The organism is Bacteroides salyersiae WAL 10018 = DSM 18765 = JCM 12988 (assembly GCF_000381365.1).
GTDB classification, from domain to species: Bacteria; Bacteroidota; Bacteroidia; order Bacteroidales; family Bacteroidaceae; genus Bacteroides; species Bacteroides salyersiae.
The window spans coordinates 1-112,500 of record NZ_KB905470.1; the positions used below are offsets into that span (position 1 = coordinate 1).

At 45.7% G+C, this 112,500-nt stretch carries 97 protein-coding genes, 3 tRNA genes, 2 rRNA genes and 5 pseudogenes (1 of these 107 only partly in view); 57 read left to right on the plus strand and 50 right to left on the minus strand.

The genetic code is table 11. The features are described 5' to 3' along the window. From HMPREF1532_RS19925 to HMPREF1532_RS19940, 4 genes are all read right to left on the minus strand, one after another. Positions 1 to 1,310 (minus strand): 23S ribosomal RNA (locus HMPREF1532_RS19925); the annotation flags it as partial. A gap of 192 nt (positions 1,311 to 1,502) precedes the next feature. Continuing rightward, positions 1,503 to 1,576: transfer RNA gene (locus tag HMPREF1532_RS19930), tRNA-Ala, on the minus strand. 82 nt (positions 1,577 to 1,658) lie between these two features. Continuing rightward, positions 1,659 to 1,732, minus strand: a tRNA-Ile gene (locus HMPREF1532_RS19935). A 153-nt stretch (positions 1,733 to 1,885) separates the two neighbouring features. Continuing rightward, positions 1,886 to 3,408: ribosomal RNA gene (locus HMPREF1532_RS19940) — 16S ribosomal RNA — on the minus strand. A 566-nt stretch (positions 3,409 to 3,974) separates the two neighbouring features. On the opposite strand from HMPREF1532_RS19940, the gene HMPREF1532_RS19950 reads away from it, so the two are divergent. The 5 genes from HMPREF1532_RS19950 to HMPREF1532_RS19970 all read left to right on the plus strand — a co-directional run bounded on the left by HMPREF1532_RS19950 (position 3,975) and on the right by HMPREF1532_RS19970 (position 9,560). Then, a complete protein-coding gene (locus HMPREF1532_RS19950; RefSeq protein WP_005929179.1) occupies positions 3,975 to 4,157 on the plus strand; it encodes a hypothetical protein in 183 nt (60 codons plus the stop codon). A 1,167-nt stretch (positions 4,158 to 5,324) separates the two neighbouring features. Then, on the plus strand, positions 5,325 to 6,278 hold the full coding sequence (gene metF, locus HMPREF1532_RS19955) for a methylenetetrahydrofolate reductase [NAD(P)H] (protein ID WP_005934550.1): 954 nt from the start codon (positions 5,325 to 5,327) through the stop codon (positions 6,276 to 6,278). A 101-nt stretch (positions 6,279 to 6,379) separates the two neighbouring features. Continuing rightward, positions 6,380 to 7,489, plus strand: coding sequence for a DNA polymerase III subunit (locus HMPREF1532_RS19960; RefSeq protein WP_005934551.1), 1,110 nt, complete (start codon positions 6,380 to 6,382; stop codon positions 7,487 to 7,489). A 108-nt stretch (positions 7,490 to 7,597) separates the two neighbouring features. Then, positions 7,598 to 9,097, plus strand: a complete 1,500-nt coding sequence (locus HMPREF1532_RS19965; protein ID WP_005934554.1) for a PSP1 domain-containing protein — start codon at positions 7,598 to 7,600, stop codon at positions 9,095 to 9,097. Further along, entirely contained in the window at positions 9,075 to 9,560 is a 486-nt protein-coding gene (locus HMPREF1532_RS19970; protein ID WP_025819458.1) for a gliding motility lipoprotein GldH, read from the plus strand. Before HMPREF1532_RS19965 ends, HMPREF1532_RS19970 begins: the two co-directional genes overlap by 23 nt. Positions 9,561 to 9,627: 67 nt before the next feature. Here HMPREF1532_RS19970 and rodA read toward each other — a convergent pair whose 3' ends face one another. From rodA to purH, 6 genes are all read right to left on the minus strand, one after another. Beyond that, the gene (gene rodA, locus HMPREF1532_RS19975) at positions 9,628 to 11,085 is read right to left on the minus strand and encodes a rod shape-determining protein RodA (RefSeq protein ID WP_005934561.1); all 1,458 of its coding nucleotides are present in this window, start codon (positions 11,083 to 11,085) and stop codon (positions 9,628 to 9,630) included. Further along, positions 11,066 to 12,922 (minus strand): penicillin-binding transpeptidase domain-containing protein, encoded by a 1,857-nt coding sequence (locus HMPREF1532_RS19980; protein ID WP_005934563.1) that lies wholly within the window; start codon positions 12,920 to 12,922, stop codon positions 11,066 to 11,068. Before HMPREF1532_RS19980 ends, rodA begins: the two co-directional genes overlap by 20 nt. Positions 12,923 to 12,924: 2 nt before the next feature. Then, positions 12,925 to 13,422, minus strand: coding sequence for a rod shape-determining protein MreD (gene mreD / locus HMPREF1532_RS19985; protein ID WP_005934565.1), 498 nt, complete (start codon positions 13,420 to 13,422; stop codon positions 12,925 to 12,927). After that, on the minus strand, positions 13,422 to 14,264 hold the full coding sequence (gene mreC / locus HMPREF1532_RS19990; protein WP_005934567.1) for a rod shape-determining protein MreC: 843 nt from the start codon (positions 14,262 to 14,264) through the stop codon (positions 13,422 to 13,424). Before mreC ends, mreD begins: the two co-directional genes overlap by 1 nt. 167 nt (positions 14,265 to 14,431) lie before the next feature. Further along, positions 14,432 to 15,454: a rod shape-determining protein gene (locus HMPREF1532_RS19995; protein WP_002562696.1), complete on the minus strand. Its 1,023-nt coding sequence runs from the start codon at positions 15,452 to 15,454 to the stop codon at positions 14,432 to 14,434. Positions 15,455 to 15,582: 128 nt separating this feature from the next. Beyond that, on the minus strand, positions 15,583 to 17,106 hold the full coding sequence (gene purH / locus HMPREF1532_RS20000; RefSeq protein WP_005934570.1) for a bifunctional phosphoribosylaminoimidazolecarboxamide formyltransferase/IMP cyclohydrolase: 1,524 nt from the start codon (positions 17,104 to 17,106) through the stop codon (positions 15,583 to 15,585). Between the two features lie 355 nt (positions 17,107 to 17,461). On the opposite strand from purH, the gene HMPREF1532_RS20005 reads away from it, so the two are divergent. The 10 genes from HMPREF1532_RS20005 to HMPREF1532_RS20050 all read left to right on the plus strand — a co-directional run bounded on the left by HMPREF1532_RS20005 (position 17,462) and on the right by HMPREF1532_RS20050 (position 26,155). Then, on the plus strand, positions 17,462 to 18,697 hold the full coding sequence (locus HMPREF1532_RS20005) for a site-specific integrase (protein ID WP_005790860.1): 1,236 nt from the start codon (positions 17,462 to 17,464) through the stop codon (positions 18,695 to 18,697). 12 nt (positions 18,698 to 18,709) lie between these two features. Further along, a complete protein-coding gene (locus HMPREF1532_RS20010) occupies positions 18,710 to 19,072 on the plus strand; it encodes a hypothetical protein (protein WP_005790858.1) in 363 nt (120 codons plus the stop codon). Positions 19,073 to 19,286: 214 nt separating this feature from the next. Further along, complete coding sequence (locus tag HMPREF1532_RS20015; RefSeq protein ID WP_003013274.1) at positions 19,287 to 20,618, plus strand: site-specific integrase; 1,332 nt, start codon at positions 19,287 to 19,289, stop codon at positions 20,616 to 20,618. Positions 20,619 to 20,622: 4 nt separating this feature from the next. Beyond that, positions 20,623 to 21,624: a coiled-coil domain-containing protein gene (locus tag HMPREF1532_RS20020; protein ID WP_003013276.1), complete on the plus strand. Its 1,002-nt coding sequence runs from the start codon at positions 20,623 to 20,625 to the stop codon at positions 21,622 to 21,624. Between the two features lie 157 nt (positions 21,625 to 21,781). After that, entirely contained in the window at positions 21,782 to 22,081 is a 300-nt protein-coding gene (locus HMPREF1532_RS20025) for a helix-turn-helix domain-containing protein (RefSeq protein ID WP_003013280.1), read from the plus strand. After that, positions 22,081 to 23,127, plus strand: coding sequence for an AAA family ATPase (locus HMPREF1532_RS20030; protein WP_003013282.1), 1,047 nt, complete (start codon positions 22,081 to 22,083; stop codon positions 23,125 to 23,127). The genes HMPREF1532_RS20025 and HMPREF1532_RS20030 overlap by 1 nt, the downstream gene beginning before the upstream one ends. A 142-nt stretch (positions 23,128 to 23,269) precedes the next feature. Beyond that, positions 23,270 to 24,151, plus strand: a complete 882-nt coding sequence (locus tag HMPREF1532_RS20035) for a toprim domain-containing protein (protein WP_003013284.1) — start codon at positions 23,270 to 23,272, stop codon at positions 24,149 to 24,151. 70 nt (positions 24,152 to 24,221) lie between these two features. Continuing rightward, positions 24,222 to 24,584, plus strand: a complete 363-nt coding sequence (locus HMPREF1532_RS20040; RefSeq protein ID WP_003013287.1) for a plasmid mobilization protein — start codon at positions 24,222 to 24,224, stop codon at positions 24,582 to 24,584. After that, complete coding sequence (locus HMPREF1532_RS20045) at positions 24,565 to 25,476, plus strand: relaxase/mobilization nuclease domain-containing protein (RefSeq protein ID WP_003013289.1); 912 nt, start codon at positions 24,565 to 24,567, stop codon at positions 25,474 to 25,476. The genes HMPREF1532_RS20040 and HMPREF1532_RS20045 overlap by 20 nt, the downstream gene beginning before the upstream one ends. 4 nt (positions 25,477 to 25,480) lie before the next feature. Beyond that, entirely contained in the window at positions 25,481 to 26,155 is a 675-nt protein-coding gene (locus HMPREF1532_RS20050; protein ID WP_003013290.1) for a hypothetical protein, read from the plus strand. Between the two features lie 296 nt (positions 26,156 to 26,451). Here HMPREF1532_RS20050 and HMPREF1532_RS20055 read toward each other — a convergent pair whose 3' ends face one another. From HMPREF1532_RS20055 to tet(X1), 3 genes are all read right to left on the minus strand, one after another. Continuing rightward, on the minus strand, positions 26,452 to 27,315 hold the full coding sequence (locus HMPREF1532_RS20055; RefSeq protein WP_003013318.1) for an aminoglycoside 6-adenylyltransferase AadS: 864 nt from the start codon (positions 27,313 to 27,315) through the stop codon (positions 26,452 to 26,454). Between the two features lie 175 nt (positions 27,316 to 27,490). Beyond that, on the minus strand, positions 27,491 to 28,657 hold the full coding sequence (locus tag HMPREF1532_RS20060) for a tetracycline-inactivating monooxygenase Tet(X2) (protein WP_008651082.1): 1,167 nt from the start codon (positions 28,655 to 28,657) through the stop codon (positions 27,491 to 27,493). Between the two features lie 168 nt (positions 28,658 to 28,825). Further along, entirely contained in the window at positions 28,826 to 29,965 is a 1,140-nt protein-coding gene (gene tet(X1) / locus HMPREF1532_RS20065) for a tetracycline-inactivating monooxygenase Tet(X1) (RefSeq protein WP_005790841.1), read from the minus strand. A 305-nt stretch (positions 29,966 to 30,270) separates the two neighbouring features. Here tet(X1) and erm(F) point away from each other — a divergent pair. Together erm(F) and HMPREF1532_RS20075 are read left to right on the plus strand one after the other, a co-directional pair. Then, positions 30,271 to 31,070, plus strand: a pseudogene (gene erm(F) / locus HMPREF1532_RS20070) (23S rRNA (adenine(2058)-N(6))-methyltransferase Erm(F)). A 237-nt stretch (positions 31,071 to 31,307) separates the two neighbouring features. Then, on the plus strand, positions 31,308 to 32,147 hold the full coding sequence (locus tag HMPREF1532_RS20075; RefSeq protein WP_005790834.1) for a tyrosine-type recombinase/integrase: 840 nt from the start codon (positions 31,308 to 31,310) through the stop codon (positions 32,145 to 32,147). A gap of 482 nt (positions 32,148 to 32,629) precedes the next feature. On the opposite strand, the gene HMPREF1532_RS20085 is transcribed toward HMPREF1532_RS20075, so the two are convergent. Together HMPREF1532_RS20085 and HMPREF1532_RS20090 are read right to left on the minus strand one after the other, a co-directional pair. Further along, entirely contained in the window at positions 32,630 to 32,932 is a 303-nt protein-coding gene (locus HMPREF1532_RS20085) for a helix-turn-helix domain-containing protein (protein WP_005934579.1), read from the minus strand. Positions 32,933 to 32,963: 31 nt separating this feature from the next. Next, positions 32,964 to 33,263, minus strand: coding sequence for a helix-turn-helix domain-containing protein (locus tag HMPREF1532_RS20090; RefSeq protein ID WP_006255804.1), 300 nt, complete (start codon positions 33,261 to 33,263; stop codon positions 32,964 to 32,966). A 280-nt stretch (positions 33,264 to 33,543) separates the two neighbouring features. On the opposite strand from HMPREF1532_RS20090, the gene HMPREF1532_RS20095 reads away from it, so the two are divergent. The 13 genes from HMPREF1532_RS20095 (at position 33,544) to HMPREF1532_RS20155 (ending at position 53,477) form a co-directional block, all read left to right on the plus strand. Beyond that, positions 33,544 to 33,900, plus strand: a complete 357-nt coding sequence (locus tag HMPREF1532_RS20095) for a helix-turn-helix domain-containing protein (RefSeq protein ID WP_005790828.1) — start codon at positions 33,544 to 33,546, stop codon at positions 33,898 to 33,900. A 2-nt stretch (positions 33,901 to 33,902) separates the two neighbouring features. Then, positions 33,903 to 34,253, plus strand: a complete 351-nt coding sequence (locus HMPREF1532_RS20100) for a helix-turn-helix domain-containing protein (protein WP_008651074.1) — start codon at positions 33,903 to 33,905, stop codon at positions 34,251 to 34,253. Positions 34,254 to 34,273: 20 nt separating this feature from the next. Continuing rightward, positions 34,274 to 35,842, plus strand: a complete 1,569-nt coding sequence (locus HMPREF1532_RS20105) for a DUF3945 domain-containing protein (protein WP_005790824.1) — start codon at positions 34,274 to 34,276, stop codon at positions 35,840 to 35,842. Positions 35,843 to 35,903: 61 nt separating this feature from the next. Further along, positions 35,904 to 37,991, plus strand: a complete 2,088-nt coding sequence (locus tag HMPREF1532_RS20110; RefSeq protein WP_005790822.1) for a type IA DNA topoisomerase — start codon at positions 35,904 to 35,906, stop codon at positions 37,989 to 37,991. Between the two features lie 162 nt (positions 37,992 to 38,153). Continuing rightward, a complete protein-coding gene (locus HMPREF1532_RS20115; RefSeq protein WP_004304266.1) occupies positions 38,154 to 38,606 on the plus strand; it encodes a DUF1896 domain-containing protein in 453 nt (150 codons plus the stop codon). Further along, positions 38,596 to 44,409: an N-6 DNA methylase gene (locus HMPREF1532_RS20120; RefSeq protein WP_005790817.1), complete on the plus strand. Its 5,814-nt coding sequence runs from the start codon at positions 38,596 to 38,598 to the stop codon at positions 44,407 to 44,409. Before HMPREF1532_RS20115 ends, HMPREF1532_RS20120 begins: the two co-directional genes overlap by 11 nt. Before the next feature lie 656 nt (positions 44,410 to 45,065). Continuing rightward, positions 45,066 to 46,991 (plus strand): tetracycline resistance ribosomal protection protein Tet(Q), encoded by a 1,926-nt coding sequence (gene tet(Q), locus HMPREF1532_RS20125; protein ID WP_004293868.1) that lies wholly within the window; start codon positions 45,066 to 45,068, stop codon positions 46,989 to 46,991. Next, complete coding sequence (locus HMPREF1532_RS20130; RefSeq protein WP_004348456.1) at positions 46,991 to 49,309, plus strand: hybrid sensor histidine kinase/response regulator; 2,319 nt, start codon at positions 46,991 to 46,993, stop codon at positions 49,307 to 49,309. The genes tet(Q) and HMPREF1532_RS20130 overlap by 1 nt, the downstream gene beginning before the upstream one ends. Then, positions 49,302 to 50,624, plus strand: a complete 1,323-nt coding sequence (locus HMPREF1532_RS20135; RefSeq protein WP_004293870.1) for a sigma-54-dependent transcriptional regulator — start codon at positions 49,302 to 49,304, stop codon at positions 50,622 to 50,624. The genes HMPREF1532_RS20130 and HMPREF1532_RS20135 overlap by 8 nt, the downstream gene beginning before the upstream one ends. Positions 50,625 to 50,903: 279 nt before the next feature. Next, on the plus strand, positions 50,904 to 51,326 hold the full coding sequence (locus tag HMPREF1532_RS20140) for a dihydrofolate reductase family protein (protein ID WP_004293871.1): 423 nt from the start codon (positions 50,904 to 50,906) through the stop codon (positions 51,324 to 51,326). 238 nt (positions 51,327 to 51,564) lie between these two features. Then, on the plus strand, positions 51,565 to 52,170 hold the full coding sequence (locus HMPREF1532_RS20145; protein WP_004293872.1) for an RteC domain-containing protein: 606 nt from the start codon (positions 51,565 to 51,567) through the stop codon (positions 52,168 to 52,170). Between the two features lie 103 nt (positions 52,171 to 52,273). Beyond that, positions 52,274 to 52,753 carry a Panacea domain-containing protein gene (locus HMPREF1532_RS20150; RefSeq protein ID WP_004293873.1) on the plus strand — a complete coding sequence of 160 codons (480 nt, stop codon included), beginning with the start codon at positions 52,274 to 52,276 and terminating at the stop codon, positions 52,751 to 52,753. After that, entirely contained in the window at positions 52,722 to 53,477 is a 756-nt protein-coding gene (locus HMPREF1532_RS20155; protein ID WP_004293874.1) for a hypothetical protein, read from the plus strand. Before HMPREF1532_RS20150 ends, HMPREF1532_RS20155 begins: the two co-directional genes overlap by 32 nt. 52 nt (positions 53,478 to 53,529) lie before the next feature. On the opposite strand, the pseudogene HMPREF1532_RS20160 reads toward HMPREF1532_RS20155, so the two are convergent. From HMPREF1532_RS20160 to mobA, 5 genes and pseudogenes are all read right to left on the minus strand, one after another. Beyond that, a pseudogene (locus tag HMPREF1532_RS20160) lies at positions 53,530 to 54,618 on the minus strand (TraM recognition domain-containing protein); the annotation flags it as partial. A 121-nt stretch (positions 54,619 to 54,739) separates the two neighbouring features. After that, on the minus strand, positions 54,740 to 56,392 hold the full coding sequence (ltrA, locus tag HMPREF1532_RS20165) for a group II intron reverse transcriptase/maturase (protein WP_005647985.1): 1,653 nt from the start codon (positions 56,390 to 56,392) through the stop codon (positions 54,740 to 54,742). A 640-nt stretch (positions 56,393 to 57,032) separates the two neighbouring features. Beyond that, positions 57,033 to 57,956, minus strand: a pseudogene (locus tag HMPREF1532_RS20170) (YWFCY domain-containing protein); the annotation flags it as partial. A gap of 30 nt (positions 57,957 to 57,986) precedes the next feature. Next, complete coding sequence (gene mobB / locus HMPREF1532_RS20175; RefSeq protein ID WP_005790811.1) at positions 57,987 to 59,234, minus strand: conjugal transfer protein MobB; 1,248 nt, start codon at positions 59,232 to 59,234, stop codon at positions 57,987 to 57,989. Then, positions 59,213 to 59,641, minus strand: coding sequence for a conjugal transfer protein MobA (gene mobA, locus HMPREF1532_RS20180; protein WP_005790810.1), 429 nt, complete (start codon positions 59,639 to 59,641; stop codon positions 59,213 to 59,215). The genes mobB and mobA overlap by 22 nt, the downstream gene beginning before the upstream one ends. Before the next feature lie 385 nt (positions 59,642 to 60,026). Here mobA and HMPREF1532_RS20185 point away from each other — a divergent pair, with 385 nt between their 5' ends. The 20 genes from HMPREF1532_RS20185 to HMPREF1532_RS20280 all read left to right on the plus strand — a co-directional run bounded on the left by HMPREF1532_RS20185 (position 60,027) and on the right by HMPREF1532_RS20280 (position 74,382). Further along, a complete protein-coding gene (locus HMPREF1532_RS20185) occupies positions 60,027 to 60,266 on the plus strand; it encodes a hypothetical protein (protein ID WP_025819417.1) in 240 nt (79 codons plus the stop codon). Between the two features lie 56 nt (positions 60,267 to 60,322). Then, positions 60,323 to 61,078, plus strand: coding sequence for a ParA family protein (locus HMPREF1532_RS20190; RefSeq protein ID WP_005790809.1), 756 nt, complete (start codon positions 60,323 to 60,325; stop codon positions 61,076 to 61,078). Positions 61,079 to 61,083: 5 nt separating this feature from the next. Then, positions 61,084 to 61,533, plus strand: coding sequence for a DUF3408 domain-containing protein (locus HMPREF1532_RS20195; protein WP_005790808.1), 450 nt, complete (start codon positions 61,084 to 61,086; stop codon positions 61,531 to 61,533). Between the two features lie 20 nt (positions 61,534 to 61,553). Beyond that, a complete protein-coding gene (locus HMPREF1532_RS20200) occupies positions 61,554 to 61,913 on the plus strand; it encodes a DUF3408 domain-containing protein (RefSeq protein WP_005790806.1) in 360 nt (119 codons plus the stop codon). Then, a complete protein-coding gene (locus tag HMPREF1532_RS20205) occupies positions 61,910 to 62,650 on the plus strand; it encodes a hypothetical protein (RefSeq protein ID WP_005790803.1) in 741 nt (246 codons plus the stop codon). The genes HMPREF1532_RS20200 and HMPREF1532_RS20205 overlap by 4 nt, the downstream gene beginning before the upstream one ends. A 200-nt stretch (positions 62,651 to 62,850) precedes the next feature. Beyond that, on the plus strand, positions 62,851 to 63,168 hold the full coding sequence (locus HMPREF1532_RS20210) for a DUF4134 domain-containing protein (RefSeq protein ID WP_005790801.1): 318 nt from the start codon (positions 62,851 to 62,853) through the stop codon (positions 63,166 to 63,168). A gap of 11 nt (positions 63,169 to 63,179) precedes the next feature. Continuing rightward, the gene (locus HMPREF1532_RS21150; RefSeq protein WP_005790799.1) at positions 63,180 to 63,512 is read left to right on the plus strand and encodes a DUF4133 domain-containing protein; all 333 of its coding nucleotides are present in this window, start codon (positions 63,180 to 63,182) and stop codon (positions 63,510 to 63,512) included. Next, complete coding sequence (locus tag HMPREF1532_RS20220) at positions 63,509 to 66,025, plus strand: TraG family conjugative transposon ATPase (protein ID WP_005790798.1); 2,517 nt, start codon at positions 63,509 to 63,511, stop codon at positions 66,023 to 66,025. The genes HMPREF1532_RS21150 and HMPREF1532_RS20220 overlap by 4 nt, the downstream gene beginning before the upstream one ends. 34 nt (positions 66,026 to 66,059) lie before the next feature. Continuing rightward, positions 66,060 to 66,440, plus strand: a complete 381-nt coding sequence (locus HMPREF1532_RS20225) for a DUF3876 domain-containing protein (RefSeq protein WP_005790796.1) — start codon at positions 66,060 to 66,062, stop codon at positions 66,438 to 66,440. Between the two features lie 24 nt (positions 66,441 to 66,464). Continuing rightward, the gene (locus HMPREF1532_RS20230) at positions 66,465 to 67,094 is read left to right on the plus strand and encodes a DUF4141 domain-containing protein (protein ID WP_005790794.1); all 630 of its coding nucleotides are present in this window, start codon (positions 66,465 to 66,467) and stop codon (positions 67,092 to 67,094) included. Between the two features lie 4 nt (positions 67,095 to 67,098). Further along, positions 67,099 to 68,103, plus strand: coding sequence for a conjugative transposon protein TraJ (traJ, locus tag HMPREF1532_RS20235; protein WP_005790792.1), 1,005 nt, complete (start codon positions 67,099 to 67,101; stop codon positions 68,101 to 68,103). 32 nt (positions 68,104 to 68,135) lie between these two features. Further along, on the plus strand, positions 68,136 to 68,759 hold the full coding sequence (gene traK / locus HMPREF1532_RS20240) for a conjugative transposon protein TraK (protein ID WP_004293887.1): 624 nt from the start codon (positions 68,136 to 68,138) through the stop codon (positions 68,757 to 68,759). Positions 68,760 to 68,798: 39 nt separating this feature from the next. Then, positions 68,799 to 69,086 carry a TraL conjugative transposon family protein gene (locus HMPREF1532_RS20245; RefSeq protein ID WP_005790789.1) on the plus strand — a complete coding sequence of 96 codons (288 nt, stop codon included), beginning with the start codon at positions 68,799 to 68,801 and terminating at the stop codon, positions 69,084 to 69,086. Next, the gene (gene traM, locus HMPREF1532_RS20250) at positions 69,067 to 70,425 is read left to right on the plus strand and encodes a conjugative transposon protein TraM (RefSeq protein ID WP_005790788.1); all 1,359 of its coding nucleotides are present in this window, start codon (positions 69,067 to 69,069) and stop codon (positions 70,423 to 70,425) included. The genes HMPREF1532_RS20245 and traM overlap by 20 nt, the downstream gene beginning before the upstream one ends. 37 nt (positions 70,426 to 70,462) lie before the next feature. Then, positions 70,463 to 71,452, plus strand: a complete 990-nt coding sequence (traN, locus tag HMPREF1532_RS20255; protein ID WP_005790786.1) for a conjugative transposon protein TraN — start codon at positions 70,463 to 70,465, stop codon at positions 71,450 to 71,452. A 2-nt stretch (positions 71,453 to 71,454) separates the two neighbouring features. Beyond that, positions 71,455 to 72,030, plus strand: a complete 576-nt coding sequence (locus HMPREF1532_RS20260) for a conjugal transfer protein TraO (protein ID WP_005790784.1) — start codon at positions 71,455 to 71,457, stop codon at positions 72,028 to 72,030. Positions 72,031 to 72,037: 7 nt separating this feature from the next. Further along, positions 72,038 to 72,922, plus strand: a complete 885-nt coding sequence (locus HMPREF1532_RS20265) for a toprim domain-containing protein (RefSeq protein ID WP_005790781.1) — start codon at positions 72,038 to 72,040, stop codon at positions 72,920 to 72,922. A 13-nt stretch (positions 72,923 to 72,935) separates the two neighbouring features. Beyond that, on the plus strand, positions 72,936 to 73,433 hold the full coding sequence (locus tag HMPREF1532_RS20270; RefSeq protein ID WP_005790779.1) for a DUF3872 domain-containing protein: 498 nt from the start codon (positions 72,936 to 72,938) through the stop codon (positions 73,431 to 73,433). 2 nt (positions 73,434 to 73,435) lie between these two features. Next, positions 73,436 to 73,963 carry a glycoside hydrolase family protein gene (locus HMPREF1532_RS20275; RefSeq protein ID WP_008651040.1) on the plus strand — a complete coding sequence of 176 codons (528 nt, stop codon included), beginning with the start codon at positions 73,436 to 73,438 and terminating at the stop codon, positions 73,961 to 73,963. A gap of 89 nt (positions 73,964 to 74,052) precedes the next feature. Then, complete coding sequence (locus HMPREF1532_RS20280; protein WP_005790773.1) at positions 74,053 to 74,382, plus strand: hypothetical protein; 330 nt, start codon at positions 74,053 to 74,055, stop codon at positions 74,380 to 74,382. 66 nt (positions 74,383 to 74,448) lie between these two features. Here HMPREF1532_RS20280 and HMPREF1532_RS20285 read toward each other — a convergent pair whose 3' ends face one another. From HMPREF1532_RS20285 to HMPREF1532_RS22060, 3 genes and pseudogenes are all read right to left on the minus strand, one after another. Beyond that, entirely contained in the window at positions 74,449 to 74,670 is a 222-nt protein-coding gene (locus HMPREF1532_RS20285; protein ID WP_021668321.1) for a DUF7688 family protein, read from the minus strand. Between the two features lie 119 nt (positions 74,671 to 74,789). Then, a complete protein-coding gene (locus tag HMPREF1532_RS20290) occupies positions 74,790 to 75,098 on the minus strand; it encodes a hypothetical protein (protein WP_005790769.1) in 309 nt (102 codons plus the stop codon). A gap of 54 nt (positions 75,099 to 75,152) precedes the next feature. Beyond that, positions 75,153 to 75,281, minus strand: a pseudogene (locus HMPREF1532_RS22060) (DUF6956 domain-containing protein); the annotation flags it as partial. A 217-nt stretch (positions 75,282 to 75,498) separates the two neighbouring features. On the opposite strand from HMPREF1532_RS22060, the gene HMPREF1532_RS20295 reads away from it, so the two are divergent. From HMPREF1532_RS20295 to HMPREF1532_RS20305, 3 genes are read left to right on the plus strand one after another with little or no spacing between them, the layout of a single operon-like run. Beyond that, the gene (locus tag HMPREF1532_RS20295; RefSeq protein WP_244266399.1) at positions 75,499 to 76,716 is read left to right on the plus strand and encodes a site-specific integrase; all 1,218 of its coding nucleotides are present in this window, start codon (positions 75,499 to 75,501) and stop codon (positions 76,714 to 76,716) included. Beyond that, entirely contained in the window at positions 76,700 to 77,686 is a 987-nt protein-coding gene (locus HMPREF1532_RS20300; protein ID WP_005924223.1) for a tyrosine-type recombinase/integrase, read from the plus strand. The genes HMPREF1532_RS20295 and HMPREF1532_RS20300 overlap by 17 nt, the downstream gene beginning before the upstream one ends. Positions 77,687 to 77,688: 2 nt before the next feature. Further along, the gene (locus HMPREF1532_RS20305; RefSeq protein WP_005841877.1) at positions 77,689 to 78,714 is read left to right on the plus strand and encodes a tyrosine-type recombinase/integrase; all 1,026 of its coding nucleotides are present in this window, start codon (positions 77,689 to 77,691) and stop codon (positions 78,712 to 78,714) included. A 108-nt stretch (positions 78,715 to 78,822) separates the two neighbouring features. Here HMPREF1532_RS20305 and HMPREF1532_RS21155 read toward each other — a convergent pair. From HMPREF1532_RS21155 to HMPREF1532_RS20395, 19 genes and pseudogenes are all read right to left on the minus strand, one after another. Beyond that, positions 78,823 to 78,945, minus strand: a pseudogene (locus HMPREF1532_RS21155) (DUF6956 domain-containing protein); the annotation flags it as partial. Next, positions 78,942 to 79,172, minus strand: coding sequence for a DUF3873 domain-containing protein (locus HMPREF1532_RS20310; protein WP_005790765.1), 231 nt, complete (start codon positions 79,170 to 79,172; stop codon positions 78,942 to 78,944). The gene HMPREF1532_RS20310 and the pseudogene HMPREF1532_RS21155, both read right to left, overlap by 4 nt. A 19-nt stretch (positions 79,173 to 79,191) precedes the next feature. After that, a complete protein-coding gene (locus HMPREF1532_RS20315) occupies positions 79,192 to 79,449 on the minus strand; it encodes a hypothetical protein (protein WP_005790764.1) in 258 nt (85 codons plus the stop codon). Between the two features lie 24 nt (positions 79,450 to 79,473). Then, complete coding sequence (locus HMPREF1532_RS20320; protein ID WP_005790762.1) at positions 79,474 to 80,757, minus strand: PcfJ domain-containing protein; 1,284 nt, start codon at positions 80,755 to 80,757, stop codon at positions 79,474 to 79,476. Positions 80,758 to 80,759: 2 nt separating this feature from the next. Then, complete coding sequence (locus tag HMPREF1532_RS20325; protein WP_005790760.1) at positions 80,760 to 81,182, minus strand: PcfK-like family protein; 423 nt, start codon at positions 81,180 to 81,182, stop codon at positions 80,760 to 80,762. Between the two features lie 13 nt (positions 81,183 to 81,195). Further along, a complete protein-coding gene (locus HMPREF1532_RS20330) occupies positions 81,196 to 81,417 on the minus strand; it encodes a hypothetical protein (protein WP_005790759.1) in 222 nt (73 codons plus the stop codon). 11 nt (positions 81,418 to 81,428) lie between these two features. Then, the gene (locus HMPREF1532_RS20335; protein WP_005790756.1) at positions 81,429 to 81,644 is read right to left on the minus strand and encodes a hypothetical protein; all 216 of its coding nucleotides are present in this window, start codon (positions 81,642 to 81,644) and stop codon (positions 81,429 to 81,431) included. Positions 81,645 to 81,652: 8 nt separating this feature from the next. Continuing rightward, positions 81,653 to 81,988, minus strand: coding sequence for a hypothetical protein (locus tag HMPREF1532_RS20340; protein ID WP_005790754.1), 336 nt, complete (start codon positions 81,986 to 81,988; stop codon positions 81,653 to 81,655). A gap of 160 nt (positions 81,989 to 82,148) precedes the next feature. Then, entirely contained in the window at positions 82,149 to 82,532 is a 384-nt protein-coding gene (locus HMPREF1532_RS21420) for a hypothetical protein (protein ID WP_224204793.1), read from the minus strand. A gap of 593 nt (positions 82,533 to 83,125) precedes the next feature. Next, a complete protein-coding gene (locus tag HMPREF1532_RS20350; protein ID WP_005934596.1) occupies positions 83,126 to 85,159 on the minus strand; it encodes a M13 family metallopeptidase in 2,034 nt (677 codons plus the stop codon). A gap of 24 nt (positions 85,160 to 85,183) precedes the next feature. After that, positions 85,184 to 87,142 carry an ABC-F family ATP-binding cassette domain-containing protein gene (locus HMPREF1532_RS20355; protein WP_005934598.1) on the minus strand — a complete coding sequence of 653 codons (1,959 nt, stop codon included), beginning with the start codon at positions 87,140 to 87,142 and terminating at the stop codon, positions 85,184 to 85,186. 328 nt (positions 87,143 to 87,470) lie between these two features. Then, positions 87,471 to 88,856 carry a S41 family peptidase gene (locus HMPREF1532_RS20360; RefSeq protein ID WP_005934601.1) on the minus strand — a complete coding sequence of 462 codons (1,386 nt, stop codon included), beginning with the start codon at positions 88,854 to 88,856 and terminating at the stop codon, positions 87,471 to 87,473. A 96-nt stretch (positions 88,857 to 88,952) separates the two neighbouring features. After that, positions 88,953 to 89,855: a glycosyltransferase family protein gene (locus HMPREF1532_RS20365; RefSeq protein ID WP_005934604.1), complete on the minus strand. Its 903-nt coding sequence runs from the start codon at positions 89,853 to 89,855 to the stop codon at positions 88,953 to 88,955. Positions 89,856 to 89,979: 124 nt separating this feature from the next. Beyond that, positions 89,980 to 92,346, minus strand: coding sequence for a translocation and assembly module lipoprotein TamL (gene tamL / locus HMPREF1532_RS20370; protein ID WP_044093724.1), 2,367 nt, complete (start codon positions 92,344 to 92,346; stop codon positions 89,980 to 89,982). Between the two features lie 2 nt (positions 92,347 to 92,348). After that, positions 92,349 to 96,854, minus strand: a complete 4,506-nt coding sequence (locus HMPREF1532_RS20375; RefSeq protein ID WP_005934609.1) for a translocation/assembly module TamB domain-containing protein — start codon at positions 96,852 to 96,854, stop codon at positions 92,349 to 92,351. 61 nt (positions 96,855 to 96,915) lie between these two features. Beyond that, the gene (locus HMPREF1532_RS20380) at positions 96,916 to 99,300 is read right to left on the minus strand and encodes a hybrid sensor histidine kinase/response regulator (protein ID WP_005934611.1); all 2,385 of its coding nucleotides are present in this window, start codon (positions 99,298 to 99,300) and stop codon (positions 96,916 to 96,918) included. 95 nt (positions 99,301 to 99,395) lie between these two features. Beyond that, positions 99,396 to 100,730, minus strand: coding sequence for an MATE family efflux transporter (locus HMPREF1532_RS20385; protein WP_025819920.1), 1,335 nt, complete (start codon positions 100,728 to 100,730; stop codon positions 99,396 to 99,398). A gap of 70 nt (positions 100,731 to 100,800) precedes the next feature. Beyond that, entirely contained in the window at positions 100,801 to 102,075 is a 1,275-nt protein-coding gene (locus tag HMPREF1532_RS20390) for a M16 family metallopeptidase (RefSeq protein ID WP_005934615.1), read from the minus strand. Position 102,076: 1 nt separating this feature from the next. After that, the gene (locus tag HMPREF1532_RS20395; RefSeq protein WP_005934617.1) at positions 102,077 to 102,925 is read right to left on the minus strand and encodes a peptidylprolyl isomerase; all 849 of its coding nucleotides are present in this window, start codon (positions 102,923 to 102,925) and stop codon (positions 102,077 to 102,079) included. 88 nt (positions 102,926 to 103,013) lie between these two features. On the opposite strand from HMPREF1532_RS20395, the gene HMPREF1532_RS20400 reads away from it, so the two are divergent. From HMPREF1532_RS20400 to HMPREF1532_RS20410, 3 genes are all read left to right on the plus strand, one after another. After that, positions 103,014 to 104,396, plus strand: coding sequence for a sigma-54-dependent transcriptional regulator (locus tag HMPREF1532_RS20400; RefSeq protein ID WP_025819925.1), 1,383 nt, complete (start codon positions 103,014 to 103,016; stop codon positions 104,394 to 104,396). Positions 104,397 to 104,800: 404 nt separating this feature from the next. After that, complete coding sequence (locus HMPREF1532_RS20405; protein WP_005934621.1) at positions 104,801 to 105,022, plus strand: hypothetical protein; 222 nt, start codon at positions 104,801 to 104,803, stop codon at positions 105,020 to 105,022. Positions 105,023 to 105,094: 72 nt separating this feature from the next. After that, on the plus strand, positions 105,095 to 105,331 hold the full coding sequence (locus HMPREF1532_RS20410) for a hypothetical protein (protein ID WP_005934622.1): 237 nt from the start codon (positions 105,095 to 105,097) through the stop codon (positions 105,329 to 105,331). Between the two features lie 75 nt (positions 105,332 to 105,406). Here the strand turns inward: HMPREF1532_RS20410 and HMPREF1532_RS20415 are convergent, their stop codons facing one another. Genes HMPREF1532_RS20415 through HMPREF1532_RS20425 form a run of 3 tightly spaced genes read right to left on the minus strand, consistent with a single transcriptional unit; the run spans position 105,407 to position 107,444 of the window. Beyond that, a complete protein-coding gene (locus HMPREF1532_RS20415; protein WP_005934624.1) occupies positions 105,407 to 106,078 on the minus strand; it encodes an RluA family pseudouridine synthase in 672 nt (223 codons plus the stop codon). An 11-nt stretch (positions 106,079 to 106,089) separates the two neighbouring features. Next, entirely contained in the window at positions 106,090 to 106,836 is a 747-nt protein-coding gene (gene fabG, locus HMPREF1532_RS20420) for a 3-oxoacyl-[acyl-carrier-protein] reductase (RefSeq protein WP_005934626.1), read from the minus strand. A gap of 17 nt (positions 106,837 to 106,853) precedes the next feature. After that, positions 106,854 to 107,444, minus strand: a complete 591-nt coding sequence (locus HMPREF1532_RS20425; RefSeq protein ID WP_005934629.1) for a TetR/AcrR family transcriptional regulator — start codon at positions 107,442 to 107,444, stop codon at positions 106,854 to 106,856. Positions 107,445 to 107,681: 237 nt separating this feature from the next. Between HMPREF1532_RS20425 and HMPREF1532_RS20430 the strand changes: the two genes are divergently transcribed. Beyond that, positions 107,682 to 107,754: transfer RNA gene (locus HMPREF1532_RS20430), tRNA-Met, on the plus strand. A 323-nt stretch (positions 107,755 to 108,077) separates the two neighbouring features. Here the strand turns inward: HMPREF1532_RS20430 and HMPREF1532_RS20435 are convergent. The 5 genes in view from HMPREF1532_RS20435 to HMPREF1532_RS20455 are tightly spaced (at most 27 nt apart) and all read right to left on the minus strand, a layout consistent with a single transcriptional unit that may run on beyond the window. Next, entirely contained in the window at positions 108,078 to 109,511 is a 1,434-nt protein-coding gene (locus tag HMPREF1532_RS20435) for a tetratricopeptide repeat protein (protein ID WP_005934632.1), read from the minus strand. 19 nt (positions 109,512 to 109,530) lie between these two features. Next, a complete protein-coding gene (locus HMPREF1532_RS20440) occupies positions 109,531 to 110,478 on the minus strand; it encodes a PstS family phosphate ABC transporter substrate-binding protein (protein WP_005934634.1) in 948 nt (315 codons plus the stop codon). 6 nt (positions 110,479 to 110,484) lie between these two features. After that, complete coding sequence (locus HMPREF1532_RS20445; RefSeq protein WP_005934636.1) at positions 110,485 to 111,300, minus strand: energy transducer TonB; 816 nt, start codon at positions 111,298 to 111,300, stop codon at positions 110,485 to 110,487. A 27-nt stretch (positions 111,301 to 111,327) separates the two neighbouring features. Beyond that, on the minus strand, positions 111,328 to 111,978 hold the full coding sequence (locus HMPREF1532_RS20450; protein ID WP_005934638.1) for an ExbD/TolR family protein: 651 nt from the start codon (positions 111,976 to 111,978) through the stop codon (positions 111,328 to 111,330). A gap of 12 nt (positions 111,979 to 111,990) precedes the next feature. After that, positions 111,991 to 112,500: the 3' portion of an ExbD/TolR family protein gene (locus HMPREF1532_RS20455; RefSeq protein ID WP_005934640.1), read on the minus strand. The gene runs 96 nt beyond the window's last position; the window shows 510 of its 606 coding nt (coding positions 97–606); its start codon lies off the right edge, out of view; the stop codon is at positions 111,991 to 111,993.

Sequence of the window (112,500 nt, forward strand, 5' to 3'; positions counted from 1 at the left end):
CCCCCTTTATCGTTACTTATACCTACATTTGCTTTTCCACACGCTCCAGCAAAGCTCGCGCTTCACCTTCGACGCCGAGTGGAATGCTCCCCTACCGATACTTACGTATCCCATAGCTTCGGTAAAATGCTTGATGCCCGATTATTATCCACGCCAAACTCCTCGACTAGTGAGCTGTTACGCACTCTTTAAATGAATGGCTGCTTCCAAGCCAACATCCTAGCTGTCTTAGCAATCTGACTTCGTTAGTTCAACTTAGCATTTATTTGGGGACCTTAGCTGATGGTCTGGATTCTTCTCCTTTCGGACATGGACCTTAGCACCCATGCCCTCACTCCTGTGATAGGACTAATGCGCATTCGGAGTTTATCAAGACTTGATAGGCGGCGAAGCCCTCGCATCTTATCAGTCGCTCTACCTCACATTAGTAACTCACAAGGCTGCACCTAAATGCATTTCGGGGAGTACGAGCTATCTCCAAGTTTGATTAGCCTTTCACCCCCACCCTCAGGTCATCCGGAAGCTTTTCAACGCTTATCGGTTCGGTCCTCCAGTTAGTGTTACCTAACCTTCAACCTGCCCAAGGGTAGATCACTTGGTTTCGCGTCTACTCCTACTGACTATACGCCCTGTTCAGACTCGCTTTCGCTTCGGATACACATCTCAAGATGCTTAACCTTGCCAGTAAAAGTAACTCGTAGGTTCATTATGCAAAAGGCACGCCGTCACTGTTTAAAACAGCTCCGACCGCTTGTAGGCGCACGGTTTCAGGGACTATTTCACTCTTCTATTCGAAGTGCTTTTCACCTTTCCTTCACAGTACTGGTTCGCTATCGGTCTCTCGGGAGTATTTAGCCTTACCGGATGGTCCCGGCTGGTTCACGCAGAATTCCTCGTGCTCCGCGCTACTCAGGATACCACTACGCTTCGTCTGACTTCGTGTACCGGACTATCACCGTCTATGGTCGAACTTTCCAGATCGTTCTACTCGTCAGATGTCGTGCGACATCGTGGTCCTACAACCCCATGGATGCCGTGACATCCATGGTTTGGGCTAATCCCCGTTCGCTCGCCACTACTAGGGGAATCATTGTTTATTTTCTTTTCCTGCAGGTACTAAGATGTTTCAGTTCCCTGCGTTAGCCTCTATCATTGGATAGATAACCGGTCTTCAACCGGTTGGGTTGTCCCATTCGGAAATCCGCGGATCAAAGGTTATTTGCACCTACCCGCAGCTTATCGCAGCTTATCACGTCCTTCATCGCCTCCGAGAGCCAAGGCATCCGCCATGCGCCCTTTCTTACTTTCTTTATATCACCGGATCGATTTGAAATCAATAATTAAGAATTTAAAAATTAATAATCAGGAATCCAAAATCGAAACACTACGGTTTGATATATACTTTTAGCTCTTTACTAAAATTTACTTTTTGTACATCATGTCAAAGATCGTTTGCCCTAAACTGTCAGTCGTCCTTTGACAACCGGCAATCCGAAGCGGAGTGGAGAATAACGGATTCGAACCGTTGACCCTCTGCGTGCAAGGCAGATGCTCTAGCCAGCTGAGCTAATCCCCCTTCGTACAAGTTGAAAGTTGGAAGTTGAGAGTTGAAAGTGTAATTTCAGGCTCGCAATCCACCAGGCGTCGACTTGCGGAAGTAGTCCCAGGCAGAGTTGAACTGCCGACCTCTACATTATCAGTGTAGCGCTCTAACCAACTGAGCTATAGGACTAGTTCAACCTCGCCATGCGGCTCGGCTTCTTCTTTCTCTTGTTTATCTCTATCTATAATATAATATAGACGGTCGATCTATATGCTATAAATAAACAAGTACCAGTAGTACATTCAGAACCGGAAATGGACGCCCTTTACGGCATCGCTCCAGAAAGGAGGTGTTCCAGCCGCACCTTCCGGTACGGCTACCTTGTTACGACTTAGCCCCAGTCACCAGTTTTACCCTAGGACGCTCCTTGCGGTTACGTACTTCAGGTACCCCCGGCTCCCATGGCTTGACGGGCGGTGTGTACAAGGCCCGGGAACGTATTCACCGCGCCGTGGCTGATGCGCGATTACTAGCGAATCCAGCTTCACGAAGTCGGGTTGCAGACTTCGATCCGAACTGAGAGGGGCTTTAGGGATTGGCATCACATCGCTGTGTAGCGGCCTTCTGTACCCCCCATTGTAACACGTGTGTAGCCCCGGACGTAAGGGCCGTGCTGATTTGACGTCATCCCCACCTTCCTCACATCTTACGACGGCAGTCTCTCCAGAGTCCTCAGCATAACCTGTTAGTAACTGAAGATAAGGGTTGCGCTCGTTATGGCACTTAAGCCGACACCTCACGGCACGAGCTGACGACAACCATGCAGCACCTTCACAAATGCCTTGCGGCTATGCCGTTTCCGGCATATTCATTTGCAATTTAAGCCCGGGTAAGGTTCCTCGCGTATCATCGAATTAAACCACATGTTCCTCCGCTTGTGCGGGCCCCCGTCAATTCCTTTGAGTTTCACCGTTGCCGGCGTACTCCCCAGGTGGAATACTTAATGCTTTCGCTTGGCCGCTTACTGTATATCGCAAACAGCGAGTATTCATCGTTTACTGTGTGGACTACCAGGGTATCTAATCCTGTTTGATACCCACACTTTCGAGCATCAGTGTCAGTTGCAGTCCAGTGAGCTGCCTTCGCAATCGGAGTTCTTCGTGATATCTAAGCATTTCACCGCTACACCACGAATTCCGCCCACCTCTACTGTACTCAAGACACGCAGTATCAACTGCAATTTTACGGTTGAGCCGCAAACTTTCACAACTGACTTACATGTCCACCTACGCTCCCTTTAAACCCAATAAATCCGGATAACGCTCGGATCCTCCGTATTACCGCGGCTGCTGGCACGGAGTTAGCCGATCCTTATTCATATGGTACATACAAAATGCCACACGTGGCACCCTTTATTCCCATATAAAAGAAGTTTACAACCCATAGGGCGGTCATCCTTCACGCTACTTGGCTGGTTCAGGCTCTCGCCCATTGACCAATATTCCTCACTGCTGCCTCCCGTAGGAGTTTGGACCGTGTCTCAGTTCCAATGTGGGGGACCTTCCTCTCAGAACCCCTATCCATCGAAGGTTTGGTGGGCCGTTACCCCGCCAACTGCCTAATGGAACGCATCCCCATCCTCTACCGAAATTCTTTAATAACAAAACCAGGAGGTCATGTTATACCATCGGGTATTAATCTTTCTTTCGAAAGGCTATCCCCGAGTAAAGGGCAGGTTGGATACGTGTTACTCACCCGTGCGCCGGTCGCCAGCGGTGTATTGCTACACCCTGATGCCCCTCGACTTGCATGTGTTAAGCCTGTAGCTAGCGTTCATCCTGAGCCAGGATCAAACTCTTCATTGTAAAAGTATTGTGACTGCACGAATCAATCATTAATGAATCAACAATTAAAACGCGGCAGTATATTGCTCTGTTCAGGATACCGTAAATCTATTGACGTCATTCTAATACCTATACTATAAGTATTGACGGTTCTAAATTTTAATCTGTCATAACTTAATAAGACAGAATCGTACTACTTGTATTGTTTATCAATATTTCAAAGAACTATTTTTTGAATGCTTTTCTTTTCGGAAAGCGGATGCAAAGATAGAAACTTTCAGGCATTACTTCCAAATGTTTTCGGAAGTTTTTTTTTATTTTTCTTTTTTCCGGTCACTTCTGAAGCGAAAGGAAAAAGAAAAAACTGGAAGTTTCCATACTGCCAATCACCCTCACCATGTCAATCATTCAGCCTTGCTTCTCTTGCAAAGCGGGTGCAAAAGTAGGGCATTTTACAATACGAACAAAATATATGATACTTTTTTTTCAAAAAAAATGAAACGTTTTTTATAACAGGCTGATTTTGAAATATGTGAAAGAAGAGAAAAAGGAAAGAAAGGGGAAAAAGAAAAAAAGACGGGAAAAGAATGACACCTTATTATATATATAAGCAGAAAGTATTGAAAAAGGGAAAGGGGAAAATAGAAAGAGAAGAAGAAAAAAAAGGGAAAGCAGAGAAAAGGGGAAAAGAAAAGAAGAAAAGAAAAGGCGAGGTTATCAAAAAAACAAGGAAGATATTATTAAGGAAGAAGAAAAAGGAAAAAGGATAAAACGCTGATTATTAAAGAAATAGCAAAAGACCGATGCAGGGCAGACAAAAGTATAGAGTTATAAAAGAATAAAGTATAGACTATTACCAGATTAAAGTATAGACTTTGATTGGATAAAAGAGTACACTATTAAAATCAAGGGGAAAGACAGGTAAAAGGGAAGGTTAAAAAAACAAAGACGCTAAGAAGGAAAGAAAGAAAACTGAAAATTAGGTATGGGAAAAAGAGAGAGCTAAAGAGAAAAACATATCAGAAGGAAAGAAAGACAGGAAGATACTTAGAGTATGTTTAAGTTTGCCTCTTAAAAGTTTTATCAGCTTCTTTTGGACAATATTTAAACTGGCTCTTAATATATAAGAGAAAGAAATTTGATGGAAAGGAAACAATAGGGATACAAAGCCGAAAGGCTTGATGCTAAAACATTTATTATTACATAAAATAAAGAGAGAAAGGAATATCAAAAAAAGAAGATGTCACACATTAGAAACACAAGAAGAAAGACTCTACGAAAAAGCATCAGAACCTCGTAGAGAAATCTATAGAATCTCGTAGAGAAACGAACCGATTCTCTACGAGGAAAAAGGGCAAAATACAGCATGTTGATATTCAGCAAATTAAGAAAGGAAACAAATGTATTCATTTTTCAGTATAAAAATGACAATTTTCTCTGAAAAAAGCGGCAGATACAACAATCAATAATAGAAAAAAAGCAAACATCTTCTTAAACATGGATGAACAATAGATAATGAGAAATACACTTTTACCAGAAACATAGACAAAAGAACAAGCATAATAAATATCAAATTATTGAATTAACAAGTAAAGATCAAAAAACTTAAAAAAGAAAAGGAGACCGAAGAATTTTACAAAGAACAAAGAGTAGGGAATAAGTATTATATATCAAACACATATTTCACCCCAAAGGGTGGCAAGCAAAAGAGTACTTTGCTTCATAAAAGCACCGATTACCAAAAACAATCAAAACAAATTTCATACAATACTTTGTCCTCATCATAGCAACGATAACGACTTCATCTTACTTAATTCAAAAAAGCATCAATAAATGCAGGCAATATTCCCCCCAAGATGTAATATCTCTCCATTTTTTTCGTATTTTTGTCCCAATATGCACGTTTTCGAACGGAAATAAAAAATTGCAAGAAATAAATGAGAGTTATAGACCTGATACATAGCAACGAGAAAACAGCTTTCTCTTTCGAAATTCTTCCCCCACTAAAGGGTACAGGAATTGAAAAACTATGCCGAGACATCGATACCCTGCGCGAGTTCGATCCCAAATATATCAACATTACCACGCATCGAAGCGAATACGTATACAAAGATTTGGGCAACGGACTGTTTCAACGCAACAGGTTAAGAAGACGACCGGGAACCGTAGCCGTAGCGGCCGCCATTCAGAATAAATACAATATCACGGTTGTGCCGCATATCTTATGCAGCGGCTTCACCCGGGAAGAGACAGAGTATGTATTGCTCGACTTGCAGTTTCTGGGAATCACCGATTTACTGGTTCTTCGTGGAGACAAAGCTAAGCATGAGTCGATATTTACTCCCGAAGGAGACGGATATCACCACGCCATCGAGTTGCAAGAACAGATTAATAACTTCAACAAAGGAATATTCGTGGACGGCTCGGAAATGAAGGTTACCAATACCCCGTTTTCTTACGGTGTGGCCTGCTACCCCGAAAAACATGAGGAAGCCCCCAACATAGACTCGGACATCTATTGGCTAAAGAAGAAAGTAGAAGCCGGAGCGGAATATGCAGTAACCCAACTCTTTTATGACAATCAGAGATATTTCGAATTTGTGGAAAGAGTCAGAAAAGAAGGCATCGATATCCCCATCATCCCGGGCATCAAGCCTTTCAAAAAAGCTTCTCAGCTAAGCATGATACCGAAAACATTCAAAGTAGACCTACCGGATGATCTGGTGAAAGAAACACTGAAGTGCAAAAATGATGCCGAAGTACAGCAAGTAGGTGTAGAATGGTGTATCAAACAGTGCCGTGAACTGATGGCACACGGCGTACCGAGCATCCATTTCTACTCTATTGGTGCCGTAGACAGTATTAAAGAAGTGGCAAAAGAGATTTATTGATTTATAAATGATGATTTATGAGTTATAATCTATGGATGATGGTTAATGAATAATGATTGATAAATAATTAATGGAAACCAATAAAATTAGAATATAGAATCGTGTTTTTTAAAGATGTAATCGGACAAGAAGAGACTAAGCAGCGACTTATTCAAGAAGTGAATGAAGGACGTATTCCGCATGCGCAGCTTATCTGTGGCCCTGAGGGAGTAGGAAAATTTCCTTTGGCCTTGGCCTATGCACGTTACATCAGTTGCACCAATCGCGGCACAACCGATGCTTGCGGTGTTTGTCCATCATGCGTAAAATTTAATAAGTTAGTACACCCGGATGTACATTTCGTATTTCCTGTTATAAAAACGGCACGAAGTGACGATTATATAGCCGAATGGCGCCGATTGGTACTGAATAACCCATATTTCAATCTCAATCATTGGCTGAACGAGATTCATGCAGAAAATTCACAAGCAGTAATCTACACCAAAGAAAGTGATGAAATCATGAAGAAGCTCAGCTTAAAATCAAGTGAGGGCGGATTCAAAATCACCATCATCTGGCTGCCTGAAAAAATGCAATTGCCCTGTGCCAATAAACTACTGAAGCTTCTGGAAGAACCACCCGAGAAAACTATTTTTCTACTGGTTTCCGAAGCTCCCGACATGATTCTTCCTACCATACTGAGTCGTACACAGCGTTTTAACATCCGCAAAATAGATGAAACGAGCATAGCAAACGCTCTTCAGGAAAAATATGGAGTACAACAAAGCAGTAGCATGACTATCGCCCATCTGGCCAACGGAAACTTTATCAAAGCACTTGAAACCATTCATCTCAATGAAGAGAATCAACTGTTTTTTGAGCTCTTTGTCAGTTTGATGCGGCTTTCTTATCAACGGAAAATCCGTGAAATGAAGCAGTGGAGCGAGCAAGTGGCAGGCATGGGGCGCGAACGCCAGAAAAACCTGCTCTCCTACTGTCAACGGATGATAAGGGAAAACTTTATCTACAACTTGCATCAGAAAGACCTGATTTATATGACACCGGATGAACAGAACTTTGCAACCCGATTTGCCCCGTTTGTCAATGAACGAAATGTAATGGGAATCATGGATGAACTAAGTGAAGCGCAACAGCACATCGAACAAAACGTAAATGCGAAAATGGTATTTTTCGATTTCTCATTGAAAATGATAGTGCTGCTGAAAAGCTAAAAGAAAAGGAAGAATGGAGATGGGAGAAAGAAAAAAAAAGAGAAATAAAGACGAGGGAAAGGAAATTTCAATCGTTAAATTGTAAATCGTTAAATCGTAAATATATAGATGGACTTTAAATTACATAATGGGAGCGGCGGCCTTTGCTGCAAAAGTTGTTCCCGACAAGATAACAAATTAAATACTTACGATTGGCTGGCAGATATACCAGGCAATGCGGAAGAGAGTGATATGGTGGAGGTTCAATTCAAGAACACCCGCAAAGGATACTATCGTAACAGTAACAAAATAAAATTGGAAAAAGGAGATGTTGTGGCAGTTGAAGCGACACCGGGACACGATATCGGTGTGGTAACACTGACCGGACGCCTTGTTCCGCTGCAAATGCGGAAAGCGAACATCAAACCGGATGTGGAAATAAAACGTATCTACCGTAAAGCCAAACCCGTAGATATGGAGAAGTTCGACGAGGCGAAGGCCAAAGAACACGCCACAATGATACGTTCACGCCAGATTGCCGCCAATCTAAACTTGAACATGAAAATCGGAGATGTGGAATACCAGGGAGACGGTAACAAAGCTATTTTCTATTATATCGCAGACGAACGGGTGGATTTTCGCCAATTAATCAAAGTTCTGGCGGAGGCATTTCGGGTACGTATCGAGATGAAACAGATCGGTGCACGTCAGGAAGCCGGACGTATTGGCGGTATAGGCCCTTGTGGGCGGGAACTTTGTTGTGCCACTTGGATGACAAGTTTCGTATCTGTATCTACAAGTGCTGCCCGCTATCAGGATATATCGTTAAATCCTCAAAAGCTCGCCGGACAATGTGCAAAACTGAAATGTTGCTTAAACTACGAAGTAGACTGCTATGTAGAAGCACAGAAACGTCTGCCATCAAAAGAAATCGAACTGGAGACGAAAGACGGAACATTCTACTTCTTTAAAGCAGACATCCTAAGTAATCAAGTTTCCTACTCCACAGATAAAACATTTGCAGCCAATCTGGTTACCATCAGTGGCAAAAGGGCCTTTGAAGTAATCGGCTTAAACAAAAGAGGAATCAAACCGGATAGTTTATTGGAAGAAGAACATAAACAAGAACCCAAGAAACCGGTTGACCTTGTAGAGCAGGAAAGTCTGACCCGTTTTGACCGTGACCGCCGCCGAAAAGAGGGCAAAGAAGGAGGTGAAGGTGGAAACCGTAACAAGAAAAAGAAGAAAAACAACCGACCACAACAGGAAGGAGAAGGAAGAGTAAACCGACCGCAACAGGAGAATGGCAATCGCTCGCAACAAGAGAATGGAAACCGTCCACAACGGGAAGGTGGAAACCGTCCCGAACGTCCGCAACGAGAAAACGGCAATCGTCCGAATCGTCCGCAGCCCAATTCAGAAGGACAGCAATCTTCACAACCCGGTAACGGCAACGAACAACAACGCCCACGTAACGACCGTCCGAGAAACAATAACCGGCCGCCGCGGAACAACAATGACCGTCGCGGAGACAGGCCAAAAAATGAAGAAAGGTCTCAAAATAGCGAGAGACCACAAAACAATGAAAAGCCGGCTAAAGAAAGAAATGAAACCCCTGCACAGGAATAACATATGGCTTTTGTTTTTAACAGTAGTCTTTCTGGCAACAGCCTGCGATAAGAAAACCGTGTATCACTCTTACCATGCCATCCCCACCGAAGGATGGAAAAAGAGTGATACACTCTTTTTCGATATCCCGGTTAAAGATTCACTCACTCAGTTCAATCTCGCCGCAGAAATACGTAATAAGAGTAACTATGTTTATCGTAATCTGTATCTTGTAATCAGTCACAATTTAGAAGATAGCACAGTCTGGAAAACAGACACACTATTACTGATTCTGGCAGATAAAGAAGGGAAATGGAACGGTACAGGTTGGGGTAGTTTATTCCAATCCGAACTTCCCATCGGTACCATAGCCATACAGCATCCGGGAAACTATACCCTTAAAATTATCCATGGAATGCAGGACGAAATACTGAAAGGCATCAATGACATAGGGATAAAAATAGATGGAAGAAGGGAGAATTGAAATGGGAGAGGTAGCTGCGCTATTATGCTGTATAGTACCTCTCCCTTCTCCATTCTCCCATTTCCCATTAAAGCCTTCTTCCGCGTCCCGCGTCAATTCTCAGGAAGATAAACAGTAAAATCGTAAAGCCCCACAAAGAAGATCCCCCATAACTAAAAAACGGTAGGGGGATACCAATGACAGGCGTCAATCCGAGCACCATACCGATATTAATAAAGACGTGGAACAGAAAGATACTAAGCACGGAATATCCATATACCCGCCCAAATGCCGACGGTTGACGTTCGGATACTACGATAAGCCGGAGAATCAATGCCAAAAACAACAACAAGACAATAGAAGAACCGACAAAGCCTTGCTCCTCACCTACCGTACAAAAAATGAAATCCGTATCCTGTTCCGGTACATATTTCAGTTTCGTCTGAGTACCATTCAAAAAGCCCTTCCCTGTAAGGCCACCAGAACCTACGGCTATTTTAGACTGATTTACATTATATCCGGCACCCGTCAAATCTTCTTCCAACCCCAATACCACTTTGATACGAATCTGTTGATGTGGCTCGAGAATATTATCGAATACATAATCACTGGAATAAAGAAAACCGACAGAACCTATTAAAAAAAGTCCGATCAGCATATAAGACTTTTGACGCTCACTCAAAGAGAGAAATAACAAATAACCTACCACAACAACACATAGCCCCCACTGTACCCACACCAAATTGAACGGGACAATAAATTCCGAGACAAGGAAAGCAATCAACATAATCAATAAGCTTCCGCCAAGAATATTCCGAACGGGTTCCCACTTTTTCCGGTATACCCATACCATTCCCCCGGCAAACAGCAGTATCATGGACAGAACCGAGAACTCTCCAATGGGAGTAGGCGTGTCGGCTATAAACACCTGATCGAAACGAATACCGACAACAAAATAGACAACCGCACAAACACCGGAAAAAAGCACTACTCCCGGCATCCCTTCACGATAAAGCACCAGGAAGAAAGCCAGATACACCAATGCCGATCCTGTTTCTCTCTGCAAAATGATAAGCCCCATAGGGAGCAGGATAAAAGCAAGCAGAGCCAGAAAACATTTGCCTTTCTTTATATTAAAAGAATAAGAATTTATATATTTAGCCAAGACTAATGCCGTAGCAAATTTGGCGAATTCTGCCGGTTGTAAATTGACAGGCCCTAACTTTATCCACGAATTAGACCCCTTGATATCACTTCCTATAAATATAGTAGCAATCAGCAACAACATCATTCCTATATATATAATATAAGAAAACATATCGTACATCCTGTCCTCGAGCATCAACAGGATAAAACCCAGCCCAAACGAGCAGATAATCCACATAAATTGCTTACCGGCACGGGTAGAGAAATCCAGAAAATCCCGTTCCCCATAATCATAGCTGGCTCCGCAAACACTAAACCATCCGGCTATGATAAGGAGCAGGTAAATGGCAATTGTTACCCAATCCAGTGTCTTCCACAAACTATCGTTCCTCGTTACCATACATTATTATTCTATCACTAAACTCGGCTGCCTTTACTTCACTGGCAGGAGAAAGTTTCCCATTTAAATACTGTTCCATCATCAAAGCACCGATCGGTACTCCGTAAGTCGCACCGAATCCTCCATTTTCCACATAGACGGCAATCGCTATTTTGGGATTGTTCATCGGAGCAAAGCCCATAAAAACAGAGTGGTCGTGCCCACGATTTTGAGCTGTTCCGGTTTTACCACAGATTTCACCGTCCGGGAAAATATAGCCGGCCGTTCTACAAGTCCCTCCTGTCACAGCAGCACGCATTCCTTTCACAACCTCTTCATAATGAATCCGATCGATAGTCGGTACACGTGGAGTACGATAAAGGCTGTCGATTTCATTATCCTGAATTTCTTTCACAATATGCGGAGTGATGAAATGTCCCCGATTGGCAATCGTTGCGCTCAGATTGGCAATCTGCAAAGGAGTAGCCAGAATTTCTCCTTGTCCGATAGCAATACTGATAACCGTCAATCCGTTCCATCGCCCTTTATAGGGTTTATCGTAGAAAGCAGCATTAGGGATAAGTCCCCGGCCCTCACCAGGCAGATCCACTCCCAACCTGTAACCGAAACCTTGGGAAACCATGTGGTCTTTCCACACCGTTATTGCATTCTGCGGAGAACCGTATTTACGATCACCAAACATCCGGTACAAGCCCCAACAGAAATAAGAGTTACATGAAGTAGCCAATGCCGGAACCAATGGCAATGGAGAAGCATGACCATGACATCCCACTTTTAAACTTCCATGTATAAAGCCGTGATAGCACGGAAACATCGGAGTATTTTCCTGAATAATTCCTTCTTGCAGAAAAGTCAGTGCCTGGGCAGCCTTAAAAGTAGATCCCGGAGGATAAGCACCCATCAATGCCCGATTCAGCAAAGGTTTTTGCTTATCACGTTGAAGCATCAGATGATTCTTACCGCGTTGGCGGCCAATCATCAGATGAGGATCAAAATCCGGAGAAGAGACCAGACACAATATCTCTCCTGTCGCCGGTTCAATAGCAACAATGCTACCGATTTTATTCTTTAGCAGTCGCTCCCCTAACATTTGTAAGTCGATATCCAATCCCAAAGTCAGATTTTTGCCGGGAACGGAAGGACGATCGAATTGCCCATCCATATAATGCCCCTGAATACGTCCATGCGCATCCCGAAGCAAGATCTCAACACCTTTCTCGCCACGGAGATACTTCTCGTAGGATTTCTCAACCCCCTGCTTTCCTATATAATCGCCACGGATATAATAGTCATCATTTTCAATATCCCGCATCGAAACTTCTCCAATATCCCCCAAAGCATGAGCAGCCGAGTTATAGGTATACTGCCGGATCGTACGTCTCTGAATATAAAAACCGGGGAACTTAAACAACTTTTCCTGAAATACGCCACACTCTTCTGCCGACAGTTGCGACATAAACAACTGATTGGTATATCTCGAGTATCCCGGATTCCTCCGACGGTCTTTCATATCAGCCATGATTTTCAAAAACTGCTCCCGAGTGATATTCAATGCCTGGCATAAATCGAGTGTATCCAACTCCTCCACTTCTTTAGGTACAACCGTTATGTCGTATGCCGGCTGATTAAACACAAGCAGTTTCCCATTACGATCGTACATTGCACCACGTGAAGGGTATTGTATCTTATTCAAAAAAGCGTTACTATCGGCATTTTTTTTATAATCATCCGTAGATATCTGCAAAAAGAAAAGCCGCATCATGTAGATAAGAACAATGCAGACAGCTACTCCTCCAATGACAAATTTTCGTTTCTCTAATACATAATCTTTTGCCATGTCTATCTCCTTATTCCTTCAATAGCCATAATACAGGTTACGGTCAGCAAAGTACATGCAACTACTCTTAACAACAACAGCGGTATGCTGGAAAATGAAAAGAACTCAATACCGAGCAAAACCAAATGATGCACAAAAACACTTGTCACCGCAAATTTCAGAAAAGAGGAAATCCCCATCGTCCGGATAGAAGGGATGATACTATCCAATGTGTCACGAGGTGTAAACAAACGCAGAAAAGTGGGACGCACAAAAGCTAAAAACACAGTCGCCGCCGCATTCATCCCCGGAGTATCAGAAAATATATCGACCGTAAGTCCCAGAAAGAAAGCCCAAAGCATCAATTCGTTACGAGAAGTGCCGGAAGCGAATTTTAAGATGAAATAGACATATAGAAAGGGAGTAGCATATCCTGCTATATGAACATTATTCAGGATCAGCACTTGCAAAAGAACCAATCCCACAAACCATCCCATTCTATGTATATAGCTTGTCATCATTATTTTGTACTCATATTTTCAAGTTCCCTCTGTTCTCCCTGCCCATTTCGGGAAATCACTCTGACATTACCTAATTTACCAAAATCAGTAGCTAATTTTATTTTCAGCAAATAGGAAAGTCCATCATTAGAATCGGACATATCGTCTACCGTGCCTACCATCACCCCTGCCGGAAAAACAGTAGAATAACCGCTTGTTACCACCGTATCCCCAAGATTGAACTCCGCATGGCGGGGCAGATCCTTTAAATAAGCATACCGAGAATCACCATATTCCCACTTCAAATAACCAAAATATTCACTGCCGATAATTTTACAACTGATACTCGACTTACTGTTTAAAACCGAGATAACCAGTGAATAAGAAGGGGATGTCTTATAAACAATACCAACCACACCGTTGCCATCTATCACTCCCATTTCGGGACGGATACCGGACGAAGAGCCCTTATCCAATGTGATATAATTATCGGCTTGATTCAAACTATTCCGAATGACATGCGCCTTGAATATCTTATAATCGGCCTGTTCCAGATATCGAATACTATTCATGGTTATAGAATCTATCCGATAATCTTTCAATCTGTTTTCCAAATTAGTTATTTGCTGTTCGAGAGCCATATTACGATCCAGCAAATCCTCATTTACCGATTTTAGATGGAAATAAGAAGAAATACCGCCTGAAACCTCATAAACCTTTCCGGCAACGACATTAGCGGATGTAAAAAAAACACTCTGCTGATAATTATTAAAACGGAATAACAGCACAAAACAGATCACCTCCAATAATATGAAGAGAAGCCAGTAATTGTACTTAAGAAGAAAATTCAGTAAATTCCGCATGATTAATAATTATTCAATGTGCCAATTAAGAGAATGCAACAATTAAGGAATGTGTTAATGTAAACAATATGCCAATGTGCCAATTATAGCACCCATATACTAATTACTCTTCAGCATAACAGCGCAGCCAATTGGCATATTGGCACATTGGCATATTAGCACATTATTTATCTCATCAAGAATGAGAAGCGATCTATGTTCTTTAATGCCACACCTGTTCCCTTTGCTACAGCATGAAGCGGATCTTCCGCAATGTGGAAAGGTATATTAATCTTATCCGTCAGACGTTTATCGAGTCCACGAAGCAAGGCACCACCGCCCGCCAGATAAATGCCATTATGAACTATATCGGCATACAACTCAGGAGGTGTATTTTCCAATGCACTCAATACGGCCGTTTCAATCTTGGAAATTGACTTTTCCAGACAATGAGCCACTTCCTGATAACATACGGGAACTTCCATCGGAAGCGCAGTGATACGATTCGGACCGTGAACAATATAATCTTCAGGGGCATCATCGCCCAACTCGGTAAGCGCAGCACCTACATTGATCTTAATACGCTCCGCCATACGCTCGCTGACTTTCACATTGTGCTGACGACTCATATACTCCTGAATATCGGCAGTAAGATCGTCACCAGCAATACGGATAGAATTATTGGAAACAATACCACCCAATGAAATAACAGCAATTTCGGTAGAACCACCACCTATATCGACAATCATATTGCCTTCCGGCGCCTCTACATCGATACCGATGCCGATAGCAGCAGCCATAGGTTCAAATACCAAATATACATCACGACCACCGGCATGCTCGGCAGAGTCACGAACCGCACGAAGTTCAACTTCCGTACTACCCGAAGGCACTCCGATCACCATGCGAAGTGAAGGAGAGAATAAATGACTACGGGTATTCACCTGTTTGATGAGTCCGCGCATCATCTGTTCACAAGCATAGAAATCGGCTATTACACCGTCGCGAAGCGGACGGATGGTACGTATATTTTCGTGGGTCTTTTCGTGCATCATCTTTGCCTTCTCACCCACGGCGATCATCTTATCAGTACGACGGTCCAAAGCCACCACCGACGGTTCGTCTACCACAATCTTACCATTGGTAATGATGATGGTATTGGCGGTTCCCAAGTCCATCGCTATTTCTTGTGTAAAAGAGAATAATCCCATGTATATTTACGATTTAACTATTTACGATTTACGATTCAAATATCTTTCTCTCACGATTCAACCATTTACGATTTACAAAGAAACGAACTTTCATCATAAATCGTAAATTGTCAAATCGTAAATCTGTTTTAGTGTTTAAAATGGCGAATACCCGTCGTCACCATTGCAATGCCATGTTCATTACAATATTCGAATGTCAATTCATCCTTTACAGATCCACCCGGCTGAATAACGGCTGTTACTCCCTCGTTACCTGCAATTTCCACACAGTCGGGGAAAGGGAAGAAAGCATCCGAAGCCATCACAGCCCCATTCAAATCGAATCCGAATGTTTTCGCTTTCTCTATTGCCTGTTTCAAGGCATCTACGCGGGAGGTTTGCCCTACACCACTTGCCAGCAATTGTTTATTTTTAGCAAGTACGATTGCGTTCGATTTACTGTTCTTCACAATTTTGTTGGCAAACAACATATCCTCTACCTCTTCGGGTGTAGGAGCTTTATCGGTCACGGCCTTTAAATCAGCCACAGTTTCGATATTCAAGTCTCTTTCCTGTACCAACACACCGTTCAATAATGAGCGGAATTGCTTTTTCGGCAACTTAACTTCTTTGCGGACAAGTATGATACGGTTTTTCTTTTGTCCCAGAATTTCCAATGCATCTACATCATAGTCGGGAGCAATCACCACTTCAAAGAATATCTTATTGATCTCTTCTGCTGTTTCCTTGTCAATGACAGCATTGGTTATCAACACACCACCGAATGCAGAAACCGGATCACCGGCCAACGCGTCTTTCCATGCTTCAAGTACCGTAGAACGGGAAGCCAAGCCGCAAGCATTGTTGTGTTTCAGAATAGCAAAAGTAACATCCTCGAATTCATCAATCAGTTCAACTGCCGCATTGATATCCAATAAGTTGTTATATGAAATTTCTTTTCCATGAATTTGATCGAACATTGCTTCCAAATTTCCATAGAAAAATCCTTTTTGATGGGGATTCTCACCATAGCGAAGCATTTTCTGATCATTGGCAGATTGACGGAAAGCCGAACCTTCTTCGGCATCAAAGTAGTTGAAAATAGCCGAATCATAATGTGAAGATACGGCAAAAGCTTCTTTAGCCATCCAACGGCGTTCTTCCAATGAAGAGTTGGCTCCATGCTCCATCAACATATCGAGCAATGGTTTATATTGAGCCTGAGAAGCGACAATCACCACATCATTGTAATTTTTTGCAGCAGCACGAATCAACGAGATTCCACCTATATCGATTTTCTCAATGATAGCCGCCTCATCAGCACCCGATGCCACGGTTGCTTCAAATGGATAAAGATCTACAATCACGAGATCTATTTCCGGGATTTCATACTTCTCAATCTGCTGAATATCCTGTTCCAGTCCACGACGACAAAGGATACCTCCGAAGATTTTCGGATGCAATGTCTTCACACGGCCACCTAAAATAGAGGGATATGACGTCAAGTCTTCTACAGCCTTACAGGGATATCCCAATGATTCTATAAACTGACGAGTTCCGCCCGTTGACAAAAACTCAACTCCTTCTTCATGCAATTTGGTGATAATTTCATCCAAACCTTCCTTATGATAAACCGACACTAAAGCGGTTTTTATTCTTTTTGACTCAGACATGGGTTTGCTTATTAAGTATTTGATGTGCAAAGTTACTACAAAAAAGTGAAATGCGGAAAGATATAGTGATAGAATTGAGTTACAAGGGTTTTAGTTGAAGTGGCTATAATTCGTGAAGCCAGTACAATCACAGCAAAAGCCAAATCCTGACGCCACAACGTTACTTGTTCGTAACCATGCCCGATAATGCGACAAACGGGTATGGATGGCGAAACAAGACACTAAGGAATAGTGAGTTACCTACAACTCACGCAAAAAATTTGGTTACAGAAAAAGATTGCGCCGTTCCTCCCCGTTTTGCGTACCGACATCGGACTCTTCACCAACTAATTTTGAAACCAAAAAATTAAGGACGATGAAGAGTACATTTTCAGTCATCTACTACCTCAAGCGTCAGGTAGTGAAAAAGGACGGGACAGTTCCCGTCATGGGACGCATCACGGTGGACGGCAGCCAGACGCAGTTCAGCTGCAAACTGACTGTCGACCCGAAGCTGTGGGACACCAAAGGGGGACGTGTCACGGGCAGAAGCACGGCGGCACTTGAAACGAATCGTATGCTTGACAAGATGCGGGTGCGCATCAACAAGCACTATCAGGAAATCATGGAGCGTGACAACTTCGTCACGGCGGAGAAGGTGAAGAACGCCTTTCTCGGATTGGAACACCGCTACCACACGCTGATGCAGGTGTTCCGCCGGCACAACGAGGACTATGAGAAACAGGTGGAGGCTGGCATGAAAGCCAAAGGCACGCTGTTGAAGTACCGCACCGTTTACAAGCACCTGCAAGAGTTCCTCACCATCCGCTACCATGTGAAGGACATCGCCCTGAAAGAGCTTACCCCGGCTTTCATCTCCGACTTCGAGATGTTCCTGCGCACGGACAAGCACTGCTGCACCAATACCGTGTGGCTGTACGTCTGCCCGCTACGGACGATGGTGTTCATCGCCATCAACAACGAGTGGCTGACACGCGACCCGTTCCGCGAGTATGAAATCAAAAAGGAAGAAACGACACGCAGTTTCCTTACCAAAGAGGAAATACGCCTGTTGATGGAAGGCAAACTGAAAAACGCCAAACAGGAACTGTACCGCGACCTCTACCTGTTCTGCGCCTTCACCGGATTGTCATTCTCGGATATGCGCAACCTCACGGACGAGAATATCCGTACCTACTTCGACGAACACGAGTGGATAAACATCAACCGCCAGAAAACGGGTGTGGTGTCCAATATCCGCCTGCTTGACATCGCCAACCGCATAATCGGCAAATACCGGGGACTGTGCGGGGACGGCAGGATATTCCCCGTCCCGCATTATAACACGTGCCTTGCAGGTATCCGTGCCGTCGCCAAGCGTTGCGGCATCACCAAGCATATCACGTGGCATCAAAGCCGCCACACGGCAGCCACGACAGTTTTCCTTTCCAACGGCGTACCCATCGAAACGGTCAGCTCCATGCTCGGACACAAGAGCATAAAGACGACGCAGATTTACGCGAAGATAACCAAAGAAAAGCTCAATCAGGACATGGAGAACCTTGCGGCAAGGTTGAACGGCATCGAGGAATTTGCAGGTTGTACCATCTAAAAAAGAGAAGCCATGAAGCGAGACATAATCATCATAGAAGACAAGGCGGTCAGCGTAACCGGTAATGACGTGTGGATGACCGCCACCGAAATAGCCGGACTGTTCCATACGACCGTCCCGGCAGTGAACGCCGCCATCAAAGCCGTCCGCAAGTCGGACGTGCTGAACGACTACGAGGTGTGCCGCTACATGCAGCTTGAAAACAGGCTGTACGCGGATGTGTACGCACTTGAAATCATCATCCCGGTCGCTTTCCGACTGAACACCTACAACACCCACCTGTTCCGCACATGGCTGGTGAGAAAGGTACTCGCCAAAGAGAAACAGCAGGCATACGTTATGTTTATACCGAGCGGAAATGTTGGCTATTGTTGAAGATAAAGCCCCATTCTAAAAGTAAAAGCTACCTTAGAGGTAGCTTTTTTTGCGGCAGGGCGGGATTCGAACCGTTATCATATCTTACTTTTACTTTTCTTATTTTACTCTGATTATTAGGTATTTACAAATTTTATTACCTATCTTTACCTAACCTTACAAAGGTAAAATATGGTAATATTAAGCATTTCTGTCCGAAATATGTCCGAGAAATATGAAAGTGAATTTTTATTTAGATAAGCCCTATAATCCCGATATTTCGCCTGAAAAGGTCAAACAGGAATTGGCAAAGGTTGGAGGGAAAAAGAAGAACCTTGCACAAAAGTTCTGGAATCCATCGCCCACTGCACTGTATCTCTTCTTTTCACCGGATAAATCCTGTAGGATAAAATACAGGACAAACTATAAGATATTGCCCAAAAGTTGGGATTTTGAAAAGGAAAGGCTTAAACCAAGTGCCAGCGGAGCGTTGGAATTCAATGTTGAACTGAACAACCTTGCAAACTGCTGTACAAGGGAAGCAATGCGAAAAAAAGAAACAAACCAGTTTCTTTCCAAAGAGGATTATAAACAGATTGTACAGGACTGTATTGACAGGGACAATGCCGTCAATAGTGAAATATCCATTTCCCACCTGAAAACCCAGTTCCTTTCCTACAAATCCAATTTTGTCAAAGAGGGTACGTTAAAAGAATACCGGACAGTCTTTAAGGGATTGGAGGATTTTGAGAAGCATAAGGGAACAAAACTTATCCTTAGGGAAATGGACGGTAAATTTCTCGATCAGTTTGAGGTATTTCTAAGCAGGAAAAAGAACACGAACGATGGAGATAAAGAGGGCTTGCTGAATGACACCATCCACAAGTACATCTCCACGTTAAAGGTATTCCTAAAGTGGTGCAACGACAATGATTATTTGGTGCATCCCGATGTCTTCAAGACCCAGAAGACAAACTTTAAGAAGAAAGCCTACAATGAGATCATTGCCCTGTCAGAATCCGAAATACAGAAACTGATGAACCATGATCTTTCGGACAGACCCAGTCTGGAAAGGGTACGGGATCTGTTCTGTCTATTGTGCTACACAGGGCAAAGATTTGAGGATCTGATCAACTTTGACCCAAAGGACATAAAAAACAATGCTTGGGACTTCATTTCGGTAAAAGTCAAAAAAAGGGTGATCGTACCTTTTGAGGGGTATATTGCCCCAGCAAAGGATATCTTGGAGCGTATCGGTTACTCCGTGCCCAAGATATCCAACCAGAAGTTCAATGAATATATCAAAACTGTCGGCAAACTGGCAGGAATGGACGAAATCATAAAGATCACAAGGTATTCAGGTAAGCAAAAGCTGGTGATAGAAAAAAGGAAGTACGACTTCCTATCGAGCCATGTCGGCAGAAGATCAATGGTAACGAACCTATTGAGCAGGAACGTACCCATTACACTTGTGCAGAAACTGACCGCACATTCCGACATAAGGACTTTAATGAAATACGAATCGGCAAACACGGATTCGTTAATCGATGCACTGAACAAATTTTAAAATTATGAACAGTAAATATTTCAGAAGAAGAAAACCGTTTGACTTTGATCCGCATCCATTGGACGTGGGCGTCCCTTTTTCCAAGAACGATACGCATGCGGATGTACACTTTCTTATAAAAGTTCAGCGACTTCCAGAGAGTCAACTTGAAGATCTCTTTTTGCGCCACTTCAACTATTACAAAGCTGAATTCAACGATACTGACGGCAGAGAGTTTTTTAAAGAATTATGGCAGACTGTTAATTCCGAGCTAAAAAAGGAAAGAAGCAAATCACAGGAAAAGCTGTCGGCGACACAGAAAAGAAGAAACGACCTTAGAATACAGAAATTCCAGTATTTCATCGAGAATATCCTTCCCAAATATGACCGATGGAATTTCACGGTAAGTCTGTCAAAAAAATATGAGATAGTCAGCGAGCAACTATTGCAAGAAGTAAAGAGCAAAACTCAAATAGAATTCCAGCGGACACAGGAATTGATCGATTCGGCATTTACGAAACTTGCCAATTCATCCAATGCAAGTACAGAATCCAATATAAATACCATAAAAACTATTCTGGAGAACTATCTAGATTCGAACAAAGAGGAACAGGAAGAATTAAAAAAGCAATTCATCCAGAAACAAAATCTCGATCGTTTGCTAGCACAGTATAATACGACATTAAAAGAATTGGATGAATTTAAAGAACAGGTTAAAAAGCTCAAAAAAGAGAAATCCCGATTGAATTCCTTGGATCATCATAAAATCAATATACTGAACGGCGACAAACTTAATCTGATCGCGTTGTTTGATGAATTTATGAAAGCAAAGATAATAATCAACGGAAAAGCAGAAACATTCCTAGGGACTAACGCCCATATAACATGGGCAAAAATCATTTCCAATCATTTTTTGGAACATGATAAGCCAATTCCATTCGGAACAGTAGAGAACTATTTTTGTGACGGTAAACCCACCGACATTGACAATTCAGATCGCAAATTCAAAATTATTCCAATTGAATAGCCAGAAGATAAATCATACCACCCCCTTGCAGAGATGCCGTTCAAAATTCTGAACGGCATTTTTTGTGGTCTTGCTTGCCCAATTTTGTGTCAAGTTAATTAAACGAAGAAAGTGGCCATGACTTCGACATTCTTAAATTGATAAACATGAGCAAAGTATGATTACACTGGATCGAAATGCCCTTAGAGATTGTGTCAAGGATGCAGTTAGGGAAGAACTACAGGTTTTTATTTCAAAGGTTGGTAATATGGACGATCCTCCGCAAAAAAAGCAACCGACAAAACTAATGACCAAAAAGGAAATGGCAAACGAGCTTGATATTTCCCTTGTCAGCCTGACCGAATGGATGAAACAGGGGCGTATTCCCTATAAACGTATGGGAAAGCGCATTTACTTCAACAAAGAAGATGTTATGGCATCCATGACGAACTTCAACCATAACAAAGGAGGTAAATAATGATCTCGTTTAACCAGGACATAGCCACTGCATTGGATAGGGCTATAGTAAAAATAACAGATAAATTTTTAGAACCTCCGATCATGATAACAATCAGCAATTCCGATTCCGTTATCGGTACATTAGGAAATTTCAGCGCATCCACCGGAAAGGCCAAGAGTAGGAAAACATTCAATGTGATTTCATTGGTCGCTGCTGCATTGAGCGGAAAACAGATATTACAGTATAAGGTCAAAGTTCCCATAAACCGTCCATTGGTACTGTACTGCGATACGGAGCAGAGCAGATTCCATTGCCACAGGTTGATTTCAAGGGTTTACAAACTCATAAATTACCCGACAACGGAAGTCCATGAAAACCTAAAATTTATATCCCTGAGGGAATACCCCACTAAAGAGCGCATAAGTATCATCGAATATGCCCTGTCCAAATATGCGGGCAAAATATGTCTGGTCATCATAGACGGGATCAGGGATCTTGTTTACGACATCAATAATGCTACGGAAGCGACCGAAATTACCGGCAAGCTGATGAAATGGTCACAGGAGCTGAATATACACATCCATACCGTACTGCACCTAAACAAGGGTGATGACAACACCAGAGGGCATTTGGGGACAGAATTGAACAATAAGGCTGAATCCATATTACAGGTCACCAAAAGCGATCTGGATACAAACTACAGCACCGTGGCGCCAAAGTTCATCAGGGATATCGAGTTTGAGCCATTTACCTTTTTTATCGATGATGGTTTGCCCGTACTGGATGAGAACTTTGACCTGTCAGGTACAGTATCGAGAAAGGGATTCGACTATCAGGAGCTTTCCAAAGAGAACCATCGGGAAGTGTTACAGGAAATGTTCAACGGCAGTGAAATAACCTGCACATATGATGAATATGTTGGCAGATTACGGAATGCGTATCTGGCAAAGGGCTTCAATTTCGGCATCAATAAAGCCAAACAGCTGAAGACATTTCTGGAAAACAAACGGATGGTCATCAAAAACGATAAGACCTACCGGTTCAACCCTGAATTCTATTATTAAAAAACAGGTTTAGTTTAGTCCGCCCCTATATAGTAATAGACTAAACTAAACCTACTTTAAAATTAAGATTATGACATGTGATGAATTAAAGCGCATACCGCTCATATCCATATTAAATTATCTACAGATACCATGCGCAAGGATGAACAGCCGTGAAGCATGGTTTAAAAACCCATTCAATGGAGGAGACGAAAGAACGGCTTCGACAAAGTTGGATATCCATAGGAATATCTGGTACTCGCATTCGGAAGGATTCGGAGGAAATAACATTGACTTCCTGATGAAGTTTTTGGATACGGAAAACCTATCAACTGTTTTAGATTGGGCTGATGAAAGAAAAAATATCTTTTCTTTTCACCAGCAGACCGTATTGGATAAAGTACAGGTCATGCAACAAGAAAATGAACGCGCTTACACCATCCTTTCCGTTGAGCCTCTCGGAAACAAAGCTCTGACAGACTATCTGACCGACGTACGCAAAATAGATATTGAAATTGCCAGAGTATACTGTCAGGAAATCTATTACCGGACGGCAAAAGGACAGACGTACTTTGCCGCAAGTTTTAAGAATGATGCAGGTGGATACGAACTGCGCAACAGCTATGATAAACGCTCCCTATTGACAAAGGGGATCACCACGATCGATAACGGCAACAAAGATGTTGTTTTGTTTGAGGGCTTCACGGATCTGCTATCCTTTATGACGTTAAAAAAGAATGCAGGTAAGCCGTATCTAAATACGAACTTCTGTATCCTGAATACGACCGCCAATCTGCAAAAAGCATATCCATTCTTAGGGCGACATAACGGAATAACAAGCTATCTGGACACAGATAGCAGTGGTTTAAAATCGTACAACAGTTTGCGAAGCCATTTTGAAAAAACGCACACCGTAAAAAATGGAATGGAAGAATTGCAGAGGCAAGACAACAGGATCAAGGATGTCAATGACTATCTGATTTTCACATCATCCAAAGAACAGACCCAAAATATTCAATCGGGAAGAAAACTATCGAATAGGTAGGAAGCAAGGTTGTGTTTTGGTGACCCCAAAACCGATTGGCTCCCGATGGTCACAGCTAAAAAGAAACAAGATGAAAAATAACAAGAAAAAAGGCGGAAGACCCGCACTCGAAAATAAAAAACAGTTCAGGATCAATGTCCGTTTCGATGAAAGCGAACATAACAGAGTTTTGCATAATGCAAAAATTGCAGGTATGAGCAAATCGGAATGGGTACGCAAATCTGCGATCCTACGAAAAATTACACCTAGGTTTACCGAAGAACAATTGAAAGCTTTTAGGGCGATTACTGGGGCTTCGAACAATCTAAATCAGCTAACTAAAAAAGCACACCAGTCTGGACTGATTGAGGTGACACAGGAATGCAAAAATACGATCCATCACATTAACCATTGTATCAATAAACTACTGCACCATGATAGCGAAGATAATTGAGGGCCGATCTTTCGGCGGATGCGTTGGATACGCCCTGAAAAAAGATAGTGAGATTATCCATGTAAATGGATTACGGACGGATTCGGCAAAGACCATCACACAGGACTTTAATTTTCAGCGGATGCTGAATCCAAGATTGGGCAAGGCAGTCGGACACATTATTCTTTCGTGGAATACAGAAGATAAAAACAAGCTGAATAATGACATCATGCTATCCGCAGCTAAGCGTTATTTATCAAAATTAGATATTAGGGATACCCAATGCTTAATGGTGCGCCACCACGACCGCCAACATGATCATATCCATATTATTTTTAATCGGGTAAACGATCATGGCAAAACTATCTCCAATAGCAATCAGCGGTATAAGAGCTTTAAAGCTTGTAAAGAATTAAATGCATTATATGGCTTTAAGCAGTCCGAAGGAAAACGAAATGTCAACAGAGGTAGACTGAAAGGTAATGATCTAACGAAATACCAAATTTACGACACCGTCAAGGCAGGCATACGACACAGTAAAAACTGGAAGGAACTACAAAATTATATCCGTTACAGAGGTGTGGAAATGCAGTTTAAATATAGATTGGGGTCGGATGAGGTTCAAGGTATTTCGTTCATCAAAGATGAACAGACATTTCGGGGTTCTGCCATAGACCGCTCATTGAGCTTCGGACAGATCGACAAGGCTTTAAATAGCATAGATAATTCTATTGAACTAAATCAAATTACTGGAAGCTATGTTTCGAAGGATCATTCTATAGACAGAAATATCGGAGAAACACTTGGTCACATAACATCAGCTTTATTTTCGAACCCCGAAATTACACCAGAGCAAGATGATCCGTTGATCAAGAAAAGAAAAAAGAAAGAGAATTACGGACTAAAACGTTAATACCATGAACACAGAATTAGAAAATATACAGCAACAGGTAAGCGCATTGCAGGAAAACACAGACTTGATCACGCAGGATATTGTACGAATAATGCCTACAATTGTCTCCCTACTTTCTGAAAATGAAAAGAAAATGCAGGAATTTCATGAAATGCGAGCAAAGGATCAGGAACTACTACAACAGATCAAGCAATTTATTAAAAGAGAAAACGATGTACTATCTAAGATCATTAACGATTATGGGACACTTCAGGATGTAGCTAATGAAATCTCCACAATAACTAGACAGGAATTAGCTGTATTAACAATCAAAGAAAAAGACATTGTTTCAAAGATAGCTGAAATTCCTGATCAGGTCATTGTAAAACATCATTACGGCATTGATCTCAAATCAACACCTCTGATCATTGTTATGATAGCATTATCTACCATTATTTCGCTAGGTCTCGGTGTTCTATACGAGAAGAACAAACAATTAGACGATAGAAAATCGTATGAAATGCGTTACCGAATGATAGAATTGGAGCTACCGCATGTAACATCGCATATCGATTCTACTCATTCTCTTAACCCTAAGAAATTCCATAATTTGGTGATTAAAAGAGAGGAAGAAAATAAACTATTAAACAGTATAGACCAAAAACGTCAGGAGATCAAAAACTTAAACAGTCCTGAATAACGGCTCGGCGACTTGGCGAAGTAGCGAAGCTGTATCGAAGATACAAAAGCGGAGCTATTTAGCCAAGTCGCTTGTTGTAAGCAGTCCGCGAAGCGGCGGCTTACGGCAAGCGACGTAAGTCGCCGAGCCATTGTTAGCAAGGAGCGCAGCGGATTGCTAACAACGTGCCGCGTATTGGCGATGGGCGGGATTTTTAGCACTGAACTTTAATCGAAGAACAGAAGTTGAATTTTGCACTTCCGTTGATACGAAGCCGTTCAGCCCGCCTATTGCCAATACGATGTTGTACGACGTAGTTATGTTTTGGGTTTTAGTCCAGCTAAATATTTTCGTATGTCATTTTCTAATTTATCCGGGTATTTGTACTCTAATTTTTTTGACAATTCAGTTCCTATTTCTGAAACTAAATCAGTCATTGAAAATAGAGCAGTCCAATTTTCCTTTATATCGCTCCCTGAAAATGTTTGTTCTGTTTTAGCCCACATTTCCTGGTTAAGATACTTTTTGAAAAGTCGTCCATATTTATTGGTCGTTATGTTCCAATTGTGTTCACTTGCAATGTGCCATTCAATTAAAGGAATTAGATATTCTGTGCGAATAACGGTTTCCGACATAAATTTCGCATAGAATATTTCATCTCTCACAAGACACTTTGCCACGTAAGTTGTGTCCCACCAAAAATCGTTTATTAGATTTTGAAACTCTTTTTCAGACGGTTTTTTGATAATGGAAATTTGATAAGTTGGTTTCAGCATTTGCTTTGTAATACCATCTTTATCAATTAAAATTTTATAACCAATATCCCAATCTTCTGGTAATTCTTTCTCTTGCGTTTCCTTTATAAATTTTGATTTGCTGTAAAGTTTAAAATCTACTTTCACACCGTCTTCATAAAGTAGCATTTTCATTGCGTGTTTATGGTTAAAACAACTTTCGTCTTCTTCAATCATAGCAATTGGATTTCCGAATTTAAGCGTCCAGCTTTTGTCTGAAATGTAATTTGTATTATCCTCAAAAACAAATTCAATGTCTAAATCACTAAATTCGTCAACAAGTGCTAAAGGATTTACAAGTGAACTTGTCAGAAGAAGAACTCTTACATCTTCGTTTTTCTCCGACCATTCTATAATTGTTCTTAACTTTTCTTCTCTGACTTTCATTTTGTTTGGTTCGGTTTTACTATGTCGTACAACGTTTGGCAAATTGGCGATGGAGCCGACTTTTAGCACAAATGTTGAATAGAATTACTAATCTTCAACATTGCACAAAAGTTCAATAGAAGTACTTCACCGGCTCTATTGCCAATTTGTTTGTTATGTGCCGTTTTATTCCATTTTATACATTTAACAATTGCTGAAACGTAAAGTCGGGTTTAAACATTTCAATTTCGTTTTGAGTTGATTCTTCTTGTGCTTCTTTGCCATAGATAAACATTTGCTGTTCATAATTTTTAACAGCCTCTTCAATGCTATTAAATTTTCCATCGGCTAGATTATCAGACAATATCAAGGCATCCACCAACCCACTATTTACTCCCTGCCCTGCAAAAGGCGGCATCAAATGTGCGGCATCCCCAATCATTGTTATGGGTAATGGGCGCTTGCTTTTCCAAGGCTTTTCTAAAGGAAATATCCGTGTAGCCAATCCTACAAATGACAACGTCGTATGAATCAATTCTTTGTAGCGTTCGTCCCAATCGGAAAATTCTTTCAGAAGAAAATCAACGACACTATTTCTGTTTTGAAAATCTACCTGCGTTTGGTTTTTCCATTCATCAGGTGTTTTAAAACTTATTCCAAAATGCAATGCACCATTATTATTGGGGTTAGCAAATAATAAATTACCTTGGTGAGATGCCATTAGCCGGTTTCCATTGCATAGCTGAAAAAATCCAGGACAGTTTATCTCTGGTTGATGAATATCGGCTTGTATATTGAAAGTACCTGTTTCTTCAACTTCCGTGTCGGTAACAAATTTTCTTACCTTGGACATCCCGCCATTGGCAAGAATAACCAAATCTGCTGTTTCACTCGGTTTATTCTCAAAAGTTAGTGTCCACTTCTTCTTACCAGGTTCAAGCATAACAAGTTTTCTATCCCAAATAACCGTGTCGTTTTCTAAACTATTCAACAAGATAGCCCTTAAGTCATTTCTGTTTATTTCAGGATTGTCAAATCGATTTTCGGGCTTTACATTTTTTGTGGATAAAATATTGCCTTTTTCATCAGCAATATTTACACCCATTGGTAAGGCTAAGTCATAATAAGTTTGTAACAATCCCGCTTTTTTCATTGCTTCCTGACCTGAACCTTTGTGTAGGTCAAGGGTTCCACCAAAAATTCTTGCCTCTCGGTCGTTGTCTCTTTCGTAAACTGAAACGTCTATGCCGTTTTGCTGTAATAATTTTGCCATAGTCAGTCCAACGGGTCCACCACCAATTATTGCAACGTTCTTATCACTAAGTAAATTCATTTGTTTGTCTGTATCTATTCGCATTGTCATTCAAAAATGGCACATAACGTCCGGCGGCTTGACGCAGGGCGGGTTTTTACCACTACCTTTCAATCGAAGCCGATACCGTAAAATTAGAAAAAAATGTTCAATCGAAGACGTTTACCCCGCCTTGCGTTTCAAGCCGATTGTTGTGGGCTGTTTTTTTTGTCTGTCGAGTTATACATTCATTAGCTGTTGAAAAGTAAAGCTCGGATTTCGCATTTCTATTTCATTCTTTGTCGAGTCCGCTTGTGCTTCTGTTGCGTAAACAAACATTCGTTGTTCATAGTCATCAATAGCACTTTGTATCGTTCCAAATTTCCCGTTTGTAAGATTTTCTGACAAAATCAAAGCGTCCATTAGTCCAATGTTTACGCCCTGCCCTGCAAAAGGTGGCATTAGGTGAGCTGTGTCGCCAATTAAAGTTATGGGTAACGGACGATTACTCTTCCAAGGCTTTTTGTCTAGCGGAAATATTTTTATTGTTAAACCAACGAAAAAAGTTGTTGAACGAATTAACTCCTTGTATTCATTGCTCCAATTTGAAAACCTGTTTGTCAAGAACTCGGAAACGCTTTTTGTGTCCTTAAAATCTAATCCTTTTCCATTATTCCATTCTTCAGGCTTTTTGAAAATGACACCGTAAGTTAACATTCCGTTGTTAAATGGATTCGCAACTAATAAATTCCCTTGATGTGCGGTCATTAGTCTATTGTTGTTGCACAACTTATAAAATTCAGGGCAGTTCGTTTCTGGTTCAGGAATGTCGCCCTGAATAATAAAAGTACCTGTTTCTTCGACTTCATTATCTGAAACAAAATTTCTTATTTTAGACATTCCACCATTGGAAACAATAATAAAGTCGGCCAATGCAGTTGGCTTATTTTCAAAATGTAGCAGCCATTTTCCGTTTTCTTGTTCAAGCCCAATAGATTTTCTATCCCAAACAACTGTGTCATTTTTCAAGCTGCCAAGCAACATTTTTCGCAACGCGTTTCTATTTATTTCGGGGTTGTCAAACTTATTTTCGAGTGTCGGGTTTCTTGTTGCTATAATGTTACCCTTCTCATCAGCAAAGTTTACGCCCATAGGTAGCGCCAAATCATAGTAGGTTTGCAACAATCCTACTTTTTTCATTGCTTCTTGTCCTGAATTTTTGTGAAGGTCAAGCGTTCCGCCCCAAACTCGTGCTTTTGGGTTTTCATCTCTTTCGTAAACGGTAATGTCAATACCGTTTTGTTGTAACAAGTTTGCCATTGTTAGTCCAACTGGTCCGCCACCGATAATTGCAACTTTTTTATTGTTTAATAAACTCATATTTCGATAGTCATTTGATGTTTGTCGTGTCGTGTGCAAAATAGCCCACAACGGTTCTCAGCTATACGCAGGCAGGGATTTTAACCACTGAACTTCCTACGAAGAACTGAACTTCAAATTTACCACTTCACTGTCATAGAAGCACGAAACCCCTGCTTGCGTATAGGTGATGTTATGCTGTCGGCTTTCATTTTTTCTTCTTTCTCGTTAATTTATCGAGCAAAGTTACTAAATTTGCCGTTGTATAATTATAAAAGAATATCTCTGTGATTTGAATTCAAGTATTCACCTGTAAGAAGTTACTAATGACAAAAAAGAAATTGCCCGTTCGTTTTACGGGTCAGCACTTTACTATTGATAAAGTGCTAATAAAAGATGCAATAAGACAAGCAAATATAAGTAATCAGGATACGGTTTTAGATATTGGGGCAGGCAAGGGGTTTCTTACTGTTCATTTATTAAAAATTGCCAACAATGTTGTTGCTATTGAAAACGACACAGCTTTGGTTGAACATTTACGAAAATTATTTTCTGATGCCCGAAATGTTCAAGTTGTCGGTTGTGATTTTAGGAATTTTGCAGTTCCGAAATTTCCTTTCAAAGTGGTGTCAAATATTCCTTATGGCATTACTTCCGATATTTTCAAAATCCTGATGTTTGAGAATCTTGAAAATTTTCTGGGAGGTTCCATTGTCCTTCAGTTCGAACCTACACAAAAGTTATTTTCAAGGAAGCTTTACAATCCATATACCGTTTTCTATCATACTTTTTTTGATTTGAAACTTGTCTATGAGGTAGGTCCTGAAAGTTTCTTGCCACCGCCAACTGTAAAATCAGCCCTGTTAAACATTAAAAGAAAACACTTATTTTTTGATTTTAAGATTAAAGCCAAATACTTAGCATTATTTCCTGTCTGTTAGAGAAACCTGATTTATCTGTAAAAACAGCTTTAAAGTCGATTTTCAGGAAAAGTCAGGTCAGGACAATTTCGGAAAAATTCGGTTTAAACCTTAATGCTCAAATTGTTTGTTTGTCTCCAAGTCAATGGTTAAACTGTTTTTTGGAAATGCTGGAAGTTGTCCCTGAAAAATTTCATCCTTCGTAGTTCAAAGTCGGGTGGTTGTCAAGATGATTTTTCTGGTTTGGTGTCGTCTTTTAAGCTGCCGCATAACAACATCTGTTTTAACGAAACGAATATACGGAAAATTTCGCTTAACCAACCCTATATACGTGTTTCGTTATTTGACTTTTCTTTCTACATAAGATATTGATATATTTGTATTTAAAAAATAAAACCGCACAAATAGCGAAACAAAATATTATAAAATACTATTTCCCTGATATGAATAGCGAAATCATACTTGAAACCTTCGAAAAGAGATTGCTGATGCAGAGATATGCTGGCAATACCATTAGATCGTACAAGGATTACGCTAGTATATTTCTTAAACATGTTAGTAAATATCCCTCCCTTGAAGAAATTCCACTGTCAGATATTGAGGCGTTTATAAACGAAAAAGTTCAAAATGGGAAAATTAGTGTTTCCTATCAAAAAGGATTAGTGGGCGCAATCAAGAAGATGTACGAACTGATATTGGACAAAAAAATCCAACTGGATTACTTATACCCGAAACGCTCATTTTCTAAATTACCTAAATTCTTTTCAAAAGAAGAAGTAAGAAATATTCTCGATAACACTCAAAATCTAAAACACAAGGCTATTCTGATGACAATCTATAGTTGTGGACTACGTCTTAGCGAACTGTTGAATCTCAAAATCAAAGACATAAAATCTTCCGATGGAATTATCAGAATCCATCAAAGCAAAGGTAATAAAGATCGGATTGTATCATTACCAGACAAATTGCTGGCGACTTTGAGACATTATTATCAAGCATTCAAGCCAAAGGAGTACCTCTTCGAAGGTGAGAAGGGTGGCAAGTATAGCGAACGAAGTGTACAGTTGATTCTGAAAAAAGCATTGATCAAAGCAAATGTTCAGTCGGAAGGCTCTGTACATACTGGGCGACATTCTTATGCCACACATTTAATCCAATCAGGTATCGATATCCGAATTGTAAAAGAGTTATTGGGTCATGAAAATATAAAAACGACTATGATCTACACTCATATCACTGACATAGACAAGCAAAAGACTCCTAGCCCTCTTGATTTTTTATAAGAATAAGATGAACTTTTCACGCTCTATAGAAACAAGCATTATGTTCCAATCATTCTTTAAGAAGGGTTATTCTTCTAGCTTAACTTAACTTTGCTTAGGTTATTGAATAATCAATATTCAGATATAATTTGTCCGAAATGTGTCCGAAAAAAGAAAAAGCCACTGATTATCAGTGGCTTTTGTCGGGGTGGCAGGATTCGAACCCTTGGAGCCTTCATCGCAATATATGGTTACACTTGCTATCCTCATATGAACTTTCCTGTTTCGGCCTGCCGCTACAGCCCCTACCGCCTTCATTATAGTTTTTGTCATACTTAAAGCCCCCCTTTCCCAACGTATTAAAGAATGAAACTGCTCCCAGAACGAGCTGGAAGTACGATGGCATTGGAAACCCAAGCGCACATGAGATTGAGCAAGTGATTACGACTAAGCGTAAACAGATTGCAAAAGTAATCTTTTTATTTCTAACTACAAAATCAACATCATAACGGCTTGCGGTAGTTCGCTTCCAGCACCTCGCGCAGCACCGTTTCCGGGTAAAGCACCTTCCCTCCCAAAAGGATAAAGGGCAACACGCGGTTGTTGCGGTATTCTTGCAAGGTGCGTCGGCTCACACGGAGCAGTTCCGACACCTCGCCGTCCGTCAGGTAACGCTCCCCGTCCAACGGAGGACGGTAACTTTCCAGAAATGCGGACAGCCATTTCGAGCCTTTGCGCATATTCTGCATAACAGAGGCTATCGGCTCGTCTTCCATTGTAAAAACATCGTTGTTCTCGTTCATCATAACTTCGGATTCAGTGGGTGAATAAATCAAATCATCTGCCGTGCGGATAGAGCGTGCCGACAAGCGGTATCAGCCGCTTCACCTCCTCCGGCTTGTAATAGAACCTGCGGTTTATCTGCGAGTAGCCGATAAGCCGCCTGTCGCGCAGCGTCTGCAACGTGCGCGGGCTTATTCTCAACTGCCCGCAGACCTCCTCGCCCGTGAGCCATCTTTCCATGCGCCCTGTGTCGCTTTTGCGCCTCAGGGCGGCGACCTTCTCCGAAAGTGCGCCGAACGCCGCCATCATCATCTCGAAGGTCTTTTTCTCGATAGATACTATTTCCATATTCATGCAATTATCGGTTTGCCCGCAAAGGTAACGGTACGGTTCCGAACACGTGCCGTTTTCCGCTGAAAGGCTGCCTGTTGCGCCGTTTGACCGGGTTACGGAGCCATCTTCCGGAAAAATCTTACGTGAGTCACGTAGTGAGTTGTTAAAGCCCCCTTCGTTTATTGCCGAATTTTGCCGCAGAAACATAGAGCAAGCCGAGTGCAGAGCGTCAAGCTTGCTTGAACGGTATGCCGAGGCGCAGCCTATGTTCATGAAAATAAACAAAAAGAAAGGACTGAATATGAAAGTGATAACAATGGAAAGTTCCGTATTTCGGTCATTGACGGAACAGATAGCGGAGATTGCGGCACACGTCCGTGCCGTCTCCGGCGACAAGAGAGCGGCATCGCCCGACAGGTTGCTTACCACACGCGAGGCGGCGCACCTGCTTAACGTGAGTACCCGCACCCTCCAGCGTATGCGCAGCGAGCAACGCATCGGCTATGTCGTGCTTCGTGGCAAATGCCGCTACCGACAGTCTGAAATCGACCGCCTGCTTGATGAATGTACCGTCAACGAGGACGCCGCGACACCGCAGGAGCTGAAACGCAACCACACGCTACGAACGGGAGGCACACCCAAAGGAAGGAGGACATAGCTATGGAACTGCTCACACGAAACAACTTCGAGAGCTGGATGCAGAAGCTGATGGAACGGCTCGACCGTCAGGACGAACTGCTGCTGGCGATGAAGGCGGAGGAACGACAGCCCGCCCTCACGGAAAGCATCCGCCTTTTCGACAATCAGGACTTGTGCATGTTGCTCCAGATAAGCAAGCGCACCCTGCAACGCTACCGCAGCGTCGGCGCATTGCCCTACAAGACACTGGGCAAGAAGACCTATTACAGCGAGGAGGACGTGCTGGAGTTCCTTTCCAACCATGTCAAGGAGTTCAAAAAGGAAGATATAGCCTTCTACAAGGCTCGTATCCATAATTTCTTTCATAAATAACCCATTAAAACATTTTTCAGATGGCAAAGAAAAAAGACGAAAAGGACGTGCTGGTAGTCCGTGACGAGAAGACGGGCGAGATCAGCGTGGTAACCGGGCTGAACGCGGACGGCACACCCAAGCGCACCCCCGCGAAAGCGGAGAACGCGCAGAGTTTCCTGCAATTCGACCGACACGGTGACGTGCTGGACAACTTCTTCAAGAACTTCTTCCGGCAGTGCAAGGAACCCAGTCGCTTCGGTTTCTACCGCATCGCGGCAGACCAAGCCGAAAATCTTTTGGAGGTGATGAAGCAACTGCTGAAAGACCCCGAAGCGAACAAGGAGCTACTCGCCCCTCACAAGGTGGACACCTCCGGTTATGAGAAGAAGGTGCAGGAAGAGATGGCGGCACAACAGACAGAGAAACAAGAACCTCAAAAACAGGAAAACATGGAACAACAGAAAGAACAGCAGGAAAGCCCGCAACAGACGCAGGGCAAACGGGGCTACCAGCCCATCGACGAGAGCAAAATCAACTGGCAGGAACTGGAGGACAGATGGGGCGTGAAGCGAGACGACCTTGAAAAGTCCGGCGACCTTACGAAGATGCTCCACTACGGCAAGTCCGACTTGGTGAAGGTCAAGCCCACCTTCGGCGGCGAATCATTCGAGCTGGACGCCCGCCTCTCCTTCAAGAAGGACGGTGAGGGAAATGTCAGCCTCGTGCCGCACTTCATCCGCAAGGAGCAGAAGTTAGATGAGTACAAGGAACACAAATTCTCCGACGATGACCGGAAGAACCTGCGCGAAACGGGCAACCTCGGCAGGGTCGTGGACATTGAGGACAGGGAAACGGGCGAAATCATCCCCTCCTACATCAGCATCGACCGCAAGACGAATGAAATCACGGACATTCCGGCAAACAAGGTGCGCATCCCGGAGCGCATCGGCAAGACGGAAATCACCAAACAGGAGCAGGACATGCTCCGCGCCGGACTGCCCGTGCGCGACAAGCTCATCGAGCGCAACGACGGCAGGAAGTTCGTCACCACCCTTCAAGTGAACGTGGAGCAGCGCGGCGTGGAGTTCGTGCCGGGAACCGGAAGGTCGCCCCGTACCGCACAGACGCAGGAAGCCAAAGGTGACACCTCGAAAAGTCAGGCGCAAGGCGGGGAAAATGCCGCACAGACCAAGAAGGAGCAACGCCGCAACACGTGGATGAACGAGGACGGCAGCATCCGCCCCATCAGCAAATGGAGCGGCGTGAACTTCACCGACAAGCAGAAAGCCGACTACGTGGCGGGTAAAGCCGTGAAACTGGAGAACGTGACCGACAAGCAGGGCTTCCATGCCACGATGTATATCAAGTTCAACCCGGAGAAGGGCCGCCCGTACCGCTACGAAACGAACCCCGACAACGCCCAGCAGGTCGCCCCGTCCAACGAGAGCCGCACACAGGTGGCGGTGAACAACGAGGGCAAAACCAACGAGGCGACAAAGAACCTGAAAGAGCCTTTGCAGAAAGGTCAGACCGCCCCGAAGGACGACCGCCAGCAACAGCAGCAGGAGAAGCCGAAAAAGAAGAACAACAAAGGCATGAAAATGTAATCCCGTGTCCGCCACTGAATCCAAAATAAAATCCAAAGTATCAACAAAAAAGCAAGAAAACATGAAGACAATCATTGCAGAAAAGCCCTCCGTGGCACGTGAAATCGCCCGCATCGTGGGCGCGACAAAGAGAGAGGAAGGATATTTCGAGGGAGGCGGCTATGCCGTGACATGGGCATTCGGACACCTCGTTCAGCTTGCCATGCCCGACGGCTACGGCGTGCGCGGATTTGTCCGTGACAACCTCCCGATTATTCCCGACACATTCACGCTCGTCCCCCGTCAGGTCAGGACGGAGAAAGGTTACAAGCCCGACAGCGGCGTGGTGTCGCAGATAAAAGTCATCAAAAGACTGTTCGACACAAGCGAACATATCATCGTGGCGACCGATGCCGGACGCGAGGGAGAGCTTATCTTCCGCTACCTCTACCACTATACGGGTTGCACCACTCCTTTCGTGCGCCTGTGGATCAGCTCTCTCACCGACAAAGCTATCCGTGAGGGACTGCGGAAACTCGAAGACGGCAGCAAATACGACAACCTCTACCTCGCCGCCAAAGCGCGGAGCGAATCCGACTGGCTCGTGGGCATCAACGGCACACAGGCGTTATCCATCGCCGCCGGACACGGCACGTATTCCGTGGGGCGGGTGCAGACACCAACGTTGGCTATGGTATGTGAACGCTACTGGGAGAACCGCCGCTTTACGTCCGAAGCATTCTGGCTGCTCCATATCGCAACGGACGGTTGCGACGGCGAAGTCGTGAAATTCTCATCCTCCGAGAAATGGAAAGAGAAAGAACCGGCGATGGAACTATATAATAAGGTAAAGGCGGCAGGTTGCGCCACTGTCACGAAAGCCGAGCGCAAGGAGAAGACGGAGGAAACTCCCTTGCTCTACGACCTGACCACGCTCCAGAAAGAAGCCAACGCCAAGCACGGCTTCACGGCGGAACAGACGCTTGAAATCGCGCAGAAACTCTACGAAAAGAAGTTGATAACCTATCCGAGAACGGGAAGCCGCTACATCCCCGAAGACGTGTTTGCCGAAATTCCCAAACTGCTCGCTTTCATCGGCACACAGCCCGAATGGAAAGACAAGGTGCGGGCAAAAGCCGCCCCGACACGCCGCAGCGTGGACGACGGCAAGGTGACAGACCACCATGCCCTGCTCGTCACGGGTGAGAAACCGCTCTTCCTCTCCAAAGAGGACAATACCATCTATCAGATGATTGCCGGGCGCATGGTCGAGGCATTCTCTGAGAAATGCGTCAAGGATGTGACCACTGTCACGGCGGAATGTGCCGGAGTGGAGTTTACCGTAAAAGGCAGCGTCGTGAAGCAAACCGGATGGCGTGCCGTCTATGGCGAGGAAAAAGAGGAAATTACCATCCCCGGCTGGCAGGAAGGCGACACGCTGACACCGAAAGGCTCGTCCATTACCGAAGGAAAGACCAAACCCAAGCCGCTGCATACCGAAGCCACCCTGCTCTCGGCAATGGAAACGGCGGGCAAGGAAATTGAGGACGACGCACTGCGGCAGGCGATGAAGGACTGTGGCATCGGTACTCCCGCCACACGCGCCTCCATCATCGAAACGCTTTTCAAGCGCGGTTACATGGAACGCTGCAAGAAGTCGCTTGTTCCCACCGAAAAAGGACTTGCCCTCAATTCCGTCGTCAAGACGATGCGCATCGCCGATGTTGCCATGACGGGCGAATGGGAAAAGGAGCTGGCGCGTATCGAGCGCGGGGAACTGTCCGCCGACACCTTCCGCAAGGAGATAGAGGCGTACACACGTGAGATAACCTCCGAACTGCTCTCGTGCGACAAGCTCTTCGGCAGCCGTGACTCCGGCTGCGCGTGTCCCAAGTGTGGCACGGGCAGGATGCGGTTCTACGGCAAGGTGGTACGCTGCGACAACACGGAGTGCGGACTGCCCGTGTTCCGGCTGAAAGCGGGACGCACCCTGTCCGACGATGAAATCAAAGACCTGCTCACCGAAGGGCATACCAAGCTGCTCAAAGGGTTCAAGAGCAAACAGGGCAAGAGTTTCGATGCTGTTGTCGCCTTTGACGGGGAATATAACACGACTTTTGTGTTCCCGGAGGCTAAAAAGGGCAAGAAATTTTCAGGACGGAAGAAATAGTATTAACTTTGCCACTTGTTCAGAGTAATGAATTGTTCTTCGATACCGGATTACACTCATACTTTGGATTTAGTGGTGGCACTCGGAGGGATACCGAGTGCCTTTTTCTTCCTTTTTCCAACCGATTATCCCGTTAATTATCAATCCGCTAAATCCAAAGTAATGAACAACAAGAAGAAAAACGAGGGTCAGACCGACTTTTCCTATTACGGTCTGTACCTGCTGGACTATCTCCGCACGAACAAGTTTGAACAGGCTGACGACACCGCTTTCATACGGGAACGGGCCGACCGTGCCGCCGAAACGTATGAGAGGGCACGGCTTGAAGGCTATCCCGCCGATGGTGCGCAGGAACTGGCGATGGACACGCTGCTGCGCGGGCTGCATTATTCCCGTTACGCCATCCTCCGCGAAGTCGTGGAAAACGAGTTTGCCGATGAAGTGCCGGAAGAGAAGCGTGAAGCCTTTGTCCTGAAACTGCTGCCGCTTGTCGGCAACGTGTTCTCCGTCTATGACCTCTCGGATGACAATTTCGCCCTGTCTTCCGATTACGACCTGCTCTACACGGAGCTGACGGGAGCAACCGTCCTTTACTTAGACGAATATGGCGTTTAACCGCAAACAGAAACTGCGGGACAACATCGAGGCGATACGGACGGCATTCATCCTTGACAGGGAAAACAGGACAGCGACAACCGAAGAGCGTGCCATACTTCAAAGGTACTGCGGTTTCGGCGGTCTGAAATGTATCCTCAACCCTGCAAAGGAACTGACGGATGCCGTCCGGTGGGCGAAATCCGACCTCGAACTGTTCGCCCCGACGGTGGAGCTGCACAGGCTTATCCGTGAGAACAGCAAGGACGAAACAGAGTACAAGCGGTTTGTGGATTCGCTGAAAGCGTCCGTGCTGACCGCTTTCTACACCCCCAAAGAGATAACCGACACCATCGCGGACGTGCTGGCAGATTACAGCGTCCGCCCCGCCCGTATGCTCGAACCGTCGGCAGGTGTCGGCGTGTTCGTGGATTCCATGCTACGGCACAGCCCCAATGCGGATGTGATGGCTTTCGAGAAGGATCTGCTCACGGGTACAATCTTGAGGCATCTCTATCCCGACCAGAAAATGCGCACCTGCGGTTTTGAGAAAATCGAAAGACCGTTCAACAATTATTTCGACTTGGCGGTGTCCAACATTCCGTTCGGTGACATTGCCGTGTTCGACGCGGAGTTTCAGCGGAGCGACTCTTTCGGCAGACGCTCCGCCCAGAAAACCATCCACAACTATTTCTTTCTCAAAGGACTGGATGCCGTGCGTGACGGCGGTATCGTGGCGTTCATCACCTCGCAAGGGGTATTGAATAGCACCAAGACCTCCGTGCGTAACGAGCTGTTCAGTCAGGCCAATCTGGTATCCGCGATACGCCTGCCCAACAACCTGTTCACGGACAACGCGGGGACGGAGGTGGGCAGCGACCTGATTGTCCTGCAAAAGAACCTCAGCAAGAAGGAAATGTCGCAGGACGAGCGGCTGATGACCGTGATACAGACGGACACGAAAACCGACCTGACCGACAACGCCTATTTCATCCACCACCCGGAACGCATCGTGCATACGACGTCGAAACTTGACACTGACCCCTACGGGAAGCCCGCTATGGTTTATCTGCACGAGGGCAAGACCGCAGGTATCGCCGGGGACTTGCGCCGGATGCTCAACGAGGATTTCCATTACAGGCTCGCCATGCGTCTGTATTCGGGAACAATCTGGCAGTCGGGAACGGAAGAAAAGGTTACCGTTCAAAAGGAGGCGGAGCGTCCTGCTATAAAATTGGAAACGGTATCTTCGGCGCAGACGGTGGAAACTCCGACGGAAAAACCGCAACCCGTTGAGGAAAAACCGGAGATAGAGCCACGTCCGAAATATTCTGACGGGGTGCAGCTCTCCTTGCTCAACCTCTGGGGGATGACGGAAGAGGTCAGCCAACCGAAAACCTCCAAAAAGAAAAAGACGGTGAAAAAGGCAGTTACGGCAAAGTCCACTCCGCCCAAACCGAAAGTCACGGTTACACCGACAGCTCCAACTGCAAAACCCGCTATGGAGAATAAGGAGGTGAAAGCGGAGAACACCGCCAAGCCTGCCGACCCGGACGACATCTATGCAAAGCTGGACTGGGAAACCAATCCTCCCATCAACGGCTTCTACGAGATGATGATGGAACTCACGCCGGAGCGCAGGAAGGAACTTCGGGAGCTGGCAAGGCAGCATAATGAAAAACATGAAAACAGAACGGTTGCGACGATCACGCCGGAAGTACCACGTGAACAACCCCGGCAGGAGGAAACACAGCCGGAAGCAGTCGCCGCACCTGCTGTTACCGATGCTCCACCGGAAACGGTGGCTACTTCCCTTTTTCCCGACATCGAACCGGAAAAGCCGAAGGAGGAAGTCGCGGACCTTACGCCGCGTGCCTACCATCGCACGCCGGAGATGCACCTGCGCGAAGGCTCGCTGGTGGCTGACCGGGGGCGTCATAACATCGGCTATCTGAAGGACATCACGCCATACGGGGCTACATTCCAGCCGCTCGACCTGAAAGGATACCAGAAGGAAAAGGCGTTGTTGTATGTGTCGCTGCGTGACGCCTACGAGCGTCTGTACCGTTATGAATCGCTCCGGCGCGAGGCAAATGTTCCGTGGCGAGAGCATCTGAATACCTGTTACGATGAGTTTGTCATGCGCTACGGCAACCTCAACGCCAAGCAGAACGTGAAGTTAGTGATGATGGACGCGGGCGGGCGTGACATCCTTTCGCTGGAACGGGTGGAGAACGGAAAGTTCGTCAAGGCGGACATCTTCGAGCATCCCGTTTCCTTCTCCGTGGAGAGCCATGCCAACGTAGGCTCTCCCGAAGAAGCCCTGTCCGCGTCGCTCAACAAATATGGCACGGTCAATCTCGACTATATGCGGGAGATAACCGACAGCACGGCGGAGGAGTTGCTCACAGCCCTGCAAGGACGCATCTATTACAATCCGCTCGTGACCGGTTACGAAATCAAAGACCGCTTCATAGCCGGGAACGTGATAGAGAAGGCGGAACGCATAGAGGCTTGGATGGGCGAAAACCCCGAAAGTGAGCGTATGCCGGAAGTGAAACAGGCGTTGGAGGCTCTGAAAGATGCCGAACCGCCGCGTATCGCCTTCGAGGATCTGGACTTCAATTTCGGGGAACGCTGGATTCCGACGGGTGTCTATGCCGCCTACATGAGCCGGCTGTTCGACACGGAGGTGAAAATCGCCTATTCCGCAAGCATGGACGAGTTTTCGGTTGCGTGCGGCTACCGCACCATGAAAATCACGGACGAGTTTCTGGTAAAGGGGTATTACCGGAACTATGACGGTATGCACCTCTTGAAACACGCCCTGCACAACACCTGCCCCGACATGATGAAGTCCATCGGCAAGGACGAGCATGGCAACGACATCAAGGTGCGCGACAGCGAGGGCATACAGCTCGCCAACGCCAAGATTGATGAAATCCGCAACGGTTTCTCCGAATGGCTCGAAGAACAGTCGCCGCAGTTCAAGGAACGGCTGACGACAATGTATAACCGCAAGTTCAACTGTTTCGTGCGCCCGAAGTATGACGGCTCGCACCAGACCTTCCCCGACCTCAATCTGAAAGGCTTGGCAAGCCGGGGTATCAAGAGCGTCTATCCCTCGCAGATGGATTGCGTCTGGATGCTGAAACAGAACGGCGGCGGAATTTGCGACCACGAGGTGGGAACCGGCAAGACGCTGATAATGTGCATCGCCGCGCATGAGATGAAGCGTCTGAAATTGGCACATAAGCCGATGATTATCGGGCTGAAAGCCAACGTTGCGGAGATTGCCGCCACCTATCAGGCGGCATATCCCAACGCACGTATTCTGTACGCTTCGGAGAAGGACTTTTCGACCGCCAACCGTGTGCGCTTCTTCAATAATATAAAGAACAACGACTACGATTGTGTCATCATGTCGCACGACCAGTTCGGCAAGATACCGCAGTCGCCGGAGTTGCAGCAGCGCATCCTGCAAGCGGAGCTTGACACGGTGGAGGAAAACCTCGAAGTGCTGCGGCAGCAGGGAAAGAACGTGTCGCGGGCTATGCTGAAAGGTCTGGAGAAGCGCAAACACAACCTTGAAGCGAAGCTGGAGAAGGTGGAACATGCCATAAAGTCACGCACGGACGACGTGGTGGATTTCAAGCAGATGGGCATCGACCACATCTTCATAGATGAGAGCCACCAGTTCAAAAATCTGACGTTCAACACGCGCCATGACCGTGTGGCGGGACTGGGCAACAGCGAGGGAAGCCAGAAGGCACTGAACATGCTCTTTGCCATACGCACCATACAGGAGCGCACGGGCAGAGACTTGGGAGCGACCTTCCTTTCGGGTACTACCATCAGCAACTCGCTGACGGAGTTGTATCTGCTGTTCAAGTATTTGCGTCCGAAGGAGCTGGAACGGCAGGACATCCGATGTTTCGACGCTTGGGCGGCGATATTCGCCAAGAAGACGACGGATTTTGAATTTAACGTGACGAACAACGTGGTTCAAAAGGAGCGTTTCCGCTACTTCATCAAGGTGCCGGAACTTGCCGCCTTCTATAATGAAATCACGGACTACCGCACGGCAGAGGACGTGGGCGTAGATCGTCCCAACAAGAATGAGATACTGCACCACATACCGCCCACGCCGGAGCAGGAGGACTTCATACAGAAGCTGATGCAGTTCGCCAAGACTGGCGATGCCACACTTCTGGGCAGGCTGCCGCTTTCGGAAACGGAGGAAAAGGCGAAGATGCTTATCGCCACCGACTACGCCCGCAAGATGGCACTCGACATGCGCATGATAGACCCGCATTATGAAGACCACCCCGATAACAAGGCGAGCCACTGTGCCAAGATGATCGCGGAGTATTACCAAAAATACGACGCGCAGAAAGGCACGCAGTTCGTTTTCTCGGACTTGGGGACATATCAGCCGGGCGACGGGTGGAACGTCTATTCGGAAATCAAGCGCAAGCTGACGGAGGATTACGGCATACCGCCAAGCGAGGTGCGCTTCATTCAGGAGTGCAAGACCGACAAGGCTCGGAAGGCGGTGATAGACGCCATGAATGCCGGAACGGTGCGTGTTCTGTTCGGCTCCACCTCCATGCTCGGAACGGGTGTGAACGCACAGAAAAGGTGTGTGGCAATTCATCATCTCGATACGCCGTGGCGACCGTCCGACCTGCAACAGCGTGACGGACGCGGAGTTAGAGCCGGAAACGAAATTGCCAAGCATTTCGCCGGGAACAACGTGGACGTAATCATCTACGCGGTGGAGAAGTCACTGGACAGCTACAAGTTCAACCTCCTGCACTGCAAGCAGACTTTCATCAGCCAGCTCAAAAGCGGTGCTATGGGGGCGCGTACCATCGACGAGGGGGCAGTGGACGAGAAATCGGGCATGAACTTTTCGGAATATATGGCGTTGCTATCCGGCAACACCGACCTGCTGGACAAGGCGAAACTTGAAAAGCGCATCGCCTCGCTCGAAGGGGAACGCAAGTCGTTTAACAAGGGCAAGCGTGATTCGGAGTTCAAGTTAGAGTCGAAGACGGGCGAGTTGCGTAACAACACGGCTTTCATAGATGCCATGACGGAGGACTGGAACCGCTTCCTTTCGGTGGCGCAGACCGACAGGGAGGGCAACCGCCTTAATATAATAAAGGTGGACGGTGTGGATTCCGCCGATGAGAAGGTTATCGGAAAGCGTTTGCAGGAGATAGCGAAAAACGCCACTACGGGCGGGCTTTACACACAGGTCGGAGAACTGTACGGTTTTCCGATAAAGGTGGTGAGCGAGAGGATACTCAAAGAGGGATTGGAGTTTACCGACAACCGCTTCGTGGTAGAGGGGAACTACAAGTACACCTATAACAACGGACATCTGGCAATGGCTGATCCGATGGCTGCCGCCCGAAACTTCCTGAACGCGATGGAGAGGATACCCTCCATTATCGACCAGTACAAGGCGAAGAACGAGGTGCTGGAGAGGGAGATACCGCAGTTGCAGGAGATAGCGGGCAAGGTGTGGAAGAAGGAGGACGAGCTGAAGCAGCTGAAATCCGAACTTGCCGCCCTTGACCGAAAAATACAGCTGGAACTTGCGCCGCCCACGCCCGAAGTCGCCGAAAAGGAGAAAGAAGGGCAACAGGTCAAGCCGGAAGCGGAAGATGTGAGGAACAGGCAGGCGCAATATCCCGAAAATGCACCGCCGCAGATACGCAGTCCGGCGGATAGTATCGTTGCCAACCATGTCATAATCGGGCGTCCGGGACTGTATGCCAAGGAGGAAACCCGGTTCAAAGGATTGAAAATATAACCTTAGGAATTTTATCTGAAGTATTAATAAGGGCTATCCCAAAAGGTCTAAAAGTAAATTTTATCCTTTCTGCAAGTATCTGTAGGATGGCAACTGCATTTTTTTCTTTTTGGGCAGCCCTTATTAAAATTTATTCTTATTTTAGGTTATATACATTCATGTCCATTTATGTAAAAAATCCTGCTGACCTTGTTTATGTCTTGTCAGTCACCATTTGCAAAACCATATTTGACCCTCAAAGAGGCTGAATTTGATAAGCAACTTGCTACATACTCATAATAAGGAGCTAAATAGAACACGAATGGGAAATACTCAAATGCCAAACTAAAGAAGATATTGGCCAAAATAAACGCTATACCGAGAGAGAAACTTGATTTTTCAACTTCCTAAAACAGTGTTGTTCAAACATTTCTACTTATTTGTACTTACCAGTTGAACCTACGTTTCCCTAATAAAATGTCTATGGTAAAAAGTTAAAAAATCCTCCTACTTTTGTTAGATATATTTTTTTGTGTAATTTTGTAATCGTTATGCGGCAGTAATAATATACATATTAATACGAGTTAGGAATCCTGTAGTTCTCATATGCTACGAGGAGGTATTAAAAGGTGCGTTTCGACAATGCATCTATTGTAGTATATTATTGCTTAATCCAAATGAATATTATAAATTTAGGAATTCTTGCTCACATTGATGCAGGAAAAACTTCCGTAACCGAGAATCTGCTGTTTGCCAGTGGAGCAACGGAAAAGTGCGGCTGTGTGGATAATGGTGACACCATAACGGACTCTATGGATATAGAGAAACGTAGAGGAATTACTGTTCGGGCTTCTACGACATCTATTATCTGGAATGGTGTGAAATGCAATATCATTGACACTCCGGGACACATGGATTTTATTGCGGAAGTGGAGCGGACATTCAAAATGCTTGATGGAGCAGTCCTCATCTTATCCGCAAAGGAAGGCATACAAGCGCAGACAAAGTTGCTGTTCAATACTTTACAGAAGCTGCAAATCCCGACAATTATATTTATCAATAAGATTGACCGAGCCGGTGTGAATTTGGAGCGTTTGTATCTGGATATAAAAGCAAATCTGTCTCAAGATGTCCTGTTTATGCAAAATGTTGTCGATGGATCGGTTTATCCGGTTTGCTCCCAAACATATATAAAGGAAGAATACAAAGAATTTGTATGCAACCATGACGACAATATATTAGAACGATATTTGGCGGATAGCGAAATTTCACCGGCTGATTATTGGAATACGATAATCGCTCTTGTGGCAAAAGCCAAAGTCTATCCGGTGCTACATGGATCAGCAATGTTCAATATCGGTATCAATGAGTTGTTGGACGCCATCACTTCTTTTATACTTCCTCCGGCATCGGTCTCAAACAGACTTTCATCTTATCTTTATAAGATAGAGCATGACCCCAAAGGACATAAAAGAAGTTTTCTAAAAATAATTGACGGAAGTCTGAGACTTCGAGACGTTGTAAGAATCAACGATTCGGAAAAATTCATCAAGATTAAAAATCTAAAAACTATCAATCAGGGCAGAGAGATAAATGTTGATGAAGTGGGCGCCAATGATATCGCGATTGTAGAGGATATGGATGATTTTCGAATCGGAAATTATTTAGGTGCTGAACCTTGTTTGATTCAAGGATTATCGCATCAGCATCCCGCTCTCAAATCCTCCGTCCGGCCAGACAGGCCCGAAGAGAGAAGCAAGGTGATATCCGCTCTGAATACATTGTGGATTGAAGACCCGTCTTTGTCCTTTTCCATAAACTCATATAGTGATGAATTGGAAATCTCGTTATATGGTTTAACCCAAAAGGAAATCATACAGACATTGCTGGAAGAACGATTTTCCGTAAAGGTCCATTTTGATGAGATCAAGACTATATACAAAGAACGACCTGTAAAAAAGGTCAATAAGATTATTCAGATCGAAGTGCCGCCCAACCCTTATTGGGCCACAATAGGGCTGACTCTTGAACCCTTACCGTTAGGGACAGGGTTGCAAATCGAAAGTGACATCTCCTATGGTTATCTGAACCATTCTTTTCAAAATGCCGTTTTTGAAGGGATTCGTATGTCTTGCCAATCCGGGTTACATGGATGGGAAGTGACTGATCTGAAAGTAACTTTTACTCAAGCCGAGTATTATAGCCCGGTAAGTACACCTGCTGATTTCAGACAGCTGACCCCTTATGTCTTCAGGCTGGCCTTGCAACAGTCAGGTGTGGACATTCTCGAACCGATGCTCTATTTTGAGTTGCAGATACCCCAAGCGGCAAGTTCCAAAGCTATTACAGATTTGCAAAAAATGATGTCTGAGATTGAAGACATCAGTTGCAATAATGAGTGGTGTCATATTAAAGGGAAAGTTCCATTAAATACAAGTAAAGACTATGCATCAGAAGTAAGTTCATACACTAAGGGCTTAGGCATTTTTATGGTTAAGCCATGCGGGTATCAAATAACAAAAGGCGGTTATTCTGATAATATCCGCATGAACGAAAAAGATAAACTTTTATTCATGTTCCAAAAATCAATGTCATCAAAATAATGGAGCGGTCAGGAAATTTCTATAAGGCAATACAGTTGGGATATATACTTATCTCCATTCTTATCGGATGTATGGCATATAATAGCCTCTATGAATGGCAGGAGATAGAAGCATTAGAACTTGGCAATAAAAAAATAGACGAGCTCCGAAAAGAAATAAACAATATCAATATTCAAATGATAAAATTTTCTCTATTGGGTGAAACAATACTGGAATGGAACGATAAAGATATCGAGCATTACCATGCACGGCGTATGGCAATGGACAGTATGCTTTGCCGTTTCAAGGCCACCTATCCAGCAGAGCGCATCGATAGTGTGCGCAGTCTTTTAGAGGATAAGGAACGACAGATGTTCCAGATAGTCCGGTTAATGGATGAACAACAATCTATTAACAAGAAGATAGCCAATCAAATTCCGGTTATTGTGCAGAAAAGTGTGCAGGAACAGTCCAAAAAGCCAAAACGAAAAGGTTTCTTGAGCATCTTCGGCAAAAAAGAGGGAACGAAGCCAACGACAACAACGACTACGCTCCGTTCATCCAATAGAAACATGGTCAACGAACAGAATGCGCAGAGCCGTCGATTGTCAGAACAAGCCGATAGTCTTGCTGCCCGTAATGCAGAACTTAACAGACAACTGCAAGGATTGATTTGCCAAATCGAAAAGAAGGTGCAATCTGATTTACAAAATAGAGAAAGCGAGATAACAGCCATGCGTAAAAAATCATTTATGCAGATAGGCGGCTTGATGGGATTTGTTCTTTTGCTGTTGGTCATTTCCTATATCATCATACACCGTGATGCAAAGAACATTAAACGATACAAACGCAAGACAACGGATTTGATCGAGCAATTGGAACAGTCCGTGCAACAAAATGAGATACTCATAACCTCCCGAAAGAAAGCGGTATATACTATTACCCATGAGTTGCGTACACCACTGACGGCAATAACCGGCTATACCGAACTTTTGCGGAAAGAATGCAATAGCGGTAATAATGGGCAATATATCCAAAATATACTGCAATCCTCCGACCGTATGCGGGATATGCTCAACACTTTGCTTGACTTCTTCCGCCTGGACAACGGCAAGGAACAGCCCCGTCTGTCACCCTGCCGGATTTCTGCAATCACGCACACACTTGAAACGGAGTTCATGCCTGTTGCCGTGAACAAAGGGTTGTCCTTGTCCGTGAAGACTGGACACGATGCCATTGTATTGACCGACAAAGAGCGAATAATACAAATCGGGAATAACCTGCTGTCAAACGCTGTCAAGTTCACAGAAGAAGGCGGTGTTTCTTTGATTACTGAATATGATAATGGAGTTCTGACACTGGTCATTGAAGATACAGGTACAGGCATGACAGAAGAGGAACAGAAACAAGCGTTCGGTGCGTTTGAACGTCTATCAAATGCCGCTGCAAAGGAGGGTTTCGGGCTTGGGCTTGCCATAATGCGTAATATTGTGTCGATGCTTGGCGGAACAATCCGTTTGGACAGCAAGAAAGGGAAAGGCAGTCGTTTCACAGTTGAAATTTCTATGCAGGAAGCTGAAGAACAGCTTGGATATACAAGCAATACACCTGTTTATCATAACAATAAATTCCATGATGTTGTCGCCATTGACAATGATGAGGTATTACTTCTAATGCTGAAAGAGATGTATTCCCAAGAAGGAATACACTGCGACACTTGCACCGATGCTGCGGCACTGATGGAAATGATACGCCAGAAAGAATACAGCCTGTTGCTGACAGACTTGAATATGCCTGGTATAAACGGTTTCGAATTGCTGGAACTGTTGCGTTCGTCCAACGTGGGCAATTCACCAACAATCCCGGTGGTTGTGGCAACCGCTTCGGGCAGTTGTAACAAAGGGGAACTATTGGCAAAAGGCTTTGCCGGATGCCTGTTCAAGCCGTTCTCCATATCGGAACTGATGGAGGTTTCCGACAGGTGTGCCATAAAAGCGACACCGGACGGGAAACCGGACTTTTCCGCCTTATTGTCCTATGGCAATGAAGCCGTCATGCTGGAAAAGTTGATAACTGAAACAGAAAAGGAAATGCAGGCGGTACGGGATGCAGCAAAAGAAAAAGACCTGCAAAAGCTGGATTCCCTGATCCACCACCTGCGCAGTTCGTGGGAGGTGCTCCGTGCCGACCAACCGCTGAATGTACTTTACGGATTGCTTCGTGGCGATGCTCTCCCGGATGGTGAAGCGTTAAGCCATGCCGTGACTGCTGTGCTGGATAAGGGAGTGGAAATAATACGGTTGGCAGAAGAGGAAAGGAGAAAATACGAAGATGGATAAGACAAAAATAATTGTGGTGGAAGACAACATCGTGTATTGCGAATATGTCTGCAATATGCTGTCACGGGAGGGCTACCGCAATATGAAGGCTTACCACCTCTCAACCGCGAAGAAACATCTGCAACAGGCAACAGATAATGATATCGTGGTTGCCGACCTGCGTCTGCCTGACGGCAGTGGCATAGACCTTTTGTGCTGGATGCGAAAGGAGGGAAAGATGCAGCCCTTCATCATTATGACCGACTACGCCGAAGTTAATACCGCCGTGGAAAGCATGAAACTCGGCTCGATAGACTATATTCCCAAACAGCTTGTGGAGGATAAACTTGTCCCCCTGATCCGTTCCATACTGAAAGAACGTCAGGCAGGACAACGCCGTATGCCTGTATTCGCCCGTGAAGGTTCCGCTTTTCAGAAAATCATGCACCGGATAAGGCTGGTAGCCGCCACCGACATGAGCGTGATGATATTTGGTGAGAACGGCACGGGTAAGGAGCATATTGCCCATCTGTTGCATGACAAGAGCAAACGTGCAGGCAAGCCATTTGTGGCGGTGGACTGCGGTTCACTCTCCAAAGAGCTTGCACCGTCGGCTTTCTTCGGACACGTCAAGGGAGCGTTTACAGGTGCGGACAATGCCAAGAAAGGATATTTCCATGAGGCGGAAGGCGGCACGCTTTTTCTGGACGAGGTAGGAAACCTCGCGTTGGAAACCCAACAGATGTTGCTCCGCGCCATACAGGAGAGGCGGTATCGCCCGGTCGGAGACAAGGCAGACCGGAATTTCAATGTCCGCATCATCGCTGCTACCAATGAAGATTTGGAAGTAGCGGTGAATGAAAAGCGTTTTCGGCAGGATCTTCTGTACCGCCTGCACGACTTCGGGATAACCGTTCCTCCGTTGCGTGACTGTCAGGAAGACATCATGCCGCTGGCAGAGTTCTTCCGTGATATGGCAAACAGAGAGCTGGAGTGTAGCGTGAGCGGGTTCAGTTCCGAAGCACGTAAAGCGTTGCTGACACACGCATGGCCGGGCAACGTGCGGGAACTTCGGCAGAAAGTTATGGGTGCTGTATTGCAGGCGCAGGAAGGTGTTGTCATGAAAGAGCATCTGGAACTTGCCGTGACGAAACCGACCTCTACTGTCAGCTTCGCCTTGCGCAATGACGCGGAGGATAAGGAGCGGATATTGCGTGCGTTGAAACAGGCAAACGGCAACCGGAGTGTCGCCGCAGAACTGCTCGGCATAGGCAGGACAACACTATACAGCAAACTTGAAGAGTATGGACTTAAATATAAATTCAAGCAATCATAGCCCGTAATTCACTGAATTTGGCTATCTTTGCATAACATTTGAGAAAAACGGCGATTGGCAGGAGCTTTTCGCCGCCAACATATAGGATAAGACCGCAAGGCGTTTCAAGCGAAAATCTGGTAAATTGGAACTACGGAGACGATTGCGTGATGCTTATGCTATGCTTACGCATAGCGTGCATTCACGTACTCTCCGTAAAGGCTTTACCAGAGCCATCGCTTGAAGGTAGTGTGAATTGCACGCTACTTTTTTACCCTTGCCTAACGAAAGGAAACGATTATGGGTAAAGTTCAGATTCTCGCCGTACTGACGATGGACGGATGTCTTTCTTCAGAGTTATATGATAAAGCACATCAGGATTTGTGCCTTGACCGTTGCGGTCTTGATGAAATCAGGAAGAAAGCCCTTTACCGTGTGACACCGGACTATTCCATTTCAATGCTGCACGAATGGAGAAAAGACGGCACAAACATCCGTTACCTCGCGGAAGCCACACTGGATACGGCAGATTATATAAACGGACTACTGCGTATGCACGCTGTGGATGAAATCATACTATACACCGTTCCTTTCATATCCGGAAGCGGACGACATTTTTTTAAGTCGGCTCTGCCAGAGCAACACTGGACGCTTTCCTCCTTGAAAAGCTATTCCAACGGTGTATGTCGCATTATCTATATCCTTGATAAAAAAGCAAGATAGCCAAAATGTGCGGCAAGCATACATTTCTATTTTCAGGAATAGAATAAATGTTCTGATTACAAACAATTTAAGTCGGAGATAATTTGTCCTTGTGAAAAAATATTGAATTTTATACCTCTGAAATCCAGTACTTTGTAAAATTGAGTGTTGGATTTTTTATTTTCTGCCGCGTTTTTTGCCAATTATATTCATGTGCGCACGCAGAAAACAAAGTGTAATTTTCAAAATTGACAGAACCATGAATTATTTCTTGCTGGCGGAAACCGACTTTTTCCGCCTGATAAACGAAGCCGGTGACTGCAATATGGAAACGGCATACACGGCTTTTGCCACCCAAGTGATCGAACTGTGTAACGGTAGCATGGACGCGAACCTTACCGTCATCGCGCTTGCCTACATCGAAATCGAGTTGCAGCACCATCCCGTGCGCAACCTGTCAGAAGAAAAGAGAGAGATTGCCGCCTATGTCAGCAAGGCCCTGTCTTTCGTGAGGAAGATGCAGAAATTCCTTGCCACGCCCCAAGTGCCGCCACTGATATCCGCCAACAACACAACAGAAACCGCCACCAGCCTCCTGCAATGGACGGGCAATGCCATCGACCTCGTGGAACTTATCTACGGCATCGACGAGATGGGCTGCATCAACAACGGCAACATGCCGCTCAAACAGCTTGCCCCGCTCCTTTACAAGATATTCGGGGTTGAGTCGAAGGACTGCTACCGTTTCTACACCGATATCAAACGCCGGAAGAACGAAAGCCGCACCTACTTCCTTGACAGAATGCAGGAGAAATTGAACGAGAGGATGCTGCGCGATGATGAGTTGGATCGTATGAGGAGATAAAAAACAAATTCATTAGAATAAATCACATCAATTCAATTCATTATTTTGTTATATTAGAAAAAGATATTAACTTTGCATTGAAATTGATATAGTCATAATTCAGATGAACTCAATACACGATATAACAGACTACATTATCTTACGAGTAAAATCGGAAGATAGATTTGCGTCTTTAATAAATTTAAAGTTGCAGAAGTTATTGTATTATGTTCAAGCATGGTCTTATGGTATCAATAAAAAACCTATGTTTGACGGCGAGTTTGAAGCATGGATTCATGGTCCGGTAAATCGAGAAATCTACAATCGATTTAATTCTACAAAATATCTCTATTCAGAAATCAATATTGATGATTGCATGAATCACAATGTGAGTTTATCATCAGAAGACGCTGAATTCATTGACTTTATATTGGAGAATTATCTTAAATATAGCGGTGCTGAATTAGAACGATTGTCCCACAATGAGATGCCTTGGATTGAAACACGTGGAGATTTAAATGTAAATGAGCGTTGTGACAAGGTTATTACTCCAGAACTAATGATTGAGTATTATGGGAAAAAATGGGAAACTATTAAATCTTAATTCAGATTCTCCTAAATACGGAAACAAATCATTAGTTACCAAAGAACAAGAAAATGAGTTAAAGAGAAGGAAGATAACTTTTTCCTTCTCTTACTTTAAGCAGATACCTAATTTTCAGATTGGAGAGTGTTCTAAGGGATGGCATATTGGGCTTCTTGAAAGATTAGGTGCTTTGGGTACTATGACACCGCAAGAAGTATTAGAAGAAAATAGAGGTAGTATTGCATTAAGATGTCATCCAATAGATTGGAGTGCTAAAAACATTCCTATTCAACGAAAAGATTTAGATTGGCTACCAAAAGAAATATTGGACAATGAGACAGATTTTCCAATAATGCAATTTTCGATAACAAAAAGTACGGGGCGTATTGTAGGTTATTTTGATCGGGATTCTTCTATATTTCACATAGTATTATTAGATCCTGAACATAATATACAACCGGCAAAGAAAACTAATTATCAAATACAACCAACTACAAAAGGGTTATCTCAATATGATGATTTATTAAATAAGTTGGAACGAATTAAAAGTATCGTATCAGATTGTTCTGATAAAAAGTGCAAATTGCATTCACATATTAGTGTTATAGAAGAATTACATGACAATATTGTTTATATAGGACTTGATAATGACTTCTATAGCACTTATCAAGAAATCTTAAAGAAAATTCCATTGCAAAAAATTTTGGAAAACGGAATCTTAGTAAGTATGGATAATGCTTAAGTTCTAAAAAAATGAAGAAAGGTTTATGGTAAGCCTTTCTTCATTTTTTTATTTACTTCTGCTGCAACAGATATTTCAGGTTATCATCGCCCGCGATGCGCTCCAGTTCCTCCTGCACAATCTGCTTCACCTCTTCCTTGATACGCCGGTAGTTCGCCTGCACCGTTTCTTTCATGCGGTCGTTGCCGTCCTCGTCCGTGAAATCGGTAATGACCGGAATTTTCTTGTAGGCACGTTCCTCCCGCTTCACCTTCTCGGCATCCACCACAATCTCGCAGTGAAAAATTTTCTGTTCGATACGTTCGTTGAAGTTGTCGGACACCGAACCGACAAACATTCCCTGCGTCAGACCGGAAATCTTGCTCGGCGGAATGAGCGCATCCATCTGCGTGTTGATGGAGGTGGAAACATCCTGCCGGTTGATGGAGATAGACTGCCGTTTCTGCAACACCTTACCGAACCGTTCCGATAGTGTCTTTGCCGTTTCACCTACCACCTGCCCGGAGAAAATGTTACCGACCGTATTCATCACCACTTTCGCCTCCTTATCACCGTAGTCGCGCACCAGCTGGCTGAAATCCTGAAATCCCAGACACACGGCAACCTTGTTGCTTCGGGCGGTGGCTATAAGGTTGTCCAACCCCTTGAAGTATATCGTGGGCAGCTCGTCGATGATGACCGATGACTTCAGCATTCCCTTCTTGTTGATGAGTTTCACGATACGGGAGTTATACAATCCGAGAGCCGCCCCGTAGATGTTCTGACGGTCGGGATTGTTGCCCACGCATAGGATTTTCGGCTCTTCGGGATTGTTGATGTCCAGCGTAAACTCGCTGTCCGACATCACCCAATAGAGCTGCGGGGAAATCATCCTCGAAAGCGGGATTTTCGCCGACGCTATCTGCCCCATGAGCTGCTCCGCAGCCCCTCCGAGCCAAGCATCCATGAACGGGGAAAGGTAGTTTTCCAGCTCCGGGTAAGAGGTCAGTATCGGGAAAATATCCTCGTAGCGGCGGTTCAAAAACTCGATGGCATGGGGAAACGTGCAATACTTCCCGTTCTGATAGATTTTGAGATACCAGATAATGCTGGCAAACAAAATGATAGGTGACTCCACGAAGAAGTCGCCCTGCTTTTGCACATCGGGTAAGTCAAGGGCATTGCTGCCCCCTTCTCCCCTAAGAACCGTACGTGAGAGTTTCCCCTCATACGGCTCAAGCAACTCAATATTTCTATTTGTTGTTAGAAATCGGCTCATACTTTCAACATTTTCGTTTATTTCGCTTGTAGCAGTTGTTGTGGACAAGTTGCCGTACAATCGAACCACCAACAGATATTTCGTTGACGTTCCATGCTTTTGTACAGTCTATTTCCTTGCCACATAACGGACAAATCCGGTTCTGCTTGTTCCATAAATATAAGAGAGACTTACGTCCTTTGAGAGATTCCAGCATTTGTTGCTCCTTACGCTGAGAGAAATAATCATCGTATTCCGGGTCAAAAGGATTTGCCTCTCCCTTGACTTGCTTGTACGGAGTATAATGTATATCCGACAATCTTTTAAGGGTCAGGTAGTTCACTTTCATACTTTTCGTTTCATATTTCCACGCAAACGTCCATTTGCGTCCCCGAATTTCATGCCAATACCTGTCTGCGACCCAAGACTTGCGTTTCTTAGGGTGACGACGTAAGGCCCATTTCTTCGTGAGATTATAAATGTGGTAGTCGCAACCATGAAAAGCATCGGTCGATGCACCATATCGGTAATAGTTACCCCATCCTGTGATTACAGGATTGAGCATTCGTATCAGCGATTCCTGCTTACACATCTTATGTCCTTTGACTATGTCACTGATTTTTGCCCTAAAGCGTTTCTGTGCGTCTTTGGACGGAGATGTGTATAGCTTTTTGCCGAACTTCCTTACATTGAAACCCAAGAAATCAAATCCGTCATATATGTTCGTAATAGTAGTTTTCTCTTCGGATAAGGTAAGACCTCTTTCTTTGAGAAATTCTATCACTATTGGTTTGACTTCGTTTTCCAATAGTTCCTTATCTCGGCCTGTGATTATAAAGTCGTCAGCATAGCGAATAAGATTTACCTTGTAATGGAATGTCTTGTTGTTACGCCATAGTCTTTTGAATCTTTTAGCCAAGAGCGGCTGAAGCCCGTCAAGTACCATGTTTGCAAGTGTCGGTGATATGATACCTCCTTGTGGCGTACCCTCTTCTGTCGGGAATAGTTTTCCGTTGAACACAGCTCCACATTTCAACCATTTTCTGAGTATTGTCTTATCCATAGGGATATTCTCAATGAGCCAGTCGTGGCTGATGTGGTCGAAACAGCCTTTTATATCTCCCTCCAAAATCCATTCGGGAGAATGTTGGCGGTTTAAAACCGTATCAATCTGACGGATTGCGTCCATTGTCCTGCGCTTCTTTCGGAAGCCGTAGGAGAAACGGTCGCCTGTCGTTTCGGCTATCGGTTCCAATGCCATGAGATATAAAGCCTGCATCGCCCTGTCTTTCATGGTCGGTATTCCCAACGGTCGGAGTTTACCGTTCTTTTTCTTGATGTGAACCCTACGGAGTGGCTGCGGATTGTAGCCACGGCGTTTCAGTTCACTGATTGCTTTGTACTTGCGCTTGGGAGAGTCCCAAAGCTGTTTATCTACTCCAGACGTTTTCTTCCCTTTGTTGGAAGTAACCCTCTTTACAGCCAATGCCTTGGCGTAAAAAGAGTGAGTGAGCATCCATTGCAAGGCTTTCACCTTGTTATGTCTGCCTTCTTTCTGAGCCTTTACAATACGCGCTTGAAGCTTTCGGACATAGGCTTCGCACTTGGACCAGTTCATACCGTCCCAAGTCAGATTCCTGTTGTCAGCAGGCGCACACGATGTCTTAGTTTCGTTCATTTGCTTTCCTCCTTTTGAAAGTTCTAAAAGTTATCTTGTAAAGAGTTACCATATACGGAAGTCTGCCCACTTTCGTGTCGGATGATGTTATCCACAATCAGCCCGTGATGTCGATTCAATCCGTATCCTCCCCATTACAGGGAGGCGTTCGCTTTCTCCGTTATCTCATACCTGCACCCCTTTCGGCTTGCCTTGCGGTTCGCTTACTCGCGTTGTTACGAGAGAGATACAGGCTTGCCCTGTTCCACGTAATTGACAAAAGGATAGTTTAGGTTCTGTCAAGTCCACCGGCAGTGCCATGTCCGTGTAACCCCAACATGGGCAGGGGTTATCCGACTGCTTACCTTTTGGTGAGAGCTAAAGTATCTTCCGCTCCTTCAAACCTCACGATGGCTAAAGACAGTTCACTTATGTTAACCATGCTATCCAGCCTCGCCACTCGGCAGTATGATACTAACCGCCCTTGACGTTCCCTCACGGTTCAGTCTTGTCCTTTCGGAGAGTGTACTTTGTCCTATAAGCTTGGCACAACCCATCACTGGAGATGCACCTTATAGTAGGCTACCGCTGACGGAACAGCGGGTTAAATCATGCAACTAATATCACTGTTTAACAATCAATTACGCGACTTTACAGGTCACACCCAAGTTTTATTGAGGTTAAGCATTATCGTGTAGGCACTCTCGTAAGCGTCCGTAATATCCTCCATGAAATCCGGGTGTATGGGATTGCAACGGTGTGAGCGTCGCGGGTCGTCGAAATTGATCACATAGAATTTCGGCTTCACCTTGTAGCCCTCCGGGTGGTTCAGCAAATGGTTGTAGGCTATGGTGGACAAGTCACTGAATTTGAAGTCATATACATACATCGAGAAGCCCTTTTCAATCTGTTGCTTGATAAAATTGTTTACCACGGCGTATGACTTGCCGCTGCCCGGCGTACCCAACACGATGGACGCACGGAAGGGATTCACCACATTGATCCAGCCATTGTTCCAACGCTTTTTGTAATAGAAGCGTGTGGGCAGATTGACCGAATACTCGCTTTCGATGAGCCTCGTTTCCTGCATGAAACTCTCATTCTCGTTGTTGAAAACATCCTCCATCAGATTGTGTTTCAACAGGCGGCTCATCCACAGCCCGCCCATCAAAAGACAGACATAGCCCGTGCCGATGGTAAGGATATACAAGCCCGTCACCGCTTCAACCGGCAGCGGCAGAGCCAGTATCCACCAGTTGAGGAAAAACAGCACGAATCCGGCGGCGAGTGCCGTCCATATTCTTCCCCAAGTGATTTTCTCGCCCTTGACCCCTTTCGTACCCAGACAGGACAGGGCAAGCAGCAGGACGGCAAACAGTTTCGTGTACAGAATGGAATGGAACAGCCCCGCCGTGCGGTCGAAGTTCAGAAGGATTTTGTCCACCACACCGATGTTCACGCCCCATAGCCGGATGGCTTCGTAGCAGAACCAGTACACGTTCATGACCACTAAAATGATACTCACGGCACGCAGAAAATCCATGATTTTCGCCAATGCCCTCAAATCGTCTTCTTGTTGTGACATACATTGATTTTTTAATTGTTGATACTCCGATTACAAACCCAAGCCCTTGCGCTTTTTCTTCTTTTTGCGCTTCATCGCCCGGATGAAAGCCTCTTCCTCGGCATCTACCGCCGGACCTTCGGGAGTGAGCAAGCCCATTCCGCCCGATACGTCTTCACGGTCGTATGCGGTCTGTCCGTGTGCCTTGTCCGCAGCATCCATAGGGATGGATAACGGTATCGGCGGTTGTCCGGCGTATGGCAGGGTGAAGTGTTCCTGCAAGGCATTCGCCGAAAGCTCCTTGCCCATGCGCGAACCGTTCAGCACACTCCCCGTGCGGTGGTCGATGAAGGTAGCCCCGTAGATGCGCCCTTCCTCCGTGTAGCGCAGTACGGTGTCGATGCCCTTCTCTTTAAGTTGGGAAACAAACCTATCCTTGTCATAAGTGCCTTGCAGCACGGAAAGAACGGTACGTTTCGTCATGTCTGCCAGTTTCCTGTCCTTAATCTCCGATCTGGAACGTACAAACTTCTTCTGCATGGCTTCATAGCCTGCGGACTTCCCGAAGAGCGAGGACTTGAACGGGTTGCCCACCTTGTTGCCCCTGCCGTCCGTGACGGAATAGACCAGCCCGTGATATTCCCGTCCGCGCACGTTACCCCTCGCTTCCTCCACCGTCAGGTTATAGATGGAAAGGAGCGCACGGTATTCGCCCATCGTCTGGAAACGGTACTGCCCGTTCAGAGCTTTCACGGTGCCAGCCACCTGCTTCTTCACATCGCCTGCTGATGCGTCCACCTTGCGCAACGGGTTATCCAATCTCTGATTTTTACGTTCTGCCGGATGCAATCCGTACTTCTGTTCCAGTTCCCTGCGAATACGGTCGCTGCGGCGGTAGAGAAAATCCCGGTTGAGCCTTTTCCCGTTTTCGTCCACGTTGACCGTTACGATGTGCAGGTGGTGGCGGTCTATGTCCTCGTGCTTGAAAACAAGATAAGGCTGGTTTCCGAAACCGAGTTTTTCCAGATACTCGCGGGCGATATTCTGCAACTCAATATCGGTCAGCACATCCTCTGGGTGCGGGTTGAGCGAGATATGCACCACCGGCTTCTCGACCTTCATCTGCGGTGGCAGGAAGGTGTGGAAACCCTCCATCGCCTTGCTTATGTCCACCGTTCCCGAACCGTCATTGTAGATGCGGTTGGTGGTGAGAAGCCGCCCCTGCGCCTCGTTAATCTTCTCCCCGTTGTAGGCAATCGCGCCGTACAACGAGTCTCCTACACTGATTTTTGCGACCATTTTGCTTCCATTTCTCTCGACAATTCCACAATCTGACGGCTCAGTTTCACGAGTTCGACGGTGCGTTGCTCCAGCTTGTAGAGCAACGCCATCGCTTTTTTCTCGGAAAAATGCAGCCTCAATTCCTTCACGACTTGGTTGTAATTCGTCCCCACGGCGCGGAACTGCGCATGAAAATCCGATAGCTTGGTGTAGTAGTCCACCAGCGTCTTGTCCACCTTCAGCACCTTGAACGGTTGCCCGAAGAAGTGCGCTTTGAGGAAAACCGACCTTGCATAGACACCCGATTTTCCAAACATGGCGAGGAAACGGTTGTGTTCCTCTTCGTTGAAACGGACGGTGTAGCGGTACACCGCCGGATCGAGTTTGGGATTTCTCCCTGCTTTGCTTTTCCTTTTCTCTTTCATATCACTTTGGATTTAGCGGATTGACGGCATAAGCCGCCGCTTCTGTTCACGGCACCGCAGTTCTGAAAGGCTTTCCGACTTCGGAGGGAAAGCCCGTCCCCTGCAAGGGCAAGTGCTTTTCGTGGCTGCTCAAAATATTTTGAGCGGCTGAAAAGACATCTTGCTATGTTCAGGTGAACATAAAAATCCGTCAGGGGACGGATTGGGAAGATACCTTTCAGGACTCCGGCTGCGCCACCATCGGCGAACCCTGCTGTCCGGGGGCAAAGTTACGCCCTTAAAGCGGTATCGGACAGATGCTTGACCCGGTCAATGACTGCCAACCGGCGCAACGTGCTGCCACTTGCTTGGGAAGTGATACAAGTTTCAAAATATCATTGTTTATTTGCAGCATGATTCGGATGAAGGACTGAAAGCACACCCCTTCAATCGGATGTTCGGACAGCAATCCGGGCATCTGTCCAAACGGTCGGAAGCGGGTGTGAACGGACAACCGGATTTCCATTCCCGTATTCATGCGTATGAACCAAGGCTTGGACGGGTGGATATGCAATCGGATGTCCGCAGGCTTGGACGGATTGGTGAACAGGTAAATGAACGGACGGTAAAGCGTGCGTGCGTATGAATGGCAATACGCTGCCGTGACCGGACAGATGTGTAACTTAATAAATTATCAAACAAATGAAAGAGACAACTTATGTGGCAATCTCCACGCAGAAAGGAGGGGCCGGAAAGACAACCCTGACAGTGCTTGTGGCAAGCTACCTGCACTATGTGAAAGGCTACAACGTGGCCGTGGTGGACTGCGACTTTCCGCAGTACAGTATTCATGACATGCGCAAGCGTGACCTGAAAGCCGTCATGGAGGACGGGCATTACAAAGTGATGGCGTATGAGCAGCTCAAGCGGCTGAAGAAAAACCCGTACACAATCAGATGCAGCCGCGCGGAGGATGCGATAAGAACCGCCGAAAATCTGACGGAGGCACAGCCCGACCTTGATTTCGTGTTCTTCGACCTGCCGGGTACTATCAACAATGCCGATGTGGTACAGACTATCGCCAAGATGGACTACATCTTCACACCCATCATCGCAGACAGGGTGGTGATGGAAAGTTCCATCAAGTTCGCCACAGTCATTAACGAACAGATGATAAGCACGGGAAAATCCGGCATCAAAGGAATCTACCTTGTGTGGAACATGGTGGACGGACGCGAGAAGACGGAACTATACAAGGCATACGACAAGGTATGCGCCGAGTTCGCCCTGCCTATCCTCGAAACATTCCTGCCGGACAGCAAGCGTTTCCGCAAGGAAACAGCGGCGGAGCGCAAGGCGGTGTTCCGTTCCACGGCGTTCCCTGCGGACAAGACACTGGTACGCGGCAGCAACCTTGACCGCCTTGTGGATGAAATTCTCGGTATCATCAAAAATTGAGTGTCATGGCAAAGAAAGCAAGAATCGAGGACATCGACAGTGATGCCATAATCAACTCGTTCCGTATGGACGATGCAAGCATACCGCCGGAAGCAAGAAGCACGGACGGCAATGTATCGGATCTACCACCGAAGGAAGAACCGCAGTCGGCCGGACCCCAACCTGCATCACGTCCCAAAGAAGAAACGGAACGCAGGCGCAGGAACGGCAAGCCGGAGAAGACGGATTACGATTCCATGTTCGTGCGGGAGTCCAATGTCACGGCAAGGCTCGGAAAACAGGTGTACATCCGAAAGGAGTACCACGACCGCATACTGAAAATGCTACATATCATCGGAGGTAACGAGGTGACTATCGCCGGTTTTCTTGACAACGTGCTGACCTACCATTTCACACAGTTTCAAGACGAGATAGCGGAATCCTTCAAGCGACACATGGAGTCATACAATTTATAAACATTTTAATCAATAACAACATGAGAAGAAAGATGAATGACAGTCAGGCGGACAGCCTGCAAACAAGAAAGAGTGAGAGAAACGTTGCCCGTGCAGCGAAGTGTGCAACCGACAAAGGTCTGGGAAAGACCTGTGATGTTCCCGGAAAGGGAAAGGGCAGCAAGCCTATTGCGGCTTTCCTGCAATCGTCGGAAATCAAAACACGACAGTGCATATACATCTCCCGTGAAGTCCATGAGAAAGTCGCTATTGTCGCCAACCGATTGGGAAACGGATTGAGCATCGGCAAGTTCGTGGACAATGTTCTCCGTGACCATTTCAGACAATACGGTGAGAAGTACATGGAACAGATTGAAAACGCCAAAAAAGTGAGATTATGACAAAAGTATTCTTGATTGTATCGGTTGCCTGCAACGTCTGGTTCCTGCTCATGTTATTGTCTGACAGAATAACGGAAACAAAATTCGTCCGGTTCCTCAAAGGGGCTGCCGGATTATGGCGGTCGTTGGGAACGAAGAGTGAAAAGCAAGATACCTTGCATAGTGAAGCCTCGGATGAAGATGCGGACATCATCGGTAAGAGCCGTTTCAGGATGGCTCCAACTCGGACAACCGCTGCCATATCGACGCAAGAAGCAGCCATTTCGGAAAAAGGCATTGAGCTGTCGGAAGAAGAGGCTACTTTTGACGACGGAAACACGGAAACCGCATCGCGCCCGACACAAGTCCCGGAGGATAAACTCGATGAAACCTTCACGAGCATATCGCCGGAGGAACTGGAATACGGAGAGGATGAGCCGGAGGATGATGAACCGGGCAAGGGACAGGCTTCGGGAAGTGCATTCGAGGACATCGACATGGCAGTACGAACAATAAAGAAGGACTCACCGTCCGAAGCGGAGATGCGACACGCTGGAAAAGTCATGACGGAGCTTGACGGGACGGAGCTTTACTCCAGAATAACGGAACGCTTGACCGACGAAGCAATGAGCGAGAGGCTTGCCAAAGCAATGGCAGTCTTTGTGGACACGGTAAACACTACCGTGGCACAAGCAAAAAGCAAAGTGTTCGTCGTGCCTGACAACATCGAGGAGTTCGACATCCGCAACTATGTATGACAACTGAAAAAGGAAAGAACATGAAGGAATGACAATCAACCCACGCGGCGAGGAAGCGCAAGGCGCATCCGGTACGCAACGGACACACCCAAGTCCGTGGAAACAAAAGGGCGACCACTAAACCAAAGTAAAGTAAAAAAGTATCAACCGCCCGACAAAGGACCATCCACCCTTTCGACGGCAAAAAACAAGGACAGTTTATGAACAAGAACATCGTAAGAAACAGAAAAACAATCCTCTCTGCGGCACTCATCATCGCCGCAACCGCCTCCGCCTTCGCGCAGGGAAACGGCATCGCGGGCATCAACGAAGCCACCTCTATGGTGAGTTCCTATTTCGACCCCGGCACGAAACTGATATACGCCATCGGCGCGGTCGTCGGGCTTATCGGGGGCGTGAAAGTGTACGGGAAATTTTCATCGGGCGACCCCGACACCTCAAAAACAGCCGCAAGCTGGTTCGGCGCGTGCATCTTCCTGATTGTAGCCGCCACCATCCTGCGCTCATTCTTCCTCTAATATAATAATGTATGGCTGAATACCCGGTAAACAAGGGTATCGGTCGTCCGGTAGAGTTCAAGGGCTTGAAGGCTCAGTACCTCTTCATCTTCTGCGGAGGTCTGCTGGCTCTCTTCGTCCTGTTCGTCATCCTCTACATGGTCGGCATCGACCAGTGGATATGTATCGGCTTCGGCGCGGCATCGTCCTCCCTCCTTGTATGGCAGACCTTCGCGCTGAACGCCCGGTACGGCGAACACGGGCTGATGAAAATGGGAGCGGCACGGAGCCACCCCCGATACCTGATTAACCGGCGGCGGATACCCCGTCTGTTCAAACGACAACGAAAGGAAGAAAGACAATGAGGAATACATCGAAAATGACAACACTGGAAAACAAGTTCCCGCTTTTAGCGGTGGAGCATGGCTGCATCATCTCAAAGGACGCCGACATCACGGTGGCTTTCGAGGTGGAGCTGCCGGAACTTTACACCGTGACGGGCGCGGAGTACGAGGCGATACACGGCTGCTGGTGCAAGGCAATCAAGGTGCTGCCGGACTACTCCGTCGTCCACAAACAGGACTGGTTCATCAAGGAACGCTACAAGCCGGAACTTCAGAAGGACGACATGAGTTTCCTCTCACGCAGCTTCGAGCGACACTTCAACGAGCGTCCGTACCTGAAACACACCTGCTATCTCTACCTGACCAAGACGACAAAGGAGCGTAACCGGATGCAGAGCAACTTCAGCACGCTGTGCCGGGGACATATCATCCCGAAGGAGCTGGACAAGGAAACCACGACCAAGTTCTTGGAAGCCTGCGAACAGTTCGAGCGCATCATGAACGACAGCGGGCTTGTCAGGCTGCGCCGCCTATCCACCGATGAGATTGTGGGTACTGAGGGAAAAACGGGATTGATTGAACGCTACTTCTCGCTCATGCCGGAGGGGAATACCACCTTACAAGATATTGAGCTTTCGGCAAGGGAGATGCGCATCGGCGACAACCGACTGTGCCTGCACACCCTCTCCGACGCGGAAGACCTGCCGGGCAAGGTGGCAACCGACACCCGTTACGAGAAGCTCTCCACCGACCGGAGCGACTGCCGCCTCTCCTTCGCCTCCCCCGTGGGGTTGCTGCTCTCCTGCAACCATATCTACAACCAGTATGTGCTGATAGACAACAGCGAGGAAGCCTTGCAGAAGTTCGAGAAATCCGCCCGCAACATGCAGTCGCTCTCACGGTATAGCCGGAGCAACAGTATCAACCGCGAGTGGATAGACCAATACCTGAACGAAGCCCATTCCTACGGGCTGACCTCGGTACGGGCGCATTTCAACGTCATGGCGTGGAGCGACGACGCGGAGGAGCTGAAGCATATAAGGAACGATGTGGGCAGCCAGCTGGCAAGCATGGAGTGCGTGCCGCGCCACAACACCATCGACTGCCCGACGCTCTACTGGGCGGCGATACCCGGCAACGCGGCGGACTTTCCGGCGGAAGAGAGTTTCCATACCTTCATCGAGCAGGCGGTGTGCCTGTTCACGGAGGAAACCAATTACCGCTCTTCGCTCTCGCCCTTCGGCATCAAGATGGTGGACAGGCTCACGGGAAAACCGCTGCACCTCGACATCAGCGACCTGCCCATGAAGCGGGGCATCACCACGAACCGCAACAAGTTCGTGCTGGGTCCTTCGGGCAGCGGCAAGTCGTTCTTCATGAACCACCTCGTGAGGCAATACTACGAACAAGGTACGCACGTCGTGCTGGTGGACACGGGAAACTCTTATCAGGGCTTGTGCGGCATGATCCGGCGCAAGACAGGCGGAGCGGACGGCGTGTACTTCACCTACACGGAGGAAAAGCCCATATCGTTCAACCCGTTCTACACCGATGATTATGTCTTCGACGTGGAGAAGAAGGACAGCATCAAGACCCTGCTGCTGACGCTCTGGAAGTCGGAGGACGACAAGGTGACGAAGACGGAGAGCGGCGAACTGGGCAGTGCCGTGAGTGCCTACATCGAGCGCATCAAGGCAGACCGGAGCATCGTGCCGTCTTTCAACACCTTCTACGAGTATATGCGCGACGACTACCGCAAGGAGCTGGCTGAACGTGACATCAAGGTGGAGAAGTCCGACTTCAACATCGACAACATGCTCACCACCATGCGGCAGTATTACCGGGGCGGGCGTTACGACTTCCTGCTCAACTCCACGGAGAACATCGACCTGCTCAACAAGCGGTTCATTGTCTTCGAAATTGACAGCATAAAGGAAAACCGCGAGCTTTTTCCGGTCGTGACGATCATCATCATGGAAGCCTTCATCAACAAGATGCGACGGCTGAAAGGGGTGCGGAAACAGCTTATCGTGGAAGAGGCTTGGAAGGCTCTTTCTTCGGCGAACATGGCTGAATACCTGCGCTATATGTACAAGACGGTCAGAAAATATTACGGCGAGGCAATCGTGGTAACGCAGGAGGTGGACGACATCATTTCCTCTCCCGTGGTCAAGGAGAGCATCATCAACAACTCCGACTGCAAGATACTTCTCGACCAGCGCAAGTATATGAACAAGTTTGACCAGATACAGGCGTTGCTCGGACTGACGGAAAAGGAGAAGGGGCAGATACTCTCCATCAACATGGCGAACAACCCTTCACGGCTCTACAAGGAGGTGTGGATAGGCTTGGGCGGCACGCAGTCGGCGGTCTATGCTACGGAGGTCAGTGCCGAAGAGTATCTGGCGTACACCACCGAGGAAACGGAGAAAGTGGAGGTTTACCGTCTGGCGGAGAAGCTGGGCGGCGACATCGAAGCCGCCATCCGGCAACTTGCCGAAAAGCGGAGAAACAAGGAAACAACCAACAATTAAAAATGAATTTATCAACGAAAAAAGAAAAATGCGTATGAATTTACCAAAAGTGAAAATGCTGCAAGTCAGCAAGTGCCTGATCGGATTGGCGGTCATGATGCTGCAATCCTGCGACGTGGCCGACAACCTCCGTGATATGCTGTGCGGGAACTGGGAGAGCGTGGAGGGGAAGCCCGACGTGCTTATCTACAAGGAGGGCGAAGCCTACAAGGTGACGGTGTTCCGCCGGAGCGGTCTGCGCCGCAAACTCAAGCCGGAAACCTATCTCTTGCAGGAGGAGAACGGCAACCTGTTCATGAACACCGGCTTCCGCATCGACGTGTCCTACAACGAGGCAACGGACGTGCTGACCTTCTCGCCAAACGGTGACTATGTGCGGGTGAAGCCGCAGCCGGAGAACCAGACAGAAGAATAACAACCGCTAAAATCCAAAGTAAACATGAGAACAAGAATAACAATGATTGTCTGCCTGTGCCTGCTTCTCGCGGGCCGGGCAAGCGCACAGTGGGCGGTGATAGACCCGTCCAACATCGCCCAGAGCATCGTGAACACCTCCAAGAACGTGGTGCATACCTCGACCACCGCCCAGAACATGGTGAAGAATTTTCAGGAAACCGTGAAAATCTACGAGCAGGGAAAGAAGTATTACGACGCGCTGAAATCAGTGAACAACCTTGTCCGGGATGCCCGCAAGGTGCAACAGACCATCCTGATGGTGGGCGACATCACCGACATCTATGTGACCAACTTCCAGCGGATGATGCGTGACGACAACTTCACCGTGGAGGAACTGGGAGCCATCGCCTTCGGCTACACGAAGCTGCTGGAAGAGAGCAATGATGTACTGACCGAACTGAAAAACGTGGTGAACATCACCACGCTCTCCATGACCGACAAGGAGCGCATGGACGTGGTGGAACGCTGCCATTCCAAAATGAAGCGTTACCGCAACCTCGTGAGCTACTACACCAACAAGAACATATCGGTGTCCTATCTCCGCGCTAAAAAGAAGAACGACCTCGACCGCATCATGGGGCTGTACGGGAACATGAACGAAAGATACTGGTAAGACTATGGAGTTCGACAACCTTCACCAGATTCTGCGCTCGCTCTACGAGCAGATGATGCCGCTGTGCGAGGACATGGCGGGCGTGGCGAAAGGCATCGCCGGGCTGGGCGCGCTGTTCTACGTCGCCTACAGGGTATGGCAGTCGCTGGCGAGAGCCGAACCGATAGACGTGTTCCCGATGCTCCGCCCCTTCGCCATCGGTCTTTGCATCATGTTCTTCCCCACGGTTGTGCTGGGTACGATAAACAGCATCCTTTCGCCCGTCGTGCAAGGCACGGCGAAGATGCTGGAGGCGGAAACGCTCGACATGAACACCTACCGCCAGCAGAAGGACAAGTTGGAATACGAGGCGATGATGCGCAACCCCGAAACCGCCTACCTCGTGTCCAACGAGGAGTTTGACAAACAGCTGGAGGAACTCGGCTGGTCGCCCTCCGACATGGTGACGATGGCGGGGATGTATATCGACCGGGGAATGTACAACATGAAAAAGAGCATCCGCGACTTCTTCCGCGAGATACTGGAACTGCTGTTCCAAGCCGCCGCCCTCGTGATAGACACCGTCCGCACCTTCTTCCTCGTGGTGCTGGCGATACTCGGTCCGATAGCCTTCGCCATATCGGTGTGGGACGGTTTCCAAAGCACGCTCACGCAGTGGATATGCCGCTACATACAGGTCTATCTGTGGCTGCCGGTGTCGGACATGTTCAGCACCATACTGGCTAAGATACAGGTGCTGATGCTGCAAAGCGACATCGAGCGGATGCAGGCAGACCCGAACTTCTCGCTGGATTCGAGCGACGGGGTGTACATCGTGTTCCTCTGCATCGGCATCATCGGTTACTTCACCATCCCCACCGTGGCGGGCTGGATCATCCAAGCCGGGGGCATGGGCGGCTACAACCGTAACATGAACCAGATGGCTGGACGTGCCGGAGGCATGGCGGGCGGAGTTGCGGGAGCTACCGCAGGGAACGCCGTCGGACGCATCGGCAAGCTGCTGAAATAATCAATGTGCAATTATAAACGGAAAAAGTAAAAATGGAATTCAAGTCACTCAGAAACATCGAATCGTCGTTCAGGCAGATACGCCTGTTCGGTATCGTCTTCCTCTCGCTGTGCGCCGTGGTGACGGTGTGGAGCGTGTGGAACTCCTACCGCTTCGCCGAGAAGCAACGGGAGAAGATCTATGTGCTGGACAACGGCAAGAGCCTGATGCTCGCCTTGTCACAGGACCTGTCGCAGAACCGCCCGGCGGAGGCACGGGAGCATGTGCGCCGCTTCCACGAGCTGTTCTTCACGCTCTCACCTGAAAAAAGCGCGATTGAACACAACGTGAAACGTGCCTTGCTGCTGGCGGACAAGAGCGTGTACCACTATTATTCGGACTTCGCCGAGAAGGGGTACTACAACCGCATCATCGCCGGGAACATCAACCAAGTGCTGAAGGTGGACAGCGTGGTGTGCGACTTCAACGCCTATCCCTACCGCGCCGTGACCTACGCCACGCAGAAAATCATCCGGCAGAGCAACGTCACCGAGCGCAGCCTCGTGACCACCTGCCGCCTGCTGAACGCATCACGGTCGGACGATAACCCAAACGGTTTCACCATCGAGGGTTTCACCATCATCGAGAACAAGGATTTACAGACAATCAAACGGTAACGGATTATGAAACGGAAAGTAAAAAGTATCAGAAAAACAATGTGGGGCGTGTACTGGAAGCTCCACGACAAACGGAAACGGCTGGTGGAAAGGCTCAAAGGGTATCTGGACGGCTTGCCGCCGGAAACATGCCGCCGCATCGTGCTGGGGATGCTCGCCGCCTTCGCGGTGCTTGCCCTATACACCTTCGGCAGAGCCGTCTATGACATCGGCAGGAATGATGGCTCACGCATGGAAACGGGACACGCCGGACGGGTGGAGCTGCCGACCCCGGCGGAAACAGACAATCACTTAACACCTTATTTATATGGAACAGAAGAAGAATGAACCAAAGAATGAACCGACGAAAGAGAACAAAGCCGCTCCCGACACGGGAAAGCCGAAGAAGGAGCGCGAACCGCTGACCGAGGCGCAGCGGCTGAAACGGCAGAAGATGATAGTCCTGCCCGCTATGGTGCTGGTGTTCATAGGGGCGATGTGGCTGATATTCGCCCCGTCCTCCGGCAAGGAGCAACAGCCGGGAACGGACGGCTACAACACCGAGATGCCCGACGCGGACAAGGCGAACCGGCAGATTATCGGCGACAAGCTGAAAGCCTACGAGCATGGGGAGATGGAGGAGCGTCAGGAGAGCCGCAACCGTGCCATCGGGCAGTTGGGCGACATGTTCGACCGAGAGATTGTGGGAACGGAGGACGGAACGGCCTTCGACCTCGCCAATCCGGGCGGCAAGGAGGAAAAGGCACAGCCCGCCACGCCGCAGACCATCCAATCCTCCGCTGCCGCCTACCGTGACCTGAACGCTACGCTCGGCAACTTCTACGAACAGCCGAAGAATGACAATGCCGAGATGGAGGAATTGTTGGAGCGCATCGCATCGCTGGAGTCGGAACTGGAAAGCGAGAAGGGCAAGGCTTCCGCCGTGGACGACCAAGTGGCTCTTATGGAGAAATCCTACGAGCTGGCGGCAAAGTACATGGGCGGTCAGAACGGTGGGAAGCCGGAACAGGCGGCAGAGCCTGCCACCGTGCAGAAAGGAAAGAAGAACACGGCGACACCCGTAAGGCAGGTGACCCGCCAAGTTGTTTCCTCGCTTGCACAGCCCATGAGCAACGCGGAGTTTGTCGCCACTTTCTCGCAGGAGCGCAACAGAAGTTTTAATACGGCTGTCGGCACGGCGGAGGTATCGGACAGGAACACCATACCGGCATGTGTGCATGGGGCGCAGAGCGTGACGGACGGGCAGACGGTAAGGCTGCGCCTGCTGGAGCCTATGGCGGTGGCGGGCAGGACAATCCCCCGCAATGCGGTGGTGGTCGGCACGGGCAAGATACAGGGTGAGCGGCTCGACATCGGGATCACCTCGCTGGAATACGACGGCACGATTATCCCCGTGGAACTTGCGGTCTATGACACGGACGGACAGTCCGGCATCTTCATCCCGAACTCGATGGAGATGAACGCCGTCAGGGAGGTCGCCGCCAACATGGGCGGCTCGTTGGGGAGCAGCATCAACATCTCCACCAATGCCGGGGCGCAGCTCGCCTCCGACTTGGGCAAGGGGCTGATACAAGGCACGAGCCAGTACATCGCCAAGAAGATGCGCACCGTCAAGGTGCATCTGAAAGCCGGGTACAGGGTCATGCTTTACCAAGAAAAAGATTGAGAACAATAAAAAAATTACCACTAAAAATCCAAAAGTAATGAGAAAAGTAATCATCATGTTTGCCCTCGCTATGGGCATCGCAACTGCCAACGCGCAGGAGAATGTAACCGTTGAAACGACCAACGGAAGTAATGAACAGCCGACCTTGACAAAGGAGGTCTATCCGCAGAAGGAGGCGGACGGTGACCTGTATCACGGGCTGTCGCGCAAGCTGACCTTCGACCGCATGATACCGCCGCACGGACTGGAAGTGACCTACGACAAGACCGTCCACGTCATCTTTCCGGCGGAGGTGCGCTACGTCGATTTAGGCTCGCCCGACCTGATTGCCGGGAAAGCAGACGGAGCGGAGAACGTCATCCGTGTGAAGGCTACCGTGAGGAATTTTTCCAACGAAACGAATATGTCCGTCATCACGGAGGACGGCAGTTTCTACACCTTCAATGTGAAATACGCCGCCGAACCGCTGTTGCTCAACGTGGAGATGTGCGACTTCATCCATGACGGCAGCACGGTGAACCGCCCGAACAATGCGCAGGAAATCTATCTGAAAGAGCTGGGCAGCGAAAGCCCGATGCTGGTGCGCCTTATCATGAAGTCCATCCACAAACAGAACAAACGGGAGGTGAAGCATATCGGCTGCAAACGTTTCGGCATCCAATATCTTCTGAAAGGCATCTACACGCACAACGGCTTGCTATACTTCCACACGGAGATAAAGAACCAGAGCAACGTGCCTTTCGATGTGGACTACATCACTTGGAAAATCGTGGACAAGAAGGTGGCAAAGCGTACCGCCGTGCAGGAGCAGATCATTCTGCCGCTCCGCGCGCAGAACTACGCCACCCTCGTGCCGGGCAGGAAGAGCGAGCGCACGGTCTTCACGATGGCGAAGTTCACCATCCCCGATGACAAGTGCCTTATTGTGGAACTTAACGAGAAGAACGGCGGCCGTCACCAATCCTTCGTGATTGAGAACGAGGATTTGGTACGCGCCAATACCATCAACGAACTTCAAGTGCGCTAACCATGAGAAAGTACATCGCAATAATCATCGCGTCGCTTGCCCTTTTCACGGGGCAGGCGCACGCCCAGCGATGCCTGCCGAAGATGCTGGGCATTGAGGTGAGGGCGAATATGGCGGACGGCTTTCATCCCGGCGGCAAGGACGGCGGGTACAGCTTCGGGGCTGCTCTCTCCACTTACACGAAGAAAGGGAACAAGTGGGTGTTCGGTGGCGAATATCTCCTGAAGAACAACCCCTACAAGGACACCAAGATACCCGTGGCGCAGTTCACGGCGGAGGGTGGCTATTACTTCAAGATACTGTCGGACGCCCGAAAAATCGTGTTCGTCTATGCCGGGGCTTCGGCTCTTGCCGGATATGAATCGGTGAATTGGGGAAAGAAGGTGCTGTTTGACGGCTCCACGTTGCACGACCGGGACGCCTTCATCTACGGCGGTGCGCTGACGCTCGATGTGGAGTGCTACGTGGCAGACCGTATCGCCCTGCTTGCCAATCTGCGTGAGCGTTGCCTGTGGGGTGGCGACACACGGAAGTTTCACACGCAGTTCGGGGTCGGCGTGAAGTTCATCATCAACTGACACGGGTATGGAACGGACGGAAATAGATGCAGTCAGAAGGATGCCGCTTGCGGATTTTCTTGCACGGTTGGGGCATGAGCCTGTCAGAAGGAGCGGAAACGAGCTGTGGTATATCGCCCCGTACAGGGGCGAGCGCACACCCTCTTTCCGTGTGAACGTGGCGAAACAGCTCTGGTACGACTTCGGTTTGGGCAAGGGCGGCGACATCTTCACGCTTGCCGGGGAGTTTCTGCAAAGCGGTGACTTCATGGCGCAGGCGAAGTTCATAGCGGAAACCGCCAACATGACGGTGACCGGATGGGAAAAGCCCGCCTATCTCCCTAAGCCGACCGAACCCGTCTTTGAGGATGTGGAGGTCGCTCTGCTGCTCCGCTCACCGCTGACGGAGTATCTGGCGGAACGGGGCATACCAATCGGAGTAGCATCCCGCCACTGTTGCCGTCTGAACTACGGCGTTCGTGGAAAACGGTATTTTGCCGTCGGTTTCCCGAACATGACAGGTGGCTATGAAGTCCGAAGCCGCTTTTTCAAGGGGTGCATACCGCCGAAGTCCGTATCGCTGGTAAAGGCGAATGACATCTTGGCTGACGAGTGCCTCGTGTTCGAGGGCTTCATGGACTTTCTCTCCGCCGTGACGCTTGGTGTAACCGGTAACGCTGACTGCCTTGTGCTGAACTCCGTCGCCAACGTGGAGAAGGCGGCGGGATTGCTGAACGGCTACGGGCGCATCGGATGCTTCCTCGACCGTGACGAAGCCGGACGGCGGACGCTTGACGCTCTTGCCAAACGGTATGGGGCGCGTGTCGCCGACCGTTCCTCCCTCTATGACGGTTGCAAGGACTTGAACGAGTACCTGCAACAGACAACAAAAAACAGAAAAACAACCATCTAAAAATCGAAGAAAAATGAACATACTGAACAACAGAAACAAGAGAACAAACATCTTCAAGGCGGTGGCGTTATGCCTGATAGCCGCCGTGTCATTCACCCTCGTATCGTGCGACGACGACATGGACATCCAGCAGTCCTATCCCTTCACGGTGGAGGTCATGCCCGTGCCGAACAAGGTGACGAAGGGGCAGACGGTGGAAATCCGCTGTGAACTGAAAAAGGAGGGCGACTTCGCTAACACGCTTTACACTATCCGCTACTTTCAGTTTGAGGGGGAAGGAAAGTTGAAAATGGATAACGGCATCACCTTCCTGCCCAACGACCGCTACCTGCTGGAGAACGGGAAGTTCCGCCTGTACTATACGGCGGAGGGTGACGAGGCACATAATTTCATCGTGGTGGTGGAGGATAATTTCAAAAATTCCTACGAATTGGAATTTGACTTCAACAACCGGAACGTGAAAGATGACGGCTTTACCGCCATTCCCATCGGAGGTTTCAAACGTGTATGAAGATGATGCGTATATTCATGACAATGCTCTGTTCGCTTCTGGCGGTCTGTTCTGTGTCCGCACAGATCAGCCGCCAAGAGGGAGCGGACGGGCAGGCGGCAATCTACCGACTGCCACTTATGGAACGTGCTTTTTTATGCTGCCGCTACTTTGAAGGCTGGCACTCAGAAAAACACCACCCATACGTGGGTTGGGGTCACAAACTTTTGCCAAACGAGAAGTATTCGGCACGAACCATGACAAAACGGGATGCGGATGAACTTTTGAGGAAAGACCTGCGCAAATTTGTCGCCATGTTCCGTAAATTCGGAGTTGATTCGACTTTGCTTGGCACGTTAGCTTACAATGTGGGACCGGCGAAGCTCTTAGGCAGCAAGACAATCCCCAAAAGCACCTTAATCAAGAAGCTGGAAACTGGCGACAGGAACATCTACCGTGAGTATATAGCCTTCTGCAACTACAAAGGGAAACGCCACGCCATGCTGCTCAAACGGAGAAAGGCGGAGTTTGCGCTACTGTATATTCCATAAAAGGACTGACAAAACTGACAAAAGACGTGCCATATTCAACTTGGCACGTCCTTTGCTTATGTTAAGAAAAAACATTTATAACTCAACTTATGTCATATTCAAACGTAACAAAAGATTTTCAAGGCTTCGTTGATTCGATTGATATGAATTATCATGAGATATACGAATTTTACCAAGCATCTGTTGGTAATACAGAATCAAGTTCTTTATTCAGAGTTGAACCAGCAAATGGTAGTGAAGATACCATGATTGTGTATGAACCAACGAATAATGCTTTAAGGCTAACCCCAGATGCGGCAAAATTTTTACCTGAATGGATTGAAAGCAATCTAATGGAAGAAATGGATGCGGAGTCGTTTTATGGAATGAAGTATGCGCAAGAAAGAGATGAAGAACGGGAGGCAAAAGGTTTAGATTAGAGCCTGCCATACATAAACGAAAATCCGATGAAGTTGGGGCTTCATCGGATTTTCTGCTTTTACATTTCATACATTCGGGATTGTTCCCGTGTCTATCACGCCACCGTCCCTGCAATGCTCGATGCTGCCGGACGTAAATCCCATGCTGTTGATTGCGATGTGGCGAATATAGTCCGCATACTCCTTACCTTGAAAATTCTTTCCCGTAAGGTTTCTGAAAATCATCTTTATGCTTATGCCGTCGTTGCCGTGCAAGATGATTTTTCCGTTCTGTCTGATTGTTTCCATGATTAAAACTTGTTTTTTGTGAATGGTATCGCAGATTGGACAAAGGTTTCTTTGCTACTTTCTTTGTCCGCCATCATGCTCACTGAAAGAAAGTAGGGCGGCTTTCGCCGCCCCGCCACTCAAAAGCGTGTGTAAAGTCCTGTCACCATCGTGAATATTTCTTCCAGCATATCAAAATAAACTCCCTCGTGTACGGCAATGTCTTTCGTCCTGCACTCGAATGTCTTTTTGCTGAATGTCTTGCTGTAGAAGCGCATATTGTAGAGGTCTGCCCCTGCATCATAGATGATGTCAAGGCGGTTTGCGCTTGTCTTGTTCCTTGCAAGGCTCATCCGTAAGCCGTTGCCCATATCTATGAAGTCACGGCTTCCCGTCATGGCGGTAAAGCGTTTTCCGCCTATCTGCTGTAATATCGTCTTTGCTATCATATCCTTTGTTTTTAGAGTTTTTAAGTGTTGGCGGTGCGGACACCGCCAACTTGTTCAAAATTCTCGCATCTCGGCAATGGGTGTCTGCCGTTGCAGCCACTCTTTCACACATTCCATGTTGTACTCGCTCGTGATAACTGCCGTATGGCTGTCGGTGGCGGTGAAGCGTGTGCTTTCGTAATTTATGCAAAGATTTACATAAGCTACGTTATGTATAGGGAATAATTATGTAAAGTTTACATTAATCTTACATATTGCTAACAACCAACTATAAGAATATCAAATATTTCAGAAGAAACTATTCACATAACATCTTCGCATAATACTTTTGTCTTTATCCATTTTTAAATCATGATTTATTATGCGAATAGGAAAATTAGATTTACTAAGAGAGCGTGTTATGTCTTTCTTGCAATCAAGAGGTTACAAACAAGGAAGTTTCAAAATGTACAATCGTACTTATAATGAATTGGCGCACTTCATGGAACAGAAGAAAATAGCGGAATATGATAATTCCGTAGGGTATCAGTTTCTTCAATATAGGTTCTTGAATAGGGATTACCAGACCCTAACAGTACGGGAAAAACTGCGTTACCGGCATATTGACGCTTTAAACCAGTTGTTGGAATCGAATGAGGTAAGAGCACGGACACTCAAAAAGCCGTATGAGTTCGGTGGGGAAAAAGGTTATCCCTTTCGTCTTTTCCTGAAAGATTTACAATCTACCGGAAGGCAGTCCGCTTCTATCCGTAGAAGTGAAATCAGATTATATGATTTGTATAAGTATTGGGTATCTGCCGATTTGGATGCCGCAACATTCGGGTTGCAAGAAGGAATCTTATATATACAAAAACTTGATAAGGAACTGACTACAGGTGGACGGGAAGAAGCTATTACGAAAGTACGTGCATTTTTGTTTTATATGTGCGAGCGTGGGTTATTACCGGACAACAATCCGGAACGTTGGAAGGAACTTTTTAAACACAGATTTCTCAAAAGCCCCAAAATACCGTCCGTTTATACGCCCCAAGAAGTAGAGGCGATTATCAATGCCATTGACCGTACGACATCAAGAGGGAAAAGGGATTATGCCATTATATTATTGGGAGCCCGATACGGTTTGCGCAATTCTGACATTAGAGGGCTGCGTTTCTGCAATTTGGATTGGGAGAATAACAGGTTATGTTTTGCACAGCAAAAAACGGGCAAGAGGGTTACATTGCCACTTTCGGAAGAAGTTGGCATGGCAATAATAGATTACATACAACATAGCCGTCCTAAGGTGGATTTACCTTATGTGTTCTTGTCATTTAAGACTCCCTATAACCCACTGGCTAAAAATGCTGTAGCAAATACCATAACAGAATGGATGCACAATGCCGGAGTTGATTTTGCAACAAGACGACATGGGAGCCATATCCTGCGCCATAGCCTTGCCACAAGCTTATTGAGTAACGAAGTGACATTACCTGTCATATCTGAAACATTGGGACACAGCAATTCCCAAGTTACAACGGCATATCTTCGTGTATCTGTTGACCTTTTGCGACAATGCGCATTGGATGTACCTTTTATTCCGACAACAATTTATGATAATCTATATGGAGAAAGCAAATAACTATGGCATATATTCCGAATTAATCCAGCAATATGCTGATTATAAGCGTTCAAAAGGATATAAGATGGTTGATATTGAAAGGAGATTACACCGTTTTGACATGCTCACTATTGAACGCAACGAAACAGAAATAGGCATTTCAAGAGATTTATTCAACGCTTGGAAAAACCTGAATCCGTTGGAATCAGAAAGAAATCGTGAAACACGCATGTTATACCTTCGTGGTTTTTCAAGTTATCTTAGACTTTTGGGATATGATTCCTATGTCCCGAAATTGCGTAAAACCAAGCGTTCGTTCATCCCTCATATATACACCAAAAGAGAGATGGCTGCAATTTTTAAGGAGTGTGACAAAATGGGAAGCACACAATGCGTTTACAATTCGATAAGAGGTGTAATTCCTTTAATTATCAGGATGCTATACGGAACGGGAATACGTATCGGAGAAGCGTTAAAACTTTGCCATAAGGACGTTAATCTCGCTTTGGGTACACTAACCCTGCATGAGTGTAAGAACGGACAAGACCGAATCGTGCCAATGTCTTTGTCTTTGACTGCAATTTGTAAGGACTATGTTGTTTATAAAGAACACTGTAATATGTCTGTTGAACCGGATGCGCCCTTCTTTTCTTCTGCTGACGGAAAGCGATGCAGAGGAACATCTATAAACAGATTGTTCAAGGCGGTGTTGCAACGGGCAGGAATATTTGCAGGGGCAAAGGGCAAAACGCCCAGACTTCATGACTTGCGCCATACTTTTTGCGTGGAATCTCTTGTTAAAATGTCAGAATCAGGAAAAGACCTATACAACTCATTGCCACTCCTTATGACTTATGTCGGACATAAATCTTTATACTCAACAAACCAGTATGTACGGATGACGCAGCAAATGTATCCTCAATTAATTGCAAAAGTTGATGATACCTATCGTTGTGTATTCCCTGATATTAATATTGAAACAGAAGAATAATTATGAAACCTACTGATTTTTCTAAATATCTGACCGATTTTTTTGGCACATATCTGCCAATAGAATGTGGCGTTTCCCAAAATACGATATTGACTTACAGTTACACATTCTCCCTGTTGATTGAGTTCCTGAAAGAGCAAGAATTTATAAATCCACAGCGTGTTACCCTTGCGGATATAACCAAAGAACGGATTATAAATTTCTTGCAATGGCTTGAAGAAGACAGGCATTGCTCTGTTTCCACGCGAAATGCACGTCTTGCAGCCATTCGGTCTTTTTATAGTTACCTGCAATATCGAGATGTAAAAGGAATGTTCCGTTATCATGAAATAATGTCAATAAGGAAAAAGAAAACTGCTGCTCCTGAAATGGCTTATCTTACGATAGATGGTATAAAGTTGATTTTAAGTCAACCTGATTTGAAAACACGATATGGTCGTCGGGATTTCGTTCTTCTTTCACTACTCTATGACAGTGGGGCAAGAGTTCAGGAACTAATTGACCTTACGCCACCTAATATAGAATTTAATGATACGGCGACTGTCAAATTATGCGGAAAGGGTAATAAGGCACGGATTGTACCTTTATCAAAACAACAAGCATCCAATCTCAAAAAATATATGTATGATGAGGGATTGATGAAAGAGGACAGGCATTGTGTTCCTATTTTTTGTAATTTCCACGGAGAGAAACTTTCCCGTGTTGCCGTCCTGAATATTGTAAAGAAATATGCAGAGATAGCTCGAAAAAAGTCCCCTGATTTAATCCCTGAAAATTTGGGATGCCATTCTTTCCGGCATTCCAAAGCCATGCACTTATTGGAGGCGGATATAAATTTGGTTTATATAAGGGATTTTTTAGGGCATGTTTCAACAACTACAACAGAAATATATGCTCGTGCAAGTGAAAAGAAGAAGCTGGAGGCATTGTCACGTGTAAATCCGGGAATAATAAAAGAGGGTAAAACGACATGGCAAAAAGACAAATCCTTGTTGGGTTATCTAAAGGATTTACGGACTAAGTATTAAAACTTATGTGAAGTTTGTTTGGGATATTATGTTATTTAACAGATGAAAATCAGTAACTTAATAAAAATAAACCAAACAAACTTTACATAATTATTCCCTATACATAACGTAATCATCTATCCACCCTTTGAGGGTGTTCGTTCCCCACGCTCCGGCATCGTCAAAGATGCCGTCCAATGCCGTGATAGATTCGCTGAACTTGACTATCAGCGTCTGATAGGTCGTGTTCATCGGTTGTCCTCCTTTCCCTGCTTTGCGTTCAGCCACTTGTTCCTTGCGGTTCGGCACTCGTCCAATGTGGGTTTGACACAAGCGAACAATTCTCCGTCCGTGTGGCGGTAGTCATACTGCACAAGTGTCCGCTTGCGTCTGCCTATACCCGATTGGAAACGCTCGTATTTCTCCGTACCTGCTTCCGTGCAGGTGCTTACTCCGTTGATGGTCATTCGTGTTGCCATAATGTTGCTTTTTAGATGGTTAAAAATGTACTGACAGAACTCTGTTCTTCATCACCATTTCGGGATTGCTCGTGTAGCGTTGATGCAGATAGAAATGGTGTGAGCCGAAGCCGTAAAGGAAGAACTTGTCAAGTTCGTGCTTCTCGGCAAACGCCTTTACGCTCTTTCTCAATTCCCCCTCACTCGTTGTGAGAGTGAGGAGGTTTACAAATTCAAGGAACAATGCAGGGATTTTATCGTCCCACACACAAATCATGCTTTCAATTCTTACTTCCATATCAATGTTGTTTTAGGGTTGATGCTATGCCGCTTTCAGCCGCTCACGGATAAGATTGGCGTTCTTGTTCACAAGGTCTATGATGCGCTCGTGGTATTCTGTGTTCTCGTTGCATAAGCCACGACACTGCACCACCTCAAAGGTTTTCAAGGACACTTCCACCGTTTCTATGCGTCTGCCGTCAATGGTCGCTGAAAGGATAAGGGAATTTTCCCGATTGTGGTAGCCGCCCACGCAATGGTGCATCATCCGTCCTTCCTCTATCATTTCCTCCACGCTCTCTATGACTTTAACGCAGATAAGGCTGTCGGAAAAGACAAGTCCGAAGAATATGCCTTTGGCTTTCAGATATTGTTTCTCGTCCTCAACCGCTTTCTGCCGTTGCCGTTCAGTCCGTTCACGTTCCCTTTGGCGGTTGCGTCTTGCCACCAACCTGTCGTGTTCGGCTTTGAGGTCTTGGGGGCAGACGTACTTCGGGCTGTTCGTGTCCTTGCCGAAGTGTCGCAGGAGGTCTATCGTGTCACGCCACACAGAGCCGTCTGTGATGGTGTAGCCGTTGCGGATACATATCTTGATTGACGCCCAATACTCCCCGATATTGAAAGAGTGGTGCAGGTAGTAGCGCAACATCTGATATTGCCCAGCCTTCAACAGCGTTTCCGCACGGCTGTCGGAAAGAATGCCTTTGAAAAGGTCGTAAGGCAGGATATTGTGGTATTCGCCCTTGAAGCCGTTTCGCTTCACTTCGGGTATGAAACGCTGTCGGGGGTAGGTGCATCTCGGAGTGATGTCGTATGCCCGAATTTCTTGGTTCTTGCGTACCTCCATATCGCTGTATTCCGACCACTGGTCATAATATAACATCGACATTCCACGCAGTCGGGCAACGGTCGTTGTCCTGCCGTCGGGGGCAATCCACCTCTGCACTACCTCAAAGATGGAATACTCGGCAGGCTGTCCTGCCTTGTATCGGGAATTGACGGAAAAGAAGCGTATCACTTGGTACTGCTTGCAGGTGGTGACGATGGAGAAATACTCCATATCGCTGAAAACGCTCTTTCGGGTGCGCAACGCTTCCAACTCCATACCGCAACGGGGGCAGGTGCATCCGCAAACGGTGTCGGCAAGGTCGTGGTCGCTTTTCCACGAATGTCCGCACTCGGTGCAGATGTTCGTGCCGTTTGCCCTCTTGACCGCGTAATGCTTGAAGCAATGACGGAAAGCGTATGCCCTTTGTTCTTCGGTCAATATCGGTAGTCGCTTGCTCAAACGTGCGACTTCCTGCTGTATGCGTGTTCTCGGTTTCATAATCAGAAATTGAATAGGTTGGGTTGTTGTACTTCTTGTGCGCTCGCTTTATTGGCGGTTCTCGGCTTGTGGCGGTTCTGCAACTTGCGGAGTTCTTCCTCTTGGTATTTGCGGACAGCGTTCTGACGTGCTTCCGCCTTTTCCTCCGCCGTGAGTTCCACAACGTGGTTCACCACCACTTGGCAGTTCATCGGCTTGCCTACCTCTATCTCGTTCTCGTCATAGTAGTGGACGGCTTGCCCGAATATCTCTCCGTCCGTGAAGCCGTTGCAACCGCTTTTCTTCACGTAGTTCAGAATATAGGTCACGCAATCGTCTATGTTCTTGGCAGGGTTGCGGTAGTTCTTCGCAAAGAGCGCATCCTCTTCCGCCCGCTGTTCCAGATACATCTGTATCGTTCTCTTGAAATGGTCTGTTCCTTTCATATCGCTGTCGTTTTTAGATTGTCTGTTTCAGTATCTCTCTCCAATAGGTCGGCTCTACCTCGCTGAGAAGGAAGTCCATGAAGTCCCTCCGTGCGTCCTTGTTCAGTTCGTGGTAGAGTTCACGGAACACGGATATGTTGCCGTTGATGTACGTTTCCACCATATACACGAAGATGTTGTCCACCTCGTAATATCTGCACTGCTGCGCTGCCGTCTTGCTGTTTCTTTTTGCCATATCGGTAAGGGTTAAAGGGTGAATAACCAAAGAATGAAGCCGAAGAAGGCAATGGTGGAAAGGATAGCCACGATTACACCTATCGCCACTCGAAACACTCCGTTTACAATCTCTCTGATGATGCCCCAAAGGATGCCGAACACCCCGAAGGCGGTGCGCATCATCAAGCCGCATATCGCCAACCCGATGTATTGCGCCACTTGTCTGAAATTTGCCGTTGCTGTCATAGCCGTATTTACTTGTTAAGTTCCACGATGCTGTCAATCCTGCCGTAAAGGAAACTGCGGAGTGCGGTCTTGTCGGTAGCCTTGTATTCCGCCCAATGTCCGTACTGCTTCACGATGTAGGTTCGGAGAATGTCGGAGAAGTCAAACTTCCAACCTTGCAGGGGTACTGCGCTATTGAAATAGGAATTGCTATTCACGTTGCGTGTAAGCCAGTCCTTTTCCTCTCGGCTCAATTTTTCTCCGTTGTTGAGTTTGCTACGAAGTCCGTACACCTTGCAGTCTTGCAGGTTCTCCAAACTTGGTACTTCCCATGCCACGAATTTTGTTGCTATCGCTGTTCTCATATCCGTTGTTTTTTGATTTTTTGTTTTTTTATGCGGATTCAAGAGCTGAGGGAGTTGAGTTTCAAACTATCTTATCTGCCTCTCGTTTATCCGACATTTTTTTTATGCGTCTTTCTGTCGCATCGGTCGTTTTCGTTTCGGGTGCTTGAAAAGGTAGGGATTAGGGAATGCAAGGTTTTTCGGTCAAAATACTACCCGCAGGGCTGGAGATTTTTACCGAAAACAGGAGGCTTGACCTTGCTTTCCCGTCCAATCCCGGAATTACCTTTGCGCCCAGAACGAAAATGACTGACTGATGCGGCTCACTGAAAGGCGCAAAATGGAGGTAAACGAAAACAGAGGCAGATTGGGTAGAAAAAACTTCAGGAGAAAATCCGTAAAAAAGGAATAACCAAAAGGGAAAAGACATCACCGGAGCGTGAAAAGGGCAAACCACAACAAAGGAAGTATGAATGTTTCCGATCCGACAGGACTTGTCCAGCCGGGCGACAACAATCATTCTTCCCGGTTTGCCCGGCTGTGTGTGTCCGTCTGCTTCATTCATGGGGCAGGCTGACACACTCTGCATTCACTTTCCGCTTCCGGCAAAAGGGACAGCGAAAAAAGAAAAATCATTTGAAAACCCGTAAAAGCACCTCTTGGCATAGGCGCAAAAGAAAGGGGCATTGCTTCATCTGTCTAAACATCGTTTAGGCGTGAGGCAATGCCCTTTTCTCCGGCTATGCGGCAGTCTGCACACGTTTGTTCAAAACTCGTTTTGGGCAATGGTGTTCCGACGGATAAAACCGCTTTTACGGAAAATTCTTATGAATGAGGGGATAAAAAAACGGGAGTTTATATCAAAATCTCGAATTAAATAGCTACTTTTGCATACGAAGAGTTCTTTGAAGGTTACGCAACGCGCAGAAGGATAATGCAGTAGATAACTAACTAAATCGTAACCTATTACTATCAAGAGCGATTAACCTACGCTCATTTCCAATAAATTACACTCTTTTCGTAACTTCAGATAGCAAAGTTACGAAATATTGTTTATCGCACGTAATAAATAAGGTGTGAATTAATAATAAAAAAGCGTCGACTCAAAATATTATGAGTCAACGCTTTGATATATGTACAATTGTTTATACAAAACTATTACCAGATAGACACCCGTTTGTCAACCGGCAGGAACATCGGATCGTCCTCTGTTACATCAAAAGCCTCGTACCATGCACCGATTTGCGGTAACGCACCATTGACACGCCATTTTCCCAATGAATGCACATCCAATTTAGTAAGACGAAGGATCTCTTCCGGACGGATATTGCCTGCCCACACATTCGCGTAAGCCAGGAAGAAACGTTGTTCGGGTGTAAAGCCGTTTTCGTCTTTTAGCGGAGCCTGCACCGTTGCATTTTTAAATGCCTGATAGGAAACCTGCAAACCACCGTGATCGGCAATATTCTCACCCAGAGTCAACTGTCCATTAGCATGAACACCCGGTGCCACTTCGATGCTATCGAAGAAATTAACCATCACTTGCGCACGCTCTTCAAAGTTTTTCGCATCTTCTTCCGTCCACCAGTCTTTCAAATTACCGTCTTTATCATATTGGCGTCCCTGGTCGTCAAATCCGTGTGTCATTTCATGGCCGATCACCACACCGATAGCACCGTAATTGAAAGCATCGTCAGCATTCATATCGAAAAACGGATACTGAAGAATACCTGCCGGGAAACAGATTTCATTGGTAGTAGGATTGTAATATGCATTTACCGTCTGCGGAGTCATCAACCACTCATCCTTATCTACCGGTTTACCCGCTTTCGCAATCATTTCGGCATGTTCCCATTGATTGGCACGTTCTATATTTGCCCAATAGGAATCGTCCTTGATTTCAAGTGACGAATAATCTTTCCATTTATCGGGATAACCGATTTTCACATGGAAAGTGGCCAGTTTCTCAAGTGCTTTCTCTTTGGTCGCATCACTCATCCAAGCTAAATTCTTAATGCGTTCTCCCAGAGATGTCTGCAAATTCTTCACCAATCCTACCATACGTTCTTTGGCAGCAGCCGGGAAATATTTTTCCACGTACATCTGCCCTACGGCTTCTCCCAAAGAACCGTCAACCGTGCTCACAGCACGTTTCCAACGTGGCTTCATCTCCTGTTTTCCGGACATGACTTTACCATAAAATTCAAAGTCCTGCGCCACAAAATCATCACTCAGGCAACCTGCTGCGTTATTAATAAGATTCCACTGCAAATAAGCTTTCTGATCTTCAAGCGCTACATTATTTACGATATCGTTCACCTCCTTTATGGAATTCGGCTGACCTACATTTACTTCCGCCAAATCATTCAAACCGAGAGTAGAAAAGAACACATCCCATGCAAAAGGAGCATATTCCTTCTTCATCTCTTCCATTGTTTTCTTATTATAGTTGGCATGCGGATCACGCAATTCCACCATAGAACGGGCCGATGTAGCCAGACGGGTTTCAATCTTCATAACAGCCTCCATTGCTTTTCGGGCAACCGCCTCGTCATATCCGGCAAGCCGGAACATCTTCACAATATGGTTTTTATAAGCCTCACGAATTTCTTTTGTCTTATCATCATTTTCCAAATAATAATCGCGCTCACCCATTCCCAAACCGGCTTGATAAGTATGCACCGTGTTCACAGAACTGTTCATATCATCAGCAGCTACATAAACAGCAAAATAAGGATGCATTCCGTTCTTATGCATTTCTGCTATCATGGTATAAATTTCGGACTTATCTTTCAATCCGGCAATCTTCTCTAATTCTGCTTTGATAGGAGTTGCACCGTCTTTATTCAACTTCACACTATCCATCGCCATGTTATAAAGATCGCCTACTTTCTGAGCAACGCTACCGGCTTCGTGGGGAGCGGAAGCTAATTCTTCAATAAGTCCGCGAAGTTGTTCCCGATTGTTTTCGGCCAACATATCGAAAGAACCGAAACGTGAATACTCGTCTGTGAGAGGATGATTCTTCATCCAACCGCCACAGGCATACTGATAAAAATCAGCTCCCGGAAGAGCCAATGTGTCAAGGTTAGCAAGATCAATACCGGAAGTAAGGGTCTGCTGCTTGCTGCTGTTGCATCCTGTTGTCATCATGCAAATTGCAAGAATTGGTAAATACTTGATTACTTTCATATATCTAAAGTTGTTAATTACTCATCATTGTTTCAGTTCTTCCAGTTCAATCGAAACCTTCTCCCACTCTTCTACGGTCCGGTCGAGCTGTTGTTTCAGTTTTTGATGCTGTTCGTAAAGCGTCATGTCCGAAGCCCCTTCCGGAGTAGCCATTTTCTCTTCCAGAATAGCAATAGCAGACTCCGTCTGCTCAATCTCCGTTTCACAATCGGCCACCTGACGTTCCAGCTTTTTCAGTTTCTTGTTAAGTTCTTTTTGAGCTTCATAAGAAAGCTTACTTTCCGATTGAGAAATCCCTTCCGTTGCTGTTTCCTTTTTAGTATCGACAGGAGATGCGGAAAGCGCAGGAGCCTTTTGCAGTTCATTCAGGCTTTCGATCTTTTTTTTCTGCAGAAAATCATAAATACCACCGATATGTTCTTTCACCTGCCCGCCACCAAACTCATAGACTTTAGTCGCAAGTCCGTCAAGAAAATCACGATCATGACTAACGATTATCACCGTACCGTCAAACTCGCGTATCGCCTCTTTCAGCACATCTTTCGAACGCATATCCAGATGGTTGGTCGGCTCGTCGAGAATAAGGAAATTCACCGGTTCGAGCAGAAGCTTTATCATTGCCAAGCGAGTACGCTCACCACCGGAAAGAACTTTTACTTTCTTATCCGAAGCCTCCCCGCCAAACATGAAAGCTCCAAGAATGTCACGGATCTTAAGACGGATATCTCCCACCGCTACCCGATCGATTGTATCAAATACGGTAAGACTTTCGTTCAGCATCTGTGCCTGATTTTGGGCAAAATAACCGATCTGCACATTATGCCCGATTGTCAGTTTGCCTTGATAATCGGTGATTTCTCCCATGATACATTTTACCAATGTAGATTTACCCTCACCGTTTTTTCCGACAAAGGCTACCTTCTCGCCACGATTAATCGTAAGATTTACATTCTGGAAGACAACATGCGAACCGTATGCCTTTCTCACATCTTCGCAAATCACCGGATAATTCCCACTGCGGCTGGAACAGACAAATTTCAAACGCAAGGCCGAATTATCCTCTTCATCCACCTCAATGCGGTCTATCTTTTCCAACTGCTTGATACGACTCTGCACCTGCACCGCCTTTGTTGCCTTGTAACGGAAACGCTCGATGAAATCCTCCGTATCCTGTATCTGTTTCTGTTGATTTTCATAGGCACGAAGCTGCTGTTCGCGGCGCTCTTTACGAAGCACAACGAACTCATCATATTTCACTTTATAATCGTATATCTGCCCGCAAGTAATTTCAATGGTACGCGTCGTTACGTTATTGAGAAAAGCACGGTCGTGACTGACCAACACCACGGCATTGGCACGCGTGGAAAGGAAATTCTCCAACCACTGGATACTCTCGATATCCAAATGGTTCGTAGGCTCATCCAAAAGCAGTACATCGGGACGACGCAACAGCAGTTTCGCCAGTTCGATACGCATACGCCAACCACCGGAGAATTCGGAAGTAGGGCGATCAAAATCTTCCCGTCTGAAACCTAATCCAAGAAGCGTACGTTCTATTTCCGCACGGAAATTAGTCCCGCCCATCATCAAAAAACGGTCGTTCTCATGCGTAAAGCGGTCGATAAGCTTATGGTATTCTTCCGATTCATAATCGGTACGGTCCGCCAACTCCCGGTTCATCCTCTCCAAATCGGCCTGCAACTGAAAGATATGCTCGAAAGCCTGCTCGGCCTCCTCCATCACAGTATGCGCATCAGAGAGTATCATCACCTGCGGCAAATAGCCGATAGTTACCTCTTTGGGAATGGCAATTACACCCGCTGTCGGGCTCTGCAAACCGGCCAGAATTTTAAGCATGGTCGATTTACCGGCTCCGTTCTTACCCACCAGGGCAATACGGTCTTTCTTGTTAATAACGTAAGACACGTCCGAAAATAAGGGCGTGGCATTAAATTCTACGGTAAGTCCTTCAACTGATATCACTTTGCTAACGAATAATTGATATTGGGTTGCAAAGATAGCAATTTATCCCTTAACCGATAAAGCTTCAAGTGGTTAATTACTTACATTTGTCAATTTTCGTTCAGTCAATGATCCATTCACCCAAATTCCGCTCTTCGGAATCGAAAGAGATGCCTATTTTAACAAGCTTACGACCGTCTGCCATATAAGGGATAAGAAACTCTGTATCCCTATCGGGAGTTTGCGAAACGGAGCAGTAGAAAGAATATTCATCACAACACGGATTTAGCAATTGATATTTGCAAGGATAACATATTCCCGACAGATAATATGCGCAAGAAGAAAAATATCAGAAAGGCACCTGCACACCGTTCGTCGCTTTCCTGTCCAGAGAGCAATAACCGGGCATTAGCTTCAAACCGGAAGAACGGGTAAACCCGGTAACAGGAGGCTTCACTCCGTTACGTATCCAATATATAGCGGCTTTCAACAGCACATCATTCTCCTTATCCCCCAGTTCCACATGATTCACTATCGGACGATAATCGCTATTCGGCTCATCCGGTTCCCAGTCTGAAGAAAAGCCGTCTTTGTATTCCGATTGATCCTGCACATTGAAAATCCGGCAGACAATGGGATGCAGTTCGTAATCGTATTTGTCATTGGTGAGTGTAATAGAACCTACATTCTTGCCTTCGGTCTGTTCGCCCAGCAAATATACATCGTAGTAGGGGCGCAATCCGTTAATCACCGCTTCCGAAGCCGAAGCCGTGCGGTTGCTGGTCAACACGAACAGACGAGGCAGATTGAGATTCTGTTCCGCCCCCTCTAATTTATAGGTAACCGTTTTAGACTGTATATCATTGTATTGCAAATAACAGAACGTGTTTCCCAAGGCAGATTCCGGCGCCAACAATTCGGCAAGTATCTGCGCAGAGGTCACAAGGCCACCGCCGTTGTAGCGAAGATCCAGCACAAACTCCTCGACCCCCTCTGCCTTAAATGCACCAAACTGTTGGCGAAGCTCGTTATTATACGTCTCATCCTTATCCCCGTCGGGGCCGGAGGTGAAGTGATTATACACCATATAACCCACCTTTTTATGTCCGGTAGACTCGTCTTGAAATGTTTTTGTCAGAAAAATAGGATCATCCTCTACCATGGCCGGAACCAACTCCACCGAATGTGTATCGTAATTGGAATAATGATCCGAAACATCCAACACAACCGTTTTCCCACTCAACAGATCAGACACGTTTCCATCACTTACATTCGCACCATTTATTTTATGAATCCAGTCACCACGCCGCAAACCTTTTTTCTCAGCAGGTGAGCCCGGCAATACATATAGAACACTGACCGCACGATATCCCGCACCGTTTATTATCCAAGTCTGAAACTCAAAACCAAGCGTTGGTTCTTCTCCCATGTTCGACCGTGTGGCTACAGATTTCTTTTTCTTAATTGTAGAATAATAATAACGGGTCTTATTTTTGGTTTTTCCGTCTTCCGACGCTAACAGTGAGTAGAAAAAATCTTCCGGATCAGCATTAAAATTCAGTTCCTTTTTATCAGGAATCTCTTCATACCATAAATAATAACTACGCATCGCACTCTCAATCCATTGGTTCGTAGTTTTATCACTCTTATCATCATCGTCATCCTTACAGGCGGAAAAAGAGAATACAAACCCTAACACAAGGCACATACGGCCATATATGGAAAACTTCATCATAACTATCTTTCTTTTAGTTCGATATATGCGGACAAAGATACGAAAAAAGGGAAAGCCGATGCCTTCCCTTTCCCTTTTTATATTGTCCTTTAACGATCAGAACAATTTTGCCGGATATTCACCGGCATCCACCAATGCCTGTATCTTATCCACTACTCCCTGACGGTCGGCAGCGTATGTCACGCCAAACCACTTACTGGTAGTATCAAGCACTTTCACACGGGCAGTTCCGTCATTAATCAGTTTATTTACCATCAACGGAATGAAATATTCGGCTTTCAAGTTGTCCATATTGGCCTTAAGGAATTCTTTGAAGTATTCTTCGGAATATTCAAAATAATCGGGAGTAAAGCCCCACATATTCATTGAAACCGGAGTATTGTCGGCAATACTCTGCATCACACCGTTCTCATCTTTGAAAGATACCTTACCGTCAATACGTTCGATGGCCGTACGTTCAACCACAGTTGTCAAATAACCTTCCGCATTCGTTTCGCATACGCCACGAGCAACCGAACCGCTTTCGCTCAATGTATTACCTACACGATAACCTACCATGCAATAGTCATTCTTTTTCCCGTCCATCTCGCTCAGTGCAGCACCCAACACGGCAAAGCTGTCACGACCGTAGAAGTCGTCTGCATTGATAACGGCAAACGGCTCTTTGATAACGTCTTTACCCATCAATACGGCATGATTCGTTCCCCAAGGTTTTACACGGTCAGCAGGACAAGTAAAGCCTTCGGGCAGGTTATCCAGTGCCTGGAATACCAATTCCACCGGGATATGGTTTTCGTATTTACTCAATATTTTTTCACGGAAGTCTTTCTCGAAGTCCTTGCGGATAACGAAAACAACTTTGCCGAACCCACCGCGAATCGCATCATAGATAGAATAATCCATAATAGTTTCGCCATTCGGACCCAGTCCGTCAAGTTGTTTCAAGCCTCCATAACGGCTGCCCATACCGGCAGCAAGTACAAATAAAGTTGGTTTCATAACTGTGTAATATTAAAAGGTTAGTGATGTCAATGTTCCGACAACGGTGCAAATGTACAAAATTATATGGACGCAGAATGACACATTTCGTTCAAAGTTTACCTTTTTTAATTCAATTGTAAGCTTAGAAGGGATAACCAATGGCAAAGTGTATACCTAATTGTTTCCAAAATGCCCCCCTCACATTATAGTATCCCGACTTCCCCGTTTCATACGGATCATGCAAAGGCACTCCGCAATCGAGCCGGAAGACAAGAAAATCGAGGTCATAACGCAACCCGACACCGGTACCGAGAGCGATTTGTTTGGCAAATGTTTTCAACCGGAGTTGCGCATCAGGGCGGTCGGAGTCATAACGCATCAGCCAGACGTTTCCCGCATCCAAAAAGACCGCTCCATGAAGATCTTTATAAATGCGGAAACGATATTCGATGTTTGCTTCCAAACGAATATCACCAGTCTGATCAAGATAAGAAAATTCACTCTTTTCCGGATGATAGCCACCGGGACCGATACTACGTACCGTAAAGGCGCGGATACTATTGGCACCACCGACATAAAATTGCTCGCTATAAGGAGCAACATGTGAATTACCATAGGTCCATATCACCCCACCGGCTATCCGGGCAGCAACGGAATTATTACGATCTATCTTCCATAAATAACGATAGTCGGTATTCAATTTAAGAAATTGCGCAAACGGTGCCCCCAACAGATTTTTCTCTTTTTCACTGAACGGCTTGCCGAAAATACGGTAAATACAAGAAGTCAAATTACCGGCAGAAGTAAAAGTAGTCTGCCACCAACTGGAGTTACGCACTCCACGGACAGTCGAATTATCATAGGTATAAGTATATTCCATAGCCGGAATAAACTGGTTCTGCAAACTGAGCAACAATGCCCTGTTGTCTTTGGCGATAGAATCGAATGCACTCGTGCGGTGCTGCAACACATTAAAAGTCAAACGAAAAGGCGTCAATGAATGCCTGCTGGTACGTGTCGGTTGAAAATCATACGTCGCATTTCCACCAAAAGAGAGTAATTTATAGTATTTGGCACGATTCATTTGGTCTACATACAAACGAAAAGTGGTAGAAGCAGGAAAATCATATTCACGATCTCCGAACTGAGGAAATACCACCCGTGGAAACATAAGAGAAGTAGAAGCCCCCATCTCCCAACTGTTCAACAAAGAAGAATTCTTACCACCACCGGTCTGCCATTCATAAGAACCTTTCAACTTCACATTCCAGGTTTCGCCACCGCCAAACACGTTATTGCGGGTGACGGAGAAAGAAGCGCCGGGACCGGTCTGGTCATTACTCTTGGTGGTAACATTCAATTCGAGCTCCGCATCGAGCGGCTTGTCAAAAGTAGCCTGCAGGGTGACATCGAGCGTATCGCACGCGGCAGTCGTATCACGCGGTGTATATTGCATATCCATATAACGGAAAATTCCCAATTGAGCCAGTTTTTCCTGAACACGTTGCTGACGATACTGACTGTAAAGACGGCTACGCTGTGAATTGCGTAATGAGTCACTCTTCACATATGCCTGATAGTTTAACCAGCGATAAAGCATATTAGGGCGTACCTGCATCTTATTATAGAAATGTATGTCCATCCCTTTATAGTTCATGCTGTCATTGGGCTGCTCGCCATTCTTGCCGATCAGATAAACAGTCTTGTTCCCTACATAATACCGTCGTTGTGCCGCTGCCGGCAGGCCTGCTACGGGGATAAGCCGTAAACTGACGTGCCCTCCGGGTATAAGAGTCGTATCAGCCTGATAAGTCATATAATCGGGGCGGAAGTAGAAGTACCCCACATTGCGCAGCAAAGTACTGAGACGGTTACGTTCTTCGTCCAGATCACTCACATTAAACTGTTCGCCCGGAGTCAGTAATGACCATCGGCGTCCCCGTTCCATGATACGAAGTGTTTGCGGAGTGAAACGGTCATAATATACCGTATCGATAAAGTAAGGATTACGCATCTCGACTGTATACTCTACCCGTGCTTTCAAGCTGTCTTTCGGATTAACGATTGTCTGCTGACTCACTTTCCCATTAAAATAGCCATAATCATGCAACAGGTTCGTAGCCACTTTTACACGCAATTCCGGATTAACAGTAGAAATAAATACAGGTTTCGCCGCAAAACGATTGAATACCCACTTACCGAATCCTTTCTCATACTTTACAAAATCATTGTACACCCACATCCCAAAAGGGATAGGCAAAACACCAAATAATTTGGTTGACGGGCTTTTATCCAATGCCGCCTTTACCTCGCCGATAGCTGTCTCGCCGACAGAAGTTTTGGACGGGTCTTTGAAAATGTCTTTATTGCCGGTATACAACACTTCACCCTCCGGCAAATGTTTTGTAGTCGAACAACCAAACAATAATATGCCAATAAGAGAATATATCAATATGCCAATGAAAGGTAACCGTATCCTCTGCCCACAGATTGCTTTTACTCTTTTCATCCTCATTTCTTTTTCTTTTTAAATATAAACAATTCACTCAGGCGGTCCATTTTCTTGCGGAGCACCAGACCGACACCGGTCTCAGTAATTTCACCTTCAAAAACACTTTCATAGTTCTTGTTATGGAACAGGCGGATGTAACGTGTACCGGACTGATCCAACCGGTATTCCAACGAAATATTATCGATAAACGATTCTACGTCATTAGTAGCATTGGCACCGGTAGAAACTTTACCTCCCAACACTATCTGAAAACGATCGTTAAAGAAACGCTGGGAATAGCGGAAACTGTAGTCCGTCCGCTTACCACCGGCATCCGAATCATCATGATCTTCTACTCCGAACGAAAGGCTGGCATTCTTCATGTTTCCTGTCAGAGCATTAATCTGGCTGGCAAGCACGGAGTTAAGCGCCGCTCCCATATTCAAATTCATACCGCTTCCCCCTCCCGAATCGGCAAGATATATACCGGTAGCCAGCATAGCCACAGCTTGTTTGCTACGCTCGTCCGGCCCCATACCCGCTAATTGGTTCTGTACGGAGGCATCATCCGGTGCATCGATTTCAAAAGCCAATGAAAGGTTATCGAGACGATTCTTTACCACAATCGAAATATCAAAATTCACCATACGTGATGTACCGTCTTCCTGTGTCACAGAAGCACGCACACGTTCTGTCGCCTTGAAGTTCAGCATCGGATCCATCGGATTACCGGTCCAGTCTACATAACTTCCATTTTGTATCTGGAACTCTTTCAACGGGATCACCGGCAAGGCATATTTCATCATCCCCCCCGACAAAGTATACCGGCCGGTAAGAGTAAGATCACCTTGCGGCGTATACTGTAAAGAGAGATCGCCTCCACCTTCCAATTCCACCCGGCTACTGCGGTCGGCACTCAGATCCGCTTTCAAACGAACGGCAGGATCAATGTGTATTGTCATTATCATGTCCAATCCCCCCAGAGAGAGAGTAGACTCTTCTTCCTTATTCAGAGAAGTGGTATCTGCAAAAGAGGTGAAAGTCACCAGATCACTCAAGCGATCCTGTACCGTAAGCGGTGAATCGGTAAGCACATAAGTAACATCGGTATTACCCAACAGGTTTACATTACCACGCATCATAAGCCCGTCCAACGGTCCGCGCACCGTAGCATCAAGATCGACAAACACCTTACCATAAACCATACTCTCCTTAGTCCGTTTGGCATTAAGCAACGTATAGTTTTCCGCAAACAGTTTAAGATTCGCCATCGGCCGGCCCATATCCCGAAAATCGACATAACCATCGATACTGAACGGGTTCTGACTGGTAGTATAAATCGCAAACTTATCAAATACAATCCGATTGTTCTGTACCTGTATCGGCCGATTGTCAAATATAAACCGGGCATCGGCCTGCCGTGCATAAACGGAAACACTATCCAATGACAATCCGCCATTAATCAACGGACTGTCGGTATATCCCGTAATATGCAAGTCGCCGTCCATATCGCCGGAAAGAGTCACCATCTGATCGGGTACAAAAACATTGGCTATGCTGAGAGGAAAATGTTCGAGTGTAGAGTTCACTACAATGCTGTCCTTGCCCGAAACTGCCGGATACAACGCACCATCAGCAACCATAATTTCAGTACCCTCATGCGTAAGATAAGTATTGACGTACTGCTTACCTTTCTCTCCCGGAAGCCAGGTAGCTCCCAAAGCCACATCACCGATACGCTGCCGTTCATAAGTCAGTTCATCGATACTTGCTTCCGCAGATAATTCCAACGATTTCTCCGTCTGTATATAGTGGGCTTCTGCCGAAAGCAATCCGGTAATCTGCGGCATATAAGGTAGAATGCTGAACACTTCCTCCAACCGGATACGCCGTAATTCGACATCCATATTCTGCAACGAAACGGTATCGCTCGGCAAAGATTGCATACGGATTCCCATACCCTCATTATCCTGCATATCGACATTGGCATAAACGCGCATATTCTTATGAAGATAAATCCAGTTGTGATGTTCCTCAAAACGGAATTTGTGGAAAGCAATGACAGGTTCCTCCGGCACTAATGTCAATGCAAGCCCGTTACCTTTTCCGAGCCCGCCATAGAGCGGTTTGGCATTCACTCCGAAGAGCAGGCCCGTTTTTCCTTTATCATTTATATATTGTGCCACCAGTTCCGCATCTTTATCACGAATCTCTCCGGTCAGTATGGATGTAAAGGATATCTGTGGATTTTTTGGCCCGTTGATTACTCCGCCACGCAGGTTAATACGACTCGTATCCTGCTTCAAAGTAAAGAAAATAGTATCCAGTTGCAACGTATCAATCTTCAAGGTATGGAGAGCGACCTTACCGTTAATTCCCCAATCCGGTGCACACCCCAATTTGGCAGAAGCATCATGATAAGATATATTCTGCGTAGCGAGATACCAGGCCATCGGGTTATCCTGTCCGGCAGAGAAAGAGAAAACTGCTGTCGGCAACGCTTTACGCAATTCTGCGTGGTTTAATTCTTTCGCTTCCAACTGCTTTGTCAAAACATCGGCAAAGTGAGTGGATTGACGAATTAATAATTCCAACCCGGCGCGGGCGCTGAGGTTCAGTTTAAGGTCACCTGCTGTAAGATGAGTAAATACACGTTCTTTACGTACTTCACCGGTAAGTTGCAGATCCAACGGCTTGCCGGAATTCTTACCAAGACTGACACCGAAAAGTTTTTCCGTATCGATGCCAGTTACATTCAGCCCGACTTTTCCATCCGGATAATGATGTGCAAGATGGTACTCCGCATCTGCCGTCATCTTCAACAGAGGATTATCACTGGTCAGTTGTACATTCGCAACTGCATTCTTGACCGTCCCTGTAAGACCGATGCCCGAAATTTTATAATCCCCGTAATGCAATTTATCAATCGTCGCCTTAAGAGCCGCCGCAGTCTTATAAGAAGTAAAGTCGAACCCGCGCCCGTGTGCCGCAAGAGAAGCACTGAACTCATAAATGGAATCTTTCGGCAAGAAATGATTTATCTGAAGATCCTCTATATGCAAATCGGCAGTATAAGCTTCGGTAGTACTGTTAAGGGCAGCAGTAAGTCCCAATCGGCCTTCTCCTTCTTTCAACAACAGGCGGGCGTCGTATTTCGACCCTTCCATCCCCAAACGAGCGTCAAGAAGCATACTATCCGGGATAACCAACGGTGCTCCCGGCGTCATCCCCCCCAATGCCGTCAGGAAATTAAGATTTCCTGTCTGCATTTTCAAGTCAAGAGCAGCCGAGCGTGTGGTACTATCTGTCAGATTATACAATTCGCCGCCACCCTCCAAAGAGAAAGCACCGGGCAGATTTACTTTAAAACGGGAAATCTGCATCGATTTCAAGTTGCCTTCCGTACCCGCCTGTACTACTAATGGACGGAAAGGATAAGCCCCCTTGAAAGCCTCGGGCAAACCGCCGGCAAACAACATTACATCCTGTTTACCGATAAGCGCGTTGAAACGGGCGGTCAACCGTCCGGTAGTAGGAATATTCACCAATTCCCAATAAGTCTGGGCAGTAAGATTCATTTCCGAATGCGGAGTAAGCAAACGGAAATCCGGTATACGGATAACCGTACTGTCGGCAAAAACACGTCCGGTCAAAGATGTCACGCTTAACCCGGAACGTTCGTTCATTGAAAACTCACGAATAACAGCGTTCATATTGCGCCCCCGGTAAAGTACCGAATCAATTCCGATACGAATATCTCTCAAAGCAATGTGCGAAGGATCAAAACCTTCCACTGGTTGGGTATTACCCGTATCGTAATTAACCGAAGTGCCCGTCAGCAAAAAGGATCTCAATCCGTAGAACTGGTGTTTTAAATCAGCGGATACATCTTTAATGCTTGCCTCGCTCACACGGGCAGCCATACGCATCGTATCCGCAGGAAGTTGCATACTGAAAGAAACGTTTTTCAAACTTAGTGCATGAAGGTCTACTTTCCAATTGATGGGAACCGAAGCCGTATCCGTTTTTTCGGTAGTTGCAGTGTCATTCAATACAAGACCGATGTGTGTGTCGGAGAGTTCGACATGATTAATCACCGCTGTTTCATCCGTAAGATCGACACCGTGACTTTCAAGAAAAAAACGCCCCAATACCCCACGGATTTTCATGCCTTCTATGAGATCGGCCGAATTGACAGTCACCTGCTGGAGAGTAATATCGTCTACTTCTATTTTTCCTTTAAACAAAGGCATAGCTTGTACATGCACATTGAGACTCCCCAGTGTGAGCAATGTATCCGGAACCTGAATCACTTCGACATCCCGAACCAACAGGTTCAACGGGAAGCGAAGATCGATACGTCCGACATTAATTTGCATACCGGTAGCTTCAGATGCATATGAAGTGGCCTGCTTCCGTAAAAAATTCTGTACGGGGGGTACATAAAGCAATACCATCAGTACCACAAAGAGCAATATAGGAGTAAGTAATATCCAACTCACCCATTTTATCCATTTTCGTTTCATCAAGCGTGTTTCAATACATTAACGGAAATACAAAGTAAACAAATAATTCTATAAAAAAGATTTAGAAGGTGGAGAAATACTTTCTTGCCTCATCTACCACCTGTCGTAACAACGGTAATACCTCTTTTGTTTTTTGTTTCACTTCATCAGAAAACTTTTCGTTTCGCCTACTTTCCAACCACGACAGCAATGGAAGAATCTCCATCGCCTTGATCATAGTTAAAAGCGGAAGCAGCTTATGCGCCATACCGGCAATCCGATCCGTATCTTCTTCTTTTAAACCGGCTTCCATCTGGTCAATGTTCTTCTCCGTTTCCTCTACAAATGAGGACAGAATGGAACGAGCAGCCTCAGGATCATCTTCGGAAAAGGCGGTGAGAGCACGGAAATCAAGATTTAGTTGAAAATTGAAAGTTGAAAGTTGAAAGTTGGCTGCGCAATCTTCTTGCATAGTGACTTTTGGCTCTCCACTTTCTGTTTTCAACTCTTCAGAAACTTTCAACTTTCCACTTTCACCTTTCAACTGTATTAGGAGTTCGGCTACCGTAAAAGGCTTGTGCAGGCAGCCGGAGAAACCATGTTCAATAAATTCGGCCGCATCCATATCGCTACGGGCTGTAACGGCAATAACGGGAATTGTTTTCGCCTGAGGAATATTGGATGCACGCAATAATTTCAACAAATCGAAGCCGTTGATGGCAGGCATCTGTACATCGGTCAGCAACACATCAAACCGGCGCTCACGGAGATGTTCGGTCAGTTCATCAAGTTGCTCGCAACATGTGGCATGAATTCCTTGCTGCTCAAGCATGGCAGCAGTCAAAGTCAGTTGTATCCTATCATCATCAATGAGAAGAATATTCATCGGAGAGTTCACCATTTGCTCCCGGTCGATATGATCTGCTTCAGTAACCGAAGGAGACTGATTCTTTTTCCTGTCTTTATCAAAACCGACAGCTTTGCCTACCGGAAACAGCGGTAGGATTACCGTAAACGTACTTCCCTCTCCCAACGTGCTCTGCACGTCGATAGTACCTTCAAGCAGCACGACAAGCTTGTGCACAATAGAGAGTCCCAGACCAAATCCCTCTTCACCTTGTGCACCGGGCAGGCGGGTAAACTCCTGGAAAATACGTTCTCGGTCTTCTGCTGCCATTCCCTTTCCGGTATCGGTCACAGCTACGCGCAAACGGGAAGAAGAATAACTTACCGCAAGCGTTATACCCCCTTTTGAGGTAAATTTCACCGCATTAGACAATAAATTATTCACAATCTGTCGGATGCGAAGCGGATCACTTATGAAACGCCCGTCCAGTTCGGACTCTATTTTATATTCAAGAACAAGTCCTTTAGCTGCCGTTAACGGTTCAAAACTTGTACGTATCTCTTCAAAAAGCTGGGAGGGATTAAAAGTGACACGGTTCACTTCTGCCTTATTCAAGTCAAGACGATGGAAATCGAGCAGGTCACTCACTAATTTCAGAAGATGCTGCGAAGAACTTTTCATGTTATCGAGATAAAAACGCTGCCGTTCATCGTTCGTAAGGCGTGCCAGCAGATCGGTATATCCCATAATAGAGCCAAGTGGTGCTTTAAAATCATGTGTGATGGCAAGCATCAATTTTTCACGGGCATTCAGTAGTTCTTCGGCACGGCGGTTCGCCTCTTCTAATTCCCTACGGTATCGGTTACTACGGGTGATATCCCGCCAGATAATAATAAGGAAAAAGATGGAAAGCAGAACGGCTCCCACAGCAATGCCACCGATAATGCGGGCAGAACGTTGACGAACATATTGCTCTTTCTCCGCATCCATCTGCGCACGTTGCATCACATTCAGTTCATACTCTTTAACCAAACTGTCGATCCGGGCTGTCAGTTGTGTATCCAACCGCCGGAACTGCACATTCCTGCGCCGTATAGTCGTTTTCTTCTGAGCACGTTTTTGTTCACTGGCCATACGAATTTTCTGATGCAGTGAATCGGTCGGGTTATACGCTTCAAGGATGGTATCGGTAGCAACCTCCAACGAAGTATTTACCAATACTGCCGTATCCTGTTTGGAAGGAACGAATGCCTCTGCCAAACGTTTGAAGAATCCTTTTTTCTTGGGCTTTGTAATGAGAGAATCACGCGTTGTGATTATGCGGTGCTGTACACGTTGCTGGGTAACCACCGAATCCTGTTCAGCTATAATCTCTTCAATTTCCCTGGCCGAAAGCAAGCTGTCATTCGCTTCACTTAATACCCGAAGCATCTGAATCGTATTCTTATCTTTCTCACGTAAAAGAACCAACAAACTGTCTGTCATCAGACTCTGCTGGTCATCCGATGCAGAAAGTGTCTCCATCTCACGATGAACAAACACCAGAGAAAAGAGTAATATCGCCAATAAAAGAGAATACCCTATAGCTATTTTTACTTTGGTAAAACGCGAAGGTGCCATAATATTAATAATTTAGCAATGTGTCAATATGCCAATGTGCCAATTGCCATGCGGCATAATAGCGCAGCCAATTGGCACATTGACATATTGGCACATTATTTTGTTTTATAGCGGAAACGCAGCCACAACATGATGCCGGCACTGGTCAGTCCGAACGGAAAAGCCATCCATACACCGACAGTCCCCCAATCGAGAACGAAGCCGCAGAAATAACCTACCGGCAAAGATATCATAAAATAAGCAATAAAAGCAATCAGCATCATCGGTTTCACATCCGAAATACCTCGCAAGGCGTTTGCAAAGTTGATCTGTAATCCATCACCGAATTGATAAACCAGCATCGGGATAATCAGCATCGCCACTAATGCGGAAACCTCTTCATTATCCGTAAACCACCCTCCCAGATAATTACGGAACAGGAATACAATGCCTCCCAACACCACTGCCATCGCCATAATCAAATGAAAACCGGCATAAGCCGAACGGCGTACATTGACCGTGTCCTCTTGACCTTTGAAGTTACTGACGCGCACAGCAACTGCTGCTCCCATACCGTAAAACATCATAAATGTAAATTGGGATATGGCACACATGATCTGATGCGAAGCTAAGGCAATAGTACCTAACCAACCTATCATCACAGCACTCAAACTGAAAGAAGCCGTTTCCATCCCCATCTGAAAAGCAACCGGCCATCCCAAGCCATTGAGACGCATAAACATTTGTCTCGACCATCCCAAACGGAAAAAGCCGAGTTTATACCGTATAAAACGACGGCTACTAAAAAAGATCACAGCGAACACAATCACCATTACAATACGTGAGAAAAGGGTACTGATACCTGCCCCTAACAACCCTAACTCCGGAAAGCCGAATTTTCCGTTAATAAGAATATAATTCCCGATAATATTCAGCACATTCCCCCCCAACAATATCCACATGGCTGTTTTGGTATCGGTAATTCCATCTGTAAACTGCTTAAAACCATTAAACAACAGAACAAACACAAGAGAAATAAGCAAAACAATGTAATAAGGCTTAATCAAGGGAAGGAGTTCTTCCGGTTGTCCCAACCTCTCCACATTCAGATAAAGGATACCCATTATCAGTGTCAGCAATAAACCGACAAGCAGATTTGCCAACAAACTACAACGCAATGCCTGCCCAACAGACGCAAACTGCTTATTACCATACAGACTCCCTACAATCGGGGTAAGCCCGTAAGAAAAACCGGTACTGAAAATAATCGCCAGATTGAATACATTGTTTACAAAGGAAGCAGCCCCCAATTCACTGGTACTGTGATGTCCGATCATCAATGTATCGGCAAAACCCAAAATAATAACTCCTACTTGTCCGATAACAATGGGCAATCCCAAAAGGAATAACGCTTTGTAATGCCCCTTATAAGTTTCATAGTAATTTTTCATATTCATAGAGTCTCTCTCCACCCCTCTCCACAGGAGAGGAAGAAAAGAAACTATTGCTATTAATCAGTTATCAATCTAACTTCACTCCCTCCCTTACGGAGACAGCCGGGGAGAGGCCCTTATAATACAGCACCACCCCATTTCTCTTGTCAAAGGATGTCTGTGCTACCGCTTGCAATTGTCCGGCAGTAACGGAACGATAACGTTCCACCTCCTTTTCCATATCTTCTGCCGTACCGTTCAGTTCAAACCAAGCGAGATTGGTAGCCACATTCAAATAGTTGATATTGCCGAAAATCTGGGTAGATTCAAATTTATTCTTTACCTTCTCCAGTTCCTGCACGGCAACTGCTTCGTTCTGCAACCTATTCAACTCTTCGCATACGGCAGCTTCTGCTTCTTCGAGTGATACACCGGCAGCCGGTTTACCGGAGATATGAAACAAACCGGCATCCACCGTGCCGGAGATATAAGCATCGATACTTGAAAACAATTGCTTTTCTTGTACCAGATGCCGGTTCAAACGGCTGGACTTTCCATTACTGAGAATATCCGACAATATGTCAAAAGCATAGTAATCGGGATGCGCACGTTCGCACATATGATAAGCCATAAAAAGAGAATCGACCGGCACATTACGCTCCACTACCAAACGGCGTTCTTCCGTCTGTGCAGGTTCTTGCGGCAATTGACGTACCGGAACATCCCTCTTAGGGATAGAAGCAAACCATTTCTCCGTCAAAGCTACCGTTTCCTCAAACGATATATTCCCCGTGACAGCAAGCACTGCATTATTGGGCGCATAAAAACGGAAAAAGAAATCTTTTACTTCATCCAACGTGGCATTGGCTATGTGCGACAGTTCTTTGCCGATAGTAGGCCACTGATAAGGATGCACCTTGTAAGCAAGAGGGCGCAACAGATGGCCCACGTCGCCATAAGGCTGATTGAGACAACGCTGTTTGAACTCTTCCATTACCACCCCCCGTTGCACATCCAGACTCCGTTCATTGAAATCAAGACTCAACATACGGTCAGACTCCAACCAGAATCCAATCTCCACATTTTGCCGGGGAACGGTCAAATAATAATTCGTAATATCGTTATTTGTCCAGGCATTATTCTCGCCACCGGCCAATTGGAGAGGAGCATCGTAATCGGGGATATTCACGGAGCCTCCAAACATCAAATGCTCAAAAAGATGAGCAAAGCCCGTATGATCGGGATGTTCGTCCCGGGCCCCCACATTATATACTATATTAAGAGCCACCATTTGCGTGCTTTCATCCTGTGAATGCACCAATCGCAAACCATTGGCCAGAACATGCCTGCTGATCTTTATCATCTTAATCCAATAAAGATACCTTAACAATCTTCACATCCTCTTCGGGGCGGTCGCTACGGTCTGTTTTCACATTCTGGATCTTATCTACGATATCCATGCCCTCGACTACTTCGCCAAACACCGTATATTCCCCATCCAGATGCGGAGTACCGCCTACAGTGGTATAAGCCTCCACCTGCTCTTTCGTGAAATGGAAATCCGGCCCTTTGGCAGCCTCTTCCTGAGCCTGTGCAAACAACTTCTCCTGCAAGTCATACAATCCGTCTTCATCATTCGCCTTACGCATCTTATAAATTTCCTTCATATGTTTCTGCGCCAACGAATTAAAAATTGTAGTCAATTTGTTTTCATTCATCTGCTGCTCCATACCGATCAGCGTAGAGTCATTGAAAACCTTTCCGGTGACAATGTAAAACTGACAACCCGATGACTCCTTATTCGGATTCACATTATCGCCTTGGCGGGCAGCCGATAAAGCACCTTTCTTATGAAAGTATTTCGGATAGACAATTTCGGCAGGAATGGTATACCCCACGTCACCGGTTCCTAACATCTTACCTTTCGGAGCATTCTTAGATTCCGGATCTCCCGCCTGCACCATGAAATCCTTTATCACACGGTGAAACAAAGTACCGTTATATGTACCTTCTTTGGCCAGTTTGATAAAGTTATCCCGATGTTTCGGAGTTTCATTATAAAGTTTTACTTTAATATCCCCAAGAGTCGTTTCGATTTTCAACATTGTTTCTTTCTGATTTTCCATATCTGAGTTATTCTTTTGTCCTGGTTTACAAGAGGCTATCGCTCCGACTACCAAAACAGTTAATAATATCACTAAATTCCTTTTCATAACACTTTCATTTAATTTAAGTTTGCAAATATACGATTTTCGTCTAAAACCTCTTACCTTTGTAACCTACAAAATGGCTAAAGCTGATATCATGAGATCCATATTAATAGTTGAAGATGATATAACTTTCGGCATGATGCTGAAAACATGGTTAGGAAAAAAAGGATTTGAAGTAACTTCGGTTAGTAACATTGCCCGTGCAAAAAAGCATATCGAAGTTCAAACACCCGATCTTATCCTTTCCGATCTCCGTCTGCCCGATCAGGACGGCATCCATCTGCTGATGTGGATGAACGAACAAGACTTGGATATCCCTTTGATCATTATGACAGGATATGCAGATATACAAACGGCCGTACAAGCTATCAAGTTAGGTGCCCGAGACTATATAGCCAAACCGGTAAATCCCGATGAACTCCTCAAAAAAATGTCGGAAGCGTTGGAAGATAAGGAAGAAGATGCTCACGTTTCGGGTAAAGCTACGTCCGACAAGACTACAACCGGCTCCAAAGGCAAAACATCGAGTTCTAAAACAGAAGCACACGCCTATCTGGAAGGTGAAAGTGATGCAGCCAAGCAATTATATAATTACGTAGGTTTGGTTGCCCCTACCAATATGTCCGTACTCATTAACGGTGCCAGTGGCACAGGGAAAGAATACGTTGCCCATCGCATTCACCAACTGAGCAAACGGGCAGGCAAACCATTTATCGCAATAGATTGCGGTTCCATTCCCAAAGAGTTGGCCGCCTCTGAATTTTTCGGTCATGTCAAAGGTTCGTTCACCGGCGCACTGACCGATAAGACAGGAGCATTTGTTGCAGCCAACGGAGGTACCATCTTTCTCGATGAGATAGGAAATCTGAGTTATGAAGTACAAATACAATTACTTCGCGCCCTGCAAGAGCGTAAAATACGGCCGGTAGGTTCCAATCTGGAAATCACCGTTGACATACGCCTTGTCTCTGCCACCAATGAAAATCTGGAACAAGCCATCGAAAAAGGTACATTCCGCGAAGATCTATACCATCGTATCAATGAATTCACGTTGAGAATGCCAACCTTGAAAGAACGGAGAGAAGACATCCTCTTATTTGCCAATTTCTTTTTAGACCAAGCCAACAAGGAACTGGATAAACAATTAATCGGTTTTGATGCCAAAGCATCACAAGCACTGCTCGACTATCATTGGCCGGGCAATTTACGCCAGATGAAGAACATCGTTAAACGGGCTACACTACTTGCACAAGGCAGTCTCATCACCCCCATGGAATTAGGAACAGAAATACTTGAAACTCCCATTTCCTATCATAGTTCCAATATCGCCTTGAAAGACGAAGAAACGGAAAAGCAACATATCCTTGAAGCGTTGAGACAAACCGGAAACAACAAAAGCCGCGCTGCACAATTGCTGAATATCGATAGAAAAACACTATACAATAAACTGAAATTATACGGAATAGAATTATAACACTGTCTCAAGCCGCCAATATACAATATTGGTTATCCCCAAACGGAAGGTGACTTATCTTCATTATACGCCCCTTTTTACGGCCTGCTCATATTTCTTCTGAATATCCCTACTGTATTACTCCTGTCCGGTACAAACATAAAAAAAATGTCCGACTCACACCTATCGTCTCTTGTTCTTATATTCAAGCTACACACCCATATACCTGTGTGGAATAATTCCACACCATCACTCTACATCTTCTACACATTTCCACAATCACCCTAACACAACAGGCAAAAGTTCCCACTGTTAATCAATACCTTACATATTCAATTTTGTTTTGGCACGTTCTTTGATCCTATTCTAACATCAGCGTCAGCAGTAATGCCCAACAATGCGATAAATCAAAAAAACATATAATCATGAGAAAATTAGTAGTAGCAATGTTTATGTTTGTTTGTGGTGGTTCAGCCTTTGCAATGGCCCAGGATCCTGTTAAGCCCCAACCTGCAACTGAAAAAACAGAAAGCACAGAGGAAACAACAACTTCTGAGCCTGCAAAGGAAGAACCTAAAACCAAAGAGCCCAAGGCAGATGCCTCAACCCAAGAAGCTCCGCCAACAGAAACTCCTGCTGCTGAATAAGATATAAAACCTGTCTACCTTAACCAGAGAGAATTGAAATCTATTGTTTATTATTTTAAAGCAAATGAAATTATGAAAAAGTTAGTATTAGTAGTAGCAATGTTTATGTTTGTTTGTGGTGGTGCAACCTTTGCAATGGCTCAGGATCCTGTTAAGACTCAGCCTGCAACTGAAAAAACAGAAAGCACAGAGAAAACAACAACTTCTGAGCCTGCAAAGGAAGAACCGAAAGCTGAAAAACCGGCACAAAATGCCCCGGCTAATGATGCTCCCGCTTCAACAAAAACTCCTGCTCAGTCTGCCGAATAAGAGTAAGCATACTATCCTAAAAAGCCATCCCCACTTATGTCTATTCAAGGGATGGCTTTTTCGTTATACTCTGTTTCAAAATATCTCGAACCCGTTCCACAAATTTCCTATCGGAACAGGTGCATCCAATTCTATCACTTCTTTGGATACCGGATGAATGAAACGCACACGACGTGCATGCAGACAGATACTGCCATCCGGATTGGAACGGGGAAAACCATATTTCAAATCTCCCTTAATAGGGCATCCCATTTTAGCCAACTGGCAACGTATCTGATGGTGACGGCCGGTTTTAAGATCGACCTCTAAAAGATAATAATTTTGCGAACGCCCGATGAGACGATAATACAAAATGGCTTTTTTGCTGCCGGGTACTTCCTTTTCATAGGCATAACTCTTATTCTGCTTTTCGTTACGCACTAGAAAATGCACCAATTCACCTTCAGGTTCTTTGGGTATCTCTTTCACAATCGCCCAATAAGTTTTCTTCACCTCACTGTTTTTGAACATCTCGTTCAAGCGGGACAAAGCTTTACTGGTCTTTGCCAAAATAACAAGACCGCTTACGGGGCGGTCCAGCCGGTGAGTTACACCGATGAAGACATTACCAGGTTTCGCATACTTCTCCTTTATATACTGTTTCACAGTTTCGGAAAGAGGCGTATCCCCCGTTTTATCCCCCTGAACAATCTCGGAAGCGGTCTTATTGATTACAATTATATGATTGTCTTCGTATATGACGGTCATGGGAGGTGTTCCTACATATTCATACCACCATCTACCTGAATCACCTGACCAGATACATAAGCAGACATATCAGAAGCCAGGAATGTTGCAACATCAGCAACGTCTTCGGGTGTTCCTCCACGACGCAAAGGTATTTTCTTCGCCCATTCCGTTTTTACTTCTTCGGACAAAGCAGCAGTCATATCCGTAATGATGAAGCCCGGAGCAATAGCATTGGCACGAATTCCACGAGAACCCAACTCCTGCGCAATGGACTTAGCCAAACCAATCATACCAGCCTTCGAAGCTGAATAATTAGCCTGTCCGGCATTTCCGTGAACACCTACCACAGAAGCCATATTAATGATGCTTCCGGCTTTCTGGCGCATCATGATCGGTGTACAAGCGTGAATAAAATTGAAAGCAGATTTCAGATTCACATTGATCACCATATCCCATTGCTGTTCACTCATACGCATCATCAGCCCGTCACGCGTGATACCGGCATTATTTACCAATATATCAATACGACCAAAATCTTTATGGATTTCTGCTACTACCTTTTCGGTATCTTCAAAATTGGCTGCATTCGAAGCATATCCCTTAGCTTTTACGCCCATTGCTTCTATTTCTTTAGCTGTATTTTCCGCATTTTCGTCAATCACGAGGTCAGTGAATGCAATGTTAGCTCCTTCTGAAGCGAATTTTAAAGCGATAGCCTTGCCAATACCGCGAGCGGCACCAGTCACAATAGCTGTCTTTCCATCTAATAATCCCATACTAAAATTGATTTTAATTAAATTTCTGTTCTATGAAGTGCGCCAAATACAATATTGGCGACATATCTTTTCCGGGTTTCCATATCCAGATTGGCTCCTATATGACCGCGAATATAAGGAACTTCTATACCCTTCACACAATAATGCACCAATGAGGCTGTCATATCCACATCGTCAATACAGAACACCCCCTTGTCTTTTCCTTCCTGCAACACTCCCTTAAAAAGTACCATCTCCTTGGCATCAAACTTTTTACGGACTTTCTCAACTCTCCATATATCGCGGAAAAAATTTGCACGCAAGGTACCATTACGATATACTACCTCTTTCACTGCATCCAGACGTGTATAAATCATCTCAATAATCTTTTTATCCGGTGAAATGTCCTTATCCGCCACCCGCTTCATCATGTCCGAAAGTATATCCAATTCTGACTCAACGACCGCCAAATAGATCTCATCCTTGCTTTTGAAATAGGTATAGAGAGTTCTCCTACCTTTTTTGGAAGCGAGGGCAATATCATTCATTGTGGTATTCTCCACTCCCATCTTTGCAAACAACTGACGGGCGACATCTACTAATCTGGCTTTTGTTTTTGATACGGTCATAGGTTATAAATTGCACATTGCTGAATAATTTGAGCAAAAGTAATTCTTTTCTTTCTACCACACAAGAAAAATACGAGATTATTAACAATTGTATATTAATATATGCGAATAAAAATATTCTATTATACCTTATTCATTATCAATACAATAAAGTATCATCGATCTTTTTTTAGAAAAATAATCAAGAAATAATTTGCTTATTAAATCAAAAGCTGTACCTTTGCACTCACAAAACATCGCGGAGTGGAGCAGTTGGTAGCTCGTTGGGCTCATAACCCAAAGGTCATTCGTTCGAGTCGGATCTCCGCAACAACATACGGAATAATTAATTGATTTACAATTAATTATTCCGTTTTTTCGTTTTGTACTGGGACAAAAACGGGACAAAACAAATCTATTTGTAATTCGAGTATTAACGGCTTAATCTGAAAATTTTGGGTATTTGGTTAAAATGCCTACTTTTGTATTATGGTCTCCTTTTTGAATCTGAACCCAACCTATCATTGAACCATAGTAAGGACTTTTTTATACCTTTATTCGTGAAACTCTCCCTCTACAGAAGCGGATATACTAAAAGAGAGGAGCTAAGATCACTCTCCACTCCTCCCACACGACAAACAACTAAAATTATTACTATTTGATGCCATCCAATGCTCTTTTGGCAGTAGCATTAGCGGGGTCTATAGCCAGAATTTTGTTCCAGTATTCTTTGGATTCGGGCAGCTTGTTGGCCACCAGATAATAATAGCCCAAATAACTGTAACATTCAACAAGTGCGGAATTATAACGGGGATCATTCTTGTTCACCAATAATGCAGCCACCTCTTCATAATAAGGTTTGGCAAGTCCCTGTGTCGTTTCCGGATCCAGTGCAGAGTTGGCACGCGCACGCCAGAAGTTACCTAAATAACTATCTGGAGCCGCTTGTGCAATCACCGCAAAAACCGAATCGGCTGAAACAAGTGCCGCTTTCCGCTCATCAAGGCTGACAGTCAGCGTATCGCTTTGTGTCCCTTTCCCATAATAAAGTTTACCTATCTGAAATTGTAGATCAGCAGTCTGCTCGTCAGCAGGTAAGGCCTCATAATATTTCTGATAGGCAACAATTGCATCCGTGTAATCATTCTTTTGCTCATAAGCATTAGAAATTTCACGCCATAACTCTGTTTTGGACGTATCCAGTTCAATCGCTTTCTGGTATTGCATGACAGCTTCATCATATTTCTTCAAAGCATTGAGCAGATGTCCGTAATACATATAATCCAAGTAGGAATAATCGGCTTTATCTGCAGCATTGAAAAAAGCGTCAGCTGCTTTTTGTGCATCATCGTAACGTTTCATATCCGTATAATTGTACATTGCCAAGCGGTTGAAAGCAGCATGACGCGCATTACGCTTTAAACCCAAGTTGGCAACTTCAAGAGATTTCTCAAAATCATGATTCAAGAAAAGAGCAAAAGCATATTTCACCAAATCATCTTCAGTAGTTTCAGACGAATGGATAAAACGGGCATATGCCTCGGATGCTTTATCAAAACGGTTATTCATATAATATACTTCAGCCAGTTTCTTGTCTGCAAGTACACTGGATGGAACCACCGACTTCAACTGTTCCAATTTTTCAATAGCCTGTTGCGGATTGGCTCCTTTATAAATATCAGCCAGTTTCAAATATGCTTGTTCATTCTTCGAATCGAAATAAATGGCTTGTTCATACATTTGGCAGGCTTTACCAGCATCTTTTTGGACAATAGCAATGTCACCTTCCAATACAGAAACAGCAGCAGATTTATTGTCCGCCTTTTTAGCCAAAGCCAAATATTCTTCAGCTTCAGATAGCTTTCCGGCATCGAGAAAAGCACGTGCAACGGCTACTACCAATTCCGGGTTCTTTTTATTCTTTCCTTTTAATAACTGCCCGGCTTCATCCGAAGCTTGTGCCGGATTAACCTGAATAAGTTCTTTCATTTTGGCAAGCCCCGCTTGCCATTCAGCATTATCCGATTGCGCAAACAGCGAACCGGTTGCTATAAATGCCCCTGCTAAAAAGATTTGAAATCGTTTCATTGTAATCAAATTTTAGTTATTATTCGTCCTTTACATTCACTACGCGTACAGGTTGAGTGGCCGGAACCAGTCCGGATTTCAATATGATCCGTTGCCCTCTGTCGGAAGTTAAAAAAGAGGCAAATCCCCAGGGCAATGCATTACGGGGATCATTAAGTAAAACATAAATGGGTCGTGCCAATGGATAATCACCATAATACAGATAAGCCTGATAGGGTTTATAACTATTCTCCGGTGTAGCCACATCTTCTGCACTGACAGCCATTACTCTAATTTCATTGCGAAAAGACAAGTTGGTCGTATCACTCCGGTTTCCCAACCAATTGACTCCGATTACCCCAATCGCATCAGGAGTTTGAGCTACATAGTCAATCACTTGCTGATTGGTCCGTAAAGCTTTTACCTCTGTTGTAGAGAACGGTTTTCCTCCACAGATAGAATCGGTAGCAAAACGTACAGTACTTGAATTCCGATTATCAAATACTACTCGGATATCCTTCAATGAAGAACCCGGATATACTTCTTTCCAACTTTTCACTTCCCCTGTCAATATCCGGCGAATATCGCGCACACTAATCAGGGAGTCCGGATTCTGACGATTCACAATCAACGCCAATCCGTCCGTCGCCAACTTTATCTCCCGCGGATAAAATTTACGGCTATGAAACGAATTCATTTCTTCCTCAGTCAATGTCCGCGTTGCAATGGCCAGACGCACACTGTCTTTAAGAAGCAGATTGATTGCTTCCACCTCTGTCGTATAGCGAGGAACAATTCCGGCTAAAGGGTAAACTCCCTCAAACACATCAATCTCCTCTTGGACGATAGGTTGGAAACTTTCATCAGCGGCAATTGCTATTACCCCTGATGTATACGTGTCAGTCAGTCCGTCTTTAGGTTTACGGTTACAAGCTGCCAATATCCCTAAAATGCATATACCGATTAGCCAAAATTGTTTCTTCATCATTTTATTTTACTGTAATCTAAACATTACCGGAACTGTATATTTCACTCTCACGGCTTTTCCGTTCTGCTTCCCGGGAATCCATCGGGGCATAGATTGAATTACGCGGAGTGCTTCTTTGTCCAAGTAAGGATCAACACCACGAGCCACACGTGCATCGGCAATCGAACCGTCTTTCTCTACTACGAACTGCACAATTACACGCCCTTGTGTCCCATTCTCCTGAGCAATCGTCGGATATTTGATGTTTTTCGCAAGGAATGCCATCAACTCCGCATTTCCTCCGGGATATGTCGGCATCTGTTCTACCATGTCAAACACTTTTTCCGGCTCCGGTTCCGCTTGGGTAACCACCTGTTTCAAGTCAGCAATGTCCTTACCATTCTCTTCATCATTACCTTTCACATCGGCTATGGAGATAGCTACCTTCGTTTCCGTCAGTTCTTGCTGGCTCTTAATCTCATCATCTTCATGCACTTCCTCGTCTTTTTTGATGACGGGTGCAGTAAATTTGATAGAACTCTTCAGTGCAGGAGGCGGAGGTGCCACCGGTTCTACCCGCTTCATTTCTTCCTGCTTAATCTCGGGTTCTTCCAGTTGTGACAAAGTAGTCACTTCCGTCATCACCTCTTTCTGCTTCGGTGTAGCAATCTTGATAAGTGTCGGTATACTAAATCCGACCAAAGCAATCACCAGCACAATCACCATCGCCAAATTGTGACGTTTAGGAGATTCCGAACGCATTTTAAAAGCGCCGTATGCCTTATTCTTGCCTTTGAATATCAGTTCACACCATTCAGGGGAGGTCAAATCTATTTTTGCCATTTCATTTTCTTTTTAGGTGTTACTTTATCATTCGGCAAGATTTTGTGAAAGCTCGCCTTTCGAGTCATAATTCTTTATCAAGAATTGGTCGGCTTCAGCAATATCCGTAATCACATACTTACCAATATTACATATCTGCATTTCATCGAGAGCATCAATCAGATTTCTATACGAAGCTTCATCTGTGGCTTTTATAATAACCGTCGGCGTATTCTTTCCGCTTTTTATTTCAGAAAGTTGCTTTCTGAAATCGTCCTCTGATATCTTAAGATCCAATTTTTGTTGCTTCAATTCGTTCACTTGACGAACAGCAGCAGCATTTTTCTTTAATAGAACAGCCCGCAAACCATCCGGTTTATAAGACGTCTCTTTCAACGAGGTATAATCCTTATAGTTAGGTTCACCTTCATAATAATATAGCTTGTTGTCACTTCCCAACAAAAGAGTAATAGCTTGTGAAGCCTTCACCTTACTTTGCTGTTCTTCCGTGATACTTTTGTCGTTACTCGGCATGCTTATCTCCATCGTTTGAGGTTTGCTCAAAGAGGTACAAAGCATAAAGAATGTAATCAGCAACATATTCATATCTACCATCGGCGTAAAATCAACGCGTACGGTCATCTTCTTCTGTTTACTGCCCTTCTTTTTATTGCCGCTTTCTTGTACTTCAGCACTCATAATTTTTTCGTTTTAGTTTTCAGAAGTTGTTTTCAGAGAAGTGATCAGATTATACCTGTTTTCTCTGAGGTCCTGAAGGGAGTTCATAACTTTCTTAATTACAGCATACGGAGTAGCCTGGTCTGCTTTGATTGCAATACGCAAATCCGAATTTACCGCACGTGCATTACGCACCCACGCTTTAAACTGGTTATCAATGCTGTCACAGGGGATACCTTCGTTTTTCAAGATAGCATCTTGTTTCTCGGACGGAAGATCCAGAAAAGTTTTCATACTCTTCATCGGTACTCCGAAAGTAGATGAGAGTGCAAATGTCTTTTCCTGTTCCGGCGTGAAGGTTACTCCATATTCTTCACCCATTTTTTCAAGCACGGCTTTCAGATCCGATTGCTTATCCATACTCATGAATATCTTACCATCGGGATCAACCAATATTGAAAGAATATTCTTTTCCGGAATTTTAATTTCAGAGACTGAGGCCGGAGTCGTCACCTGTACCGGTTCTTTTTTTACGAACGTAGA

What these genes read in the sequence shown, in the direction of transcription:
- HMPREF1532_RS19950 (WP_005929179.1), top strand. Translation starts at nt 3,975, where the DNA reads ATGACACCTTATTATATATATAAGCAGAAAGTATTGAAAAAGGGAAAG.
- metF (WP_005934550.1), top strand. Translation starts at nt 5,325, where the DNA reads ATGAGAGTTATAGACCTGATACATAGCAACGAGAAAACAGCTTTCTCT.
- HMPREF1532_RS19965 (WP_005934554.1), top strand. Translation starts at nt 7,598, where the DNA reads ATGGACTTTAAATTACATAATGGGAGCGGCGGCCTTTGCTGCAAAAGT.
- HMPREF1532_RS19970 (WP_025819458.1), top strand. Translation starts at nt 9,075, where the DNA reads ATGAAACCCCTGCACAGGAATAACATATGGCTTTTGTTTTTAACAGTA.
- rodA (WP_005934561.1), bottom strand. Translation starts at nt 11,085, where the DNA reads ATGGTAACGAGGAACGATAGTTTGTGGAAGACACTGGATTGGGTAACA.
- HMPREF1532_RS19980 (WP_005934563.1), bottom strand. Translation starts at nt 12,922, where the DNA reads ATGGCAAAAGATTATGTATTAGAGAAACGAAAATTTGTCATTGGAGGA.
- mreD (WP_005934565.1), bottom strand. Translation starts at nt 13,422, where the DNA reads ATGATGACAAGCTATATACATAGAATGGGATGGTTTGTGGGATTGGTT.
- mreC (WP_005934567.1), bottom strand. Translation starts at nt 14,264, where the DNA reads ATGCGGAATTTACTGAATTTTCTTCTTAAGTACAATTACTGGCTTCTC.
- HMPREF1532_RS19995 (WP_002562696.1), bottom strand. Translation starts at nt 15,454, where the DNA reads ATGGGATTATTCTCTTTTACACAAGAAATAGCGATGGACTTGGGAACC.
- purH (WP_005934570.1), bottom strand. Translation starts at nt 17,106, where the DNA reads ATGTCTGAGTCAAAAAGAATAAAAACCGCTTTAGTGTCGGTTTATCAT.
- HMPREF1532_RS20005 (WP_005790860.1), top strand. Translation starts at nt 17,462, where the DNA reads ATGAAGAGTACATTTTCAGTCATCTACTACCTCAAGCGTCAGGTAGTG.
- HMPREF1532_RS20010 (WP_005790858.1), top strand. Translation starts at nt 18,710, where the DNA reads ATGAAGCGAGACATAATCATCATAGAAGACAAGGCGGTCAGCGTAACC.
- HMPREF1532_RS20015 (WP_003013274.1), top strand. Translation starts at nt 19,287, where the DNA reads ATGAAAGTGAATTTTTATTTAGATAAGCCCTATAATCCCGATATTTCG.
- HMPREF1532_RS20020 (WP_003013276.1), top strand. Translation starts at nt 20,623, where the DNA reads ATGAACAGTAAATATTTCAGAAGAAGAAAACCGTTTGACTTTGATCCG.
- HMPREF1532_RS20025 (WP_003013280.1), top strand. Translation starts at nt 21,782, where the DNA reads ATGATTACACTGGATCGAAATGCCCTTAGAGATTGTGTCAAGGATGCA.
- HMPREF1532_RS20030 (WP_003013282.1), top strand. Translation starts at nt 22,081, where the DNA reads ATGATCTCGTTTAACCAGGACATAGCCACTGCATTGGATAGGGCTATA.
- HMPREF1532_RS20035 (WP_003013284.1), top strand. Translation starts at nt 23,270, where the DNA reads ATGAACAGCCGTGAAGCATGGTTTAAAAACCCATTCAATGGAGGAGAC.
- HMPREF1532_RS20040 (WP_003013287.1), top strand. Translation starts at nt 24,222, where the DNA reads ATGAAAAATAACAAGAAAAAAGGCGGAAGACCCGCACTCGAAAATAAA.
- HMPREF1532_RS20045 (WP_003013289.1), top strand. Translation starts at nt 24,565, where the DNA reads ATGATAGCGAAGATAATTGAGGGCCGATCTTTCGGCGGATGCGTTGGA.
- HMPREF1532_RS20050 (WP_003013290.1), top strand. Translation starts at nt 25,481, where the DNA reads ATGAACACAGAATTAGAAAATATACAGCAACAGGTAAGCGCATTGCAG.
- HMPREF1532_RS20055 (WP_003013318.1), bottom strand. Translation starts at nt 27,315, where the DNA reads ATGAAAGTCAGAGAAGAAAAGTTAAGAACAATTATAGAATGGTCGGAG.
- HMPREF1532_RS20060 (WP_008651082.1), bottom strand. Translation starts at nt 28,657, where the DNA reads ATGACAATGCGAATAGATACAGACAAACAAATGAATTTACTTAGTGAT.
- HMPREF1532_RS20075 (WP_005790834.1), top strand. Translation starts at nt 31,308, where the DNA reads ATGAATAGCGAAATCATACTTGAAACCTTCGAAAAGAGATTGCTGATG.
- HMPREF1532_RS20085 (WP_005934579.1), bottom strand. Translation starts at nt 32,932, where the DNA reads ATGATGAACGAGAACAACGATGTTTTTACAATGGAAGACGAGCCGATA.
- HMPREF1532_RS20090 (WP_006255804.1), bottom strand. Translation starts at nt 33,263, where the DNA reads ATGAATATGGAAATAGTATCTATCGAGAAAAAGACCTTCGAGATGATG.
- HMPREF1532_RS20095 (WP_005790828.1), top strand. Translation starts at nt 33,544, where the DNA reads ATGAAAGTGATAACAATGGAAAGTTCCGTATTTCGGTCATTGACGGAA.
- HMPREF1532_RS20100 (WP_008651074.1), top strand. Translation starts at nt 33,903, where the DNA reads ATGGAACTGCTCACACGAAACAACTTCGAGAGCTGGATGCAGAAGCTG.
- HMPREF1532_RS20105 (WP_005790824.1), top strand. Translation starts at nt 34,274, where the DNA reads ATGGCAAAGAAAAAAGACGAAAAGGACGTGCTGGTAGTCCGTGACGAG.
- HMPREF1532_RS20110 (WP_005790822.1), top strand. Translation starts at nt 35,904, where the DNA reads ATGAAGACAATCATTGCAGAAAAGCCCTCCGTGGCACGTGAAATCGCC.
- HMPREF1532_RS20115 (WP_004304266.1), top strand. Translation starts at nt 38,154, where the DNA reads ATGAACAACAAGAAGAAAAACGAGGGTCAGACCGACTTTTCCTATTAC.
- HMPREF1532_RS20120 (WP_005790817.1), top strand. Translation starts at nt 38,596, where the DNA reads ATGGCGTTTAACCGCAAACAGAAACTGCGGGACAACATCGAGGCGATA.
- HMPREF1532_RS20130 (WP_004348456.1), top strand. Translation starts at nt 46,991, where the DNA reads ATGGAGCGGTCAGGAAATTTCTATAAGGCAATACAGTTGGGATATATA.
- HMPREF1532_RS20135 (WP_004293870.1), top strand. Translation starts at nt 49,302, where the DNA reads ATGGATAAGACAAAAATAATTGTGGTGGAAGACAACATCGTGTATTGC.
- HMPREF1532_RS20140 (WP_004293871.1), top strand. Translation starts at nt 50,904, where the DNA reads ATGGGTAAAGTTCAGATTCTCGCCGTACTGACGATGGACGGATGTCTT.
- HMPREF1532_RS20145 (WP_004293872.1), top strand. Translation starts at nt 51,565, where the DNA reads ATGAATTATTTCTTGCTGGCGGAAACCGACTTTTTCCGCCTGATAAAC.
- HMPREF1532_RS20150 (WP_004293873.1), top strand. Translation starts at nt 52,274, where the DNA reads ATGAACTCAATACACGATATAACAGACTACATTATCTTACGAGTAAAA.
- HMPREF1532_RS20155 (WP_004293874.1), top strand. Translation starts at nt 52,722, where the DNA reads ATGGGAAAAAATGGGAAACTATTAAATCTTAATTCAGATTCTCCTAAA.
- ltrA (WP_005647985.1), bottom strand. Translation starts at nt 56,392, where the DNA reads ATGAACGAAACTAAGACATCGTGTGCGCCTGCTGACAACAGGAATCTG.
- mobB (WP_005790811.1), bottom strand. Translation starts at nt 59,234, where the DNA reads ATGGTCGCAAAAATCAGTGTAGGAGACTCGTTGTACGGCGCGATTGCC.
- mobA (WP_005790810.1), bottom strand. Translation starts at nt 59,641, where the DNA reads ATGAAAGAGAAAAGGAAAAGCAAAGCAGGGAGAAATCCCAAACTCGAT.
- HMPREF1532_RS20190 (WP_005790809.1), top strand. Translation starts at nt 60,323, where the DNA reads ATGAAAGAGACAACTTATGTGGCAATCTCCACGCAGAAAGGAGGGGCC.
- HMPREF1532_RS20195 (WP_005790808.1), top strand. Translation starts at nt 61,084, where the DNA reads ATGGCAAAGAAAGCAAGAATCGAGGACATCGACAGTGATGCCATAATC.
- HMPREF1532_RS20200 (WP_005790806.1), top strand. Translation starts at nt 61,554, where the DNA reads ATGAGAAGAAAGATGAATGACAGTCAGGCGGACAGCCTGCAAACAAGA.
- HMPREF1532_RS20205 (WP_005790803.1), top strand. Translation starts at nt 61,910, where the DNA reads ATGACAAAAGTATTCTTGATTGTATCGGTTGCCTGCAACGTCTGGTTC.
- HMPREF1532_RS20210 (WP_005790801.1), top strand. Translation starts at nt 62,851, where the DNA reads ATGAACAAGAACATCGTAAGAAACAGAAAAACAATCCTCTCTGCGGCA.
- HMPREF1532_RS21150 (WP_005790799.1), top strand. Translation starts at nt 63,180, where the DNA reads ATGGCTGAATACCCGGTAAACAAGGGTATCGGTCGTCCGGTAGAGTTC.
- HMPREF1532_RS20220 (WP_005790798.1), top strand. Translation starts at nt 63,509, where the DNA reads ATGAGGAATACATCGAAAATGACAACACTGGAAAACAAGTTCCCGCTT.
- HMPREF1532_RS20225 (WP_005790796.1), top strand. Translation starts at nt 66,060, where the DNA reads ATGAATTTACCAAAAGTGAAAATGCTGCAAGTCAGCAAGTGCCTGATC.
- HMPREF1532_RS20230 (WP_005790794.1), top strand. Translation starts at nt 66,465, where the DNA reads ATGAGAACAAGAATAACAATGATTGTCTGCCTGTGCCTGCTTCTCGCG.
- traJ (WP_005790792.1), top strand. Translation starts at nt 67,099, where the DNA reads ATGGAGTTCGACAACCTTCACCAGATTCTGCGCTCGCTCTACGAGCAG.
- traK (WP_004293887.1), top strand. Translation starts at nt 68,136, where the DNA reads ATGGAATTCAAGTCACTCAGAAACATCGAATCGTCGTTCAGGCAGATA.
- HMPREF1532_RS20245 (WP_005790789.1), top strand. Translation starts at nt 68,799, where the DNA reads ATGTGGGGCGTGTACTGGAAGCTCCACGACAAACGGAAACGGCTGGTG.
- traM (WP_005790788.1), top strand. Translation starts at nt 69,067, where the DNA reads ATGGAACAGAAGAAGAATGAACCAAAGAATGAACCGACGAAAGAGAAC.
- traN (WP_005790786.1), top strand. Translation starts at nt 70,463, where the DNA reads ATGAGAAAAGTAATCATCATGTTTGCCCTCGCTATGGGCATCGCAACT.
- HMPREF1532_RS20260 (WP_005790784.1), top strand. Translation starts at nt 71,455, where the DNA reads ATGAGAAAGTACATCGCAATAATCATCGCGTCGCTTGCCCTTTTCACG.
- HMPREF1532_RS20265 (WP_005790781.1), top strand. Translation starts at nt 72,038, where the DNA reads ATGGAACGGACGGAAATAGATGCAGTCAGAAGGATGCCGCTTGCGGAT.
- HMPREF1532_RS20270 (WP_005790779.1), top strand. Translation starts at nt 72,936, where the DNA reads ATGAACATACTGAACAACAGAAACAAGAGAACAAACATCTTCAAGGCG.
- HMPREF1532_RS20275 (WP_008651040.1), top strand. Translation starts at nt 73,436, where the DNA reads ATGATGCGTATATTCATGACAATGCTCTGTTCGCTTCTGGCGGTCTGT.
- HMPREF1532_RS20280 (WP_005790773.1), top strand. Translation starts at nt 74,053, where the DNA reads ATGTCATATTCAAACGTAACAAAAGATTTTCAAGGCTTCGTTGATTCG.
- HMPREF1532_RS20285 (WP_021668321.1), bottom strand. Translation starts at nt 74,670, where the DNA reads ATGGAAACAATCAGACAGAACGGAAAAATCATCTTGCACGGCAACGAC.
- HMPREF1532_RS20290 (WP_005790769.1), bottom strand. Translation starts at nt 75,098, where the DNA reads ATGATAGCAAAGACGATATTACAGCAGATAGGCGGAAAACGCTTTACC.
- HMPREF1532_RS20295 (WP_244266399.1), top strand. Translation starts at nt 75,499, where the DNA reads ATGTCTTTCTTGCAATCAAGAGGTTACAAACAAGGAAGTTTCAAAATG.
- HMPREF1532_RS20300 (WP_005924223.1), top strand. Translation starts at nt 76,700, where the DNA reads ATGGAGAAAGCAAATAACTATGGCATATATTCCGAATTAATCCAGCAA.
- HMPREF1532_RS20305 (WP_005841877.1), top strand. Translation starts at nt 77,689, where the DNA reads ATGAAACCTACTGATTTTTCTAAATATCTGACCGATTTTTTTGGCACA.
- HMPREF1532_RS20310 (WP_005790765.1), bottom strand. Translation starts at nt 79,172, where the DNA reads ATGGCAACACGAATGACCATCAACGGAGTAAGCACCTGCACGGAAGCA.
- HMPREF1532_RS20315 (WP_005790764.1), bottom strand. Translation starts at nt 79,449, where the DNA reads ATGGAAGTAAGAATTGAAAGCATGATTTGTGTGTGGGACGATAAAATC.
- HMPREF1532_RS20320 (WP_005790762.1), bottom strand. Translation starts at nt 80,757, where the DNA reads ATGAAACCGAGAACACGCATACAGCAGGAAGTCGCACGTTTGAGCAAG.
- HMPREF1532_RS20325 (WP_005790760.1), bottom strand. Translation starts at nt 81,182, where the DNA reads ATGAAAGGAACAGACCATTTCAAGAGAACGATACAGATGTATCTGGAA.
- HMPREF1532_RS20330 (WP_005790759.1), bottom strand. Translation starts at nt 81,417, where the DNA reads ATGGCAAAAAGAAACAGCAAGACGGCAGCGCAGCAGTGCAGATATTAC.
- HMPREF1532_RS20335 (WP_005790756.1), bottom strand. Translation starts at nt 81,644, where the DNA reads ATGACAGCAACGGCAAATTTCAGACAAGTGGCGCAATACATCGGGTTG.
- HMPREF1532_RS20340 (WP_005790754.1), bottom strand. Translation starts at nt 81,988, where the DNA reads ATGAGAACAGCGATAGCAACAAAATTCGTGGCATGGGAAGTACCAAGT.
- HMPREF1532_RS21420 (WP_224204793.1), bottom strand. Translation starts at nt 82,532, where the DNA reads ATGAATGAAGCAGACGGACACACACAGCCGGGCAAACCGGGAAGAATG.
- HMPREF1532_RS20350 (WP_005934596.1), bottom strand. Translation starts at nt 85,159, where the DNA reads ATGAAAGTAATCAAGTATTTACCAATTCTTGCAATTTGCATGATGACA.
- HMPREF1532_RS20360 (WP_005934601.1), bottom strand. Translation starts at nt 88,856, where the DNA reads ATGATGAAGTTTTCCATATATGGCCGTATGTGCCTTGTGTTAGGGTTT.
- HMPREF1532_RS20365 (WP_005934604.1), bottom strand. Translation starts at nt 89,855, where the DNA reads ATGAAACCAACTTTATTTGTACTTGCTGCCGGTATGGGCAGCCGTTAT.
- tamL (WP_044093724.1), bottom strand. Translation starts at nt 92,346, where the DNA reads ATGAAAAGAGTAAAAGCAATCTGTGGGCAGAGGATACGGTTACCTTTC.
- HMPREF1532_RS20375 (WP_005934609.1), bottom strand. Translation starts at nt 96,854, where the DNA reads ATGAAACGAAAATGGATAAAATGGGTGAGTTGGATATTACTTACTCCT.
- HMPREF1532_RS20380 (WP_005934611.1), bottom strand. Translation starts at nt 99,300, where the DNA reads ATGGCACCTTCGCGTTTTACCAAAGTAAAAATAGCTATAGGGTATTCT.
- HMPREF1532_RS20385 (WP_025819920.1), bottom strand. Translation starts at nt 100,730, where the DNA reads ATGAAAAATTACTATGAAACTTATAAGGGGCATTACAAAGCGTTATTC.
- HMPREF1532_RS20390 (WP_005934615.1), bottom strand. Translation starts at nt 102,075, where the DNA reads ATGATAAAGATCAGCAGGCATGTTCTGGCCAATGGTTTGCGATTGGTG.
- HMPREF1532_RS20395 (WP_005934617.1), bottom strand. Translation starts at nt 102,925, where the DNA reads ATGAAAAGGAATTTAGTGATATTATTAACTGTTTTGGTAGTCGGAGCG.
- HMPREF1532_RS20405 (WP_005934621.1), top strand. Translation starts at nt 104,801, where the DNA reads ATGAGAAAATTAGTAGTAGCAATGTTTATGTTTGTTTGTGGTGGTTCA.
- HMPREF1532_RS20410 (WP_005934622.1), top strand. Translation starts at nt 105,095, where the DNA reads ATGAAAAAGTTAGTATTAGTAGTAGCAATGTTTATGTTTGTTTGTGGT.
- HMPREF1532_RS20415 (WP_005934624.1), bottom strand. Translation starts at nt 106,078, where the DNA reads ATGACCGTCATATACGAAGACAATCATATAATTGTAATCAATAAGACC.
- fabG (WP_005934626.1), bottom strand. Translation starts at nt 106,836, where the DNA reads ATGGGATTATTAGATGGAAAGACAGCTATTGTGACTGGTGCCGCTCGC.
- HMPREF1532_RS20425 (WP_005934629.1), bottom strand. Translation starts at nt 107,444, where the DNA reads ATGACCGTATCAAAAACAAAAGCCAGATTAGTAGATGTCGCCCGTCAG.
- HMPREF1532_RS20435 (WP_005934632.1), bottom strand. Translation starts at nt 109,511, where the DNA reads ATGAAACGATTTCAAATCTTTTTAGCAGGGGCATTTATAGCAACCGGT.
- HMPREF1532_RS20440 (WP_005934634.1), bottom strand. Translation starts at nt 110,478, where the DNA reads ATGATGAAGAAACAATTTTGGCTAATCGGTATATGCATTTTAGGGATA.
- HMPREF1532_RS20445 (WP_005934636.1), bottom strand. Translation starts at nt 111,300, where the DNA reads ATGGCAAAAATAGATTTGACCTCCCCTGAATGGTGTGAACTGATATTC.
- HMPREF1532_RS20450 (WP_005934638.1), bottom strand. Translation starts at nt 111,978, where the DNA reads ATGAGTGCTGAAGTACAAGAAAGCGGCAATAAAAAGAAGGGCAGTAAA.